109 protein-coding genes and 2 pseudogenes (1 of these 111 cut by a window edge) are annotated in these 113,310 nt (G+C 58.4%); 70 read left to right on the top strand and 41 right to left on the bottom strand.

The features are described 5' to 3' along the window. Window positions 1–391 precede the first annotated feature (391 nt). Window positions 392–2,038 (top strand): malate dehydrogenase (quinone), encoded by a 1,647-nt coding sequence (mqo, locus tag CWC48_RS02355; RefSeq protein WP_078047465.1) that lies wholly within the window; start codon window positions 392–394, stop codon window positions 2,036–2,038. Window positions 2,039–2,109: 71 nt separating this feature from the next. Here mqo and CWC48_RS02350 read toward each other — a convergent pair whose 3' ends face one another. After that, a complete protein-coding gene (locus CWC48_RS02350; protein ID WP_100491268.1) occupies window positions 2,110–2,946 on the bottom strand; it encodes a LysR family transcriptional regulator in 837 nt (278 codons plus the stop codon). Window positions 2,947–3,045: 99 nt separating this feature from the next. On the opposite strand from CWC48_RS02350, the gene CWC48_RS02345 reads away from it, so the two are divergent. Beyond that, entirely contained in the window at window positions 3,046–3,945 is a 900-nt protein-coding gene (locus CWC48_RS02345; protein WP_100491267.1) for a DMT family transporter, read from the top strand. A gap of 130 nt (window positions 3,946–4,075) precedes the next feature. Further along, window positions 4,076–4,405, top strand: a complete 330-nt coding sequence (locus tag CWC48_RS02340; protein WP_043274284.1) for a YXWGXW repeat-containing protein — start codon at window positions 4,076–4,078, stop codon at window positions 4,403–4,405. A gap of 7 nt (window positions 4,406–4,412) precedes the next feature. Here the strand turns inward: CWC48_RS02340 and CWC48_RS02335 are convergent, their stop codons facing one another. From CWC48_RS02335 to CWC48_RS02325, 3 genes and pseudogenes are all read right to left on the bottom strand, one after another. Beyond that, on the bottom strand, window positions 4,413–4,757 hold the full coding sequence (locus CWC48_RS02335; RefSeq protein ID WP_100491266.1) for a hypothetical protein: 345 nt from the start codon (window positions 4,755–4,757) through the stop codon (window positions 4,413–4,415). 100 nt (window positions 4,758–4,857) lie between these two features. Then, window positions 4,858–5,085 (bottom strand): annotated as a pseudogene (locus CWC48_RS02330) (VapC toxin family PIN domain ribonuclease); the annotation flags it as partial. Further along, window positions 5,081–5,245 (bottom strand): annotated as a pseudogene (locus tag CWC48_RS02325) (AbrB/MazE/SpoVT family DNA-binding domain-containing protein); the annotation flags it as partial. The pseudogenes CWC48_RS02330 and CWC48_RS02325, both read right to left, overlap by 5 nt. A gap of 88 nt (window positions 5,246–5,333) precedes the next feature. Here CWC48_RS02325 and CWC48_RS02320 point away from each other — a divergent pair. After that, complete coding sequence (locus CWC48_RS02320; RefSeq protein ID WP_100491265.1) at window positions 5,334–5,726, top strand: RidA family protein; 393 nt, start codon at window positions 5,334–5,336, stop codon at window positions 5,724–5,726. Window position 5,727: 1 nt separating this feature from the next. Here CWC48_RS02320 and ppnN read toward each other — a convergent pair whose 3' ends face one another. Together ppnN and CWC48_RS02310 are read right to left on the bottom strand one after the other, a co-directional pair. Next, window positions 5,728–7,101 (bottom strand): nucleotide 5'-monophosphate nucleosidase PpnN, encoded by a 1,374-nt coding sequence (gene ppnN, locus CWC48_RS02315; RefSeq protein WP_078047470.1) that lies wholly within the window; start codon window positions 7,099–7,101, stop codon window positions 5,728–5,730. Between the two features lie 150 nt (window positions 7,102–7,251). Next, complete coding sequence (locus CWC48_RS02310; RefSeq protein WP_100491264.1) at window positions 7,252–8,076, bottom strand: aspartyl/asparaginyl beta-hydroxylase domain-containing protein; 825 nt, start codon at window positions 8,074–8,076, stop codon at window positions 7,252–7,254. Window positions 8,077–8,386: 310 nt separating this feature from the next. Between CWC48_RS02310 and fabV the strand changes: the two genes are divergently transcribed. Then, entirely contained in the window at window positions 8,387–9,580 is a 1,194-nt protein-coding gene (gene fabV / locus CWC48_RS02305; protein WP_100491263.1) for an enoyl-ACP reductase FabV, read from the top strand. Between the two features lie 241 nt (window positions 9,581–9,821). After that, window positions 9,822–10,445, top strand: coding sequence for an HAD family phosphatase (locus CWC48_RS02300; RefSeq protein WP_100491262.1), 624 nt, complete (start codon window positions 9,822–9,824; stop codon window positions 10,443–10,445). Here the strand turns inward: CWC48_RS02300 and CWC48_RS02295 are convergent. Further along, entirely contained in the window at window positions 10,442–11,347 is a 906-nt protein-coding gene (locus tag CWC48_RS02295) for a LysR family transcriptional regulator (protein WP_078047474.1), read from the bottom strand. The genes CWC48_RS02300 and CWC48_RS02295 overlap by 4 nt on opposite strands. 102 nt (window positions 11,348–11,449) lie before the next feature. Between CWC48_RS02295 and CWC48_RS02290 the strand changes: the two genes are divergently transcribed. Beyond that, window positions 11,450–12,619 carry an aspartate aminotransferase family protein gene (locus CWC48_RS02290; RefSeq protein WP_100491261.1) on the top strand — a complete coding sequence of 390 codons (1,170 nt, stop codon included), beginning with the start codon at window positions 11,450–11,452 and terminating at the stop codon, window positions 12,617–12,619. Window positions 12,620–12,740: 121 nt separating this feature from the next. Here CWC48_RS02290 and punR read toward each other — a convergent pair whose 3' ends face one another. Continuing rightward, window positions 12,741–13,655 (bottom strand): DNA-binding transcriptional activator PunR, encoded by a 915-nt coding sequence (punR, locus tag CWC48_RS02285; protein WP_078047476.1) that lies wholly within the window; start codon window positions 13,653–13,655, stop codon window positions 12,741–12,743. A 122-nt stretch (window positions 13,656–13,777) separates the two neighbouring features. On the opposite strand from punR, the gene punC reads away from it, so the two are divergent. After that, the gene (gene punC, locus CWC48_RS02280; protein WP_099494461.1) at window positions 13,778–14,962 is read left to right on the top strand and encodes a purine nucleoside transporter PunC; all 1,185 of its coding nucleotides are present in this window, start codon (window positions 13,778–13,780) and stop codon (window positions 14,960–14,962) included. A gap of 127 nt (window positions 14,963–15,089) precedes the next feature. Here punC and CWC48_RS02275 read toward each other — a convergent pair whose 3' ends face one another. Further along, complete coding sequence (locus tag CWC48_RS02275) at window positions 15,090–15,923, bottom strand: nucleoside-binding protein (RefSeq protein ID WP_100491260.1); 834 nt, start codon at window positions 15,921–15,923, stop codon at window positions 15,090–15,092. A 158-nt stretch (window positions 15,924–16,081) separates the two neighbouring features. Between CWC48_RS02275 and CWC48_RS02270 the strand changes: the two genes are divergently transcribed. Continuing rightward, entirely contained in the window at window positions 16,082–17,584 is a 1,503-nt protein-coding gene (locus CWC48_RS02270) for a nucleobase:cation symporter-2 family protein (RefSeq protein WP_078050883.1), read from the top strand. Window positions 17,585–17,628: 44 nt separating this feature from the next. Here CWC48_RS02270 and CWC48_RS02265 read toward each other — a convergent pair whose 3' ends face one another. Together CWC48_RS02265 and CWC48_RS02260 are read right to left on the bottom strand one after the other, a co-directional pair. Further along, window positions 17,629–18,561: a proline iminopeptidase-family hydrolase gene (locus CWC48_RS02265; RefSeq protein ID WP_078047479.1), complete on the bottom strand. Its 933-nt coding sequence runs from the start codon at window positions 18,559–18,561 to the stop codon at window positions 17,629–17,631. A 92-nt stretch (window positions 18,562–18,653) separates the two neighbouring features. Beyond that, window positions 18,654–19,418 carry a LuxR family transcriptional regulator gene (locus CWC48_RS02260; protein WP_100491259.1) on the bottom strand — a complete coding sequence of 255 codons (765 nt, stop codon included), beginning with the start codon at window positions 19,416–19,418 and terminating at the stop codon, window positions 18,654–18,656. A 183-nt stretch (window positions 19,419–19,601) separates the two neighbouring features. Here CWC48_RS02260 and CWC48_RS02255 point away from each other — a divergent pair, with 183 nt between their 5' ends. Genes CWC48_RS02255 through CWC48_RS02230 form a run of 6 tightly spaced genes read left to right on the top strand, consistent with a single transcriptional unit; the run spans window position 19,602 to window position 25,762 of the window. Then, entirely contained in the window at window positions 19,602–20,489 is an 888-nt protein-coding gene (locus tag CWC48_RS02255) for a proline iminopeptidase-family hydrolase (protein WP_099494464.1), read from the top strand. A 3-nt stretch (window positions 20,490–20,492) separates the two neighbouring features. Beyond that, window positions 20,493–21,440: an ABC transporter permease gene (locus CWC48_RS02250; RefSeq protein WP_012722919.1), complete on the top strand. Its 948-nt coding sequence runs from the start codon at window positions 20,493–20,495 to the stop codon at window positions 21,438–21,440. Next, window positions 21,437–22,294: an ABC transporter permease gene (locus CWC48_RS02245; RefSeq protein WP_078047482.1), complete on the top strand. Its 858-nt coding sequence runs from the start codon at window positions 21,437–21,439 to the stop codon at window positions 22,292–22,294. Before CWC48_RS02250 ends, CWC48_RS02245 begins: the two co-directional genes overlap by 4 nt. After that, entirely contained in the window at window positions 22,291–23,247 is a 957-nt protein-coding gene (locus CWC48_RS02240) for an ABC transporter ATP-binding protein (RefSeq protein WP_099494467.1), read from the top strand. The genes CWC48_RS02245 and CWC48_RS02240 overlap by 4 nt, the downstream gene beginning before the upstream one ends. Then, window positions 23,244–24,215 carry an ABC transporter ATP-binding protein gene (locus CWC48_RS02235; protein WP_100491258.1) on the top strand — a complete coding sequence of 324 codons (972 nt, stop codon included), beginning with the start codon at window positions 23,244–23,246 and terminating at the stop codon, window positions 24,213–24,215. Before CWC48_RS02240 ends, CWC48_RS02235 begins: the two co-directional genes overlap by 4 nt. A 32-nt stretch (window positions 24,216–24,247) precedes the next feature. Next, window positions 24,248–25,762: an ABC transporter substrate-binding protein gene (locus CWC48_RS02230; RefSeq protein WP_099494469.1), complete on the top strand. Its 1,515-nt coding sequence runs from the start codon at window positions 24,248–24,250 to the stop codon at window positions 25,760–25,762. 128 nt (window positions 25,763–25,890) lie between these two features. On the opposite strand, the gene CWC48_RS02225 is transcribed toward CWC48_RS02230, so the two are convergent. From CWC48_RS02225 to CWC48_RS02210, 4 genes are all read right to left on the bottom strand, one after another. Continuing rightward, a complete protein-coding gene (locus tag CWC48_RS02225; RefSeq protein WP_034102626.1) occupies window positions 25,891–26,631 on the bottom strand; it encodes a YciK family oxidoreductase in 741 nt (246 codons plus the stop codon). Between the two features lie 187 nt (window positions 26,632–26,818). After that, complete coding sequence (gene mupP, locus CWC48_RS02220) at window positions 26,819–27,490, bottom strand: N-acetylmuramic acid 6-phosphate phosphatase MupP (RefSeq protein WP_100491257.1); 672 nt, start codon at window positions 27,488–27,490, stop codon at window positions 26,819–26,821. A 4-nt stretch (window positions 27,491–27,494) separates the two neighbouring features. Next, window positions 27,495–28,193: a bifunctional 2-polyprenyl-6-hydroxyphenol methylase/3-demethylubiquinol 3-O-methyltransferase UbiG gene (gene ubiG / locus CWC48_RS02215; protein ID WP_003189760.1), complete on the bottom strand. Its 699-nt coding sequence runs from the start codon at window positions 28,191–28,193 to the stop codon at window positions 27,495–27,497. A gap of 64 nt (window positions 28,194–28,257) precedes the next feature. Further along, complete coding sequence (locus CWC48_RS02210) at window positions 28,258–29,589, bottom strand: TRZ/ATZ family hydrolase (protein ID WP_100491256.1); 1,332 nt, start codon at window positions 29,587–29,589, stop codon at window positions 28,258–28,260. 108 nt (window positions 29,590–29,697) lie between these two features. Between CWC48_RS02210 and mtnA the strand changes: the two genes are divergently transcribed. The 25 genes from mtnA to CWC48_RS02085 all read left to right on the top strand — a co-directional run bounded on the left by mtnA (window position 29,698) and on the right by CWC48_RS02085 (window position 58,577). After that, a complete protein-coding gene (gene mtnA, locus CWC48_RS02205; protein ID WP_100491255.1) occupies window positions 29,698–30,768 on the top strand; it encodes an S-methyl-5-thioribose-1-phosphate isomerase in 1,071 nt (356 codons plus the stop codon). Window positions 30,769–31,192: 424 nt separating this feature from the next. Next, on the top strand, window positions 31,193–33,847 hold the full coding sequence (gene gyrA / locus CWC48_RS02200) for a DNA gyrase subunit A (RefSeq protein ID WP_028619469.1): 2,655 nt from the start codon (window positions 31,193–31,195) through the stop codon (window positions 33,845–33,847). Between the two features lie 243 nt (window positions 33,848–34,090). Beyond that, on the top strand, window positions 34,091–35,176 hold the full coding sequence (serC, locus tag CWC48_RS02195; protein ID WP_078047491.1) for a 3-phosphoserine/phosphohydroxythreonine transaminase: 1,086 nt from the start codon (window positions 34,091–34,093) through the stop codon (window positions 35,174–35,176). Continuing rightward, a complete protein-coding gene (pheA, locus tag CWC48_RS02190; RefSeq protein WP_003172650.1) occupies window positions 35,176–36,270 on the top strand; it encodes a prephenate dehydratase in 1,095 nt (364 codons plus the stop codon). The genes serC and pheA overlap by 1 nt, the downstream gene beginning before the upstream one ends. A 9-nt stretch (window positions 36,271–36,279) precedes the next feature. Beyond that, entirely contained in the window at window positions 36,280–37,392 is a 1,113-nt protein-coding gene (gene hisC, locus CWC48_RS02185) for a histidinol-phosphate transaminase (RefSeq protein WP_100491254.1), read from the top strand. Between the two features lie 28 nt (window positions 37,393–37,420). After that, entirely contained in the window at window positions 37,421–39,631 is a 2,211-nt protein-coding gene (locus CWC48_RS02180) for a bifunctional prephenate dehydrogenase/3-phosphoshikimate 1-carboxyvinyltransferase (RefSeq protein WP_256581774.1), read from the top strand. Further along, a complete protein-coding gene (cmk, locus tag CWC48_RS02175; RefSeq protein WP_003172653.1) occupies window positions 39,628–40,317 on the top strand; it encodes a (d)CMP kinase in 690 nt (229 codons plus the stop codon). The genes CWC48_RS02180 and cmk overlap by 4 nt, the downstream gene beginning before the upstream one ends. 119 nt (window positions 40,318–40,436) lie before the next feature. After that, entirely contained in the window at window positions 40,437–42,128 is a 1,692-nt protein-coding gene (rpsA, locus tag CWC48_RS02170; protein WP_025856938.1) for a 30S ribosomal protein S1, read from the top strand. A gap of 162 nt (window positions 42,129–42,290) precedes the next feature. Next, complete coding sequence (locus CWC48_RS02165; RefSeq protein ID WP_100491252.1) at window positions 42,291–42,575, top strand: hypothetical protein; 285 nt, start codon at window positions 42,291–42,293, stop codon at window positions 42,573–42,575. Between the two features lie 132 nt (window positions 42,576–42,707). Continuing rightward, window positions 42,708–43,004, top strand: a complete 297-nt coding sequence (gene ihfB, locus CWC48_RS02160) for an integration host factor subunit beta (protein WP_003189779.1) — start codon at window positions 42,708–42,710, stop codon at window positions 43,002–43,004. A 24-nt stretch (window positions 43,005–43,028) separates the two neighbouring features. Continuing rightward, window positions 43,029–43,271 carry a lipopolysaccharide assembly protein LapA domain-containing protein gene (locus tag CWC48_RS02155; protein ID WP_100492492.1) on the top strand — a complete coding sequence of 81 codons (243 nt, stop codon included), beginning with the start codon at window positions 43,029–43,031 and terminating at the stop codon, window positions 43,269–43,271. Between the two features lie 430 nt (window positions 43,272–43,701). Further along, the gene (locus CWC48_RS02150) at window positions 43,702–45,048 is read left to right on the top strand and encodes a GNVR domain-containing protein (protein WP_100491251.1); all 1,347 of its coding nucleotides are present in this window, start codon (window positions 43,702–43,704) and stop codon (window positions 45,046–45,048) included. 743 nt (window positions 45,049–45,791) lie between these two features. Further along, window positions 45,792–46,196: an FdtA/QdtA family cupin domain-containing protein gene (locus CWC48_RS02145; RefSeq protein WP_100491250.1), complete on the top strand. Its 405-nt coding sequence runs from the start codon at window positions 45,792–45,794 to the stop codon at window positions 46,194–46,196. Further along, a complete protein-coding gene (locus CWC48_RS02140; RefSeq protein WP_100491249.1) occupies window positions 46,189–46,653 on the top strand; it encodes an acyltransferase in 465 nt (154 codons plus the stop codon). Before CWC48_RS02145 ends, CWC48_RS02140 begins: the two co-directional genes overlap by 8 nt. Continuing rightward, window positions 46,650–47,774: a DegT/DnrJ/EryC1/StrS aminotransferase family protein gene (locus CWC48_RS02135; RefSeq protein WP_100491248.1), complete on the top strand. Its 1,125-nt coding sequence runs from the start codon at window positions 46,650–46,652 to the stop codon at window positions 47,772–47,774. Before CWC48_RS02140 ends, CWC48_RS02135 begins: the two co-directional genes overlap by 4 nt. A 6-nt stretch (window positions 47,775–47,780) precedes the next feature. Then, window positions 47,781–49,028 carry an O-antigen translocase gene (locus tag CWC48_RS02130; protein ID WP_100491247.1) on the top strand — a complete coding sequence of 416 codons (1,248 nt, stop codon included), beginning with the start codon at window positions 47,781–47,783 and terminating at the stop codon, window positions 49,026–49,028. Then, window positions 49,025–49,642, top strand: a complete 618-nt coding sequence (locus CWC48_RS02125) for an acyltransferase (RefSeq protein ID WP_256581592.1) — start codon at window positions 49,025–49,027, stop codon at window positions 49,640–49,642. The genes CWC48_RS02130 and CWC48_RS02125 overlap by 4 nt, the downstream gene beginning before the upstream one ends. Before the next feature lie 16 nt (window positions 49,643–49,658). Then, window positions 49,659–50,552 (top strand): glycosyltransferase, encoded by an 894-nt coding sequence (locus tag CWC48_RS02120; protein WP_157806795.1) that lies wholly within the window; start codon window positions 49,659–49,661, stop codon window positions 50,550–50,552. A gap of 176 nt (window positions 50,553–50,728) precedes the next feature. Next, window positions 50,729–51,862 (top strand): hypothetical protein, encoded by a 1,134-nt coding sequence (locus CWC48_RS02115; RefSeq protein WP_157806794.1) that lies wholly within the window; start codon window positions 50,729–50,731, stop codon window positions 51,860–51,862. Beyond that, window positions 51,859–52,800 carry an NAD(P)-dependent oxidoreductase gene (locus tag CWC48_RS02110; RefSeq protein WP_100491244.1) on the top strand — a complete coding sequence of 314 codons (942 nt, stop codon included), beginning with the start codon at window positions 51,859–51,861 and terminating at the stop codon, window positions 52,798–52,800. Before CWC48_RS02115 ends, CWC48_RS02110 begins: the two co-directional genes overlap by 4 nt. A gap of 142 nt (window positions 52,801–52,942) precedes the next feature. Then, window positions 52,943–54,058, top strand: coding sequence for a glycosyltransferase family 4 protein (locus tag CWC48_RS02105; RefSeq protein WP_256581591.1), 1,116 nt, complete (start codon window positions 52,943–52,945; stop codon window positions 54,056–54,058). Next, the gene (locus CWC48_RS02100) at window positions 54,048–55,037 is read left to right on the top strand and encodes an SDR family oxidoreductase (RefSeq protein ID WP_100491242.1); all 990 of its coding nucleotides are present in this window, start codon (window positions 54,048–54,050) and stop codon (window positions 55,035–55,037) included. The genes CWC48_RS02105 and CWC48_RS02100 overlap by 11 nt, the downstream gene beginning before the upstream one ends. Continuing rightward, window positions 55,034–56,050, top strand: a complete 1,017-nt coding sequence (locus CWC48_RS02095) for a glycosyltransferase family 4 protein (RefSeq protein WP_100491241.1) — start codon at window positions 55,034–55,036, stop codon at window positions 56,048–56,050. Before CWC48_RS02100 ends, CWC48_RS02095 begins: the two co-directional genes overlap by 4 nt. Before the next feature lie 88 nt (window positions 56,051–56,138). Continuing rightward, window positions 56,139–58,133 carry a nucleoside-diphosphate sugar epimerase/dehydratase gene (locus CWC48_RS02090; RefSeq protein WP_100491240.1) on the top strand — a complete coding sequence of 665 codons (1,995 nt, stop codon included), beginning with the start codon at window positions 56,139–56,141 and terminating at the stop codon, window positions 58,131–58,133. A gap of 111 nt (window positions 58,134–58,244) precedes the next feature. Beyond that, window positions 58,245–58,577, top strand: coding sequence for a ComEA family DNA-binding protein (locus CWC48_RS02085; protein WP_100491239.1), 333 nt, complete (start codon window positions 58,245–58,247; stop codon window positions 58,575–58,577). Between the two features lie 19 nt (window positions 58,578–58,596). On the opposite strand, the gene CWC48_RS02080 is transcribed toward CWC48_RS02085, so the two are convergent. After that, complete coding sequence (locus CWC48_RS02080; RefSeq protein ID WP_100491238.1) at window positions 58,597–59,175, bottom strand: TetR/AcrR family transcriptional regulator; 579 nt, start codon at window positions 59,173–59,175, stop codon at window positions 58,597–58,599. Window positions 59,176–59,307: 132 nt separating this feature from the next. Between CWC48_RS02080 and CWC48_RS02075 the strand changes: the two genes are divergently transcribed. Beyond that, window positions 59,308–59,952 (top strand): GntR family transcriptional regulator, encoded by a 645-nt coding sequence (locus CWC48_RS02075; RefSeq protein ID WP_100491237.1) that lies wholly within the window; start codon window positions 59,308–59,310, stop codon window positions 59,950–59,952. Window positions 59,953–59,967: 15 nt separating this feature from the next. Continuing rightward, window positions 59,968–60,816, top strand: coding sequence for a DUF1989 domain-containing protein (locus tag CWC48_RS02070; protein ID WP_100491236.1), 849 nt, complete (start codon window positions 59,968–59,970; stop codon window positions 60,814–60,816). 8 nt (window positions 60,817–60,824) lie between these two features. Here the strand turns inward: CWC48_RS02070 and CWC48_RS02065 are convergent, their stop codons facing one another. Both CWC48_RS02065 and eat read right to left on the bottom strand, forming a co-directional pair. Further along, window positions 60,825–60,992, bottom strand: coding sequence for a DUF2897 family protein (locus tag CWC48_RS02065; protein ID WP_012722955.1), 168 nt, complete (start codon window positions 60,990–60,992; stop codon window positions 60,825–60,827). Between the two features lie 112 nt (window positions 60,993–61,104). Then, on the bottom strand, window positions 61,105–62,469 hold the full coding sequence (gene eat / locus CWC48_RS02060) for an ethanolamine permease (protein ID WP_100491235.1): 1,365 nt from the start codon (window positions 62,467–62,469) through the stop codon (window positions 61,105–61,107). A 412-nt stretch (window positions 62,470–62,881) separates the two neighbouring features. On the opposite strand from eat, the gene kdpF reads away from it, so the two are divergent. The 6 genes from kdpF (at window position 62,882) to CWC48_RS02030 (ending at window position 70,861) form a co-directional block, all read left to right on the top strand. Beyond that, entirely contained in the window at window positions 62,882–62,971 is a 90-nt protein-coding gene (kdpF, locus tag CWC48_RS02055) for a K(+)-transporting ATPase subunit F (protein WP_003218754.1), read from the top strand. Between the two features lie 9 nt (window positions 62,972–62,980). Beyond that, complete coding sequence (kdpA, locus tag CWC48_RS02050) at window positions 62,981–64,675, top strand: potassium-transporting ATPase subunit KdpA (protein ID WP_100491234.1); 1,695 nt, start codon at window positions 62,981–62,983, stop codon at window positions 64,673–64,675. 15 nt (window positions 64,676–64,690) lie between these two features. Further along, window positions 64,691–66,748, top strand: a complete 2,058-nt coding sequence (gene kdpB / locus CWC48_RS02045; protein WP_177409466.1) for a potassium-transporting ATPase subunit KdpB — start codon at window positions 64,691–64,693, stop codon at window positions 66,746–66,748. Between the two features lie 64 nt (window positions 66,749–66,812). Then, window positions 66,813–67,358: a potassium-transporting ATPase subunit KdpC gene (gene kdpC / locus CWC48_RS02040; RefSeq protein ID WP_078047528.1), complete on the top strand. Its 546-nt coding sequence runs from the start codon at window positions 66,813–66,815 to the stop codon at window positions 67,356–67,358. Between the two features lie 124 nt (window positions 67,359–67,482). Then, complete coding sequence (locus CWC48_RS02035) at window positions 67,483–70,134, top strand: sensor histidine kinase KdpD (protein WP_100491232.1); 2,652 nt, start codon at window positions 67,483–67,485, stop codon at window positions 70,132–70,134. A gap of 37 nt (window positions 70,135–70,171) precedes the next feature. Beyond that, on the top strand, window positions 70,172–70,861 hold the full coding sequence (locus CWC48_RS02030; protein ID WP_078047530.1) for a response regulator: 690 nt from the start codon (window positions 70,172–70,174) through the stop codon (window positions 70,859–70,861). 114 nt (window positions 70,862–70,975) lie between these two features. Here CWC48_RS02030 and CWC48_RS02025 read toward each other — a convergent pair whose 3' ends face one another. Then, window positions 70,976–72,013, bottom strand: a complete 1,038-nt coding sequence (locus CWC48_RS02025) for a patatin-like phospholipase family protein (protein ID WP_069022479.1) — start codon at window positions 72,011–72,013, stop codon at window positions 70,976–70,978. Window positions 72,014–72,230: 217 nt separating this feature from the next. Here CWC48_RS02025 and CWC48_RS02020 point away from each other — a divergent pair, with 217 nt between their 5' ends. The 3 genes from CWC48_RS02020 (at window position 72,231) to CWC48_RS02010 (ending at window position 74,216) form a co-directional block, all read left to right on the top strand. Then, complete coding sequence (locus tag CWC48_RS02020; RefSeq protein ID WP_024074187.1) at window positions 72,231–72,509, top strand: hypothetical protein; 279 nt, start codon at window positions 72,231–72,233, stop codon at window positions 72,507–72,509. A 57-nt stretch (window positions 72,510–72,566) separates the two neighbouring features. Further along, on the top strand, window positions 72,567–73,328 hold the full coding sequence (locus CWC48_RS02015) for a CHAD domain-containing protein (RefSeq protein ID WP_100491231.1): 762 nt from the start codon (window positions 72,567–72,569) through the stop codon (window positions 73,326–73,328). A gap of 90 nt (window positions 73,329–73,418) precedes the next feature. Further along, complete coding sequence (locus CWC48_RS02010; RefSeq protein WP_100491230.1) at window positions 73,419–74,216, top strand: acyl-CoA thioesterase II; 798 nt, start codon at window positions 73,419–73,421, stop codon at window positions 74,214–74,216. A gap of 2 nt (window positions 74,217–74,218) precedes the next feature. On the opposite strand, the gene CWC48_RS02005 is transcribed toward CWC48_RS02010, so the two are convergent. The 7 genes from CWC48_RS02005 to CWC48_RS01975 form a co-directional block, all read right to left on the bottom strand. Further along, window positions 74,219–74,581 (bottom strand): Mpo1-like protein, encoded by a 363-nt coding sequence (locus tag CWC48_RS02005; RefSeq protein ID WP_078047533.1) that lies wholly within the window; start codon window positions 74,579–74,581, stop codon window positions 74,219–74,221. Window positions 74,582–74,757: 176 nt separating this feature from the next. After that, entirely contained in the window at window positions 74,758–75,192 is a 435-nt protein-coding gene (locus tag CWC48_RS02000) for an Imm50 family immunity protein (RefSeq protein ID WP_100491229.1), read from the bottom strand. A gap of 52 nt (window positions 75,193–75,244) precedes the next feature. Continuing rightward, window positions 75,245–75,637 (bottom strand): Imm50 family immunity protein, encoded by a 393-nt coding sequence (locus CWC48_RS01995; protein WP_100491228.1) that lies wholly within the window; start codon window positions 75,635–75,637, stop codon window positions 75,245–75,247. Between the two features lie 689 nt (window positions 75,638–76,326). After that, on the bottom strand, window positions 76,327–76,959 hold the full coding sequence (locus tag CWC48_RS30095; protein ID WP_157806793.1) for a hypothetical protein: 633 nt from the start codon (window positions 76,957–76,959) through the stop codon (window positions 76,327–76,329). A gap of 2 nt (window positions 76,960–76,961) precedes the next feature. After that, window positions 76,962–81,638 (bottom strand): RHS repeat-associated core domain-containing protein, encoded by a 4,677-nt coding sequence (locus tag CWC48_RS01985; protein ID WP_100491226.1) that lies wholly within the window; start codon window positions 81,636–81,638, stop codon window positions 76,962–76,964. A 198-nt stretch (window positions 81,639–81,836) separates the two neighbouring features. Further along, window positions 81,837–83,318, bottom strand: a complete 1,482-nt coding sequence (locus tag CWC48_RS01980) for a methyl-accepting chemotaxis protein (protein WP_100491225.1) — start codon at window positions 83,316–83,318, stop codon at window positions 81,837–81,839. Between the two features lie 96 nt (window positions 83,319–83,414). Beyond that, a complete protein-coding gene (locus tag CWC48_RS01975) occupies window positions 83,415–84,221 on the bottom strand; it encodes a TatD family hydrolase (RefSeq protein WP_100491224.1) in 807 nt (268 codons plus the stop codon). Window positions 84,222–84,458: 237 nt separating this feature from the next. On the opposite strand from CWC48_RS01975, the gene CWC48_RS01970 reads away from it, so the two are divergent. The 3 genes from CWC48_RS01970 to CWC48_RS01960 all read left to right on the top strand — a co-directional run bounded on the left by CWC48_RS01970 (window position 84,459) and on the right by CWC48_RS01960 (window position 86,977). Continuing rightward, complete coding sequence (locus tag CWC48_RS01970; protein WP_100491223.1) at window positions 84,459–85,880, top strand: transglycosylase SLT domain-containing protein; 1,422 nt, start codon at window positions 84,459–84,461, stop codon at window positions 85,878–85,880. 103 nt (window positions 85,881–85,983) lie between these two features. Continuing rightward, on the top strand, window positions 85,984–86,418 hold the full coding sequence (locus tag CWC48_RS01965; RefSeq protein ID WP_078047539.1) for a DoxX family protein: 435 nt from the start codon (window positions 85,984–85,986) through the stop codon (window positions 86,416–86,418). A 250-nt stretch (window positions 86,419–86,668) separates the two neighbouring features. After that, window positions 86,669–86,977, top strand: a complete 309-nt coding sequence (locus CWC48_RS01960) for a hypothetical protein (RefSeq protein WP_025859183.1) — start codon at window positions 86,669–86,671, stop codon at window positions 86,975–86,977. A gap of 4 nt (window positions 86,978–86,981) precedes the next feature. Here the strand turns inward: CWC48_RS01960 and CWC48_RS01955 are convergent, their stop codons facing one another. From CWC48_RS01955 to CWC48_RS01945, 3 genes are read right to left on the bottom strand one after another with little or no spacing between them, the layout of a single operon-like run. After that, the gene (locus CWC48_RS01955; RefSeq protein ID WP_100491222.1) at window positions 86,982–88,712 is read right to left on the bottom strand and encodes a Gldg family protein; all 1,731 of its coding nucleotides are present in this window, start codon (window positions 88,710–88,712) and stop codon (window positions 86,982–86,984) included. 14 nt (window positions 88,713–88,726) lie between these two features. Beyond that, window positions 88,727–89,452, bottom strand: a complete 726-nt coding sequence (locus CWC48_RS01950) for an ABC transporter permease (protein ID WP_100491221.1) — start codon at window positions 89,450–89,452, stop codon at window positions 88,727–88,729. Beyond that, window positions 89,449–90,375, bottom strand: a complete 927-nt coding sequence (locus tag CWC48_RS01945) for an ABC transporter ATP-binding protein (RefSeq protein WP_100491220.1) — start codon at window positions 90,373–90,375, stop codon at window positions 89,449–89,451. Before CWC48_RS01945 ends, CWC48_RS01950 begins: the two co-directional genes overlap by 4 nt. A gap of 220 nt (window positions 90,376–90,595) precedes the next feature. Between CWC48_RS01945 and CWC48_RS01940 the strand changes: the two genes are divergently transcribed. Further along, window positions 90,596–91,582: a hypothetical protein gene (locus CWC48_RS01940; RefSeq protein WP_100491219.1), complete on the top strand. Its 987-nt coding sequence runs from the start codon at window positions 90,596–90,598 to the stop codon at window positions 91,580–91,582. A 113-nt stretch (window positions 91,583–91,695) separates the two neighbouring features. After that, window positions 91,696–92,169 carry a transcription elongation factor GreB gene (gene greB, locus CWC48_RS01935; RefSeq protein WP_078047544.1) on the top strand — a complete coding sequence of 158 codons (474 nt, stop codon included), beginning with the start codon at window positions 91,696–91,698 and terminating at the stop codon, window positions 92,167–92,169. 45 nt (window positions 92,170–92,214) lie between these two features. Here greB and CWC48_RS01930 read toward each other — a convergent pair whose 3' ends face one another. Beyond that, on the bottom strand, window positions 92,215–94,725 hold the full coding sequence (locus CWC48_RS01930; protein WP_099492391.1) for an ABC transporter permease: 2,511 nt from the start codon (window positions 94,723–94,725) through the stop codon (window positions 92,215–92,217). Then, a complete protein-coding gene (locus tag CWC48_RS01925; protein WP_005786391.1) occupies window positions 94,725–95,408 on the bottom strand; it encodes an ABC transporter ATP-binding protein in 684 nt (227 codons plus the stop codon). Before CWC48_RS01925 ends, CWC48_RS01930 begins: the two co-directional genes overlap by 1 nt. Before the next feature lie 10 nt (window positions 95,409–95,418). Between CWC48_RS01925 and CWC48_RS01920 the strand changes: the two genes are divergently transcribed. The 3 genes from CWC48_RS01920 to CWC48_RS01910 all read left to right on the top strand — a co-directional run bounded on the left by CWC48_RS01920 (window position 95,419) and on the right by CWC48_RS01910 (window position 97,418). Next, a complete protein-coding gene (locus CWC48_RS01920) occupies window positions 95,419–96,024 on the top strand; it encodes an arylesterase (protein ID WP_016975368.1) in 606 nt (201 codons plus the stop codon). Between the two features lie 58 nt (window positions 96,025–96,082). Continuing rightward, a complete protein-coding gene (locus CWC48_RS01915; protein ID WP_010211879.1) occupies window positions 96,083–96,376 on the top strand; it encodes a hypothetical protein in 294 nt (97 codons plus the stop codon). Window positions 96,377–96,449: 73 nt separating this feature from the next. Next, window positions 96,450–97,418, top strand: coding sequence for a L,D-transpeptidase family protein (locus tag CWC48_RS01910; protein ID WP_078047546.1), 969 nt, complete (start codon window positions 96,450–96,452; stop codon window positions 97,416–97,418). A gap of 122 nt (window positions 97,419–97,540) precedes the next feature. Here the strand turns inward: CWC48_RS01910 and oprI are convergent, their stop codons facing one another. Beyond that, window positions 97,541–97,792 (bottom strand): outer membrane lipoprotei OprI, encoded by a 252-nt coding sequence (gene oprI, locus CWC48_RS01905; RefSeq protein ID WP_003172710.1) that lies wholly within the window; start codon window positions 97,790–97,792, stop codon window positions 97,541–97,543. A 613-nt stretch (window positions 97,793–98,405) separates the two neighbouring features. On the opposite strand from oprI, the gene CWC48_RS01900 reads away from it, so the two are divergent. Continuing rightward, window positions 98,406–98,687: a GNAT family N-acetyltransferase gene (locus tag CWC48_RS01900; protein ID WP_003189869.1), complete on the top strand. Its 282-nt coding sequence runs from the start codon at window positions 98,406–98,408 to the stop codon at window positions 98,685–98,687. Window positions 98,688–98,751: 64 nt separating this feature from the next. Here the strand turns inward: CWC48_RS01900 and CWC48_RS01895 are convergent, their stop codons facing one another. Both CWC48_RS01895 and CWC48_RS01890 read right to left on the bottom strand, forming a co-directional pair. After that, window positions 98,752–99,828, bottom strand: coding sequence for a 3-deoxy-7-phosphoheptulonate synthase (locus CWC48_RS01895; protein WP_016975370.1), 1,077 nt, complete (start codon window positions 99,826–99,828; stop codon window positions 98,752–98,754). 131 nt (window positions 99,829–99,959) lie between these two features. Continuing rightward, window positions 99,960–100,394, bottom strand: coding sequence for a PilZ domain-containing protein (locus tag CWC48_RS01890; protein WP_078047547.1), 435 nt, complete (start codon window positions 100,392–100,394; stop codon window positions 99,960–99,962). Here CWC48_RS01890 and CWC48_RS01885 point away from each other — a divergent pair. The 5 genes from CWC48_RS01885 (at window position 100,393) to cysB (ending at window position 104,307) form a co-directional block, all read left to right on the top strand. Beyond that, a complete protein-coding gene (locus CWC48_RS01885; protein WP_100491218.1) occupies window positions 100,393–100,779 on the top strand; it encodes a thioredoxin in 387 nt (128 codons plus the stop codon). The two genes, CWC48_RS01890 and CWC48_RS01885, sit on opposite strands and share 2 nt — an antisense overlap. Beyond that, complete coding sequence (locus tag CWC48_RS01880) at window positions 100,776–101,738, top strand: putative 2-dehydropantoate 2-reductase (RefSeq protein WP_100491217.1); 963 nt, start codon at window positions 100,776–100,778, stop codon at window positions 101,736–101,738. The genes CWC48_RS01885 and CWC48_RS01880 overlap by 4 nt, the downstream gene beginning before the upstream one ends. 14 nt (window positions 101,739–101,752) lie before the next feature. Then, window positions 101,753–102,658 carry a 5'-nucleotidase gene (locus tag CWC48_RS01875; RefSeq protein WP_099492394.1) on the top strand — a complete coding sequence of 302 codons (906 nt, stop codon included), beginning with the start codon at window positions 101,753–101,755 and terminating at the stop codon, window positions 102,656–102,658. 70 nt (window positions 102,659–102,728) lie between these two features. Then, window positions 102,729–103,229, top strand: coding sequence for a universal stress protein (locus tag CWC48_RS01870; protein ID WP_078047551.1), 501 nt, complete (start codon window positions 102,729–102,731; stop codon window positions 103,227–103,229). Window positions 103,230–103,332: 103 nt separating this feature from the next. After that, window positions 103,333–104,307: an HTH-type transcriptional regulator CysB gene (gene cysB / locus CWC48_RS01865; RefSeq protein ID WP_012722988.1), complete on the top strand. Its 975-nt coding sequence runs from the start codon at window positions 103,333–103,335 to the stop codon at window positions 104,305–104,307. 121 nt (window positions 104,308–104,428) lie between these two features. Here cysB and CWC48_RS01855 read toward each other — a convergent pair whose 3' ends face one another. Together CWC48_RS01855 and CWC48_RS01850 are read right to left on the bottom strand one after the other, a co-directional pair. Beyond that, window positions 104,429–104,911 (bottom strand): GreA/GreB family elongation factor, encoded by a 483-nt coding sequence (locus tag CWC48_RS01855; protein ID WP_078047552.1) that lies wholly within the window; start codon window positions 104,909–104,911, stop codon window positions 104,429–104,431. Between the two features lie 6 nt (window positions 104,912–104,917). Beyond that, window positions 104,918–105,286 (bottom strand): hypothetical protein, encoded by a 369-nt coding sequence (locus CWC48_RS01850; protein WP_100491215.1) that lies wholly within the window; start codon window positions 105,284–105,286, stop codon window positions 104,918–104,920. Window positions 105,287–105,418: 132 nt separating this feature from the next. Between CWC48_RS01850 and earP the strand changes: the two genes are divergently transcribed. Next, entirely contained in the window at window positions 105,419–106,552 is a 1,134-nt protein-coding gene (gene earP, locus CWC48_RS01845; protein WP_100491214.1) for an elongation factor P maturation arginine rhamnosyltransferase EarP, read from the top strand. A 49-nt stretch (window positions 106,553–106,601) separates the two neighbouring features. Continuing rightward, window positions 106,602–107,174 (top strand): elongation factor P, encoded by a 573-nt coding sequence (locus tag CWC48_RS01840; protein ID WP_003172723.1) that lies wholly within the window; start codon window positions 106,602–106,604, stop codon window positions 107,172–107,174. A 65-nt stretch (window positions 107,175–107,239) separates the two neighbouring features. Here CWC48_RS01840 and CWC48_RS01835 read toward each other — a convergent pair whose 3' ends face one another. From CWC48_RS01835 to CWC48_RS01820, 4 genes are all read right to left on the bottom strand, one after another. Continuing rightward, a complete protein-coding gene (locus CWC48_RS01835) occupies window positions 107,240–108,256 on the bottom strand; it encodes an alpha/beta hydrolase (RefSeq protein ID WP_078047555.1) in 1,017 nt (338 codons plus the stop codon). A gap of 28 nt (window positions 108,257–108,284) precedes the next feature. Next, on the bottom strand, window positions 108,285–108,704 hold the full coding sequence (locus CWC48_RS01830; RefSeq protein WP_010176159.1) for an organic hydroperoxide resistance protein: 420 nt from the start codon (window positions 108,702–108,704) through the stop codon (window positions 108,285–108,287). A gap of 264 nt (window positions 108,705–108,968) precedes the next feature. After that, window positions 108,969–109,421 carry a MarR family winged helix-turn-helix transcriptional regulator gene (locus tag CWC48_RS01825; protein WP_078047556.1) on the bottom strand — a complete coding sequence of 151 codons (453 nt, stop codon included), beginning with the start codon at window positions 109,419–109,421 and terminating at the stop codon, window positions 108,969–108,971. Window positions 109,422–109,501: 80 nt separating this feature from the next. Next, complete coding sequence (locus CWC48_RS01820; protein WP_078050885.1) at window positions 109,502–110,452, bottom strand: LysR family transcriptional regulator; 951 nt, start codon at window positions 110,450–110,452, stop codon at window positions 109,502–109,504. Window positions 110,453–110,560: 108 nt separating this feature from the next. On the opposite strand from CWC48_RS01820, the gene CWC48_RS01815 reads away from it, so the two are divergent. Beyond that, entirely contained in the window at window positions 110,561–111,310 is a 750-nt protein-coding gene (locus tag CWC48_RS01815; RefSeq protein WP_078047557.1) for a sulfite exporter TauE/SafE family protein, read from the top strand. On the opposite strand, the gene CWC48_RS01810 is transcribed toward CWC48_RS01815, so the two are convergent. After that, a complete protein-coding gene (locus CWC48_RS01810) occupies window positions 111,300–112,181 on the bottom strand; it encodes a LysR family transcriptional regulator (protein WP_078047558.1) in 882 nt (293 codons plus the stop codon). The genes CWC48_RS01815 and CWC48_RS01810 overlap by 11 nt on opposite strands. Window positions 112,182–112,251: 70 nt before the next feature. On the opposite strand from CWC48_RS01810, the gene CWC48_RS01805 reads away from it, so the two are divergent. Together CWC48_RS01805 and CWC48_RS01800 are read left to right on the top strand one after the other, a co-directional pair. Beyond that, window positions 112,252–112,458 carry a DUF1127 domain-containing protein gene (locus tag CWC48_RS01805; RefSeq protein ID WP_177409465.1) on the top strand — a complete coding sequence of 69 codons (207 nt, stop codon included), beginning with the start codon at window positions 112,252–112,254 and terminating at the stop codon, window positions 112,456–112,458. A 45-nt stretch (window positions 112,459–112,503) separates the two neighbouring features. Further along, window positions 112,504–113,310: the 5' portion of a winged helix-turn-helix domain-containing protein gene (locus CWC48_RS01800; RefSeq protein ID WP_100491212.1), read on the top strand. Its footprint extends 423 nt past the window's final position; only the first 807 of its 1,230 coding nucleotides appear in the window; its start codon is at window positions 112,504–112,506; its stop codon lies off the right edge, out of view.

Here is a 113,310-nt window from a genome sequence, read left to right as displayed (position 1 = left end):
GGTGAGCCAATCCATAGTGCAATGCTGCGATTTATAGGCCCATGAGACAGATCTTAAAAACTGGCGAACTGATGGCCTTGCGACTGGCGAGTCCATATCCGACGCCGGGCGTGATATTCTGCGCGCCATCTTGGTCTAGTCTCTCTCTGGTACGTACATCCGTATACGTCCCGGCAGTTGGCTGTCGCCCAGGTAGCTGAAGCCAATAATGATAAGAAGTCAGCGCAGAAGGGACATAAAAGTGAGGTCGATACGTCGGCCTTGTGTGCCCACCCTGCGGTCCTTGAGTGAATGTGCGAACCCCGCGGTGCGTTGCCTGGCGCAGCGTGAATGAGGGTTGCCCATGATCAGGGGCGGTAGGGCGGATGGCGTTTTATCATAGGTGCTACTGATGTTTAAAAAAGTAAACACTGCCCTGCTGGGGCTGGCTTTGTCGCTGGGGATCACGTCCGTTCAAGCGGAAGAGGCAAAGAAAGTCGATGTGCTGCTGATCGGCGGCGGCATCATGAGTGCGACCCTGGGTGTATGGCTCAATGAGCTGGAGCCGGGCTGGTCGATGGAAATGGTCGAGCGCCTCGATGGCGTGGCCGAAGAAAGCTCCAACGGCTGGAACAACGCCGGTACCGGTCACTCGGCCCTGGCTGAGCTGAACTACACCCCGGAAGACAAGAACGGCAACGTTGAGATCCCGAAAGCGGTCGAGATCAACGAAGCGTTCCAGATCTCCCGTCAGTTCTGGTCCTGGCAGGTCCAGCAGGGCGTGCTGAAGAACCCGCGTTCGTTCATCAACTCCACGCCGCACATGAGCTTCGTGTGGGGCGATGACAACATCAAGTTCCTGAAAAAACGCTACGAAGCGCTGCAAGCGAGCCCGCTGTTCGCCGGCATGCAGTACTCCGAAGACCCGGCGCAGATCGCCAAGTGGGTTCCGCTGATGATGGAAGGGCGTGACCCGAACCAGAAAATCGCGGCCACCTGGACCCCGATCGGCACCGACGTGAACTTCGGCGAGATCACCCGCCAGTTCGTCGCTCACCTGCAAACCACGCCTAAGTTCGACCTGAAACTGTCGAGCGAAGTGCAGGACATCACCAAGAACGCCGACGGTTCGTGGCGCGTGAGCTACAAAAACCTGAAAGACGGCACCAAGACTGAAACCGACGCCAAGTTCGTGTTCATCGGCGCCGGCGGCGGTGCACTGCACCTGCTGCAAAAGTCGGGCATTCCTGAAGCCAAGGAATACGCTGGCTTCCCGGTTGGCGGCTCGTTCCTGGTGACCGATAACCCAACCATCGCCGAGCAGCACTTGGCCAAGGCCTACGGTAAAGCTTCGGTTGGCGCGCCACCGATGTCGGTTCCGCACCTGGACACCCGTGTGCTGGATGGCAAGCGCGTAATCCTGTTTGGCCCATTCGCCACCTTCTCGACCAAGTTCCTGAAAGAAGGCTCGTACCTGGACCTGCTGACCAGCACCACCACCCACAACATCTGGCCAATGACCAAAGTCGGTATTCGTGAATACCCACTGGTCGAGTACCTCGCCGGCCAACTGATGCTGTCGGATGACGACCGCTTCAAGGCGCTGCAAGAGTACTTCCCGAACGCCAAGCAATCCGACTGGCGCCTGTGGCAAGCCGGTCAGCGCGTGCAGATCATCAAGCGTGACGAAGAGCAGGGCGGCGTCCTGAAACTCGGTACCGAAGTGGTCAGCTCCGCCGACAACACCATTGCAGGCCTGTTGGGTGCATCGCCAGGCGCGTCCACTGCGGCTCCGATCATGCTGACCGTGCTGCAGAAAGTGTTCAAGGACAAGGTGGCGACCCCTGAGTGGCAGTCCAAGCTGCACCAGATCGTACCGAGCTATGGCACCAAGCTGAACGACAGCCCTGAAGCTGTTGCCAAGGAATGGGCCTACACCGCCGGTATCCTGCAACTGACGCCACCACCTGCGATCCCGCAAGTGACAGCGCCAAAGGCTACCGAGGCGGCCAAGCCTGCGGCTGAGCCGAGCAAGCCGGCCTCTGACCTGGCGCTGTAAGCTAAGTACCCAGCCGATGTGAAAAGCCCGCTGAACCGGTGACGGTCAGCGGGCTTTTTTGTGGCTGGTGTTCAAACCCTGAAGTGCCTGATTTGCTCATTCAGGTGCAAGGCTAGCGCGTTGCCGGAATCGCACAACAAGTACAGGTGTTGTGCAGGCAGCGGTGGCAGTTCTGTCATGTGCACAAGCCCTTCGCCCATGCGGCTCTCTTCCATCAGGCCCACCGCAACGCCACTGCGAACACAGGCTTCAACCGCGGATGAGTTGGGGCTTTCCAGCAGCAAGCGGTGGTAAAGCCCGTAATCCTGTAATGCTCGCAACGCGGCTGCGCGATACGGGCAACCCGCGATAGGTACGGTGATGGGCAGCGGTGCATGGGTTGGGCAATTGAAGCGCTCGCTCGCGACCCACAGCGGCTGCACGGGCCCCAAGCGTTCGCCCTGTGCCAGCGGCTGGGCGCTGACGGTGATCGTCAGGTCCAGTTGGTCGGCCATGAACAGGTTCAGCAATTCGCCACTGGTGCGCGCTTCGATTTCCAATTCCAGCAGCGGATTGTCAGCGATCAGTCGAGGCAGAAACTCCTGTATGAACGCCGGCGCATAGGTGTCCGGAACGCCCAGGCGGATCTTGCCCTCCATACGCTGTGGCATCAGCGAGATCAGCAGGCGGTCATGGCTCTTGAGAAACTCGGTGGTTTCACCCAGCAGTTTCTTGCCGTAAAGCGTCAACTCCACGCCTTGGTTGCTGCGGCTGAACAGGCGCTGGCCAACCTGATCTTCCAGCTTCTGTATCTGTGTCGTCACGGTGGAGGCGCTGCGATGCACATGCTCGGCCGCTTCGTTGAAGCGCCCGAAACGCGCCACCGCGTGGAAGGTGCGCAACAGGTCGATATTCAGTTGTTTGGCCATGATTCCACTATTTCGAATTGATGGTGCGGCTTATTCAAATATACAGAAGCATGCGCGGCCCTTAGCCTTTCAGTCAACGTGAACTGACGGGCAGGCCTCATGACGCGATCAACCTTAAAGCGGCTGCTGTTGCAGGTGGCATTTGTACTCTCATGGAGCTCTGGCTACATCGGCGCCAAACTGGGTACGCAAGGCGGCGGCGCCTTCAATCTGCTGTTCTGGCGCTTCCTGCTGGTCTCGGTGTGCCTGGGGCTGTTCCTGAATGTCAGGTTGCTGAAGGTTACTTGGGCGCAGGTTCGCCATTACGCCGTCATCGGATTTCTCTCGCAGTTCCTGTACCTGAGCTGCCTCTATGTGGCGATCCAGAATGGTTTGTCTCCCGGCATAGCTGCGATCATCGCGGCGCTGCAACCCTTGATGACGGCGGCGCTATCGACCGGCAGCGCGACTGAACGCAGTGGTGGCTGGCAGTGGACCGGGCTGATGATCAGCTTCATGGGTGTTTCCATCGTGATCGCCGGGCAGTATGGCAGTGGCGGGAAGGGTGTCGGCCTGGTCATGTACCCGTTGCCACTGGCCGCAGCGCTGGGGCTGACGCTGGCGACCCTCTATGAGCGCCGCACTAAGCAGCGCCAGGACGCAGGCTTGGTGCTGCCATTGTTCATCCAATCGCTGCTGACCTTGATCGGCTTTACCGGCGCGGTGCTCTACACCGACACGCTGAGTATTCCCCACGATCCTGACGTATTGATCTCAATTGTCTGGCTCACCTTGTTCTCGACCTTCGTCGCCTATTTGAGCCTGTGGATGTTGCTGCGCGTGATGACCGCGACCCAGGTGGCGGCGCTGGTCTACCTCGAACCACCGGTCACCCTGGTATGGGCGGCGTTGATGTTTGGCGATGTGATCCAGGCCTCGACCTACGCCGGCATCGCCGTGGTCGTCGGCGGGCTGCTGTTGATACGCCTGAAGCGACCGACCGTCGCGTGCGCCTCTTGAGGGCTTTGGGTTCAGCAAGCCGACAGACATCACCTGTTAAAAATACCCAAGGCCAAGCAGGAGCGAGGCTGTAACAAGGGGGCATTTTTTAGCCGTGCAGGTTGTGGGCGTCAGCGCCCGAGGGTTTTTTATGTTGCTACGTTATGCGGCATTGGCGGCCATGGTGGTCGCGGCATCCGGGTGTGTGCAAGAACGCGTTGTGCATGAGCGCAGGCCGGTGCAACGTGAGTATGTCGAAGTCGTCGCCCCGCAGCCGCCGCCGGTGCAGGTGATCGAAGTCGAGCCGCCGGTGCGCTATGGCTATATTTGGTCACGCGGTTACTGGCGTTGGGAAGGTGGACGCTATGTCGCGGTGCACGGCCACTGGGAGCCGGTGCGGGAGGGGTACCGCTACGTGCATCCGCATTGGGTGCAGCGTAATGATGGGTACCACTGGCAGGGTGGTGGCTGGGTTCGCTGAGCCCCGGCTAAATCGGCTTCTGGGTGCCCAGGAGCCGAACTTCCCGCAGCAGCGCGGCACCGAGTTGATCGGAGCCCAGCTCCCTGTAACCCACCGCCTTGACCTCGCCGTTCTCCTCCGCCTGGATGAGGATCACCGGGGTTTCCTTGCCGGTGGCTTCGTCGATGTGCATGGCGTACTGGGGAATATCCAGCTTGATCGGCGTACCCGCCGCCTGGCCTTTCACATTGATCAGGAAGGCGGCGCAACCGCTCTCAAGATCCGCACTGGTGGCGGAACGGCCGCTGACGAAGCAGGTTTTTGGCAGGTCGGGCCAGGTGATGGCGTCAGCCAGTGCGGTGGTGGAGGCCATGGCAAGGGCTGCGAGTAGAAACGTGCGCACGTCAGTCTTTCTCTCGATCAAGGTAAAAGCGGTTTGTACCAAAGCCCGCCCGCAGTCGCAACGCTGCGGTTCAGGCCAGGCGCTTCATGCCCGTTGTCTTGATCGCGTTGAGGTCGAAGGTGGCTGTGTACGTGCAACCGGCGGCATGGGCGCAGCGTTCGACCAGGCAGTCTGCAAAGTCGGCCTTGTTCGCCATAAACTTGCGCAGTGCCTGCCAGATGATCTCACCATGCTCCACGGTCAATTCGCGGGTCCGTAACAGGGTTTCCAGCACCGTCACCACATCGGTCTTACTCGACCCGGTCGCCTGTTTCCAGGCCAAGGGCGGTCCTGACTTGGACAGGAATGGTGATTTGACCTTTCGAGGTCAGTGTGGCGGTCGCCATAGTGAAGATCTGCATCGTTATATTCCTTACCCTGGGGTAAGGAGTGACCGAGGACAATATCCGTTGGTCCATAGGTCGCTCATCTGGCGTGGGTCAGGCGGAACAGGTAAAACACTAGCCCGAACTGTCCCCGCCCACAGGGTTTAAAGAGATACGAACCATGACCGACCGCCACCTCATCATTCCCCCTTCCATGCACCCCATCGTCGAGCGCGCCGGCTACGTGCCCGGGGTAAAGGTCGGCAAGACGTTGTACTGCGCAGGCCAGGTCGGGCGGACGGCTGCATTGGCGGTGATCGAGGACCCCGAGGCGCAATTCGTCGCGGCCTGGGAAAATCTGCGGGAGGTTCTGGAGGAGGGCGACTGCACCTTCGACGACGTGGTGGACATGACCACCTATCACGTCGACATGAGCCAGCACATGGCGGTATTTCGCGAGGTGAAAAACCGCTTGTTCCCACGCGGGCATTGCGCCTGGACCACGATCGGGGTGTCCGAACTGGCGCACCCCGGTCTACTGGTGGAAATCAAATGCGTGGCGGTACAGCGCTAAGTCATTGCACCACGCGGTAGCACGGCACATACGCCGCGCCGCCTGGCAATTTCATGCGGTGCTGGGCGACGAAGGCCTGTAGCAGTTCGTCCAGCGGTTTCATGATGGCCGGGTCGCCGTGGATTTCATACGGGCCGTTCTGCTCGATCAGGCGGATGCCTTTGTCCTTGACGTTACCCGCCACGATCCCCGAGAACGCACGGCGCAGGTTGGCCGCGAGTTCGTGAGGCGCCAGCGCGTGGTTCAACTGCAGGCTGGCCATGTTCTCGTGGGTCGGGTCGAACGGGCGCTGGAAGCCCTCGTCGATCTTCAACAGCCAGTTGAAGTGGAACGCGTCGTTGCGTTCGCGGCGGAACTGCTTCACCGCCTTGAGGCCAGCAGTCATCTGGCGGGCTACTTCGGCCGGGTCATCAATGATGATCTGGTAGTGCGCCTGGGCCGCTTCGCCCAATGTGGCGCCGACGAAGGCGTGCAGTTGTTGCAGGTACGGCGCGGCATGTTTCGGCCCGGTGAGAATGACCGGGAACGGCAAGTCGCGGTTGTCCGGGTGCATCAAGATACCCAGCAGGTACAGGAACTCCTCTGCCGTACCGGCACCGCCTGGGAAGATGATGATGCCATGGCCGACGCGGACGAAGGCTTCCAGGCGTTTTTCGATGTCCGGCAAGATCACCAGCTCGTTGACGATCGGGTTCGGCGCTTCGGCCGCAATGATGCCCGGCTCGGTCAGGCCCAGGTAACGCCCGCCGGTGATCCGTTGTTTGGCGTGGGAAATGGTCGCGCCTTTCATCGGACCTTTCATCACGCCAGGGCCGCAACCGGTGCATACGTCGAGGCTGCGCAGGCCCAGTTCATGGCCGACTTTCTTGGTGTATTTGTATTCTTCGGTGTTGATCGAGTGGCCGCCCCAGCACACCACGATCTTCGGCTCGACACCGGGGCGCAGCGTACGGGCGTTGCGCAGCAGGTGGAACACGTAGTCGGTGATGCCCTGGGAATTGCTCAGGTCGATGCGCTGGCTGTCCAACTCGTTTTCGGTGTAGACGATGTCACGCAAGGCGCTGAACAGCATTTCGCGGGTGCTGGCGATCATTTCGCCATCGACGAAGGCATCGGCGGGGGCGTTCAGCAATTCCAGGCGCACACCGCGGTCCTGCTGGTGGATGCGCACTTCAAAGTCTTTGTAGGCGTCGAGGATGGTCTTGGCGTTGTCGATGTGCGCGCCGGTGTTGAGGATCGCCAGGGCGCATTGGCGGAACAGGGTGTAGATGCTGCCGGAACCGGCTTCGCTCAGTTGCTGGACTTCACGTTGTGACAGGGTTTCGAGGCTGCCCTTGGGGCTGACGGAGGCATTGATGACTTGACGTTGGGGCATTCTGATTCCTTGAAAGCGCAGCCACCGCACCCGTAAGGGGCCGCGATGGCTTGAGAATGATGGGCGCCGATTTCGGTCGCACGAGACAGTTATTTACCTCAGGCGCAAGGCCGAGCGCAAACACCGTCCAGTACCATCATGCCGCAGAACTTACTGAATCAGCTTCCAGTTTTTGTAGAAAACCCGACGCAGGGTAAACGCCATGCCGGCAAACCCAGCGATCACGGCGTTGAGAACCAGGGGCACCGGGGTCGGCCGCACGATATCGATGAACAGGCAGTAACGCTTGGCATCGTTTTTGTTGAAAGACGCATGCATCAAGGTGTCATCGAAAATAAACAACGGGTCGTCGTGCCAGTAATGCTTGTGCTTGCCCACCTGGATGTAGACGCCCTCGTGATGGGGCGCCGGAGCCATGTTGTAGAGCACGCGGAACATCATGCGCAGCGGGCCGAAGTGGAAGGACGTCGAGCGGTTTTCATTGAACACCGACACGCCAATGGTCTTCACGAACGGCAGTTTTTCGCGCAGTTGCGGAATATCCAGGGTGGTTTCGATGGCTTGGCCGTACCACTGGAAAAACAGCATGCCGCGCTTCTTCTCGGCCATGCGTTCGTCCAGGTACCCGATGATTTCGTCCTTGTGGGCCATGGCGTTATCGATCACCTGTTGCAGGTCCTCGCGCCAGGCCGGTGGCAGGTCGGCCATCGTGTAGACGTGACGGTTACGCGAGCTCAACAGGTCGAACAGGGTGTTGAACGGCGCCAGCAGCCAGGTGTTGCGACCGCTGCCGATGAAGTATTTCTTGAGGGTGGGCGCGTCATACAGGCCATTACGCAGGAAGTCGTAGACGCCGCACACTACGACTAGGCCGAGAAACACCAGCGTGGTTTCGGGGAACACATCAATGATCAGCAGCACGCCGAGTACCCAGGCGATCGATACCGCTTTTTTACGCAAAGCAGGCTTATTCATGTAACTCAGCTCCAGCAGGACGCCATTCGACAAGTCCTGATCCCTGGCTGCGAGTGGTGGGGTTTTTGAAACATATTGAAACAACTGCGTCATGATAAGGCGTTCGAGGCTGGATAGGCGTTTTAAATATTGCGAAATTGTGAAGGCTTTACACAGTTTTTAACCCTTGTAGCACTGAGTGGATTGGATTTTGTAAACGGAAGATTTGCGACTATCGTGACGCTTCGGTTTTTTGGACGTCATAGAACGGTACGATTGAAGTTGAATGGCCACCACTGGCCTTCGGCACCTTGGAAGAGGCAGAAATTTTATGATCATCAAACCGCGGGTTCGTGGCTTCATCTGTGTGACCGCTCACCCTGTTGGCTGTGAAGCGAACGTCAAAGAGCAGATCGACTACGTCACTCAGCACGGCGTCATCGAAGGCGGCCCGAAAAAGGTCCTGGTCCTCGGTGCATCCACCGGTTACGGCCTGGCCGCGCGCATCAGTGCTGCCTTTGGCTGCGGCGCCGACACCCTGGGCGTGTTTTTTGAGAAAGAAGGCGAAGAAGGCAAGCTGAGCTCCGCCGGCTGGTACAACAGCGCCGCGTTCGAGAAGTTTGCCGTCGAGAAAGGCCTGTACGCCAAGAGCATCAACGGCGACGCGTTCTCCGACGAGATCAAGCGCCTGACCATCGAAACCATCAAGAAAGACCTGGGCAAGATCGACCTGGTTGTCTACAGCCTGGCCGCGCCTCGCCGTACCGACCCGCAAGGCGTGGTGCACAACTCCACCCTCAAGCCGATCGGCAAGGCCGTGACCCTGCGCGGCATCAACACCGACAAAGGCGTTGTGGTCGACACCACCCTTGAGCCCGCTACCCAGGAAGAAATCGACGGCACCGTGAAAGTCATGGGCGGCGAAGACTGGCAGCTGTGGATCGATGCCCTGCGTGACGCCGACGTCCTGGCCGAAGGCGCCAAGACCACCGCGTTCACCTACCTCGGTGAAAAGCTGACCCAGGACATCTACTGGAACGGCTCCATCGGCGAAGCCAAGAAAGACCTCGACAAGAAAGTCCTGACCCTGCGCGACAACCTCGCGGCACTCAAGGGCGACGCCCGTGTGTCGGTACTCAAGGCCGTGGTCACCCAGGCCAGCTCCGCGATCCCGATCATGCCGCTGTACCTGTCGCTGCTGTTCAAGGTGATGAAAGAGCAGGGCACCCACGAAGGTTGCATCGAGCAAGTCTACGGCCTGTTCAAGGACAGCCTGTACGGCAAAGAGCCTAAGCTCGACGCCGACGGCCGCCTGCGTGCCGACCTGGCCGAGCTGGAACCCAAAGTCCAGGACGCCGTGGCAGCACTGTGGAACCAGGTCACCGACGACAACGTCAACGAGATCAGCGATTTTGCCGGCTACAAGGCGGAGTTCCTGCGTTTGTTCGGCTTTGAAGTCGCTGGCGTCGATTACGAAGCGGATGTAAACCCGACCGTCAAGATCAATGGCCTGATCCAGGCCTGAACACGGCCGAACCTGTAGCAACTGGCTTGCTGCGAGAGCCGGGCTTGCCCGCGATGCAGGCACCGAGGTGTAGCTGATACACCTCGGTGATGTCATCGCAGGCAAGCCAGCTCCCACACCCACCCTTTCCGCCAGTTGATCTGTTTGTTATTCAGAGCCCTCCTACGCGTCAACGCGTGACCCCTGCCGACCAGAATCTGCCAGACTTCATCCGCTATCACTCACGCTAACGGAGGATCTGATGACGATTCGTGCAGTAGTTTTTGATTTCGGCGGTGTCCTGTTCGATTGGAACCCGCATCACCTGTATCGCAAGCTGATTGCCGACGACCGTGAGCGGCAATGGTTTCTCGACAACATCTGCACCCAGGCCTGGAACACCGAGCAGGACGCTGGCCGCACCCTGGCAGACGGCACCCGCAGCCTGATCGAGCAACATCCCCATCATGAGCGCCTGATCCAGGCCTATTACGACCGTTGGCACGAAATGCTGCGTGGCCCGTTGCCAGACGGCGTGGCGATCCTCAACGCGTTGCACCAGGCCGACATGCCGCTGTTCGGGCTTACCAACTGGTCTGCCGAGACGTTCCCCTATGCGCGGGCCAATTACCCGTTCCTGCAGTACTTTCGCGACATCCTGGTGTCCGGCGAGCTGAAGCTGATCAAGCCGGATGCGGCGATCTATCACGCCAGCCTCAGCCAGGTACGCGCCCACTTGCCGGATATCCAGCCGGCTGAAGTGGTGTTTATCGACGATGTTGCCGGCAATATCGAAGCGGCGGTTGCCTTGGGTTGGCAGGGGATTCACCACGTATCGGCCGAGCGTACGGCGGCGCGCCTGCACGAATTAGGCGTGGACTACTAGCGCGCCCACTTCTCCATGGCGAAATCCACAAAGGCGCGCAGCTTGGGCAGGCGATAACGGTCCTGGCCGTAGAGCAGGTGCATCGGGCGGCTGGGCAGTCGATAGGTGGTCAGCAAGGCCACCAGCTTGCCGCTGTCCAGGTCCGGCTGCACCAGGGCATCGGCCAGCATGATGATGCCCATGCCGTTTACAGCCGCCTGGCGCAGACCTTGCGAGCTGTTGATGGTCAATGAGCCAGACACCGGAATTTGCACCTCGCCGGCATCGTCGGTCATGCGCCAGAGCTTTTCGGAGTCGCGCCAGTTGTCACTTGCCGGGTAGGCGAACGCCAGGCAGTTGTGCTGCTGCAGGTCATCGGGGGTTTGCGGTGTGCCGTGTCGCGCCAGGTAGGCCGGTGACGCGCAGAGGGTGAGGGTGTAGTCCTGCAATGGCCTGGCGATCAGGCTGGAGGTTTCCAATTCGCCAAGACGGATCGCCACGTCGAAGCCGCTGTCGACCAAATCCATGCGCTCATTGCTCAGGACCACGTAAAGGTTGATCTGCGGGTAGCGCCGGGAAAACTCGCTCAAGGCCGGTGTCAGGCGTTCGGTGCCGAACACGGGGGGCGCGGTGATACGCAGCGTGCCTTTGGGAATGTCGCTGTGGGCCTGCTCGGCCAGCTGCTCGGAGTCGGCCACCAAGCCCAGTACTTCCAGGCAACGCTGGTAATACTGCCCACCAAATTCCGTAAGGCTTTGTTTGCGCGTGGTGCGCTTGAGTAGGCTGACCCCCAGTCGCTGCTCCAGGGCGCGCAAATGGTTGCCGACCATGGTGGTGGACATCCCACAGGCCTGGGCCGCCGCCGTCATGCTGCCGGTCTCGACCACTTTCACGTACACCGACATTGCCTGGAACAGGTCCATTATCAAGTCCTGGTTTAAAGTCATTGCAGAGATGTGCAGTTTATCCAGCTCAGGTGGCTAACGATACTGCAGTCATCCCTACGATGCACCGGAGCCCGCACCATGACCGCCGCCTGCCTGATGACCACTTACCAACCCCTGGCCCTGAGCTTCACCCGCGGCCTCGGCACGCGCCTGTGGGACCAGCAGGGGCGCGAATACCTGGACGCCGTGGCCGGTGTGGCGGTGACCAATGTCGGCCACTCGCACCCCAGGCTGGTGGCGGCGATCAGCGAGCAGGCTGGCTTGCTGTTGCATACCTCCAACCTCTACAGCATCGACTGGCAGCAACGGCTGGCCCAGCGTCTCACTCAACTGTCTGGCCTGGACCGCGCCTTTTTCAACAACTCCGGTGCCGAAGCCAACGAAACCGCGCTGAAACTTGCGCGCCTGCATGGCTGGAAAAAAGGCATCGAGGAACCCTTGGTGGTGGTGATGGAAAACGCCTTTCATGGCCGCACGCTCGGCACGATGGCGGCCAGCGATGGGCCGTCGGTGCGCTTGGGCTTCCAGCGCTTGCCGGGGGATTTTCTCAAGGTGGCCTTTGGTGATATCGCTGCGATAGAAGCCATCACACACGCATTCGGCGCGCGCATCGCAGCGGTCCTGCTGGAGCCTATCCAGGGTGAAAGCGGTGTGCTGCCGGCCCCGCCGGGCTACCTGCTGGCCCTGCGTGACCACTGCACGCGCCACGGCTGGCTGCTGATGCTGGATGAAATCCAGACCGGCATCGGCCGCACCGGCGCCTGGTTCGCCTTCCAGCATGAAGGCATTGTCCCGGACGTGATGACCCTGGCCAAAGGCCTCGGCAACGGCGTGCCGATCGGTGCCTGCCTGGCCCGGTCCGCCGTGGCCCAATTGTTCACACCGGGCAGCCACGGCAGCACCTTCGGCGGCAATCCCTTGGCGTGTCGGGTGGGGTGCACCGTACTGGACATCATTGAAGAACAAGGCTTGCTGCAGAACGCCGCGCAGCAGGGGGAGCGCTTGCTGGCGCGGTTGCAGGTAGAACTGAGCGAGCACCCGCATGTACTGGCGATTCGCGGGCGGGGGTTGATGATAGGTATTGAGCTGACCCACCCTTACCGGGACCTGGCCCAGCGTGCCGCTCAGGAGCATGGGTTGTTGATCAATGTGACGCGCGGCAAGGTCATACGCCTGCTGCCGCCACTGACCCTGGATGCCAAGGAAGTCGAGATGATCGTGCGAGCCATTACCCGTCTATTGGATTGAAATGACATTCACCCTGTGGGAGCGGGCTTGCCCGCGATAGCGGTGTATCAGTCGAAATATTGGCAAACTGACACGCCGCCATCGCGGGCGAGCCCGCTCCCACAGGGGATCTCCATGGTTGTCAGGGATCGTTTCCGTTCAGCCACTCCTGGTTCATCGTCTCGGTATCCCCCAAATACTCCAACAACCACGCCATGGCCGGTGAAAGCTTGCTCTGCGCCCAGGCCACGCACGACGGGCTGGCCGGAAACGGTCGGCTCAGTCGCAACGCCACCAGCTCACCGCGTTCGATCCACGGCAGCACCTGGTGCGCCGGCGCCATGCCGACGCACAGGCCATCGCGCAGGCAATCGATTGCCGAGGACCAATTCGGCACAACCAACCGGCGCTGGTTATCCAGGGTCCAGGTGTCGCGCTTGGGCAGGTTGCGCGAAGTGTCGGTCATGCACAGCGAAGCAAAGGGGCGCAGCTGATCGTCGCTCAGCAACCCGTCGACGCTCGCCAGCGGATGCCGCGCGCTGACCACGCAGAGCCAGTTCAACAAGCCCATGTCGCGAAAGGTAAAGTGACTGGCCACCGGCACCGCGCTGGTGGCGCCGATCACAATGTCAGTGCGCTCATCCGCCAACGCATCCCACACGCCGTTGTACACCTCGTACTCCAGCAACAGCTCGACCTCGGGAAACTGCCGGTAGAAATCCACCACCAACTGCCGGCAGCGCTGGGGTTTGACGATGGAGTCCACCGCCACCTTCAACTGGCCACTCCAGCCATTGGCGACCTGCTGGCACAAGCGCCGTGTGCCGAGCATTTTTTTCATCACGCCACGGGCTTCGTCGATAAACAAGCGGCCCGCAGGTGTCAGCTCGACGTCGCGGTGGCGCCGCACGAACAGCGGCACCGCCAACCATTCTTCAAGCTGGCGCACCGTATAGCTGATGGCCGACGGCACCCGGTGCAGTTCCTGGGCGGCCGCGCTGAAACTGCCATGCCGCGCCACTGCATCGACCACATCCAGAGAATATTCGGACCACATGGCGGTTGCCTTCAAAAATATTGATAAGAGTGTCCAATTATTATCGCTTCACACATCAACTGCCAGCTTCATAATGGGCGCCAGTCAGCAAATAGTTTGATGGCAGGATTAGCAAGGCTTCGATGAAAAATTCTTTTGGTTTCACTGGGTATTTGGCGGGGCTGAGCATGCTCGGTTACCTCGCCATGGACATGTACTTGCCGGCGTTCGGCGCCATGGGCGAGCAGTTACAGATCGGTGCGGGCGCGGTAGGCGCCAGCTTGAGTATTTTCCTCGCCGGCTTTGCGGTGGGGCAGTTGTTATGGGGGCCGTTGTCCGATCGCCTGGGTCGCAAGCCGATCCTGCTCGCTGGCCTGAGCCTGTTTGTACTGGGCTGTGCGGGGATGTTCTGGGTCGAGACCGCGCCACAATTGCTGGCGCTGCGCTTCATCCAGGCGATCGGCGTGTGTTCCGCCGCCGTCAGTTGGCAGGCGCTGGTGATCGATCGCTACCCGGCAGATAAGGCTCATCGTGTGTTCGCCAGCATCATGCCGCTGATGTCGTTGTCGCCTGCGTTGGCGCCGCTGTTGGGCGCTATGGTGCTGAATCACTTTGGTTGGCAGGCGATCTTCGGTGTATTGCTGGGGGTGTCGGTGCTGCTGTTGCTGCCGACATTGTTCCTGCGCACGGTGGCGAAGCGTCCGACGGAGGAACGCAAACCCATGCGCCTCGGTTACGGGCAGTTGCTTACTTCCCGCGTGTTTACCGGAAATGTGCTGATCTTCGCCGCCTGTTCGGCGAGTTTTTTTGCTTGGCTGACCGCGTCACCGTTCATCTTGGGTGGCATGGGCTACAGCCCGAATGACATCGGCCTGAGCTACGTGCTGCCGACGCTGGCATTTCTGGTGGGCGGTTACAGCTGCCGCAGTGCCTTGCAGCACTTACCGGGCAAGACGTTGCTGCCCTGGTTGCTGCTGGCGTATTGCATCAGCATGGTGGCGTTGTACCTGGTTGCTACCTTGACCGTGCCAACCCTCACGACCCTGTTGATTCCGTTCTGCCTGATGGCGCTGTGCAACGGTGCCAGTTACCCCATCGTCGTGGCGAATGCGCTGATGCCGTTTGCGGAAAATTCCGGCAAGGCGGCGGCATTGCAAAACACCCTGCAACTGGGTCTGTGTTTCCTCAGCAGCCTGCTGGTGTCGTCGATGATCGAGCAACCGCTGCTGATTACCGTAATCGTGATGCTGGCGACCGCGCCACTGGCGGTGTTGGGTTACTGGCTGGCGAGGCCGAAAACCGATAGCTCCGAACTGGCTCGAATCTGAAGTGACAACGCGGTCAAAACTGTGGGAGCTGGCTTGCCTGCGATAGCATCGGCTCGGTGTACCTGATGCACCGAGTCGCTCGCATCGCAGGCAAGCCAGCTCCCACAGGTTGATTGGGTTTCTTCAGTCAGAAGGTGATTTCCATATTCACCGTCGGCGTCGATGTGCGGCTACCCCGGCCGCCATCTACGCCGAACTTGTTATGCCAATACTCGTAACCCACCCCAAGGTACAGGTTTGGCTTGACGCTTTTGCCCGGTCGCACCGCCACCATCAGCGCGGTGCGCATCAGGGCCTCCGGCGCGGTGTCGCGGCCGTGGTAGTCCTCGCCTTTTTCCCCGACGTAATTGATAAAACCCTGGAATTTCGCCGCATGGTTGGCGATCTCGAACGGGCGCATCCACGTCAGGTTGAGCATGTAGGTGTCGTCGAAGGTGTGGTTCGACTCCTGCGCGCCGGGGATGCCAGTGTGGTTCCTTTCCTTGTAGTACATCAGGCTCAGGTCCAGCACGCCGACGGTGTTGAACTTCAAGGTCGGGCCGACCACCAGGGCGCGCTTCTTGGCTGAGGCGAAGTTGTTGTTGCGGTTGGCATCGAAGCCCAGGGTCAGCGCGTAATCCTTGATCAACCCGGTGCCCAGCGGCACGTCGAACACCCGCGATGCGTACAACTGGTGGCGGTACACCGCGTACACCTCGCTCCCGCCATGATCGGTGCCCTTGCGTGGGTCACGGCTGTCGGACAGGAACACATCAAGGTTGAGAAAATTGCTGCCGTACCGGTAGCCACTGGTGTGGGTGAAGCTGTAAATGCGCTTGCTGAACTCGTCGGGGTTGTTCGGGTTGGTGAATTGCTGGCCGTAGCGAAATCCTACGCTGTTGTTCATCCATTCCACCGCAACGGCCTCCCCACCGCCGAGGAGGGTGAGTGCAACGGTCGCTCCCTGTAATGCCTTTTTCATTGTTCTGGGTCCTTTGGCGTTCTGGCTCATCACGGCCGGATTGTTTTTGTAACGCCGATGGAGGGTATCTTGTTCGATCGATTGTATACAACTCTATGGACATGCAGTCCAAACATTGCATACAGTGGCCGCACAACAAAAACAGAGAACCCCTCACCATGACTATCCCGAAGGCGTCACCGCAGCGGCCCGAAGATGAGAATCTCGGCGTCGCGGCCAACATGGCTTACGGCCTGCAACATGTGCTCACCATGTACGGCGGTATTGTCGCGGTACCGTTGATCGTCGGCCAGGCGGCCGGTTTGTCACCGGCGGATATCGGCCTGTTGATCGCCGCGTCGCTGTTTGCCGGTGGCTTGGCCACGCTGCTGCAGACCCTGGGCCTGCCGTTTTTTGGCTGTCAGTTGCCGCTGGTGCAGGGCGTATCGTTTGCCGGGGTGGCAACCATGGTGGCGATTGTCGGCAGTGATGGCGCCGGTGGTGTGCCAGCGATTCTCGGGGCGGTGATGGCCGCGTCGTTTATCGGGCTGCTGATCACTCCGGTGTTTTCGCGGATCACCAAGTTTTTCCCGCCGCTGGTGACGGGTATTGTGATCACCACCATCGGCCTGACCCTGATGCCCGTTGCGGCGCGCTGGGCCATGGGCGGCAACAGCCGCGCCGCGGATTTCGGCAGCATGTCCAACATCGGCCTGGCGGCGTTGACCCTGGTGCTGGTGTTGCTGCTGAGCAAGATCGGCAGCGCGACGATTTCGCGCCTGTCGATCCTGCTGGCGATGGTGATCGGCACCGTGATTGCGGTGTTCCTTGGCATGGCCGACTTCTCCGGCGTGGCCCAGGGCCCGATGTTCGGTTTCCCCACACCCTTCCATTTCGGCATGCCGACCTTCCATGTCGCGGCGATCATTTCCATGTGCATCGTGGTGATGGTGACCCTGGTCGAGACCTCGGCGGACATTCTGGCCGTGGGTGAAATCATCGACACCAAGGTCGACTCCAAGCGCCTGGGCAACGGCCTGCGCGCCGACATGTTGTCGAGTATGTTTGCGCCGATCTTCGGTTCGTTCACCCAAAGCGCGTTCGCCCAGAACGTCGGCCTGGTGGCGGTCACCGGGGTCAAGAGCCGCTTTGTAGTAGCCACGGGCGGTTTGTTCCTGGTGATTCTCGGGCTGTTGCCGTTCATGGGGCGCGTGATCGCGGCGGTGCCCACCTCAGTGCTGGGCGGTGCCGGGATTGTGCTGTTCGGCACCGTGGCGGCCAGTGGTATTCGCACCTTGTCCAAGGTCGATTACCGCAACAACATGAACCTGATCATCGTTGCCACTTCCATCGGTTTTGGCATGATCCCGATTGCCGCGCCAAGCTTCTACGATCACTTCCCGAGCTGGTTTGCGACCATCTTCCACTCGGGGATCAGTTCGTCGGCGATCATGGCGATCCTGCTGAACCTGGCGTTCAACCATTTCACCGCCGGCAATTCGGACCAGCAATCGGTGTTTGTGGCGGGGACCGAGCGCAGCCTGTGCTTCCGTGATGTGTCGGAGCTGCGTGATGGGGATTACTTCAAGGGCGGCAAGTTGTTTGATGCCGAAGGGAGGGAGATCCCGCTGGTGGCGGATGTCCCGAGGAAAACAACCAAGCCTGAGACGTCTGAAGTCTAACGCCACCCCTGTAGGAGCCGGCAAGCCGGCTCCTACATTGGGGGTCAGTTGGCCTTGCGTTCCTTGTAATGCACGGAACACACCTCATCCAGAAACTTCACCACGGTGCCCATGCACGCCTGGCGTTCTTCCACGTGGGGCATGTGGCTGGAGTCTTCAAACAGCGCCCAGCGCACATCCGCGATTTCATCCAGGAACGGCTTGACCACCAAGGGCGTGGCCTCGTCGTGCCGGCCGGAGATCACCAGCGTCGGTACATTGATCGCCGACAGGCGCCCGGTGGATTTCCAGTCCTTCAAGCTGCCAATCACATGGAACTCAGTCGGGCCGCTCATGGCGTGGTACACGGTTGGGTCTGAATCGACCTGGGCGAAGGTGCGCGCCACTTCTTCCGGCCACGGGATGACCCGGCACACGTGATGGTCATAGAACACCCGCGACGCGGCGAGGTATTCCGGGTCCTGATAGTTGCCGACGGCTTCGTGCTTGAGCAGGGTTTCATGCACGCCTTCGGGCAACAACTTGCGTAGGCGGTTGGCTTCGCTGACCCAGGTGCGCATGCACGTCGGCGAGTTGGCGGGGATAAAGGCACGCAGGCCCTTGGGTTGCAGGATCGCGTGTTCACTGCCGAGCATGCCGCCCCAGGATTGTCCGAGGATCGCGTAGTTATCGCTGATCTCCAGATGGTCCAGCAGGTTGTTGAGTTCTTCGAGGAACAGGCCCACGGTCCAGAAGGACGGGTCTTTGTCGGGCAGGTGGGTGGAGCGGCCGTTGCCCAACTGGTCGTAGTGGATCACGGCATGGCCGCTGGCCGCGACGTCCTTGAACGCGTCGACATAATCATGGGTGCATCCGGGGCCACCGTGGATAACCACCAGGGGTGTGCGGCCGCTGGAGAGGTCACCGGTGACGCGGTACCAGGTTTGGTAGGCGCCAAACGCCGCATACCCTTCGCGGATTTTTTCGATGAATTCCATTTCGTACCCTGCTCTGAAAAAATGATCAGGGACACGATAATGCGTAGGAGAAATTTAAGTAACTAGCAAAACAGCTAGGTTTTGCCCGGCGGTCAGTCGTCGAGCAAGCGGTAATGGGTGGCGCGCACCACCGCCTGGACGCGGTTCTTGGCCCCCAGCTTGTGCATCGCCGAAGCCAGGTGCAGGGTGACCACGGCCAGTGAGCGGCTCAATTGCGTGGCGATTTCGGCGGCGGTCAGGCCGTCGGCGGCCCATTTGAGGCACTCGCGTTCACGTTTGGTCAGGTGAATATGCGGGTAAGTGCGTAGCTCTTTGCTGAACAGCGGGTAGGCCGCTTCCTGCAAGGCGTGGGAAATCAGACTGAAGTCCGACAAGGTCTGCTGCGCATCCTGCAACACACTGCGGGCCTTGCCGGTACGCAGGCCGGTCAGCGAGGCGAAGCCGCCGCGGGGCAGGTGGATCGGCACGCTGACGCCGCAGGTCAACTGCTGGTCGTGCAGGTAGGACGAAACCGGCGCATGGCAGGGATCGATGATCTTTTGCAGAGGGGTATCGGCCTTGATGTCGTAGGACCACACGAACGGCGACACCGTGCTCAGGGCCAGATGTTGCACCGGGTCGATCTGGTAGAACCCTTCGCTGCACCACAAGGTGTGCCAGTCGGGCGGGGTGTTGCGCAGTTCCAGCACCGAAGGAGTGATCAATGCACCATCCTGGTCGATCGGCACCGGGGTGTAGTCATACACCAGTGCATCGAAGCCCAACTGCTGGGCGAGGACAAAGGTGTTGTCCATCTGCTCGTCCAGGCTCCTGCCCGGCATCAGACGGTGATTTAAGGCAGTCAGCTTGGCCAGCATCCGTTCTGCTCCCGAATTCATTTGAATCTCGACTTGCTGCAAGTAGAATGCCACGCCCCGGCGAAGGACTGCCAGGCCAAACCTATAAGAAATGCTAGGTTATGGACGCGCGGCATCCTCGGTAGTGTTGGCCTGATCGCGGCCCGCTACCTGCCAGGCCGACACTACACAAGGAATGTATGCATGTGGCGTGAAATTGCCCCCGACCAGCAGTACAACGTGCAAGTCGACGGCCATAACCTCGTGGTCTACAGCTTCGGCGAAGGCGATGAGGTGCTGCTGTGCCTCAACGGCGGGCCGGGCCTGCCGTGTGACTACTTGCGCGACGCCCATGGCTGGCTCAAGGACCATAACCTGCGAGTGGTTGCATTCGACCAGCTTGGCACGGGTGCATCAGCCAGACCCACCGATATTTCCCTGTGGGAAATCCGCCGTTATGTCGAAGAAGTCGAAACCGTGCGCCAGGCCCTGGGCCTGGGCCGCGTGCACTTGCTTGGGCATTCCTGGGGCGGCTGGCTCGGCATCGAATACGCCATTCATTACCCCGACGCCCTGAAAAGCCTGATCCTCGAAAACACCGTGGGCGACATTCCGCACCTGTCCCAGGAGCTGGAGCGCCTGCGTGGCGCCCTCGGCAGCGAAACCGTGGCCATGATGCAGCGCCACGAGGCCATGGGCACCCTCGACCACCCGCAATACCAAGCCGCGATCACCTTGCTCAACTACCGCCACGTGTGCCGCCTCGACGAATGGCCCGAGCCGGTCAAGCGGTCCCTGGGCGACTGGAACATGGGCCCCTACGAAACCATGCAGGGCCCCAACGAATTCCTCTACATCGGTAACCTCAAGGACTGGAACCGCATCCCCGAGATGGCCGAGTTCAAGATGCCGATCCTGATTACCACCGGCCAGCACGACGAACTCACGCCGGCCTGTGCCCTGCGCATGAAGCTCGCAGCCCGGCACGCCGAACTGCACGTCTTCCCCAACAGCAGCCATATGCCGTTCTATGAAGAACCCCAGGCATATTTCCCGGTGCTGCTGGACTTTCTCGCTCGTCACCGAGGCTGACGGATGAACCTGGCGCGCTACCGTTTTGTGCTGTCCCGGCCGCTGCAATTGCTGCCGGTGCTGTTTGGCATCAGCCTGATCACCTTTGTGCTGGTGCGCTCGATTCCCGGCGACCCGGCGCGCGCGCTGCTGGGCTCGCGCAGCACGCCCGACGCCTTGCTGAAGATCCGCGCCCAGTACGGCCTCGACCAGCCGCTGTGGCTGCAATATTTCTACTTCCTGAAGAACCTGCTCAAGGGCGACCTCGGCCAATCGCTGCTGTACAAGGTCGACGCCCTCAAGTTGATTGTCACCCGCATCGAACCCACGTTGGTCTTGGTGCTGGGCAGCGTGGTGCTGGCGCTGCTGATCGCGGTGCCGCTGGCGACGCTGGCCGCCCGCAACAAGGGCGGCTGGGCGGACAACCTGATCCGCGTGTTTACCACGGTTGGCCTGGGCATGCCGGCGTTCTGGCTGGGCTTGATGCTGATCCTGTTGCTGAGCGTGCAGTGGGGCTTGTTTCCCGTGTCCGGTTACGGCCGCACCTGGCTGGACAAGGCGCATCACATGGTGCTGCCATGCCTGACGATTGCCCTGGCGTTGTCGGCGGTGCTGGTGCGCAACCTGCGGGCGAGCATGTTGATGGAGTTGCAGGCTGACCATGTCACCGCCGCTCGCGCTCGTGGGCTGTCAGAAGCGGCGGTGTTTCGTCGCCATGTGTTGCCCAACTCCCTGGTGCCGGCGGTCAACCTGCTGGCGGTGAATATTGGCTGGCTGATCAGCGGCACCGTGGTGATCGAAAGCCTGTTCGCCATTCCCGGCATCGGCCAGTTGCTGGTGCGCGGCATCTTCACCCGCGACTACATGGTGGTGCAGGGCGTGGCCATGGTGCTGGCGTGCGCGACGGTGGTGGTCAACTTCATCGCCGACGTGGTAACCGTGGCCCTCGACCCACGGGTGAAGATGCAATGAGCAGCCGCCCGTTGATTGCCCCGTGGCGCTTGCGCCTGCGTTTTGGTTTGCGCAATGGCCGGCTGACCGCTGCGTGGGGCCTGTTGATTCTGCTGGTGTGGCTGGCGCTAGCGCTGTTTGCGCCGTGGGTCGCGCCCTATGACCCGATCGCACAGAACACTGATTTCAGTTTGCTCGGCCCCAGCCTTGCACATCCGTTTGGCACGGATAACTACGGCAGGGATATCCTTTCGAGGGTGATTTGGGGCGCGCGCATCGACCTGCAGTTGGCCATCATTGGGGTGATCTTCCCGTTCATGATTGGCACCTTCGTCGGTGCGGTCTCCGGCTACATCGGCGGGCGGTTTGACAGCGTCTGCATGCGCGTGATCGATGTGATCCTGGCCTTCCCGTTCCTGGTGCTGATGCTGGCGATCATGGCCATCCTCGGGCCGGGCCTGAAGAGCTTCTACATCGCCATGGCACTGGTGGGCTGGGTGTCATATGCGCGGCTGATCCGCTCGCAGATCCTGGTGCTCAAGGAAAGCGACTTTGCCCTGGCCGCCAAGAGCCTGGGCTTTGGCCACGGGCGCATTCTGTTCCGGCATCTGCTGCCCAATGCGATGTTTGGTTCGATTGTGTTTTCCATGTCTGACGCCGTGCTGGTCCTGCTCAATGGCGCCGCCGTCAGCTACCTGGGCCTGGGCGTGCAACCGCCAACTGCTGAGTGGGGCACCATGGTCGCCGAGGGGCAAGCCTTTATCACTACGGCCTGGTGGATTTGCACCTTTCCGGGCTTGGCCATCGTGACCCTGGCCATGGGCTTCAGCCTGCTGGCCGATGGTGTGGCACAAGTGCTGGGGGATCGCTCATGAGCCTGTTGCAAGTGCGCGACCTCAGTGTGATCGCCAACAACACCGGGCGCGATGTGACCCTGGTGGACCGCGTGTCCTTCGACTTGGCCGAAGGCGAGATCCTCGGCCTGGTGGGGGAAAGCGGCTCGGGCAAGACCATGGCCTGTCGCGGCTTGATGCGCCTGCTGCCATCGCCCAGCCTGCGCGTGCAAGGCGGTGCGGTGCGGCTGGCCGGCCAGGAGCTGCTGTCATTGGATGACGCCGGCATGCGTGCCGTGCGCGGTGGTCAGTTGGGCATGATCTTCCAGAACCCCAGCAGCCACCTCGACCCGTTGATGCGCATCGGCGAGCAGATTGCCGAGGGCATCCGACTGCATCAAGGTGCGTCGAAAAAAGACGCGCGCCTGCAGGCCATCGAGGTGCTGCGCCAAGTGGGCATCCCCGATCCCCAGGCGCGGGTCGACAACTACCCCCACGAGTTTTCGGGTGGCATGCGCCAGCGCGCGATGATCGCCGTCGCCCTCGGCTGCAACCCCAAAGTGCTGATCGCCGACGAACCGACCACGGCCCTGGATGTGACGGTGCAGGCGCAGATCCTGCGGTTGCTGCTGGACCTGCGTGATCAGCGCGGGCTGTCGATCATCATGATTACCCACGACCTCGGCGTGGTCGCGCAAACCTGCGATTCCATCGCCGTGATGTACGCCGGGCGCCTGTGCGAGCACGGCAGCAAATACGACCTGCTGGCTCGCCCGCAGCACCCGTACACTGCCGGGCTGATTGACTGCCAGCCTGCCCACAGCAGCGGCCACGCCTTGCTGCGCACCATTCCCGGTCAGCCGCCATTGCTGGACGCGTTGCCCACTGGCTGCCGGTTCAACCCGCGCTGCCCGCAGGTCGGCACCTTGTGCACCGAGGTGCTGCCGCAAGGCGCGCGAGTCGCCTGTCATTACCCGTTGGGAGCGCAGCCATGAGCCTGTTGCAGATCAAGGACCTTGAGGTGAAGTTTGCCGCGTCCGGCACCGGCCTGTTCGGCTTGAACAAACAGTGGGTGAGGGCGGTGAACGGCGTATCGCTGAACCTGGCGGCTGGCGAAACCCTTGGACTGGTAGGTGAGTCAGGCAGCGGCAAAAGCACCCTGGGCCGCGCCATTTTGCACCTCAACCCGATCAGTGCCGGGCAGGTGCTGTTCGATGGCGTCGACATGGCCCATGGCAGCGCCATCGACATTGCTCGCCTGCGGCATGAATCCGCAATGATCTTCCAGGACCCGTACGCCGCGCTGAACCCGCGCCACACCATCGGCGAAACCCTCGCCGAAGTGTTGCGGGTGCAGCGCAAGGTTGCGCCCGCGCAGATTCCCGAACGCGTGAATGAACTGCTCGACCTGGTCGGCCTGCGCCCCGAACTGGCCAGCCGCAAACCCGGGTCCCTCAGCGGCGGCCAATGCCAGCGCATCGGCATTGCCCGGGCGCTGGCGGTCGAGCCGCGCCTGATCATCGCCGATGAGTGCGTGGCGGCGCTGGACGTGTCGATCCAGGGCCAGATCATCAACCTGTTGCTGGAACTGCAACAGCGCATGAACCTGGCGATCCTGTTTATTGCCCATGACCTGGCCATCGTGCGCCGCTTGTGCGACCGCGTGGCGGTGATGTACCTGGGCAAAATCGTCGAAGAAGGCCCGGTGGAGGCGGTCTTCACGGCGCCACGCCACCCGTACACGGCGGCGTTGATCCAGGCGATTCCCGAGATCGATCCCCATCGGCCATTGCCTACCGAACCCTTGCCGGGTGAACCACCGAGCCCGCTGAATTTGCCTACAGGCTGTGCCTTTCACCCGCGTTGCAGGCATGCCCGCTCACTGTGTTCCGTGGTATTGCCGCCAACGCATTTCCTGCACGAGCATCGGTACAGTTGCGTGCTTGAAGAACCTTTGCTTTGACCCTCTGCCATTCATTAACAAGGAGTTGTGATATGCAATCGCGCCACTTGAAGTTGCTCGCCGCCGCAACATTGACCGCCTGGTCGCTGACCGCCGGTTTCGCCCAGGCCGCTGGTGTCCTGACCATCGGCTGCCGTGAAGACAGCACCACGTTCGACCCGATCAAAAGCGCGCAAAACCGCGACACCTGGGTTTTCGCCAACGTCTACGACACCCTGGTGCGCGTCGACAACCTGGGCACCAAGATGGAACCGGGCCTGGCCGAAAGCTGGGACATTTCCAAGGACGGCCTGACCTACACCTTCAAGCTGCGTGATGCGAAGTTCTCCGACGGTTCGGCGATCACCGCCGACGATGCAGCGTTCAGCCTGCTGCGCATCCGCGACAACAAGGCTTCGCTGTGGGCTGACCCCTTCAACCTGATCAACACGGCCAAGGCATCGGACCCGAAAACCCTGGTGGTCACCTTGAAGACCCCGGCTGTGGCCTTCCTCTCGCAATTGGCGTCGCCGACGGTGTCGATCCTGTCGGAAAAAGCCATGACCAAGATGGGCGAAGACGCCTACTCGGAAAACCCGGTGACCTCCGGCGCCTTTACCGTGGACGAGTGGCGCAAGGGCGACCGCGTCATCCTGAAGAAAAACCCGAACTTCTGGCAGGCCAAGAACGTGAGCCTGGATGGCGTGGAGTGGGTGTCCGTCACCGACGACAACACGCGCATGCGCATGGTGCAGAACAACGAGCTGGACACGGCGATCTTCGTACCGTTCTCGCGGGTTGAAGAGTTGAAGAAAGACAAGAACGTGGTGATCCACGCCGACCCGTCCACCCGTGAAGATCATTTGCTGATCAACCACGACCACGGGCTGCTGGCCAAGCCGGAAGTGCGTCAGGCGCTGGACATGGCCATCGACAAACAATCGCTGGTGAAGACCGCCACTTACGGCCAAGGCACCGTGGCCTATTCCTACATTCCAAAAGGCTCGCTGTACCACTACGCCAACAACCTGCAACGCCCGTATGACCCGACCGCCGCCAAGAAGCTGCTGGAGCAGGCCGGTGCCAAGGACTTGAAGCTCAACTACGTGGTCAACGCCGGCAACGAGGCCGACGAGCAGATTGCGGTCATCATCAAGGATCAACTGGCCAAGGTCGGCGTAACCGCCAACCTGCAAAAGGTCGACCCGACCCAGAGCTGGCAGATGCTGGTGGACGGTGAGTACGATATTTCGGTGATGTACTGGACCAACGACATCCTCGACCCAGACCAGAAGACCACCTTCGTGCTGGGCCACGACACCAACCAGAACTACATGACCCGTTACAAGAACGACAAGGTCAAGGCATTGGTGGCCGCTGCGCGGATCGAAGCAGACCCGGTCAAGCGTGAGCAGATGTACGTGGAACTGCAGAAGCTGGCGAAACAGGATGTGAACTGGATCGACTTGTACTACAGCCCCTACATCAACATCTCACGTAAGAACGTGAGCAACTTCCTGCAAAACCCGCTGGGCCGTTTCACCCTCGAAGAAGTGGTGAAAAACTAAACCACACTGCTGAAAAATGTGGGAGGGGGCTTGCCCCCGATAGCGGTGGGACAGTCATTGTATCTGTTGACTGATCCACTGCAATCGGGGGCAAGCCCCCTCCCACATTTGGTTTTACAATGTGCCGGTTATTGCGCGTCGAACGCCTGGCCGTTGATGCCGGCACTGTCCGGTCCCATCAGGTACAGGTACACCGGCATGATCTCTTCCGGCGCAGGCCGTTCCATCGGGTTTTCCCCCGGATACGCCTGGGCGCGCATGCTGGTGCGGGTGCCGCCGGGGTTGATGCTGTTCGAGCGAACCGCCGCTACATCTTCGAGCTCGTCCGCCAGGGTTTGCATCAGGCCCTCAGTCGCAAACTTCGACACGCCATAAGCCCCCCAATAGGCCCGACCCTTGCGCCCGACACTGCTGGAGGTGAATACCACCGAGGCATCCTGGGACAATTTGAGCAGCGGCAACAGCGTGCTGGTCAGCATGAACATCGCATTGACGTTAACGTGCATGACCCGCATGAAATTCTCGCCGGACAACTGCTCGAGCGGCGTGCGTGGGCCGATGATCGAGGCGTTGTGCAGCAGGCCGTCGAGGTGGCCGAATTCCTTTTCGATCATCGCGGCCAGCTCATCGTATTGATGGGGCAGGGCGGTCTCCAGGTTGAACGGGATCACCACCGGTTGCGGCTGGCCGGCCGCTTCGATTTCGTCATACACCTGGGCCAGGTTGGCTTCGGTCTTGCCCAGCAACAGCACGGTAGCGCCATGGGCGGCGTAGGTCTTCGCCGCCGCCGCGCCGATCCCGCGACCGGCGCCGGTCACCAGGATGATGCGGCCTTTGAGCAGGTCTGGACGTGCGGAGTAATCAAACATAAATAGCCTCGACAAAATTCAGCAGGTTGCAGACACCAAACTTGAAAGCAACGTTGATCCCCTGTGGGAGCGGGCTTGCTCGCGAATGCGGAGTATCAGGCAGCAAATTTGGTCCTGATAGACCGCCTTCGCGAGCAAGCCCGCTCCCACATTTGGATCTTCATTGGTCAGTAGATTCGGTGAATAATCAGCAACTGCACAGTGCGTTATCCAGCACCTTGCGCAGTTCCAGCGGGTGATCCACCACCACATCGGCGCCCCAGTGGCGCGGGTTGTCGTCCGGGTGGATATAGCCGTAGGTGACCGCTGCGGTGCGGGTGCCGGCGTCGCGGCCGGACTCGATATCGCGCAGGTCATCGCCCACGAACAACACGCTGGCCGGGTCCAGGTCGAGCATCTTGCACGCCAGGATCATCGGCTCCGGGTCCGGCTTGCTGTTTTTTACGTGATCAGGGCAAATCAGCAGCGCCGAGCGCTCGGCCAGGCCCAGTTGCTGCATGATCGGTTCGGCAAAGCGCAGTGGCTTGTTGGTGACCACGCCCCAGATGAGGTTGGCCTTCTCGATGTCTTCCAGCAGCTCGGCCATGCCGTCGAACAGTTTGCTGTGGACCGCGCAGCCCTTGAGGTAACGCTCGAGGAATTCCAGGCGCAGTGCTTCGAAGCCTGGGGATTCCGGGTCCATCGAGAAGGTCACGGCGACCATCGCCCGCGCGCCGCCGGAGATCTCATCGCGGATATGCTCGGGGTTGATCGGCCCCAGGCCGCGCTCGGCCCGCATGGCCTGGCAGATGGCGATAAAGTCCGGCGCGGTGTCCAGCAGGGTACCGTCCATATCGAAGAGAACCGCTCGCAACTTCACAGGCTCACTCCTCGCGCAGGGTTTGGATCATGTAGTTGACGTCAACGTCGTTGGCCAGCTTGTAGTGCTTGGTCAGCGGGTTGTAGGTCAGGCCGATGATGTCCTTGACGGTCAGCCCGGCCTGGCGGCTCCAGGCACCCAGCTCGGACGGGCGGATGAATTTCTTGAAGTCATGTGTGCCGCGCGGCAGCAGCTTCATGATGTATTCGGCACCGATGATCGCGAACAGGTAGGCCTTGGGGTTGCGGTTGATGGTGGAGAAGAACACCTGGCCGCCGGGCTTGACCATGCGGAAGCACGCGCGGATCACCGAGGACGGGTCCGGTACGTGTTCCAGCATCTCAAGGCAGGTGACCACGTCGAACTGCTCGGGCATCTCTTCGGCCAGGGCTTCGGCGGTGATCTGGCGGTATTCCACGCTCACGCCGGATTCCAGTTGATGCAGTTGGGCCACGGCCAAGGGCGCTTCGCCCATGTCGATGCCCATCACGGTCGCGCCGCGCTGGGCCATGGCTTCGCTGAGAATACCGCCACCGCAACCCACGTCCAGCACCTTCTTGCCGGCCAGGTTGACGCGTTCGTCAATCCAGTTGACCCGCAGCGGGTTGATGTCGTGCAGCGGCTTGAATTCGCTCTCGCGGTCCCACCAACGGTGAGCCAGGGCTTCGAATTTGGCGATTTCGGCGTGGTCGACGTTGCTCATGGTGAATCCTCTAAACCTGATAAATCGTTTGGTCAGTTCTGAACCCTGAGGTTCAAAACCTTCGTTATTCGCTGTGCCCGCTGATGCGTTGGCCCCAGGCGATGGCCGTGGCGGTCAACTGTTGTTCATCCATGCGGGTCAATCGCCGGTCGTCGAGCAACTGCTTGCCGGCGACCCAAAGGTGTTTCACGCAATCGCGTCCGGTGGCATATATAAGCTGCGAGACCGGATCGTAGATCGGTTGTTGCGCCAGCCCCGACAGATCGAAGGCGACGATATCTGCCGCCTTGCCAACTTCCAGCGAGCCAATCTCGCTTTCCAGGCCCATGGCCCGCGCGCCGTTGAGCGTCGCCATGCGCAGGGCGCGATGGGCGTCCAGCGCGGTGGCAGAGCCGGCGACCGCCTTGGCGAGCATGGCTGCGGTGCGGGTTTCGCCCAGCAGGTCGAGGTCATTGTTACTGGCGGCGCCGTCGGTGCCGATCGCTACATTCACGCCAGCCTGCCACAGACGCTCCACCGGGCAAAAGCCGCTGGCCAGTTTCAGGTTCGATTCCGGGCAATGGATCACGCTGGTGTTGCTTTCTACCAGCAAAGCCAGGTCGTCCTCGCTGATTTGGGTCATATGAACGGCCTGGAAGCGCGGCCCCAACAGCCCGAGGCGACCCAGGCGCGCCAGTGGGCGCTCACCGGTCTGCTCGACGGCTTGCTGCACTTCGAAGGCGGTTTCGTGCACGTGCATATGGATCGCGGCGTCCAGCTCTTCGGCGATTACGCGGATTTTTTCCAGGTTGTCATCGCACACCGTATAGGGCGCGTGGGGGCCGAAGGTGATCTTGATGCGTGGGTGGTGCTTGAGGTCGCCGAACAACTCGATGCCCTGGCGCAGTGCCTCGTCGGGCGTGCTGGCGCCCGGAATCGGGAAGTCGAGGATCGGGATCGCGATCTGCGCGCGCATGCCGCTGTTGTGCACGCAGTCGCTGGCGACCTTGGGGTAGAAGTACATGTCGGAGAAGCAGGTGATGCCGCCCTTGATTTGCTCGGCGATGGCCAGGTCGGTGCCGTCGCGCACGAAGGCTTCATCGACCCACTTGGCCTCGGCGGGCCAGATGTGCTTTTCCAGCCAGGTCATCAGTGGCAGGTCGTCGGCCAGGCCGCGAAACAGGCTCATTGCCGCGTGGCCGTGGGCGTTGATCAGGCCGGGGCTGAGCAGCATGCCCGGCAGCTCGCGGGTCTCCAGGGCGGGCTGCTTCAAGGCGGCTTCGCGAGGGCCAATAAAGGCAATGCGCCCATCGCGTATGCCCAGGCCATGCTCTTTGAGCACCACGCCAGCGGGTTCGACAGGCACCAGCCATGTAGGCAGCAACAATAAGTCGAGCGGGGCGGCAGTGGCGGTCATCGCAGGCTTCTTCCCAGGCAGCTATAAAAGAAGGGCGAAGTATACCCGAGCGTCCTGGCTGGCGGATCGCTATAATCGGCGGCTTTGTTCATGAGTGCGGAGTAAGGGATGCGCGATCGACTGTTGGCAGCGGAGAAGGTGAAGGCCATCGATTGGCGTGATGGCGCGCTGTACCTGCTCGATCAGCGTGCCTTGCCGTCCCGCGAGAGCTGGGTGGCGTGCGTCACGGTCGAAGACGTCGCGGCGGCCATCCGTTCGATGGTGGTGCGCGGGGCGCCGGCCATTGGTATCAGTGCCGCGTATGGCCTGGTGCTGGCAGCGCGTGAACGGATCGGCGAGGGCGGTGACTGGCAGGCCGCCTGGGAAGAAGACTACGCACTTTTAGCCGATGCCCGACCGACTGCGTCGAACCTGTTCTGGGCGTTGAAGCGCATGCGCGACCGCCTGGACCGCGTCAAAAAGCACGCCGACCCCCTTGCGGTGCTGGAAGCCGAGGCGATTGCGATCCACGAGAGTGATCGCGAAGCCAACCTCACCATGGCCCAACTGGGCGTCGAGCTGATCCGCAAGCAACAGGGCAATGCCCAGGCCATCCTTACCCATGGTAATGCAGGCGCCCTGGCGACCGGCGGCGTGGGCACGGCGCTCGGGGTGATTCGAGCAGCTTACCTGGAGGGCATGGTCGAGCAGGTCTACGCCAATGAAACCCGGCCCTGGCTGCAGGGTTCGCGGCTGACCGCCTGGGAACTGGCGGGCGAGGGCATCCCGGTGACCGTGAATGCCGATTCGGCGGGTGCGCATATCCTCAAGACCAAAGGCGTGACCTGGGTGATCGTCGGCGCCGATTGCATTGCCGCCAATGGCGATGTGATCAGCAAGATCGGCACCTACCAACTGGCGGTGTGTGCGATGCACCACGGTGTGCGCTTCATGGTGGTGGCGCCGAGCTCGACCCTGGACATGATGATGGCCACTGGCGATGACGTGGCCCTGGAAGAGCGCGATGCCGGGGAACTGTTAAACGTGATGGGGCAGCGTCTTGAGGCCGCTGCGTTTAATCCGGTATTCGATGTGACGCCGGCTGACCTGATTGATGTGATCGTGACGGAGAAAGGCGTGGTCGAGCGGCCGGATACGGCCAAATTGGCCAAGTTGATGTGTCGCAAGCGCTTGCATTAAGGGGCCTGGCGCCCGTGAAATGGCAACCGCAGGCAAGCCAGCTCTCACATTGGATAGTGTTCACAGGTCTAAGTGTGGGAGATGGCTTGCCTGCGATTGGCCATTTAAGTCAATAAAATCCTCGGATCCACGCCCGAAAAATAGCACCACCCCACCTCTGAGCCCCTCTCGTCCCCCTCAAGCCTGTCATCCGTCAACTTACTATGCTCCATGCGCATCAGGGGGATAGGTGCGTGGCGGCGATTGTGATAACATCCGGCGGTTTCCAGGGTTGCCCCGAGGGGTGGCCTATAACGTGCAGATCCGTGTCATAACTCGTTGATTTGTCGTAAGTCGTTGTCAGGCACTTTGCCGGCAGCGGCGAGCTTCGTTCGTCCCATATGGATGTGACGAGGTTTCACCCGAAAAAGGAATCAGGCTTCTCATGGGCGAACTGGCCAAAGAAATCCTCCCGGTCAATATCGAAGACGAGCTGAAACAGTCCTACCTCGACTACGCGATGAGCGTAATTGTCGGTCGGGCACTGCCTGATGCGCGCGATGGCTTGAAGCCCGTGCACCGGCGTGTGCTGTTCGCGATGAGCGAGCTGGGTAACGACTGGAACAAGCCGTACAAGAAATCTGCCCGTGTTGTCGGTGACGTGATCGGTAAGTATCACCCTCACGGCGACACTGCGGTGTACGACACCATCGTTCGGATGGCCCAGCCGTTTTCCCTGCGCTACCTGCTGGTAGACGGCCAGGGCAACTTCGGTTCGGTCGACGGCGACAACGCCGCGGCCATGCGATACACCGAAGTGCGCATGACCAAGCTGGCGCACGAGCTGCTGGCCGACCTGCATAAAGAAACCGTGGACTGGGTGCCGAACTACGACGGCACCGAAATGATCCCGGCCGTCATGCCGACCAAGATCCCCAACCTGCTGGTCAATGGTTCCAGCGGTATCGCCGTGGGCATGGCGACCAACATCCCGCCGCACAACCTCGGTGAAGTCATCGACGGTTGCCTGGCGCTCATCGACAACCCCGAGTTGACCGTCGACGAGCTGATGCAATACATCCCGGGTCCGGACTTCCCGACCGCTGCGATCATCAACGGTCGCGCCGGCATCATCGAAGCCTACCGCACCGGTCGTGGCCGCATTTACATGCGCGCCCGCTCGATCATCGAAGACATCGACAAGGTCGGTGGCCGCCAGCAGATCGTCATCACCGAACTCCCGTACCAGTTGAACAAGGCGCGTCTGATCGAGAAGATCGCCGAGCTGGTCAAAGAGAAGAAGCTCGAAGGCATCACCGAGCTGCGCGACGAGTCCGACAAAGACGGTATGCGCGTAGTGATCGAGCTGCGTCGTGGCGAAGTGCCTGAGGTGATCCTCAACAACCTCTACGCCCAGACCCAGCTGCAAAGCGTGTTTGGTATCAACGTGGTTGCACTGATCGACGGCCGCCCGCGCATCCTGAACCTCAAGGATCTGCTGGAAGCCTTCGTGCGTCACCGCCGCGAAGTGGTCACCCGCCGTACCGTGTTCGAACTGCGCAAGGCTCGCGAACGCGGCCACATCCTGGAAGGCCAGGCCGTTGCGCTGTCGAACATCGACCCGGTGATCGCCCTGATCAAAGCCTCGCCAACCCCGTCGGAAGCCAAAGAGGCGCTGATCAGCACCCCTTGGGAATCCAGCGCCGTGGTGGCCATGGTTGAACGTGCCGGCGCCGATTCGTGCCGTCCGGAGACCCTGGACCCGCAATACGGTCTGCGCGAAGGCAAGTACTTCCTGTCGCCGGAACAGGCCCAGGCCATCCTGGAACTGCGCCTGCACCGCCTGACCGGCCTGGAGCACGAGAAGCTGCTGGCCGAGTACCAGGAGATCCTCAACCAGATCGGCGAGTTGATCCGCATCCTCAGCAGCGCCGTGCGCCTGATGGAAGTGATCCGCGAAGAACTGGAAGTGATCCGCGCCGAATACGGCGATGTGCGTCGCACCGAGATTCTCGACGCGCGCCTCGACCTGACCCTGGGTGACATGATCCCGGAAGAAGAGCGTGTGGTGACCATCTCCCACGGTGGCTATGCCAAGACCCAGCCGCTGGCTGCGTACCAGGCCCAGCGTCGTGGTGGTAAAGGTAAATCGGCAACTGGCGTCAAGGATGAGGACTACATCGCTCACCTGCTGGTCGCCAACAGCCACACCACGCTGCTGCTGTTCTCCAGCAAAGGCAAGGTGTACTGGCTCAAGACCTACGAGATCCCGGAAGCCTCCCGTGCCGCCCGTGGTCGTCCGCTGGTCAACCTGCTGCCGCTGGACAGTGATGAATACATCACCACCATGTTGCCGGTCGAGGAATACACCGAAGGTCACTTCATCTTCATGGCCACCGCCAAAGGCACCGTCAAGAAGACCCCGCTGGAATCCTTCAGCCGCCAGCGCAGCGTGGGCCTGATCGCCCTGGAGCTGGACGAAGGCGACGTGTTGATCTCCGCTGCCATCACCGATGGCGAGCGTGAAGTCATGCTGTTCTCCGACGGCGGCAAGGTCACGCGCTTCAAGGAATCCGACGTTCGCGCCATGGGCCGTACCGCCCGCGGTGTGCGCGGCATGCGCCTGCCAGAAGGGCAAAAGCTGATTTCGATGCTGATCCCGGAAGAAGGCAGCCAGATCCTCACCGCTTCCGAGCGTGGTTATGGCAAGCGTACGGCCATCAGCGAGTTCCCGGAGTACAAGCGTGGCGGCCAGGGCGTGATCGCCATGGTCAGCAACGACCGCAACGGCCGTCTGGTCGGCGCGGTCCAGGTGCTCGACGGCGAGGAAATCATGCTGATTTCCGACCAGGGCACCCTGGTGCGTACCCGTGTGGCTGAAGTGTCGAGCCTGGGCCGTAACACCCAGGGCGTGACCCTGATCAAGCTGGCCAAGGACGAAAAACTGGTCGGCCTGGAGCGTGTCCAGGAGCCGTCGGAAGTCGAAGGCGAAGAGCTGGAAGGTGAAGAGTTTGACGGCGAGGTGATCGCAGCCGGCGATGACAACGTCGACGAGCCAACCCTCGATGCTGCCGCAGACGAAGAAGAACCGCAGGAATAAGCGGACACACAGGGGGCGGATGAAGATTCGCCCCCTTGTTGTTTGTCCCTTATGAAATAACACGTCCTTTGGCTGGACGCGGTCAATGTGGGAGCTGGCTTGCCTGCGATGGCAGCGCCGCGGTATCACTGCGCTACCGAGGTGCCCTTATCGCAGGCAAGCCAGCTCCCACAAGGGTTCGCTCCAGAGAAAGGTTGTTACCGAACATGATTGCAGCCCCACCAGATCAGAGTGAGATTGGATGTGAGCAAGAGAGCCTATAACTTCTGTGCCGGTCCCGCGGCGCTTCCTGAAGCAGTCCTGCAGCGTGCGCAGGGTGAACTCCTCGACTGGCATGGAAAAGGCCTCTCCGTGATGGAAATGAGCCATCGCAGCGATGAGTTCGTGTCCATCGCCACCAAGGCCGAGCAGGACCTGCGCGACTTGCTGGACATCCCATCCAACTACAAAGTGCTGTTCCTGCAGGGCGGCGCCAGCCAGCAGTTCGCCCAGATCCCGCTGAACCTGCTGCCGGAAGACGGCACGGCTGACTATATCGACACGGGCATCTGGGGCCAGAAGGCCATTGAAGAGGCTTCCCGTTACGGTCACGTCAATGTGGCGGGCACCGCTAAGCCTTACGACTACTTCGCCATTCCCGGTCAGAACGAGTGGAAGCTGTCGAAGGACGCTGCCTACGTGCACTACGTGGCCAACGAAACCATCGGCGGCCTGGAATTCGACTGGGTGCCGGAAGTGGGCGACGTGCCGCTGGTGTGCGACATGTCCTCGGACATCCTCTCGCGCCCGATCGACGTGTCCAAGTACGGCATGATCTACGCCGGCGCGCAGAAGAACATCGGCCCGAGCGGCATCCTGGTCAACATCATCCGCGAAGACCTGCTGGGGCGTGCCCGTTCGCTGTGCCCGACCATGCTCAACTACAAGGTCGCGGCCGATAACGGCTCGATGTACAACACCCCGCCGGCGTTCGCCTGGTACCTGTCCGGCCTGGTCTTCGAGTGGCTGAAGGAGCAGGGCGGTGTCGCCGCCATGGGCAAGCTGAACGAAGAGAAGAAGCGCACCCTGTACGACTTCATCGACGCCAGCGGCCTTTACAGCAACCCGATCAACCTGACGGACCGTTCGTGGATGAACGTGCCGTTCCGCCTGGCTGACGACCGTCTGGACAAGCCATTCCTGGCCGGTGCCGACGAGCGCGGCCTGCTGAACCTCAAGGGCCACCGTTCGGTCGGTGGCATGCGCGCCTCCATCTACAACGCTGTCGACATCAACGCCATCAAGGCGCTGGTTGCCTACATGGCAGAGTTCGAAAAGGAACACGGCTAATGTCTGAGCAAGAACTCAAGGCCCTGCGCGTACGCATTGACAGCTTGGACGAGAAAGTCCTGGAGCTGATCAGTGAGCGCGCGCGGTGTGCCCAGGAAGTGGCACGGGTGAAGATGGCGTCCCTGGCTGAAGGCGAAGTGCCGGTGTTCTACCGTCCCGAGCGTGAGGCCCAGGTTCTCAAGCGTGTGATGGAGCGCAACAAGGGCCCGCTGGGCAACGAAGAGATGGCGCGGTTGTTCCGTGAAATCATGTCTTCGTGCCTGGCCCTTGAGCAGCCGCTGAAAGTGGCCTACCTCGGCCCGGAAGGCACCTTCACCCAAGCGGCGGCCATGAAGCACTTCGGCCACGCGGTGATCAGCAAGCCGATGGCGGCGATCGACGAAGTGTTCCGTGAAGTGGCAGCCGGTGCGGTGAATTTTGGCGTGGTGCCGGTGGAAAACTCCACCGAAGGCGCGGTCAATCACACGCTGGACAGCTTCCTTGAGCACGACATGGTGATCTGCGGCGAAGTCGAGCTGCGTATCCACCACCACCTGCTGGTGGGCGAGAACACCAAGACTGACAGCATCAGCCGCATCTACTCCCATGCACAGTCCCTCGCCCAGTGCCGCAAGTGGCTGGACGCTCACTACCCGAATGTCGAGCGCGTCGCGGTCTCCAGCAACGCCGAAGCCGCCAAGCGGGTCAAGGGCGAGTGGAATTCGGCGGCCATCGCCGGTGATATGGCGGCGGGCCTGTATGGCCTGACGCGCCTGGCGGAGAAAATCGAGGACCGCCCGGACAACTCCACGCGCTTCTTGATGATCGGCAGCCAGGAAGTGCCACCGACCGGCGACGACAAGACCTCCATCATTGTCTCCATGAGCAACAAGCCCGGCGCGCTGCATGAGCTGCTGGTGCCGTTCCACGACAACGGGATTGACCTGACGCGCATCGAGACTCGTCCTTCGCGCAGCGGTAAATGGACTTACGTGTTCTTTATCGACTTCATCGGCCACCACCGCGACCCACTGGTCAAGGGCGTGCTCGAGAAAATCAGTCAGGAAGCCGTGGCACTCAAGGTGCTGGGCTCTTACCCGAAAGCGGTTTTGTGAGGCTTTAACATGAGTGGCAACTTCCTCGCCCTGGCTCAGCCGGGCGTGCAACAACTGTCGCCTTACGTCCCGGGCAAGCCTGTGGACGAGCTGGCGCGTGAGTTGAACCTGGATCCGTCCAGGATCGTCAAGCTGGCGAGCAACGAGAACCCACTGGGCCCTAGCCCGAAAGTGTTGGCGGCAATCCGTGAAGAATTGGCCGAGCTGACCCGCTACCCCGATGGCAACGGCTTTGCACTCAAGTCCCTGCTGGCGGAGAAGTGCCGGGTCGAGCTGAACCAGGTAACTCTGGGTAACGGTTCCAACGACATTCTTGAGCTGGTCGGCCGTGCCTACCTGGCGCCAGGCTTGAACGCGGTGTTCAGTGAGCACGCGTTTGCGGTCTATCCGATCGTGACCCAGGCGGTCGGTGCCGATGCGCGCGTCATTCCAGCGAAGGATTGGGGCCACGACCTGCCGGCCATGCTGGCGGCCATCGATGCACAAACCCGCGTGGTGTTTATCGCCAACCCGAACAACCCGACCGGCACTTGGTTCGACGCTCAGGCGCTGAACGACTTCCTGCAAGACGTGCCTGAACACGTGCTGGTGGTGCTGGACGAGGCGTACATCGAGTATGCCGAGGGCAGCGACCTGCCAGACGGCCTCGAGTTCTTGGCGGCGTACCCGAACCTGCTGGTCTCGCGTACCTTCTCCAAGGCCTATGGCCTGGCGTCGCTGCGCGTGGGTTACGGCCTGTCCACGGCGGTAGTCGCCGATGTGCTGAACCGCGTGCGCCAGCCATTCAACGTCAATAGCCTCGCCCTGGCGGCGGCTTGTGCGGCGGTGAAGGATGCCGAGTACCTGGAAGAAGGCCGTCGCATCAACGAAACCGGCATGCTGCAGTTGCAGGAAGGTTTCCGTGAGCTAGGCCTGGGCTGGATTCCGTCCAAGGGCAATTTCATTTGTGTCGACCTCGGCCAAGTGGCTGCTCCGGTATTCCAGGGCCTGCTGCGCGAAGGCGTGATCGTGCGGCCGGTGGCCAACTACGGCATGCCGAACCACTTGCGCATCACCATCGGCCTGCCGGCGGAAAACAGCCGCTTCCTCGAGGCGCTGGCCAAGGTTCTGGCTCGTGGTTGATGTCACTGCATTGCAACCTGCTGTGCCTATGATCGGTCGCCTGGTGGTGGTCGGTCTGGGGTTGATCGGCGGCTCCTTCGCCAAAGGCCTGCGTGAAAGCGGCGTGTGTGGCGAAGTGGTGGGTGTCGACCTGGACCCGCAATCGCGCAAGTTGGCGGTCGAGTTGGGGGTGGTGGATCGTTGCGAGGCGGACCTGGCGCTCGCGTGCCAGGGCGCTGACGTGATCCAGCTGGCGGTGCCGATCCTGGCCATGGAGAAATTGCTGGCGGTGTTGGCGGGCATGGACCTGGGCCAGGCGATCCTCACGGATGTGGGCAGTGCCAAAGGCAACGTCGTGCGCGCGGCGCAACGGGCGTTTGGTGGCATGCCGGCGCGCTTCGTGCCGGGCCATCCGATTGCCGGTTCCGAGCAGAGCGGGGTGGAGGCGTCGAATGCGCAGTTGTTCCGTCGGCATAAGGTCATCCTGACACCGCTGGAGCAAACCGATCCGGCTGCGTTGGCGGTGGTTGATCGCCTGTGGCGCGAGCTGGGGGCGGATGTCGAGCATATGCAGGTCGAGCGTCACGACGAAGTGCTGGCCGCGACGAGCCATCTGCCGCATCTGCTGGCATTTGGCCTGGTGGACTCGCTGGCCAAGCGCAATGAGAACCTCGAGATTTTCCGTTACGCCGCCGGCGGCTTCCGTGACTTTACGCGGATTGCCGGCAGCGACCCGGTGATGTGGCACGACATCTTCCTCGCCAATCGCGAGGCAGTGTTGCGCACCCTGGACACCTTCCGCAGCGACCTTGATGCCTTGCGCGACGCGGTGGATGCCGGCGATGGCCATCAATTATTGGGCGTGTTCACCCGTGCGCGGGTGGCGCGTGAGCATTTCAGCAAGATCCTGGCGCGCCGGGCCTACATGGAAACCGCTGTGAACGCCGATGACCTGACCTTCCTCGCCAACCCGGGCGGCCGCTTGAGGGGAAGCATTCGGGTGCCGGGCGACAAGTCGATCTCCCATCGGTCGATCATGCTGGGTTCGTTGGCTGAGGGTGTGACTGAAGTTGAAGGCTTCCTTGAGGGTGAAGACGCCCTGGCGACCTTGCAGGCGTTTCGCGACATGGGTGTGGTGATCGAAGGCCCGCACCATGGGCGCGTCACCATCCATGGCGTGGGCTTGCAGGGTTTGAAGCCAGCGCCGGGGCCGATTTACCTCGGCAACTCGGGCACCTCCATGCGCCTGCTGTCCGGGTTGCTGGCGGCGCAGCGTTTCGACAGCGTGCTGACGGGCGACGCGTCCCTGTCCAAGCGCCCGATGAACCGCGTGGCCAAGCCACTGCGGGACATGGGCGCGGTGATCGAGACGGGCCCGGAAGGGCGTCCGCCGCTGACTATCCGTGGTGGGCAGTCGTTGAAAGGCCTGACCTACGCCATGCCGATGGCCAGCGCGCAGGTCAAATCCTGCTTGCTGCTGGCGGGGTTGTACGCCGAGGGCAAGACCGCGGTCATCGAGCCTGCACCGACCCGTGACCATACCGAGCGCATGTTGCGCGGCTTTGGTTACCCGGTGGCGGTGGAGGGCGCGACGGCTTCGCTGGAATCGGGCCAGGCGTTGACGGCTACCCATATAGAAGTGCCGGGGGATATTTCTTCTTCGGCGTTTTTCCTGGTAGCGGCTTCGATCGCCGAAGGTTCCGAGCTGTTGCTGGAGCATGTGGGGGTCAATCCGACGCGTACTGGCGTGATCGACATCCTGCGGCTGATGGGCGCGGATATCACCCTGGAAAATCAGCGCGAAGTCGGCGGCGAGCCGGTTGCCGACCTGCGCGTGCGCGCGGCGACGCTAACAGGTATCGAGATTCCCGAGGCCCTGGTGCCGCTGGCAATCGATGAGTTCCCGGTGCTGTTCGTCGCGGCGGCCTGTGCCGAAGGGCGGACCGTGTTGCGTGGGGCTCAGGAGTTGCGTGTGAAGGAGTCCGACCGCATCCAGGTCATGGCCGACGGTCTGCTGGCACTGGGGGTGAAGTGTGAACCGACCCCCGATGGGATTATCATTGACGGTGGCCTGATGGGCGGTGGTGAAGTCCATGCCCATGGCGATCATCGGATTGCCATGGCGTTCAGCGTAGCTTCCCTACGGGCGGCGGCGCCGATTCGTATCCATGACTGCGCCAATGTTGCTACGTCTTTTCCGAATTTTCTTACACTGTGTGCCCAAGTCGGCATCCGTGTTGCCCAAGAGGCTCAATTGTGAATATCAAAGCACCGGTGATTACCATCGACGGGCCAAGCGGCTCGGGCAAAGGCACGATCGCCGGCATCCTGGCCAAGCGCCTGGGCTGGTGCCTGCTGGATTCCGGCGCGCTGTACCGCTTGCTGGCATTCGCCGCACGCAACCATGGCGTCGACCTGACCAATGAAGAATCCCTCAAGCTGCTGGCGGCGCACCTTGATGTGCAGTTCGTCGGCGCGACAGAAGGTCATCCCCAGCGCATCATCCTCGAAGGGGACGATGTGACGGACGACCTGCGCAATGAACAAGTCGGCTCCTGGGCTTCCCAGGTTGCCGCGCTGCCGGCCGTGCGTGATGCGCTGCTGCAGCGCCAGCGGGCTTTCCAGGAGCCGCCGGGCCTGGTGGCCGATGGCCGTGACATGGGAACCGTGGTGTTTCCCGAGGCACCCTTGAAGATTTTTCTGACCGCCAGCGCCGAGGAGCGGGCTCGCCGCCGCTACTTGCAGTTGAAGGGCAAAGTCGATGGTGTTAGTCTGTCGAGTCTGCTAGATGAGATCCGTGCACGCGATGAGCGTGATACCCAGCGCGCAGTAGCCCCGCTCAAGCCGGCGGCTGATGCCATACAGCTGGATTCCACGGAGTTGTCCATCGAGCAGGTGCTGGAACGCATCTTGAGCGAGATCGCCATTCGCGATATCGCCGGGTGACCAAGAAGGCCGCAGGGGACCAGTCATAGTCCTGTGGTGCTTCTTTTAATTGAAACTGACCCACACCGTCTGGGGTGTGGAGATGGGCGTATTCTTCGCCCTTATCAACAGGAATTAAAATGAGCGAAAGCTTTGCGGAACTCTTTGAAGAAAGCCTAAAAACCCTGAACCTTCAGGCAGGCTCCATCATCACCGGTGTTATCGTTGATATCGATTACCAAGCTCGCTGGGTAACCGTTCACGCTGGTCTGAAGTCTGAAGCTCTGATCCCGCTGGAACAGTTCTACAACGATGCTGGTGATCTGACAATCAATGTCGGTGACGAAGTTCACGTTGCTCTGGACTCGGTTGAAGACGGTTTCGGTGAAACCAAGCTGTCCCGTGAGAAAGCCAAGCGCGCTGAATGCTGGATTGTTCTCGAAGCAGCCTTCGCAGCTGAAGAAGTGGTCAAGGGCGTTATCAACGGTAAGGTTAAAGGCGGCTTCACTGTCGACGTTAACGGCATCCGTGCGTTCCTGCCAGGTTCTTTGGTCGACGTTCGTCCTGTGCGCGACACCACGCACCTGGAAGGCAAAGAACTCGAATTCAAGGTCATCAAGCTCGACCAGAAGCGCAACAACGTTGTCGTTTCCCGTCGCAGCGTCCTGGAAGCAGAGAACTCCGCCGAGCGTGAAGCTCTGCTGGAATCCCTGCAGGAAGGCCAACAAGTCAAAGGTATCGTCAAAAACCTCACCGACTACGGCGCATTCGTCGACCTGGGTGGCGTGGATGGCCTGCTGCACATTACCGACATGGCTTGGAAGCGTATCAAGCATCCTTCCGAAATCGTCAACGTTGGCGACGAGATCGATGTCAAGGTTCTGAAATACGATCGCGAGCGCAACCGTGTTTCCCTGGGCCTGAAGCAACTGGGTGAAGATCCATGGGTTGCTATCAAAGCCCGTTACCCAGAAAGCACTCGCGTTACCGCGCGTGTTACCAACCTGACCGACTACGGCTGCTTCGCTGAGCTGGAAGAAGGCGTGGAAGGCCTGGTACACGTTTCCGAAATGGACTGGACCAACAAAAACATCCACCCTTCGAAAGTCGTACAAGTCGGCGACGAAGTGGAAGTTATGGTTCTGGACATCGACGAAGAGCGTCGTCGTATCTCCCTGGGCATCAAGCAGTGCAAATCTAACCCATGGGAAGATTTCTCTGGCCAGTTCAACAAGGGCGATAAAATCTCCGGCACCATCAAGTCGATCACCGATTTCGGTATCTTCATTGGTCTGGACGGCGGCATCGACGGCCTGGTTCACCTGTCCGACATCTCCTGGAACGAAGTGGGCGAAGAAGCTGTTCGTCGTTTCAAGAAGGGCGACGAGCTGGACACCGTTATCCTGTCGGTTGACCCAGAGCGCGAGCGTATCTCCCTGGGTATCAAGCAACTGGAAAGCGACCCGTTCTCTGAATACGTTCAGGACAACGACAAAGGCGCAATCGTTAAGGGCACTGTGAAAGAAGTTGACGCTAAAGGCGCCATCATCACTCTGGCCGACGATATCGAAGCGACTCTGAAAGCCTCCGAAATCAGCCGTGACCGCGTTGAAGACGCGCGTAACGTTCTGAAAGAAGGCCAGGAAGTTGAAGCCAAGATCATCAGCGTTGACCGCAAGAGCCGTGTAATCCAGCTCTCCATCAAGTCGAAAGACGATGCTGAAGAGAAAGAAGCCATCCAAAGCTTGAAAGACAAGCCTTCGGATAGCATCGCTGCTGGTCCTACCACTCTGGGCGACCTGTTGCGTGCACAAATGGAAAAACAGAACTAAGTTCTGTCAGACCATAGAAAAAGGGCGACTTCGGTCGCCCTTTTTTGTGCCTGAAATTCGTTGAATCAACAACTTGGAGCTCTTGGACGCAGGTCGGTGTCAGAACTGATTATAGTGTGCCAGTAGGTGATCCATGTTTTTGTTGGCTCAATAAGGATTTGAATGAACAGGCTTATTTTAGTATTTGCAGTGGTAATGCTCGTGGGCTGTGCCGCCACCAGTGCCAAGACGTACGTCAAGCGGGGTATCAGCGGCGTCGAGATCGATTGCTCGGGGCTCGGCTCCAATTGGGAAAAGTGCGAGAAACGCGCGGCCAAGGAGTGCGGGATGCAGGGTTACAAAGTCATCACCAGGTCCAGTGATGCTAGGGATGAAGAGGGTGACTACCTGTTTGGTTGGAATCCGGCAGGCGCTGTAACTCGCACCATGCTAGTGATCTGTAATTGAGGGTGGAATGTGCTTACGAAGCGTCGTCTTCCATCCTGCATATTAGTTGCCGGGTGGGCTGTTCAAATTCATCAAGTCATGCTAAAACCTTCGAAGCGCTTTTCCTAGCTGCTTGAAAAAGAAGGGAAAAATATGACGAAGTCGGAGTTGATCGAACGAATTGTCACCCATCAAGGGCTGCTCTCATCCAAGGATGTAGAGCTGGCCATCAAGACCATGCTCGAGCAAATGTCCCAGTGCCTGGCGACCGGAGATCGGATTGAGATCCGTGGGTTTGGCAGCTTTTCTTTGCACTATCGTGCACCACGCGTGGGTCGCAACCCCAAGACAGGCCAGTCCGTCAGCCTTGACGGCAAGTTCGTTCCTCACTTCAAGCCGGGTAAAGAATTGCGTGACCGGGTGAACGAAGAAGAGGAAGAAGGCGTCTGAGTGTTTTTGGGGGAGGGGAAAGTTATGCGTGGGGTTAAGCGCGTTTTGGCGGTGCTGGCGGTGCTGGTTTTTGCGTTGATCGTTTTAGCGTTTGTATTGGAGAACCAGCAGGGTGCCTCTTTGTCTTTCTTTGGCTTTACTACTGGTCAGATACCAGTGTCGGTGTTTATGGTTCTGGCTTTGATTGTTGGAATGCTAATAGGGCCGCTGATGAGCGTACTGGTTCGTAAGCGACTTCGCACGCTCGCTCCTACGGCACGCGTCTAGAGCTTGCTGCAGCATGATTTACCAAGATAGTAGATAAGAAATACAGATGCCGTCTGTCAGATAATTCCTTCGGTATTCCTTTTGCTCGGCGCGCTGTGTCGTTATGCGCCGGCTCGGGAAATCCAGTGATCCAGTCAGAATCATTGGGTGTTCTCTGGCTTCTGTGAAAATTCCTTTCTATTTTTATCCCGCTCGGACGAGAATTAGAGGGCTTGCTTTGGCCGTTTCGGATTTTTCCTACGGCCTTGTCAAGACTTGTAATATGCCAGAGAGATGGCAAAATGAAACCTGTCCTCGATAACGGTCATTTTGTGCACTAAAAATTCGGCAGAGACGCTGGGTTTTAGCGGTCACCCAATTAGAATAAAAAAACACACAATTTGATCTGCATAACGAGCCCGCAGTTTCTCTTTGAAGGCAGGTTTTTGTTGTGAGTAGTAGCTTTCGCTCTCCCGCCGTACATTCAATCGGCGAAATTGACTTTTTTGTACTGTTTCAAGCCATTTGGCGACAGAAAAAGCTAGTTCTGCTTGCCGCTTTCGGCGCAGGCGTGATTGCTTCTACCTATGCCTTTATGGCAACTCCTGAGTACGTGGCAAGGAGTGTGCTGAGGCCTGCTGCTATTAATGAGTTAGATGCCCTGAATCGAACTCAGATCTATCAGTTACCGCCAAGTGAAGCGCTAATCAAAGTCGGTGCGTCTTTAGAGTCCTACGATACACGACTGGGGTTCTTCCGCGCCAATCCAAATATATTCAAGAATTTCGAGCGGCCAGGACGTTCATTGGAGCAGAATTTTGAAGAGTTTAATAAGAAGTCTTTGACTCTGGTTCTTCCTGATTCTAAAAAAGCTAACTCGCTTAGTGCTTATATTGAGATAGAGTTAAAATACCCTAAGCCTATTAATGGGGTCGCCATCTTAAATGGCCTAGTTGCTTATGCGATTGATAAGGAAAGACAGCATGTCGCCGCTGATCTGGAAGTCATTGTAAAAAATAGGTTGGCTGAGCTTGATGGGAAATACCAGGCAGCCAAGGCTAGTTATGAAGTAGAGAAAGAGGCAAAAATTGCAAGTTTTAAAGAGGCTGACGACTTACGTCGAGCACAGCTTCAGGATGAACTCAAAGCACTTGATTCCCAGCTTAAGACATTACGCAGCGACCGGATTACGCAGCTCACGGAAGCTATTACTATCGCTCAGTCGTTGGGCATCAGGAAGCCAACCACTCCCTCATCCCTGGGTGAAGTTGGAAGTATCAGTGGCAATAGTGTCATGCGTACGGAAATCAACAACCAGCAAATTCCTCTCTATTTTATGGGCGTAGAAGCGCTGGAGGCAGAGCGTAAGGTGCTGCGCTTGCGTCGTTCAGATCGTTTTACAGATGGCCGTATCGCTCAAATTGCGAAAGAACTTCAGCTTCTGGAGCGCAACCGCGAAATTCAGGTTTTGAATGATCGCAAGAATGACGACCTCTTTTATACCGGCGTTCAGCCCCTGCGTGCTGAAATCGTGCGTCTGCGTAGCTTGAATTTAGATTTGAGCAGATTAAAAATGGTCAATCTGGATCAGTATGCATTGGAACCACTTGCTCCAGTTTCGCCTAAGAAAACACTCATCATCGTATCCGGGGTTTTGCTCGGGCTGATATTTGGGGTTTTTTTCGTGCTTCTGAAGTATCTCATGTCAAATCGCCCGCCACACAGTTCCAGCTTGACTCGTGTTTCTGTTGATGCCGCATTAGTCGGGCACACGGTTAAAAGCGATCGCGAAAGATAACGTATAGGGCCAGTTGCCCTTCAGGGTTAGCTCTACAACCAGTTACCCTTTGTGTATTGTTTTTTCTTATAGCGTGTCAATGGAAGGAGTTAGAGAAAACTGTATGGCTAGCTTCCATGGGACTCGGAAATTTCAACAGCCTTCTGCTATTACCTTCTGTCAGATTTTTCGACAGTTGTGCCGTTTACTAAGGTGTGCTGAACCGCAAGCTCAATGAAGGGGGCGCGTATTTCTTCTTTTACGAAGCGCTATATCCCTTGTTTTTCAACGGTTCAATGGACGATCTATCTGGGCGAACGAGTAATTGCAGTGCCAGCGGGGCGTTGATCTGATATTTTCGTACATTAGTTTAGATGGCGGGCGGGCGGGCATCCAAAAGCCCTCGTAAGACATCTGCCCAAACGCCGTGAGCAGCGTGCATTACCTGGGAAATCGACGAAAAATGAAAGGCCCTATCCTTGCTACCGTAGGCCGCGGATGACTTTATGCTACTCACTGTTTGCTGCAGCGCTTACTGGGTGCTTCCGGTGCGTCAGACTTTGGCAACGGACCTCACCTTCAGCGTTTATCGCGCTGAGCGGGACGTATGCGTCAGTGAGCGAGCACGACCATGACCCAGGGCTTCTTGAAGGCAACAGGGTTGCTTTGTGGGCACGCTACACTAGGAAGTCGCTCTCCCAGCTAATCGTTGAATCAAAAATAAATTCGGCCACCACGCCAGTGTTGGCTGAGGAGAATTCTGAATGAGCCTGATTAACCTAATTGAATTTGATGTCTTGGGAGACGAGCGAGGTCAGCTTGTTGTGCTTGAGGCAATGAAAAATGTCCCTTTCGACATCAAGCGCGTTTACTACTTGACGGGTACCAAGCCTGACGTACCGCGTGGGTTTCATGCACATAAAGAATTGGAGCAGGTGGCAGTCTGCGTGTCCGGGAAATGCTTGATGATCATGGACGACGGGGTAAGGAAGGAAGAGGTTTGGTTGGACTCTCCTAGCAAAGCTATTTTTATAGACAAGATGGTTTGGCACGAAATGCATCGCTTCAGCCCAGGTTGCGTTTTGCTAGTAATCGCAAGCGATCTGTACGATGAAAATGATTATATTCGCTCGTATTCGGATTTTGTGGGGATGGTAAATAATGACTAACATTCATCCTCTCGCGGACGTTCAAAGTGAGCATATTGGGCCCAGTACTCGGGTGTGGCAATTTTGTGTTGTATTGAAGGGCGCCTTGATTGGAGAGGGCTGCAACCTCTGCGCGCACACATTAATTGAAGGTGACGTTGTTGTTGGGAATAACGTGACGGTTAAGTCGGGCGTCTTCTTATGGGCCGGAACGCGAATTGAGGATGAAGTTTTTATCGGCCCGAACGCAACATTCACCAATGATATATCGCCACGCTCCAAACAATATCCAGAACGTTTTGAAGGTATTACGGTCAGGCAGGGGGCGAGCATAGGCGCCAACGCAACTATCTTGCCGGGTGTCGTCATCGGGCGTTATGCAATGGTCGGCGCCGGGGCGGTTGTGACCAAAGATGTCCCTGAATATGCTGTAGTGGTAGGCAACCCAGCAAAAGTCATTAGGTATATGGAAAAATGATTAACTTTCTAGATTTGAAGTCCGTGAACGCGGTGTTTCACGATGAATTGACTGAGGCTTGCAGCCGAGTTATCCAATCGGGCTGGTACATCGGCGGCCGTGAGCTCGCAACCTTCGAGACTGAGTTTGCTGGGTATTGTGGTTCTAAACATTGTATCGGTGTAGCCAATGGACTCGATGCTTTGGTCTTGACGCTGCGCGCCTGGATGGCTTTGGGCTACCTCAAGGAGGGCGATGAAGTTATCGTACCTGCCAATACCTATATCGCAAGTATTTTAGCGATTTCGGAAAATCGTCTAACGCCCGTACTCGTTGAGCCTGACGTGAAAACCTTCAATCTTTGCCCTGTGAATGTCAGGAAAGCGATAACGTCCAAGACGCGAGCGATACTACCCGTCCATTTATACGGTCAGCTGGCCGATATGCCGAAAATACTCGCGATCGCGGCAGAGCACAAACTTCTCGTGCTGGAAGATTCTGCGCAGTCGCACGGTGCAAGTCTCGATGGTAAAAAAGCCGGCAGTTGGGGGCACGCTTCCGGATTCAGCTTTTATCCCGGTAAGAACCTCGGTGCTTTGGGGGACGCTGGCGCAATAACTACTGACGATCCGGAACTTGCTGATACGCTCCGAGCGCTGCGTAATTACGGCTCTCACGAAAAATACAAAAATTTATATCGCGGGGTTAACAGCCGGCTTGATGAAATTCAAGCGGCGATGTTGAGCGTTAAATTAAAGTACCTGGATGAGCAAACACAGCATCGGCGAGAGATTGCTAGCCTGTATTTGGACGGGATCGATAATCCTGCTATTCAGCTGCCTTCGACAGCAGGTCGTTTGCCTATTGAATTTGAAAGTCATGTTTGGCATCTTTTTGTCATCCGGAGCGCGCAGCGTGACGCACTAAAACAACATTTGGTAGCGAAGGGTGTAGAGACGCTCATCCATTACCCGATACCCCCGCACCAGCAACGTGCTTACTCTGAATGGAGCGACCACTCTTACCCAATTTCCGAAAAAATCCATAATCAGGTACTGAGTCTTCCAATGGGTCCATCGTTGAGCTGGGACGATGCGAGGTTGGTAGTTGATGCGTGCAATAGCTTCTCGGGAAATGGCTGATCGGGAATGACTTTAATCCGAACAAGCCTGCTGAATGCAATTGCCGTATTCATGAAAATGTTGACCTTGTTGGGCATCAATAAAGTCTTGGCGATCTACGTCGGTCCGAGTGGGTATGCCGCACTTGGACAATTTCAGAATGCGGTACAGATGATCACTACCTTTGCCAGTGGTGCCGTTAATACAGGGGTTACTAAATACACGGCTGAGTTTAAAGATGATGTAGCTGCGCAACACCGAGTTTGGCGAACAGCGGGAACAATTGCGTTGTCAGGCTCGCTGTTTTTTTCGCTTTTAATCATTATTTTCAACGAGACCTTGGCAATCTGGTTCCTAAAAGACGCCAGTTTTGGTGGTGTTTTTGTTTGGTTTGGTGCAACTCTGGTACTGTTTACGTTCAATACGCTGATGTTAGCAATATTGAACGGAAAAAAAGAGATTGGTAGGTACGTCGTAGCGAACGTTGCAGGCAGCTTGTTCTCATTGCTTGTTACGGCATTGATGTCGATGTCATATGGCCTTTATGGCGCACTGGTTGCGTTGGCTGTATACCAATCTCTTAGCTGTTTCATTACGTTCTTTTTATGTTTTAAGTCACCATGGTTCAAGTTGTCTTATATGATTGGCGGGCTAGATAAAAAGACCGCGATCAACCTGTCAAAATTTACGGTAATGGCACTTTCATCAGCCTTGTGCGTGCCAATCAGTCATATATTGGTCCGAAACCATCTCGGCGAAACGATTAGCTGGCAGTCCGCAGGTTATTGGGAGGCAATGTGGAGGCTCAGCTCGGCCTATCTGATGCTGGTCACGACGACACTGAGTGTTTACTACTTGCCAAAACTATCAGAGTTGAAAGAGGCCAAGGACATAAAGAATGAGATTCTGCATGGTTATAAAATAATTTTTCCGGTAGCTGTTATATGCGGTCTGATTATGTATTTTTTGCGTGACTTTATAATTTCTGTGCTGTTCACGCCTGACTTTTTACCGATGCGCGATTTGTTCGGTTGGCAGATGGTAGGTGACGTGCTGAAAATCGCCAGTTGGATCTTGGGTTATGTGCTGGCCGCGCGGGCGTACTGGAAGATTTTTGTATTTTCAGAAGTGTTCTTCGCTTTGCTATTCTATGCGTTAGTAATAATGCTTTCTGGTTTTAAATTGGAAAGTGCAGTTATAGCACATGCTATCACCTATGCTTTGCACTTGTGTTTCATGTTTCTGGTTATGAAAAAGAAAGGGGTATTTGCTTGAGCGGCCTATTCAATAAAATCAGAATCTATGGAGTTGGAAGGCTTCCAGTCTATGTGATCATCAAAGTTATCCAGTTTTTTCGTGTAAAGATTTATCGTCATCTCTTTTCCGACAATCGAGTGCAATCTAAGGGAGTAAAGTTCAATCAGCCGGCGCAGTTTGTCGGGCGAGGATCCATTGTATTTGAAACTCAGATAACGGTGGGCGTATGGCCTTCACCCTATTTGATCAGTGGGTACACTTATTTCGAAGCACGAACCGATGCCGCGGAAATAATTGTGGGTGAGGGAACTTGCTTTAATAATTCAGCGGTGGTTATAGCTGATCGTGGCAAAGTTTCGATTGGTCGCCGCTGCATGATAGGCAATAATTTCTTTGTGGCTGATTCTGATTTTCATGGACTGGAAGTTGAAAATAGAACAAATGGTCAATACCAATGTGCAGATGTCTTTATTGGTGATGATGTCTTTTTTGGAAATGATGTCAAGGTGCTAAAGGGGGTGACCATCCATAATGGGTCTGTCATTGGCAGTGGATCCATTGTTACATGCGATGTGCCCGCTGGATGTATATACGCTGGCGTCCCCGCGAAACTAATTAGACACATTTCCTGAAGTGGAGGAAGCGTAATTGAAGAGTAGTGATTATGTATCTAGCCCATTGGTGACCATGTGTGTGCCTGTCTATAATCATGAACATTTCGTGGTGGACAGCGTCAGAAGTATCATTGAGCAAACTTATCAAAATATTGAATTGATCATTATTGATGACGGCTCTACAGACCGCTCGGCAGAAAAAGTTGCAAGTCTGATAGAAGAGTGTGAGGCACGATTTACTCGATTTAAGTTCATCTCACGCCCTAATAAGGGGTTGTCTGGAACGTTGAATGATGCTTTGCAATGGGCGTCGGGCACTTATTTCTCTGCACTTGCCTCTGATGACATTCTGTATCCGACCAAAACCGCAGTATTGATTAAGCACATGCTTGATAATCCTGGATGTGTTGCTTCATTTGGCTCCGTGTCGCTGATCGACGATCAAGGTGTTGAGAGAGGTTTCAGAAAGAGCGCAGGAAAGCACAAGTTTGATGAGATTTTCTTGCTGAAGACTGAGTTGCCGGCGCCCGCCAGTATGGTGGTCTTGCAGGCAATCATCGAAGCGGGCAGCTATAATCCAGAGGTTAAGATAGAAGACTGGGATATGTGGATGCGACTGACGAAAGGGAATGACAAGTTTGTAGAGGTTCTTCCCGATGTCCTTGCGAAATACCGCATGCACCCTGCAAATACTATGAAGCAACATGATCTTGTGCATAAGGGACTGCTATTGATTGTCAGTCAACATCAGGATCACCCTCTTTATAATCGCGTGTTATGCATTTTAAATTGTGTTCGATTCAGGAATTTGGCAGCAGGTCGAAAAAAAGAAGCGTTAGGTTTACTTGTCGAGCTTCTAGCTAATCCTTACAGCTACCGTGAGCCTCGGATGTATCAGGGTGTTCTGCATCTATTGCTTAAATGGTGAGGTGATTGAATAGTCTCTGTTTTTTGTTGTGCGTGAAATGTGCTAGGTGACTAAGAGTGATAATTGTGGAAAATGTTCAGGTTAGGCCCGTCAATAGACGTATGTCGATGTTCGGCGCGTTCTTGGTATTGGTTTTGGTGCTAGGGTTTCCGCGAATTTACGGTACGGAGATACCCATGGCTCTGGTTCTTATGCCATTTTATCTTTCGGGCTTCTGTCGTTTTTTTCTCGCTCGTGGCTGGTTTGCTGCTATCTTTTGTGTTTTATTCTCAATATGGATGATCGGTGGTTTTCTTGCTTATTTGAATGGAGAAGGCGAGAGTCGTGATCTTTTTTTTCATATTGTTGTTTCTGTCAAAGTGCTACTGAACTTCTTTTTTGGCTATGTCATTTGTCGTGTCATTCTTGCCAGGCCTTCGGCACTTAGCGCTTGGCTGCTATTCCAGGCCGTCGTCATCGTGCTTACGATGTTAAGTAATGATTTTTATTCATTCATGCTTGGTTTTATTTCGCCACGTTCAGCAGACGTATTTCAGCATATCTATGGCCTCAGGGCTTTGGGTTTTGGGCTGTTCCATGTTGACGGCGCGTTGACGATCGTACTGGCGTTGTTTTTCAGTATCCTGATATCTGAATCAAAATTTATGAATGGTCTATTGCTGATCCTCTTGCTACCCCTGTCGATGGCGGTAGCGAGAAGCGCAGTTGTGGCGTATGCGATTATGAGCGTCTTCAGAAAAGGCATTTTGTTTAAGGTGTTTTTGGCTTTGGCACTGCTTGTGATGATCGTGCTGAGTTTTTATGTGGAAAGTGGGCCGCTATTTGAAGCGACTGAAATTTTTCGGAACTTGTTCCAGCGTGGTGAGCTAAAAAGCCAGAGCGTCAACGTGTTATCAGAGATGTACACTCTTCCGGACACAATGACTGAGTGGTTATTTGGCGGGGGGCAGTACTTCTCTGGGAGTGAAGATACCTTGGAATTCTATAAGGGTACCGATGTCGGATACCTCAGAATTCTTTATTTTTCAGGTGTGGGCTCAGTGTTTGCCTATATTTTGCTGAATTCCTATTTTTTGCTTGGATTGATTTTTACCCCTGGTGGCGCGGAATTCTTGAAAGTTCGGCATTTTGCCTTTGCTTTGACCATTATCTTTCTGATCATCAATTTCAAGGGGTTGCAGGGAATGCCGATTTTCGCTGTTGCTCTCTATGTATATGCTGTGGAATTCCGTAGAAAGCAAGGTGCTCCCCTTATCGTAAGGCCTGACGTACCTTTAAATGAGTGTTCAGGCGAGAAGGAGCTGAGATGAAAGCGTTGGTATTGGGTGCAAATGGCTTCATTGGTTCAAGTCTTATTCAGTACTTGATTGAGCAAGGTATGCAGGTGCGGGTTTTGACGCGTAAGGGGCTCACACATGCTCATCCATCGGTCGAAACCGTCATTGGCGATTTGGTTGGGAATAATATCAACTATCCCGAGTTACTCGCGGGTTGCGATGTGATATTCAACTGTGCAGGCGAGATCCATAATGAGCAGTTGATGCATCCGCTCCATGTGGACGCTACGGCTAAGTTGCTGGACGCGGTGGCGGTGGCTACAGCTCAAGGTCAAACGATGCGGTGGGTTCAGCTGAGCAGTGTCGGGGCCTATGGCCCTTCTCGATCGAAGAGTCGTGTAGTGACTGAAGACACGCCTACGAACCCTATCGGGACTTATGAAATTACCAAGACGCTAGCGGATTCCTTGATCCTCATGCGTCAGATGCCAGAGTTTTTTTCATTTGCCATACTGCGTCCTTCCAATGTGTTTGGACCGACAATGTCCAACAATTCGTTGAGACAGCTTGGTCAGATGGTGAAGAGAGGACGGTTTTTTTTCATCGGCTTTTCGCCTGCGACGGCCACCTACATTCATGTTGATGATGTGGTTTCGGCGCTCTATAAATGTGCTACTAACCCGCGAGCGAAAGGGCAGGTATTCAACCTTTCAAATGATTGTATGATGCCAGAACTCATCGCCGGCATGGCACGTGCGCAGGGCGTATCAACGCCTGGTTTGGTAGTGCCAGAGTTCATGGTACGTCTGGCGGTAGCGATAATTTCGCCACTGACCCGCGGTCGGATCACCCAGAAACGCGTTGATGCTCTGGTGAGTCACACGTCCTATCCCGCTCAGAAAGCCATGGATCTATTGGAGTTTGCGCCCGGCAAGCCTGTTCCAGATAGTATAGGTGAGCTTTTTGGTTAATCATTTACCCATTAGCGACTCATTAATGGGCTCCAGAGTAATTAGTGTATGGCAAAATATGACGTTTTCAACGCAGGCTGTGAGGTGAGATTTGGCTGACAGGAAATTGCGAGTAGCGCGTGTCTCGACAGTACCTTTTTTCGTGCTTACTCAGTTGAGCTCTCAAATTCAAACGCTTCAGGCGCTGGGAACGGAAATTACGGTAATAGCCAGTGATGACGAGTTCGCAGATAAAATGGCTATCCTCGCTGATGTGGCCTTTATGCCCATCAACATTTCAAGAAATATCAGCCCGCTAAACGATCTGGTCAGTTTGATGAAGTTGTTTCGCGTATTTAAGTCGAGTCAGTTCGATATCGTCCATTCGACCACGCCCAAAGCAGGTTTGCTGTGCGCAATAGCTGCATTCGTTGCACGTACCCCAGTTCGAATTCATACGTTCACTGGACAGCCTTGGGTGACAATGTCTGGCATCAAGCGCCTTGTTCTGAAGTGTTGTGACAGATTAATAGGTGTTTTGAACACGCACTGTTATACAGACAGTAAAAGTCAGCGTCAGTTTCTTGTGGATAACAATATTGTCGGTGCCGCGAACATCAGTGTTCTTGGCAGTGGGTCATTGGCGGGTGTCGATCTAAAACGGTTTAGCCGAGCTAAGTATACCGAAGACGAAATGCTTTCCTTGAAAGAACAACTTAGTATTCCGGCTGAAAGCAAGGTCATACTTTTTGTCGGCAGAATCACTCAAGATAAAGGCATTCAGGAACTGGTCGACGCCTTTCAATGCATTGCTTCACAGAACGTGTCACTTCACTTGCTATTGGTGGGGCCTTTCGAGGACAACGGCCAGGCTATTGTGGACTCTGTCAGTGGCAGTGATGTCGCAACGCGCATACACAGTGTTGGTTTTTCGGACGAGCCCGAAAAATATATGGCAATTGCAGACTTGCTTTGCTTGCCCAGTTATCGTGAAGGCTTCGGTACAGTTGTTATCGAGGCTGGCGCTATGGAACTGCCGACCGTAGGAACCGATATCTATGGTCTCTCCGACGCTGTTGTAGATGGCGTCACAGGTGTCCTGGTCCCGCCGAGGGATACGCGGTCTCTTGGCAATGCACTAGCACGCTTATTGGTTGAGGAAGATACTCGGCTGAGCATGGGGGCACACGCCAGTGCAAGGGCTCACTCCGAATTCAGTTCGGTCAAATGCGCAACGTTATTGTTAGACGATTATAAGAGGCTTTTGAATGAGCGCTGATGAATTGGAGAGGGCTTCTCGTGTAGCGGTGACGGGCGCAAGCGGCTTTGTAGGCGGTGCTTTGGTCAAGCTACTCTCGGCGCACGACAACTTTGAGCCGGTAGCCATTTACAGAGCTTCGCCGGAACGACTTCCTTTGGGGTGCGAAACGTTTGTGTGTGGTGACTTGACGCCATACACGGATTTTACCGCCGCATTGAAAGGAGTTGATAGCGTTGTTCATTGCGCCGCCCGTGTGCACGTCATGGACGAGCGTGCTGCCGATCCGATGGCTGAATTCAGGCTGGCGAATGTGGCGGCAACTCACAACCTCGCCAAGCAGGCAGCACAGTGCGGTGTAACGCGTTTTGTCTTCATTAGTTCTATCAAAGTTAATGGTGAGTCGACTGAGCCGGGTCACGCATATCGAGCAGATGATGTTCCCATGCCCAGTGACATCTATGGGGTCTCCAAAATGGAGGCAGAGGAAGGGCTGAGAAGTATTGCCGCTGAAACAGGTATGGATGTCGTCATCATTCGCCCAGTGCTTGTATATGGGCCCGGCGTGAAAGCTAACTTCTTCAATATGATGAGATGGTTGAGTAAGGGTATCATACTGCCGTTCGGTGCAATCAATAACAGACGTAGCCTTGTATCTCTTTATAATCTGGTGGACTTGATAAGCGTTTGCCTTGAGCACCCCGCCGCTGCAAATCAGACGTTTCTGGTGAGTGATGGGGAGGACGTGTCGACCACGCAGTTGCTTAAAAGGATGTCGAATGCGCTCCATTGCCGTGCCCGATTGCTACCTGTGCCCAGCAGTTTGCTCGTCGCTGCCGCTAGGATCCTGAACAAAAAGCCGTTGTCTCAACGCCTATGCGGAAACTTGCAGGTTGATATTGAAAAGAACCGCTTATTGTTGGGGTGGACACCTCCGATGTCCGTTGAACAAGGTTTTGCATTGACCGCGGAGAGCTTTCAGGGGAGAACGGATAAATGATTTGGGCTATAGGTTTAGTGCTATCCACGTCATTTCTACTGACTGCGATGTTACGTCAGTACGCTTTATCGCGCAGAATGATAGATGTTCCAAATGCACGCAGCTCTCATTCTATTCCGACGCCCCGTGGCGGTGGTTTGGCGATCGTTATCACCGTGATGCTTTCACTCGTCGGTCTGTACTTTACGGGCATTATTAACTTTTCGGTGTTTGGTTCCTTATTTCTGGCAGGTGGCTTGGTTGCTGTAATTGGCTTCATGGATGACCATGGGCATATCGCAGCGCGTTGGCGCCTATTGGGGCATTTTTCTGCGGCCGCAATTGTGCTTTTCTGGTCTGGCGGCTTGCCGATCATTGATTTCTTCGGGTTGCCTTTGGACTTGCATCATGTGGGTTACGTCTTCGGTGCGTTGTATCTAGTGTGGATGCTCAATCTATATAATTTCATGGATGGAATTGATGGACTGGCGAGTATCGAAGCTATTTGTGTATGTTTGGGTATGTGTGTTGTTTACCTGATCTCCGGGCAAACCAGCCTGATTCCGGTGAATTTGCTGTTTGCATTTTCCGTGGCAGGTTTTTTGTACTGGAACTTTCCCTCAGCAAAAATTTTCATGGGCGATGCGGGCAGTGGCTTTATAGGCATAGTGCTCGCGGGGCTTTCTATTCAGGCGGCTTGGTTGTCTGCTGATCTACTATGGTGCTGGCTCATCCTTCTGGGCGTGTTCGTTGTCGATGCGACGGTTACCTTGTTACGTCGACTGCTACGTGGTGCGCGTGTCTACGAAGCTCATCGCAGTCATGCCTATCAATACGCATCACGCCAAGTGGGCCGCCACGCTCCAGTGACCTTGACCGTATGTCTAATCAACGTGTTTTGGCTACTACCACTGGCAGTTTGTGTCGCATACTCGCTGCTGAGCGGCGCAATGGCGTTGGTTGTAGCTTATATTCCCTTGGTTGTTTTGGCCGTTCGTTTCCGTGCGGGCGAGTTAGAAGGGGCGCGCACCTAAAGGACCACGTGTAGGCTTTTTAGTGCACCGCTTCGATTAGCGATGTTCCATCGTAATGTTGTACAAATTTAGGTTGTTTGAGGGAGCTATGGATAAGTTCAGGGTGTTTTTACAAGGTCTTCCGCGCAGGCAAAAAAGGCTTATTCAGATAGCCGTCGATGTTGTTCTTATTTGGTGTGCCTTGTGGCTGGCTTTTGTTGTACGTTTGGGGATTGATGAAATGCCCAATCCGTTGGTACAACACCTTTGGTTGTTTGTAAGCGCAACGTTTGTCGCCATTCCTCTTTTTGCGAGATTCGGACTTTATCGTGCGGTAATGAGGTATTTCGGCAATGATGCGCTTATTGCAATTATTAAAGCAGTCAGTTTGTCTTCTTTGATCCTTGGGGTTATTGTTTACTGGTATAGCAACCACCAAAACGTTGTTCCACGCTCTATTATTTTCAATTATTGGTGGCTCAGCGTAATTATGGTCGGTGGGTTGCGTTTAGCGATGCGCCAGTTTTTCCTTGGTGACTGGTTCTCAGCTGCTCAACATGTACCCTTTACTAGCCGAGACGATGGGCTGCCCCGAGTTGCAATTTATGGTGCCGGTGCGGCGGGCAATCAGTTGGTTGCGGCATTGAGAATTGGCAGGGTCATGCGTCCGGTTGCCTTCATCGACGATGATCAAAGTATTTCCAACAGGGTAATTTCCGGACTCCAAGTTTACAAGCCTACACACATTCAGAAGATGATAGATGCAACTGGGGCTCAGGAAATCTTGCTTGCGGTGCCTTCCTCCCCACGTGCACGACGCAGAGAGATTCTTGGCTTTCTTGAAGGCTATCCTCTTCATATCCGCAGCGTGCCTGGGTTTATGGATTTAGCCAGTGGTCGTGTTAAGGTTGATGATATTCAGGAAGTGGATATTGCGGACCTGCTTGGCCGTGACGCGGTACCTGCCCAAGCAGAACTCTTGGAACACTGCATTACGGGTAAGGCCGTGCTCGTAACCGGTGCGGGCGGGTCTATCGGGTCTGAACTCTGCCGGCAAATCCTTGAATTACGCCCCACCTGTCTCGTATTGTTCGAGCACAGTGAGTTTAATCTTTATAGCATCCTCTCTGAGCTTGAACAGCGTGTTATGAGAGAAGCTTTGTCCGTGCGATTGTTGCCAATTCTTGGCTCTGTTCGTAATCAAGAAAAAATATTTGATGTATTGAAAACCTGGCGCATTGAGACTGTTTATCATGCTGCGGCCTACAAGCATGTGCCCATGGTTGAGCATAATATTGCCGAAGGCGTTCTCAATAATGTAATTGGCACCCTGAATACTGCTCAGGCTGCCGTGCAAGCAGGTGTGGCTAACTTTGTTCTGATTTCAACAGATAAGGCCGTGCGCCCGACGAATGTGATGGGCAGTACGAAACGTCTCGCTGAAATGACACTTCAAGCGTTGAGTCGTGAACTGGCACCTGTTTTTTTCGGTGATAACTCCAATATTTCCAGAGTTAATAAAACTCGCTTCACCATGGTGCGTTTTGGTAATGTGCTCGGTTCATCAGGTTCTGTGATCCCGCTTTTCCATAAGCAAATCAAGTCCGGCGGGCCACTGACAGTTACGCATCCGAAAATCACTCGCTACTTCATGACTATTCCCGAGGCGGCGCAGTTGGTTGTTCAAGCGGGCTCTATGGGGCGTGGGGGAGATGTTTTTGTTCTTGATATGGGGGAGCCGGTTAAAATCGCAGAGCTTGCTGAAAAAATGATTCATCTGTCAGGGCTCAGTGTCCGCTCAGAGAAAAACTTCCACGGCGATATTGCGATTGAATTTACCGGTTTACGCCCTGGCGAAAAGTTGTATGAAGAGCTGCTCATCGGCGATAACGTTGTCGCGACTCAGCACCCGATGATCATGAGTGCCAACGAAGATTACTTACCGTGGGACGTTTTGAAGGTCAAGCTGACTGAGTTGCTAGCAGCCGTAGAGCTGGACGATTACGCCCGCGTCCGCCAACTCCTGCGCGACACCGTCAGCGGCTATTCCCCCGACGGCGAAATCGTCGACTGGATCTACCAACAGCGCCGCCTTGAGCCGTGATTTAACACTCTGTTACTCAAGCATTTTTGACGAATCCCCACCATCGCCTAAGTTAGAAAAGCAGCTTCGGAAAAGCTGCTTTTCTCTTACCAATGTCATGGAGCGTCACCAATGCAAAACACCTACCTCACCTCCCTAATCTTCGCCTTCCTCACCACCCTCTCAGTCACCGCCACCGCAGCCCCTTCCATCAAGCCCGAAGCCCCAGCCCCTATCACCGCCCAACTGTCGAAGGCCGAGCAATCCGCCAAGGTCAACCTGAACGCCGCCGACGCCGAAACCTTGCGCCGCGACCTGTTCGGCATCGGTGCTGCCAAAGCCAAGGCGATCGTTGCCTACCGCGAAAGCAATGGTCCGTTCACGGCGGTGGATGAGTTGTTGGAGGTGAAGGGGATCGGTAAGGCGTTGCTGGAGAAGAACCGCGATCGGCTTGTAATCAACTAAGCCAACCAGGGGAGGCCGGTCACTGACCGGCTTTTTCATCTTCTGAAACCTGGGTTTTCAAGCTGTCTCGCACCACCTCCATGATTCGCATGGCGAGTGCCTTGTCCTCGACACTTCGGGCGAGTACCAAGGCCCCTACCAGGGTCGACATCATCACCAAGCCCTGTGCGTCACCCCGGCCATCTGCCAAAGCCGTTTCAATCTGTTGGACACGAGCGTTGAGTACCGCATCCGTCGTCTTGCTGTGCTGGCCTCTGAGCCCGAGTTCGGAGGACATGGTCGGCAATGGGCAGCCTTCACCCGGCGAGTTCAGGTGCCATTCCGACAGGTAACTATCAATGAATGCTTCCAGCGGCCGTTCCTGGCTGAACAGCATTTTGCAATGTGCATCCAGCTCGGTGGCTGCGGTCTGCAGGGATTTTTCGACCAGTTCATCTTTGGATTTGAAATGCGCGTAGAAGCCGCCGTGCGTCAGGTTCAGTGCTTTCATCAAAGGCTGCAAGCCGGTGGCGCCGATGCCGTCGCGGCGAAAGCGTATGGAGGCTTCCTTGATGATGCGTTGGTGGGTCTGGGCTTTGTGGTCGGATGAGTAACGCATAGGTCGGCCTCGGTGACAGGCTGGCATTTTAACCAACTTGAATAGTTTTACACGCGTGGTCTAAGCGCTGACGTTTGGCATGAAAAGTGATTACCTCTACGTATAGGATTGTTCAACAATCGTGAGGTAGCCATGACACTCAGTTTGTCTTTAGCCGACCAGATTGCCCTGGAGCTTCGCACTGACATCATCGGCGGGCGGCTGTTGCCAGGAATGCCGTTGGTCGAAGTGGAGTTGGTGAAAGCCTATAACGCCTCGCGCAATACGATTCGCGAGGCGTTGCATCGGCTGGGCCAGGAAGGGTTGACCCGTTACGTACGTAACAAAGGGGTGATGGTCCGGCGGTTGGCGCGGGACGAAGTGCGTGATTTGTTTGTCGTCCGTCGCACGCTGGAGTTGCAGGCCATCGCCCAGAGTGGCGCTCTGACGGAGGAGCAATCCGAGCGCATGCAGAACGCCATCGACGCCACCACCCTGGCCCGTGAGCGCGAAGACTGGCGTGCGGTCGCCACTCACAGCCTGGTGTTTCACCAACACATCGTCAGCTTGATGCGCAGTCCCTTGTTCGATGAGTTTTTTGCCCAGGTGATCGCCCAGCTACGCCTGGTGTTTTGCGCCGCGCCCGATGAGCAACGCTTCCAGTCGCCTTGGTTGGAGCGTGATCGCGAGATTTATAGGTTACTGGTCCAGCAGGATAGACCGGCGGCAGGGGAGGCGATGAGCCTGTACCTGGATGATTCGGAACACCTGTCGTTGGCCTTGTTCAATCACCCCTGATCGAGGATTCGCATCATGTACAAAGACTATCCGGCCGCTTATCAGGTCAGTAAAGGTTCGGCGTTGCAGGTCGACACGGCGTTTTACGAGCGTGTGCGTGATCGAAAACAGCAACGCACACTGATTGAGCAGTTTGAAGTGCCGATTCGCACGGGCAGGGCGTGGAAGGTACCGGCCGGGCATGTGTTCCGTGTGACTACGCCGGTCGGTCCGCAGGTGGGTGACTTCAACGTGTGGAACGCCAACGACCCACGCGAGCGTTTATGGGCGGCGCGTACGCGTCAGCTGCAAGGTGCCCATGTCAGCACCCATGACCGCTTGTGGTCGAACCTGCCATTCCTGCGGCCTTTGGTGACGATCACCGATGACAGCCTGGCCAGTTACGGCATCGATGAGCACGGCGGGCGTCTGCATGATTTGCTGGGTACGCGCTGTGATCCGTATGTGAACCGCATGCTCACTGGCGAGGACTTCCACCACCATTGTCACTCGAACCTGACCCGCGCGGTTTTACCCCACGGTCTGACGGAATTCGACGTGCATGACGTGCTGAATATTTTCCAGTGCACGGGCCTGAATCATGACGACATGTATTTCATGAAAGCCTGCCCGGCGCAGAAGGGCGATTACCTGGAATTTTTTGCCGAGATTGATTTGCTGTGCGCGTTGTCGACGTGTCCCGGTGGGGATTTGTCGCTGCCGATGTGGGGGCCTGAGGCGCAGGATCCGCTGACGGTGTGCCGCCCGCTTGGGGTTGAGATCTATAAGCTGGAGGATGAGTTGCTGAACGGCTGGAGCCAGCCGGAACGTGCTGCCTACAAGGGGCAGCACGGTTTGCATATTGCCAAGGCGGCTTGGGAGTAAAACAAGGTTCAGCGATCCTGCGCGTCCTTGGCATCCGCCTGGGCGTTGCGCTCGGCCACCCGCTTGCGTTGTTCGTCGGTGAGTTCCACTTTGTTGGCGCTGTCACGCAGCATCATCAGTCCACCGACGATCGACCCGATGGCGACCACTAAAATCAACCATGCATACCACGGCATAAGGCTCTCCTTGAGGCAGATTGCCGTGGGAGAGTTTTCCCACGGTAATAACTGCTTTGAGTGACGGGCTTTCTTACTAGTTCAGTGTAGGCCCGTTCTGCCCCGTAGTAGATCAGAGCCCGGTCAACATCGCATCCGCCGGTGCATCGGCACGGTCTTGCGCAGTCATCTGGAAGTAGGCGAACCCCACCACCATAAAGCCCAGGAAGATCAGCCCGATCAGCGCGTTGAACCAGGCCATGGCCACCAGGCACACCACCGCCAGCACCAGCGCAATGCCCGGCACGATGGGGTAACCCGGTGCGCGGAAGGTGCGTTCCAGCAGGGGTTCGGTCTTACGCAGTTTGAACAGGCTGAGCATGCTCATGATGTACATCACGATGGCGCCGAATACCGCCATGGTGATCATCGCCGCGGTGAGGGTCATGCCGCCCAGGTTGATCAGGCCGTCGCTGTAGATCGCTGCGATACCGACCACGCCGCCGGCAATGATTGCTCGGTGGGGAGTCTGAAAGCGCGACAATTTGGCGAGGAAAGATGGCAGGTAGCCGGCGCGGGCCAGGGCGAAGAATTGGCGCGAGTAGCCGAGGATGATGCCGTGGAAGCTTGCCACCAGGCCAAACAGGCCGATCCATACCAGCATGTGCAGCCAGCCGGAGTTATCGCCGACCACCGTTTTCATGGCTTGTGGCAACGGGTCGTTGATGTTCGACAGGGTGCGCCAGTCACCCACGCCGCCGGCAAAGAACATCACACCCATGGCCAGGATCACCAGGGTCAGGATGCCGCTGATGTAGGCCTTTGGAATGGTGCGCTTCGGATCTTTGGCTTCTTCGGCGGCCATGGCGGCGCCTTCGATGGCAAGGAAGAACCAGATGGCGAAGGGAATTGCGGCAAACATGCCGGCAATCGCCGGTGCGCCGAACGTGTCGGAACCGGCCCAGCCATTCAGGGCAAAGTTACTGAAGCTGAAGGCGGGCGCCACTACGCCCATGAACACCAGCAACTCAGCGACGGCGAGCACGCACACCACCAGTTCGAAGGTGGCGGCGAGCTTGACGCCGAGGATGTTCAGGCCCATGAACACGATGTAGGCACCGACAGCAGCGTGTTTGGGGTCCAGCGCCGGGAACTGCACATTCAGGTAGGCGCCGATGGCCAAGGCGATGGCGGGCGGTGCGAAAACGAATTCGATCAAGGTCGCGAGCCCCGCGATCAAGCCGCCTTTCTCACCAAAGGCGCGACGGCTGTAGGCAAACGGACCACCCGCATGGGGAATCGCGGTGGTCAGTTCGGTGAAGCTGAAAATGAAACAGGTGTACATCGCGGCGACCATCAATGAGGTCACCAGGAAGCCCAGGGTCCCGGCGACGCCCCAGCCATAGCTCCAGCCGAAGTATTCACCGGAAATGACCAGGCCGACGGCGATACCCCATAAGTGCAGGGTGCCCAAGGTGGGTTTGAGTTGAGTGTTCATTGTGTTGCTCCCTGAACGGTTTGGAATGATTCAAGGTGTTGCAGCGTGCATGCCAGGCTGAGAATCATTGTCGTAAAGCGGTGCAAGTGTCGCCACGGGAACGGTTTGGCGTTTGAATTTCCCCTGTGTTGCACCAGATAAGTGCTGTGTTGACTCAGCCGGCGCCTTCGCGGGCAAGCCCGCTCCCACATTGGAGCGTGTATTTCCTGCTGAAACGCGGGCGAGTGTGGGAGCTGGGCTTGCCCGCGATGGGGCCCTTGAAGACCCCCACACCTACCCCTGTAAACCCCGCATAAATCCACTCTTTACGCCGTCTTTACGCCCTGCCTACCCCCTCGCTCTCGTTCCTTTACGCCACTCCTGCCGACAATTGCCCCACACGCGGCACTCGCCGCTAAACGGAGAGACTTCCATGAGCGTTCTGGACGGGGTGTCACTGCTATTGGCCGTGGCGCTGTTCATTTATCTGCTGGTTGCGCTGTTACGCGCGGATCGGAACTAGGAGCGGGCTATGCACAGTTATGACTATTGGCTGATCATCGCCTTCTTCGCCGTGGTACTGGTGCCGGCACCGTTCCTGGGGCGGTTCTATTACAAGGTGATGGAGGGGCAGCGCACCTGGCTCACGCCGGTATTGGGCCCGGTGGAACGTACCTGTTATCGCCTGTCGGGCGTGGATGAGCAGCAGGAACAGAGCTGGCAGAAGTACATGCTGGCCTTGCTCGCGTTCAACCTCGCGGGCTTTTTGATGTTGTTCGCGATCCTGCTGTTCCAGGACTACCTCCCACTGAACCCGCAGAAATTGCCGGGGCAGGAGTGGACCCTGGCCTTCAACACCGCGGTCAGTTTCATGACCAACACCAACTGGCAGTCCTACAGCGGTGAGGCATCCTTGAGTTACCTCAGCCAGATGGCCGGCCTGACGGTGCAGAACTTCGTCAGCGCGGCGACCGGTCTGGCGGTCTTGGTCGCGCTTTGCCGTGGGATCGGTCGCAAATCCACCAAGACGCTGGGCAACTTCTGGGTCGATATGACCCGCGCCACGCTCTACGGCCTGCTGCCGTTGTGCCTGGTGCTGGCGTTGTTCCTAGTGTGGCAGGGCGTGCCGCAGACCTTCGCTCACTACGTTGACGCCGTGACAATGCAAGGCGTGGATCAAGTGATTCCCCTGGGCCCGGCGGCGAGCCAGATTGCGATCAAGCAATTGGGCACCAACGGCGGCGGCTTCTTCGGTGTCAACTCGGCACACCCGTTTGAAGACCCGACCGCATGGGCCAACCTGTTTGAGTTGGCGGCCATCATCCTGATCCCGGTGGCGCTGGTGTTCACCTTCGGCCACTACGTCAAAGACCTGCGTCAGAGCCGCGCGATCCTCGGCTGCATGCTGGCGCTGTTCCTGATCGGCGGCGCGACCTCGTTGTGGGCCGAATACCAGCCCAATCCTACCCTGAATAATCCGGCCGTGGAGCAAACCGCGCCGCTGGAAGGCAAGGAAGCCCGCTTCGGCACCACCGGTACGGTGCTGTGGTCGGTGACGACGACGGCGGCGTCCAACGGTTCGGTCAACGGCATGCAGGACAGCCTCAACCCCCTCAGCGGCATGGTTGCACTGGTCAACATGATGGTCGGCGAAGTGATCTTCGGCGGCGTCGGCGCCGGCATGTACGGCATGTTGCTCAACGTGTTGATTGCGGTGTTCCTCGCCGGCCTGATGATCGGCCGCACCCCGGAATACCTGGGCAAAAAGCTACAGGCCAAGGAAGTGCAATTGCTGGTCGTGACCCTCTTGGTGATGCCGGTTGGCGTGCTGGTGCTCGGCGCCATTGCCGCGAGCCTGCCCGGCCCGGCCGGTGCCATCAGTAACCCTGGCCCCCACGGTTTCAGCCAGTTGCTCTACGCCTACACCTCAGCCAGTGCCAACAACGGCTCGGCATTCGGCGGTTTCAGCGCCAACACCCCGTTCCACAACCTGATGCTGGGCCTGGGCATGTTGATCGGTCGCTTCGGCTACATCCTTCCGGTGCTGGCACTGGCCGGCAGCCTGGCGATGAAGAAGACCGCACCGATCGGCCAGAACAGCTTCCCGACCCATGGCCCGCTGTTCGTGACCCTGTTGACCGTGACCATTTTGCTGGTGGGCGGCCTGACTTTCCTGCCAACGCTGGCGTTAGGCCCCATCGCTGAACACTTGAGCATGGGCTTCTAGTAAAGGGATATGAAAATGAATATGCCTGCAAAAAACGCGGCCCCGGTCAAAACTCAGGAGCCCGCCAAAACCGCCATCTCAGCCCTGTGGCGCCCGGCGCTGGTCCAGGCGTTCGTCAAGCTGGACCCGCGTCAACTGCAACGCTCGCCGGTGATGCTGGTGGTCGAGCTGACCGCCATCCTCACCACCGTGTTGTGCTTCGTGCCCGACACCAGCGTGCCGACCTATGTCGCCGTGCAAATCGCCGTCTGGCTGTGGTTCACCGTCCTGTTCGCCAACTTCGCCGAAGCCTTGGCCGAAGGGCGTGGCAAGGCGCGTGCCGACAGCCTCAAGGCTGGCAGCGAAGGCCTGAGCGCACGTCGCAAGGAGGCGGATGGCAGCTTCAAGGTCGTGCCGGCCACCAGTCTGCGCAAAGGTGATGTGGTGCGCGTTGCCGCCGGGGAAATGATCCCCGGTGACGGCGAAGTCATCGAAGGTATCGCGGCGGTCAACGAAGCCGCGATCACCGGTGAGTCCGCCCCCGTCATCCGTGAATCCGGCGGCGACCGTTCGGCCGTCACCGGCAACACCCGACTGGTATCGGACTGGCTGCTGATCCGCATCACCGCGAACCCGGGCGAGTCGACACTCGACCGCATGATCGCCCTGGTGGAAGGTGCCAAACGCCAGAAAACCCCCAACGAAGTCGCGCTGGATATCCTGCTGATCGGCCTGACCCTGATCTTCCTGTTGGTGGTGGTGACCCTGCAGCCGTTCGCCCACTTCGCCAGTGGCAGCTTGCCCCTGGTGTTCCTGGTCGCACTGCTGGTGACGCTGATTCCTACCACCATTGGCGGTTTGCTCTCGGCCATCGGTATCGCTGGCATGGACCGCCTGGTGCGTCTCAACGTGATCGCCAAGTCCGGCCGTGCCGTGGAAGCGGCGGGGGACGTGCATGTGTTGCTGCTGGACAAGACCGGCACCATCACCTTTGGTAACCGTCGGTGTGCGGCGGTTGTCGCGGCGCCTGGCGTCAGCGGCAGGGAAGTCGCCGAAGGGGCGTTGTTTGCCTCGCTGGCGGATGACACGGCGGAAGGTAAATCCATCGTCGAATACCTGCGCGCCTTGCACCCTCAGGCCGAGCCGACTGCGGACGAGCTGACGGCCGTGCCGTTCAGTGCCGAAACCCGGCTGTCCGGCGTTGATCATCAGGGCCGCGTATTCCGTAAAGGCGCGGTGGATTCGCTGTTGGCGTTCATCGGTCTACAACGTCGCGACCTGCAGCCCGCGCTGTCGCGGGAAATCGACAAGATCGCCCAAAGCGGCGGCACCCCGTTGCTGGTGTGTGCCGATGGCAAGTTGCTCGGCGCGATCCACCTGAAGGACGTGGTCAAGCCCGGCATCCGCGAGCGTTTCGCCGAACTGCGCAAACTGGGCATCCGTACCGTGATGGTCACCGGCGACAACCCACTGACCGCCGCCGCGATTGCTGCCGAAGCGGGCGTGGACGACGTGCTGGCTGAAGCCACGCCAGAGAAAAAACTCGCCCGCATTCGTCATGAGCAGAACGACGGTCGCCTGGTGGCGATGTGCGGCGACGGCGCCAACGACGCCCCGGCGCTGGCCCAGGCTGACGTCGGCATGGCGATGAACGATGGCACCCAGGCTGCTCGCGAAGCCGCCAACATGGTTGACCTCGACAGCGACCCGACCAAGCTGCTGGACGTGGTGCAGATCGGCAAGGAATTGCTGGTGACGCGCGGCGCGCTGACCACCTTTTCCATTGCCAACGACGTGGCCAAGTACTTCGCGATCCTGCCGGCGCTGTTTGCCTCGATCTACCCGCAACTCGGCGTGCTCAACGTGATGCACCTGCAGAGCCCGCAGAGCGCGATCCTCTCGGCCATCGTGTTCAACGCGCTGATCATCGTGGTGCTGATTCCCCTGGCGCTGCGCGGTGTGCGTGTGCAGGCGGCGAGTGCGGCGGCGTTGCTGCGGCGCAACCTGTTGATCTACGGGTTGGGCGGGATCCTGGTGCCGTTCGTGGGCATCAAGGCGATCGACATGCTGTTGACTGCGCTGCACCTGGTTTGACCCTATTCCTGTGGGCGCCCGGTGGGTGCCCACAGGTTGCAATGACCGAATTGAGGAATCCGATATGTCCAACATAATCCGCCCGGCCCTGAGCCTGCTGGTGCTCATGACCCTGATCACCGGCGTCGCTTACCCGTTGGTAGTCACCGGCGTCGCCCAAGTGGCGTTCCCGAACCAGGCCAATGGCAGCCTGGTGCGCGACGACAGCGGAAAAGTGCGCGGCTCCCGCCTGATCGCCCAGGATTTTACCGGTGACAGCTGGTTCCATCCGCGCCCTTCGGCCGGCGCGTTTGCCACGGTTTCCAGCAGCGCCAGTAACCTGGGCCCAAGCAACCCGGCGCTGGCCACGCGCGTCTTCGAGGATGCGAACAAACAGTGGGTGCCCAGCCAGGGGCCTGTGCCTTTGGCGTCGCTGACTACCTCTGGCAGCGGTCTTGATCCACACTTGCCACCACCGGCAATTGCCTATCAACTGGCGCGAGTGGCGGCGGCGCGGAATGTGCCGGTGTCGACCTTGCAGCGGTTGCTGGATGAGCACATCGAAAGCCCGCTGGTGGGCCCGCCGGTGGTGAATGTGCTGGCGCTGAATATGGCCTTGGAAAAATTGTAAGCAGTGAAACCGCTTCGCGGGAAAGCCCGCTCCCACAGGGGGATGCATTCCAAATGTGGGAGCGGGCTTGCCCACGAAGGCGGCCTTAAGCGCAACCAATAAACCCCTGAAGGAACCCCCGAGCATGAGCGACTCCGGCCGCGCCGACGCCCTCTTAGCCGATCTGCCCCGGGACGGCCGTGGCCGGCTCAAAGTTTTTCTCGGCGCCGCGCCAGGGGTGGGCAAGACCTACGCCATGCTCCAGGCCGCTCACACGCAGTTGCGCCAAGGCGTGCGCCTGATTGCCGGCGTAGTCGAGACCCACGGCCGCGCCGAGACCGAAGCCTTGCTCAGCGGCCTGCCGCAACAGCCTCTGCTGCGCAGCGAATACCGCGGCGTGATGCTCGAAGAAATGGACCTCGACGGCCTGCTCGCCGGCAAGCCCAAGCTGGTGCTAGTGGACGAACTGGCCCACAGCAACGCTCCCGGCAGCCGCCACGAAAAGCGCTGGCAAGACATTCAGGAACTGCTCGCCGCGGGCATCAACGTGTTTACCACGGTCAACGTCCAGCACCTGGAAAGCCTCAACGACCAGGTGCGCGGCATCACCGGTGTGCAAGTGCGTGAAACCCTGCCGGACTGGGTGCTGCAGGAGGCTGACGAACTGCTATTGATCGACCTGCCCTCCCGCGAGCTGTTGGAGCGCCTGCGCGACGGCAAGGTCTATGTGCCGGAACAGGCCCGCGCAGCCATCGATGCGTTTTTCACCCAGACCAACCTCATGGCCCTGCGTGAGTTGGCGATGCAAACCGCCGCCGCCCACGTCGATGATGATTTGGCCCAAGGCTATCGCCAACTCGGCCAGGCTGCGCCAGCGGTGCGCGGTCGCTTGTTGGTGGGTGTGGATGGCGACGCGCAAGCCGAGCGCCTGGTGCGTCATGCCAGTCGCGTTGCCCAGCGCCGGCATCTGCCGTGGAGCCTGGTGCATATCGATAACGGTCGGGCGCGGGATGAGCAGTCGCGGCTACGCCTGCAGAATGCCCAGCAACTGGCCGAGCGCCTGGGCGGTGAGGTGGTGCTGTTGCGAGCGGGGGAGGTGGCGAAGACGCTGATCCAGCACGCCGCCGAACGCCGTGCCAGCCTGCTGCTGGTGGGGCAGTCACGGATGCGTTGGCGGCGTCGCTTGTTCGGCGGTGGCCTGGCCGCGCGTTTGCTGCGCAATGCACGCGGTCTGGAAATCAACGTGCTCGACAGCGATGACATCCCCGCACCGCCACGCTTGCCGGATGTGCGCGGGCTGGTGTGGTTCGACTACGCACTGGCGGTCGTGGCGACGGTGGTGGCGGCGGCAGTGGCCTGGGCGGTGTCCAGCGTCTTGCCGCTGCCGAACATATCGCTGGTGTTCCTGGCCGCCGTGTTGCTGGTGGCGGTGCGCAGCAGCCTGGGGCCGTCGCTGGTGTGTGCAGCCTTGTCGTTCATGACCTACGACTTCCTGTTTATCCCGCCGAATTTTTCCTTTGCCATCCAGCGCGAGGAAGACGTGCTGACCCTGTTGTTCTTCCTGTTGATGGCAGCGCTGACCGGCAACCTGGCCGCACGTCAGCGCCGGCAGTTGCAGGCATTGCGCGACACGCAGGAGGAAACCAGCGAGCTGCTTGACCTGTCACGCAAACTCACCGCCGCTACTGATCGCCAGGCCGTGATCAGTGCCGCAGCGCATCATTTGCAAGGCTGGAGCGACCTCGATCTGTGCCTGGTCAATCGCGATGGCCAGGGCGGTTGGACAATCGAGACCGGTGGCCCGCTGACCCTCACCGAAGCCGAGCGCGCCGCTGCTGACTGGGCCTGGCAGCATGATCAGCCAGCGGGCATGGGCACCGGCACCTTGCCGTTCGGGCGTTGGTGGTGGTGGCCGTTGTCGGGCGAAGAAGGCCCCTTGGGTTTGCTGGGTGTCAGCCCCAAACCCGGCCTGGAATTGAGCGGCCAACGCCGGCGCTTGCTCACTGCCTTGAGCCAACCACTGGCCCAGGCGCTGGCGCGGGCGCAATTGGCCCAGGAACTGGAGTCCGCGCGGCTGCACGGCGAAACCGAGCAACTGCGCAGCGCCTTGCTGGCTTCGGTGTCCCACGATTTGCGCACACCGCTGACCTCCATGCGCGGCAGCATCGACAGCCTGCTGGCACTCGGTGAGGCCATCCCCCTGGAGGATCGTCGCGAGCTGCTGGAAGGCACCCGGGATGAGGCCGAGCGCCTCGACCGCTATATCCAGAACTTGCTGGACATGACGCGTCTCGGCCACGGCGCGTTGAAACTGGCGCGGGATTGGGTGTCGCCAGGCGACATCGTCGGCAGCGCCCTCGGCCGTCTGCGTGCGGTGCTGGCACCGTTGCAGGTGAGTACCGATGTGCCGCCCGAGTTGCCCTTGTTGTATGTGCATGCCGCGTTGATCGAGCAGGCACTGGTCAATGTGCTGGAGAACGCTGCACGATTCTCGCCGGCTCAAGGTCGCTTGCAACTGAGCGCCGGCGTGTCGGACAACCAGCTGTTTTTTGCCGTGGCCGATGAAGGGCCGGGAATTCCCGAGGACGAGCGCGCGAAAATTTTCGACATGTTCTACACCGCTGCACGCGGTGACCGAGGCGGGCAGGGCACGGGCCTGGGCCTGGCGATCTGCCAGGGCATGGTCGGAGCCCACGGTGGGCATATCAGCGTGGCCGACGGTATTGAAGGGCGTGGCACCTGTATCACCTTGTTCCTGCCCTTGCCGACACAGCCTGGCCTGGAGCGCGAGGCATGAGCTACCCTGTTTTCTTCACGGATTTTGATTGGACACCATGAGCCAGACCTCGACGATTTTGGTCATTGACGACGAACCCCAGATCCGCAAATTCCTGCGCATCAGCCTGGCTTCCCAAGGTTACAAAGTAATTGAGGCCGGCACCGGCAACGAAGGCCTGGCCCAGGCCGCCCTGAGCAAGCCGGATTTGCTGGTGCTCGACCTTGGCTTGCCGGACATGGACGGCCAGCAAGTACTGCGTGAGTTCCGCGAATGGTCGACGGTGCCGGTGCTGGTGCTGTCGGTACGGGCCAGCGAAGTGCAGAAAGTTGAAGCCCTTGATGGCGGCGCCAATGACTATGTGACCAAACCCTTCGGCATCCAGGAGTTTCTTGCCCGGGTACGCGCGTTGTTGCGCCAGGCGCCGGCGGGCGAAGCCCAGGAAGCCGCCCTGCGGTTTGGTCCGCTGACGGTGGACCTGGCCTATCGCCGGGTGCTGCTCGACGGTGCTGAAGTGGCGCTGACCCGAAAGGAGTACGCTGTGCTGGCGCAACTGGCACGGCATCCGGGGCGGGTGATTACCCAGCAGCAACTGCTCAAGGACATCTGGGGCCCGACCCATACCGAAGACAGCCACTACCTGCGCATCGTGGTGGGGCACCTGCGCCAGAAACTGGCGGATGACCCGACCCAGCCGCGGTTTATCGTGACCGAGGCGGGGGTGGGGTATCGGTTGTTGGGCGGATAGATTTTCGGCGCTTGCTCTGGCGTCATCGCAGGCAAGCCAGCTCCCACATCCAGAATGCATTCCCCTGTGGGAGCTGGCTTGCCTGCGATGGCGCCATCAGCGACACCACGCATTTCAGCGCTGCTCACTCTCATACCGATCCAACGTATCACTGGCAATCTCCCGCCCCAGGGCGATCAATTCCGGCGCTTTGTAGAATTCGAAAAAACGGCACACCCGCTTCGGCACGTTGATCAGCACATCCGGCGGATACCCGGCAATCTTGTACTGCGCCAGCGACGTCTGCATCACCTCGAAGCTCTGGTTGATCAGGTCCAGCAGCGACGCCGGGCCGACGTTATCGATGATGAACGACCCGGTCGCCGACTTCGGTGCTCCGGGCTTTTCCGGTGCGGCGGCAGGTTGTTGGGATTCCGGCTCGGCGGACTCCAGCCACGGGTTGATCTCAGCGGCCTGCGCCTCCAAAGCCTCCTGCTCCAGCTTCATCAACTGTTCGGCCTGCTTACGGCGAAATGGCAGGTGCGAACCGAGTGATTTCGCCAGGTTGTTGAAGCGACTCTTGAAGGCGGGCGGGCGTTGGATCACGGGCAACTGGTAGTGCTTCTGGTTGGTGGCGTTGAGGTTGACCGCGATGATCAGGTCGCAATGGCTCGACACCACCGGCACGATGGGCAGCGGGTTGAGCAGGCCGCCGTCCACCAGCATGCGATTGCCTTGCATCACCGGGGTGAAGAGGCTGGGAATCGCCGCCGAGGCGCGCATGGCCTGGTGCAGGCAGCCTTCCTGGAACCAGATTTCCTGCTGGTTAGTGAGGTCGGTGGCGACGGCGGTGTAGGGAATGCGCAGTTCTTCGATATTGATCTCGCCGACGATCTTGCGGATCTGGCCGAAGACCTTCTCACCGCGAATCGCACCCAGGCGAAAACTGACGTCGACCAGGCGCAGCACGTCGAGGTAGTCGAGGCTCTCAATCCAGTTCCGGTATTCATCCAGCTTGCCGGCGGCGTAGATCCCACCGACCACGGCGCCCATGGAACAACCCGCGATACAGGCGATGTCGTAGCCACGCCGTTCGATTTCCTCAATCACCCCGATATGGGCGTAGCCCCGGGCCCCGCCGGAGCCCAGCACCAAGGCAACACGTTTTTTCATGGACCATGTCCTCCCCAAGGCAGGTGCCCACAATGCACCCATGAGGGGCCGGCTTCAATCTTCGTGGCGGCCTGCAATATTTTTCCTGGGTAGCGGTGCTGCTCGGGTATGCTCTGGTCTCTAGGTACTACCGATTTCAGGCTAAGGACAGGCACTTTTCCATGTAGGCAACGTCTACAGCGTACGACTGTTTTTTCTTTATTTTGAGGTGTCATCGATGAAAGCCTGGATGTGTGTGCCTGTGATCATGTTGGCCCTGGCCGGTTGTGCCGGGAAAACCGCATACCGCGACAGCTGCGGCACCCAATTGGACGCGGCCTGGAAAGAACTGGACCTGGCCAAGGCTGAAGGGTTTGCTGGCACCGTGAGCTATTCCAAGGCCTTGTCGCTGTTGACGGGCGCCAAAACCCAGCAACAATTTGAAGCGTTTGAAGGCTGTTCCAATAAGGCCGAGAAGGCGCGGTTCTATATTCGTGAGTCGCGTGCCGGGCGTTGACCTGTAGGGGCGACCTGGAGTCGCGAGTAGAAATTTTCATCAGACAGTGAGGGCAGGATGTCAGCTTTGGTCGATCAGTTAGTCGCTCAGGTCATTGGCCTGGAAGTAGGGTTACTGAGCTGCCAGGCTCGCCTCGCCGCCGTCACCGACGATGAAGCCCTGCATGACCTGCGCACCACTGTGCGCCGCTTGCGCAGCCTGTTGCGCGCTTTGCGCGGGCTGCCTGGGGTTGAACAGCTTGAGTTGGCTGCCAGCACCATCGGCCAACTGACGACGCCGCTACGCGACCGCGAGGTGCTGGCGGCGTATTTGCACCAGCATGGCCATCACGAAGCCGCCGACCGGCGCCTGCGCCTGCAACCCAATGCCTATCGCCACGTGGCGCAAAGCCCGGAACTCGCGCATCTGCTGTTAATCCTCGATGCCTTTCCGCGTTTCATCCGCGCTTCCGAACACCAGAAACTGCTCAAAGGCCTGCGCCCACGCATTGAAAAACGCCTGGCCAAACAGTGGCAGAAACTCGATGAGGCCCTGAAGGATCCGGACCACGATCGCCATCGCCTGCGGTTGCTGATCAAGCGCGTACGCTACGCCGCCGAGGCCTACCCCGAATTGGACAAGTTGCCCACCAACGCCATGTCGCGCCTGAAAAAGGCCCAGGGCGCCCTGGGGGATTGGCACGACTGCTGGCAGTGGCTGATCCAGGCTGAGCACCAGCCGGATTTGCAACCGTGTGTCGCGACCTGGCATCGAACCATGGCCAAGGCTGAAGGCCAGGCGGATCGGGTGCTGGACAAACTCAGCGCCGATTGTTTCTAAGCCGGTCCGGCATTTGGCCGGAATAGGCGCTGTACCTGTCGGGCGCGATGGTTAAGATCCTTCATCTGTTCCTTTTGACGTGAGACCGCCATGCGCTTTAGTGATTTGCTCGACGCCGCCCGCAGCAACCCGCTGGATGTCACCATCCCTGCCGAATGGGCCCAGGGTCGCGCGACCTTTGGTGGTCTGGTGGCTGCTTTGCAATACGAAGCCCTGCGCGCCCAGGTGCCAGCCGATCGTCCGCTACGGTCGCTGGCCATCACCTTCGTCGGCCCTGTAGCGCCAGACGTTTCTGCCAGTTATCAAGTCGAAGTGTTGCGCGAAGGCAAAGCCGTCAGCCAACTGCTTGGCCGCGTGATACAGAACGGTGAAGTGGCGACACTGGTGCAGGCCAGTTTCGGCGCGTCCCGTGCGTCAGAGATCGCTGTCGAGAGCGAAGCGCCCCCGGTGTTCAAACATTGGGATGAGTGCCAGGAACTGCCCTATATCAAGGGCGTTACCCCCGAGTTCATGCGTCATTTGGCAATGCGCTGGAGTGTCGGTGGCTTACCCTTTACTGGCAATAAATCCCGGGACATGGGCGGTTGGGTTCGTTTACGCGGCGATGTCAAAGAAGAACCCCTGACTGAGGCGCATATTCTCGCCCTGGTTGACGCCTGGCCCCCAGCCTTGCTGCCGCACCTGAAAAAGCCGGCTCCCGGCAGTACCCTGACCTGGACCATTGAATTCATCCAGCCCTTGCAGGATCTGACGACCCTCGACTGGTGTCAGTATTACGTCAACATCGAACACGCCCGCGATGGCTACGGCCATGCCGCTGCCGCCCTCTGGAGCCCGACCGGCGAGTTGATCGCCATCAGCCGCCAGACCGTAGTGGTGTTCGCCTGACCTCAATGTCGGTGGCGCTGCCGCCAGGCGCGCCACCAACCGCCGCTTAGTACAAAGCGCGGAAAAGTCACGAACTGCTCGACCACCAGACGCTGCACCGCATCTTTACGGTCACTGAACGGCTCACTGGCCTCGGCTTCCAGGCTATGGCCATGACGCTGCAACGCCAGGCCAGCCAATATACCGACCACCCCCACGGCAAAACTGGCCAGGTTCAGGCTGAACACCCCGGACACGATCAACAGAAACCCGATGATGAATAACGGCACGGCAATCAGGTGCAACGCCAGGTTGGTCGGGTGCTGATGGTTCTGCGGGTAGTTACGCCATTGCCAGGCGGGGAGATTTGGATGACGTTTGCCCATGATGGTGAATCCTCTGTCCGTTGAAATAGCATGGAGAGAGTTTAGGTGGGGTTGGGGGGAGGGGCGAATTGGGGCTGGCTATGGGGGTCATAGAGCACATTTTTGTACCAAGCCTCGTTTGCGCCCCAATTATGCATTTTATAGTAGATCGGTCACCAAAATAATTGCCGATTTTATTAGTTTTCGTGAGTTGTAATTATAGTTGTTTTGAAGTGGTGGTTGCTTGCGGCGTTCATGTAAACATTCGGTCCACTGAGCTTGATAAACTTTGCGTTGAATTTTATAGAGGCGTTTTCACTGATTGCTTCAAATGTGTGGTAGTTGTCGTCTACATTGATTTTTACAATAAGCTCTTCATGCTTGGGAATGTTTAATATCTTCAGGTGTTCAATGTTGTTGCAACTTATCCCGACTCTACACATATTGTAACCTTGGTTTTTCCATTTTTCTGGCAGATTATCTGGGAACTCGGATATGTCAAAATTCAAGTTGATACAAGATTGATCGTTTTCTATCCTTAAAGAAAAAAGAGATATCTTTCCAATTTCAACGGGGTAGGTGAAGATTTTACTGAAAAATGTGCTGTTATCTAGCTCGTTCCAGTTTTTCATTTTAGAATTCCGTATAAAAAGGTTTTCTTATTGAGGTGGTTTTTTAAAATTCTTATTTTTTGTCTTTTGTATAGACGTTTGGACTACAAAGGAATATGGTTTTTGCATTGAGTTCAAGTAAGGAGTTTTTGTTCATGGCTTGGAGTCGAAAGTGATCGCCTTCTTTTTTTATTTTTAGAGAAAAGTCACCTCGATTAGGTATGTTTAGTATTTTTAGATTGCTAATACCATAGCAGTCAATGCCAAGCCTGCAAACGTTGTAACCTTTATTTTTCCATTTTTCCGGTAGCGTATCTGGAAACTCGGGTATATCGAAGCCGATTCCCAGAGCCGGGCGATCATTGTCTATTTGTAGAGAAATTTGAGCGATATTACTTATCTCAATAGGGTTGCTAAAGATTTTTTCAAAAAATATATTTTTATCTACTTCATTCCAAAATTTCATTTTTTCTCCTGAAAAAAGTGTGCTTCAGTGCGAATAGCTTTGCCGTTCGGGGTCGTTTAGAAGGCCGTAAAATTGAGGGTCTCCAATGCCATCCGCTCTGCTGTGTTTTGTGCCAAGTAGAGTTTCTTGTGGTTTTAATTACTAAATTTGAAAGGTAAGTATCACTCTCAAAAGACATGCCGGCTATCCAAATTGGATTTTTTTTGGGTTATATAGGTATGCTGCGGTATTGTGGGAAGAATCCGTAGAGCTTGAGGGGTATCGTTAATGTTGATTAAGTTTGCGCTGTCGATGGAGGTGCCTAAAAAATCAAAACACTTTTAGTGAGTGGTTTGATTGTATTTGAAAGTAATTTCATTGATTGTTTCGATATCAGGATAGCTCGTTTTTACGAACCTTTCAGTTGGCTGGAACACGGTTTTTTCGTGCCTTTAAATATATAGTGTGTTCCGTTTTTTTTTCTATGAGTCCATGCATCGATATGTGCACTTTTTTGTGTCGTGCTCAATGCCATCGCTTCAAGGTAATTTTTTTAAATTTTTTAAAGCCGTGTTTAGGTCTATTTATTTGATTTGGCAGCCTTATGCCACCGAGCTGTTCGGGCACGAACCTGTGCGGCCTAACTTTCTGCTTTTCTGAGAGAGCGTACAGGTGAAGTGAACAACGTGAGTGTCACGCTTTTGAATCCATTACCTGTGGATATATTCGTAGACACCTTCCTGCTGAATTTCTTCCAAATTCATTTCTTTGATTATTTTTTCCAAAAATGCTAAGTGTTCTGCGTGGCAAATTAGCTGGGCAACACCATGTGTTTCTGCATCATAGAATCGGAAAGAAAAAGAGCTCTCATCTGATAGAATCAGTTTGAAGTCGTCAGTTTTTGAAATGTTCGTGAGTGTGCTCAGGTTGTGCCATAGGTGTTCAAGGCTACTGTTAGTATTTAGCATAAGTGTTACAGATGTGCGGTAGCCTGCCATGCTATCAGGATCTATTCGAAATGGATCGCGACCTAAATTAGTTATTCGTGAGTAGATGTTTGTATGGGCGTTTTTTCGTAAGATGTCTCCTGGATTTGATTTTTTAGTAAATGTTTTTTGTAAAATGTATTCTTCGCTCTTACTGTAGCAAGGTGATAGATGGGTATGCCACCGTACAATTTTTGGCCATCTTTTTGTAATCGAAGAGCTGAACTCACACCAGGTTTTCCATACCCCCGCATAATCTTGATGTAGCAGCGTTATCGTTATATAGGTCTCATCGTTGCTAGGATTAATTTGATCCCAGGGATGGATTCCTATTTGTCTGATGAATACTGTTTTCATTTTTATTTCTTAAAGTATGAGTGATTATCTACGTCGTTTTTTAACGGTATTGATTGTTCGTCAATTCTAATCTCGGTGTTGAAGTGCGGACCAAGGTTACCTTTTTCATGACCCAATGAGTGTTCCCTAATTTCTATTTGGCGTTTTTTTAATTCGAATGTATACACTCTCCCCTCCATGTACCGCTCCTGATCAGTAATCTTAACTCTGCTTACTAGCTTTGGATGTTGGGTCTTTGGAATTTCGGCTATTGCTTTTGCTCTCTTGAACGCGCCATTTCTAGATAGTTTGGTATCAAAGCCTCTGGGGAGCTCAACGTCACCCTCCCTGACTTTGACGTTTTCCGCCGGATTTTCTGGGCGATTTGTGGGTTTACATCCATCCTCCCCCGGACACCTGCTCAGCCCTAGCGGATCCACCCAACCCGTAGGGTTGGGCACGTACTGATACGCGTTGATCCCACCCGCTAATTTCACCGGGTCTGGCGTGAGGTAGCGACCAACATCCGGATTGTAGTAGCGATGGCGGTTGTAATGCAGTCCGCTTTCTTGATCGAAATACTGTCCCTGGAAGCGCAGCGGGTTGTCGACTTTTCCTATGTCGAGACGGGTGATTTCGCCGTAGGCGCGGTAGTGCGCGGACCAGACGATTTCGCCATCCGGGGCGGTGAGTTCCTGTGGGGTGCCCAGGTGGTCAAGTTGGTAGTGGTAGGGCTTGGTTTCCTTTGGGCCGAAGCCTTCCAATAAGGCCAGCGGGCGGAAGCTGTCCGGTTCGTAGAGGTAGCTGCGGTGGCGGTTCGCGTGGTGCTCGGCGATGAGTTTGTCGCCCTGCCAGAAGAACTCGGTCGTTATGTCATCAACGGTTTTGCTGATGCGGCGGCCAAATGGGTCGTAGCGATAGCTAGCGGTCTGGCCATTGGGCGTCTTAACGCCGATCAGCCGATGCTGGCAGTCGTAACGGTATTCGGTGACGAGTTGATGGCCTTTGCCGCGTCGTTCGCGGATCAGGTTGCCGAAGGCGTCGTAGTCGTAGTGGTGGTCGCCCTGGATCATCAGGCGGTTGCCGGCGACGATGTCGGGGCCGGGGCGGTTTTGCATGAGCAGGTTGCCAGCGGGGTCGTGGCCGAAGCGTTCTTGCTCGTCTTGGGTGTGGTCGGCGCGGGTGAGGCGGCTTAGTGGGTCGTAGTGGTAGCGGTGATCGCCTTTGCGGGTGTCGAGCAGGCGAGTGAGGTTGCCGGATTTGTCGTAGTCGTAGTGGCGGCGGTATAGCGGGCCTTCGGCGTCGTTGATGCTCTGGTTGAACAGGCGTCCCTGGTGGTCGTGTTGGTAGTGGCTGAGCAGTTGGCCTTGTTGGCGTTGCTGTTCCTGGCCAGCTTTGTAGAGATGAGATGTAAGGATTTCACCGTTCAGTTCGACGGTGGCGAGGTGACCGCCTTTGTCGTGATTGAACGTGAGGCGGTTGTTGTCCGGCAGGCGTAGGTTTCGAAGGTTGCCGCAGGCGTCGTAGCCGTAGCGCAGGGTGCCCCAGCCTTGGTGTTCGGCGGTGAGGCGGTTTTGAGCGTCGTATTCGTAGGCCTGGGTCCAATGGCCATCTTCGACGCTTAGGAGGTTGCCCTGGCGGTCGTAGGCGTAATCAACCTTGTTGCCATCAGGTAGGGTTTTTCTTACGAGTCGACCGGCATGGTCGCGCTCGTAGCGGGTAACCAGCTGACTGCCGTCATCGCCGTGTTCGGTCTTTTCTTGCAGGCTGCCCTTGAAGTCGTAAACGTAAGTGGTGCGCTGACCATCAAACCCGATTTCCTGCTGGATCAGGCCGTTGCTGTGGTACTGGAGTCGGTAGGTTTCGCCCACCTCATTTTCGATCTCGGTCAGCAATAACCGCACATTGTCGTAACGGTATTTGACCTGGCTGCCATCAGCATTGATACGTCGGCTGATCAGGTGCAGGCCGTCCGCATATTCGTAACGAGTAACGTGCCCCAGTTCATCGCGCTCGGAGGTGATTTTTCCGTACGCGTTGTAGGTATATTTACGCGTATCACCGCTCGGCAAGACGATTTGGACTAATCGCCCAACGTCGTTCCACTCAAATTGTGTGAGCGCCCCGTGCTCATCTTCTTGGGAGATTTTTCGCCCAAGATCGTCATAGCGATAACGCTTGATCCCACCATCCGGCAACTGCTCCTCAAGCAACTGCCCACGCTCATTCCACACCAGCCGCTGACAGCTATGATCCGGGTACCAAACCCCAACCAGCTGCCCGTATTTGTTGTAGCTGTAGTCAGTCACATGACCGTCAGGATCGACCTTGCGAATGACATCGCCCTGGTCATTGCGCTCATACTTCCAAACCGCCTGACCCCGCCTTACAACCCGTACGAACCCGTTGTCATGTTCGTAGGTCGTCGGCTCGTCATCCCCCGGAAACAACGCCACCAAGCGCCCAGCTTCGTCGTACTGATACGCCGTGATCGCGCCCAGCGGATCCTGCTCAACCGTCAGCCGCCCGTTGGCATCGTAGGACTTGAAGTGCTCGGCCCCGTCCGGATCCACCCGCTGCACCAGCCGTGCGCGCTGGTCATGCACGTAGACTTCCTGGCTGCCATCGGCGTTAAACACCGTGACCTGCCCGTTGTCGTCCCAGGCATACCGCGTGTCCATCTGCGAGAAACTCGCCCAGTGCCGGACACACCGCGCCGCCTTGCCAGCCCGTTCCCACTCCCAGTAGAAACTCGCCCCACCGGCCAAGCCGCGTTCAAGAATGACGTGCTGATCGTCGTACCGATAAACCTCGCTTTCACCGACAGCGTTAGTCGCTGAAATCAGTCGGCCAAGGTCGTCATAGGCGTAGGAAACAACCGTCTGTTCCGTCACCCAAACATACGGACCCTCGTCCACGATGCGTTGAATTTGGTAGTCCACCGCCACAATCCGGCCCGATGCGTAGCGCAACAACAGCGAGCGCCCCACGCCGTTATCCAGCCGTTCAATGCGCCCCAGAAAATCCCGGGCAATACGCAGCCGGTTGTCATACGCGTCGCTGATCGCCGTCAGCACACCGTCGCGAAAGTGGTAGAAACGTGACGCCTGAGCCAGCACCAGTTCATCGGGCAACGACCCGAGATAGATCGCCGCTTCAGCCAGGCTATTGGTGATTGCGGGGCGGGAAACCGTGGGCAAGGGCAGGGTGGTCGAGCGATTTTCATGATCGGTCCACACCACCGAATCACCGGAACCACTCAGCCGATGGGCCAGCGAGTGACTCCAGCCAAACCCCAACCCGCAATCCATTTCCACCGCACTGGTGCGGTACAACCGGGTCCACTCAAACGGCAAAATCCCGTCCAGTGCACCGTCGGTGAGGGTCAGCAGTTCTTCGCCCGTGACCATCGACACCGGGCAGCCGTTAGTGGCGGTCTTATCAGAAGAGGCGGCCGCATCCCCAGCCGGGTTCTTCGCAACAGCGGGCACGTCATCCACAGACTCTTGCCGCACTAACACCGTCCGTTGCGTGGCCTTGTCCCGAACCATCGGCACCGGGTTGGAAACCAACTGATCCCCAGCCTTCAACGGCGCATCCGGAATCACCTTGATCGGTGTCCCCGCGCTCCCCAGCAACAACGGTTTGGCCGCTTCGACATGCGCTTCCAACCGAGGTCCGACCAGGTGATCGGCCAGCCTCTCCAGCCATTTGCGTGCCTGGCCAGACTTGATGGTCCCCAACACCTGCATACCCAGGCGAACCTGAACCCCCATGCCCCGCGTCGCCCAGACTAGGAATAGGTTGATCAGCACCTCGCCGGTAAGCTCGCCCAGCAATTCATACATCTGCGGCGGCGGCAGCATGCGTATCCAGGCGACCATGGCCGACAGATAGATAAACAGCAGCGGCTCATCGCTGAGCACAAGCAGACCCTGGGCGATGGTGTCTTTGCCCAGTTTCAGCAGTTCGTTGAGCTCGGCCTGCGAGAGGTAATGCAACAACTTCTGGCTATTAGCGTTGATATCCGCCAACAGCTCGTACAGTTGGGTGAAGTTGTCCCAAAGGTTGTAGAGCGCCTTGGCAATCCCGTTTGAAAGCGCCAGGCCTTGCATCGCGCTGCGCTCGAACGGCGTAGCGTTGGCGAAGTCGCTCCATTGCGGCTTGAAAGTCTTCTTCCACTCATCACGTAGGCCGACTTCCAGCCCCACGATGACCGACTGATAAGACGCATATAGCGCCTTGACATGATCCTTGGAGACATTGGGGTAGAAGGTGATCTGATAACGTTGATCGCGGGGGCAGTCTTTGATTTCAAGAATGCCGCTGGGGCCAATCGTTCGATGGATGGGCGGGCCCATGTGGCTGCCGTCCACAGCAATGGCCTGCAGCATCACCGGTGTATTGCCAATGGGCACAAACCGCGTGCTCTCGAACATGTGCACCAGGGTTAACGAGCCCTGAGCCTTGCAGGTGACAACCGCGCGACTGGGTTTTTTGGACGATGCGGCAGCGACGAGGGAAACCTCTTCCCCGACCTTGAACACCTGCTCCACTTCCAGTGCCGAACCACTCCAGAAGTGCTCGGCCCACTCGTCAAAAGTATTCAGGCAATGTCGGAAGTCGTGAAACACGCTGTCGACGTCCGGCTTGTTGCCATTCATGGGCGACAGGACGAACTTGGCGATAGCCGGCATCATGAGGCGGGCCCCTTGAGTGGGGCACTGAGTGAGAGGTGCATCGGCGGTCCCTCGCGCTGATTGATCAGGCGAGAGACTTTGGAGAGGTTGGTAGGGGAAAGAAGTCGGCTTTATTCGTTGGGATGGGTAGGAAGCTTCGCCAAAACCTCGGGTTTACCGAGGCTTTGTTGTAGGAGGTGGATTACAGGTTGAACAGTCCTACAGCTTCAACTGCCCAATCGCCTTGCTCAGTTCCCCGGCCAGCGTTGCCAGTTCATTGCTGGTCGTCGCGGAGTCCACGGTCTGTTGCACGGTGTTCTCGGTGACATCGCGAATGCTCACGACCGCGCGGTTCATTTCTTCGGCGACGTGGCTTTGCTGTTCGGCGGCGACGGCGATCTGGGTGTTACTCTCGCGCATCTGCGCCACGGCGCCAGTGATTTCGGCAAGTGCGGCGCCGGCTTCCTGGGCTTGCTGCACGCAGTCGTCAGCCTTGAATGAGCTTTCCTGCATGAAGTCCACCGCGTCGCGGGTACCGGCTTGCAGCGCCGAGACCATGCGGGTGATTTCGTCAGTGGAGCTTTGCACGCGCTTGGCCAGGTTGCGCACTTCGTCGGCGACGACGGCGAACCCCCGGCCCATTTCCCCGGCGCGGGCGGCTTCGATGGCGGCGTTGAGGGCAAGCAGGTTGGTCTGCTCGGCGATGCTGTGGATCACGCTGACCACGCCGTTGATTTTCTGGCTGTCCTCGGCGAGTTTCTGGATCATCTCGGCCGTTTGTTGCACACCGGTGGACAGGCCGGCAATGGAGCGCTGGACGCGGCTGACCACTTCCCGACCGCTGCCGGCGAGGGTGTCGGCGGTCTGGGACAGATCCCGAGTGGCGCCGGCGTGTTGGGCGATGTGGTAGACGGTGGCGGTCATCTCGTTGATGGCGGTGGCCGCCTGGTCGGTTTCGCTCTGCTGGCCGAGCATGCCGTGCTGCACTTCGTTCATGCTGCTGGCCAGCCGCGCCGCGCCTTCATCGAGCTGCCTGGCGGTGCGTGCCACGGTGTTGACCACGCGCTGGTAGCCCGCTTGCATCGCGTTGAAGGCGCTGGCCATCTGGCCGACTTCATCCTTGCACGCCAAGGGGACGCGGGCTGACAGGTCGCCGGTTTTTTCCACGTGCAGCATCACGTCCTTGAGGGTATTGAGTTGGCTGAGCAGGAAGCGGATCAGCAATTGCGAGGCGCCGAGCATCGCCAGCATCAGGATCAATACCGCCACCGCGTAGTTGGCGAAGCGCTCGCCGAATACCTGGGTCAGGCTGGGCGCATAGGCGAGCACGGCGACATATTGGCCGTCTGGACGCGCGTTGACTTCGGCCCCCATCAACGGGTTCTCGCCGAACAATGGCATGTGATTGATGTCGACCCAGCCGAGTGTGCTGCCCAGGGCTGACAGATCCTGACCCGCCAGTTGTGGGACTTGCCCGCGCTTGAATGTCAGCCAGTGTTCGCCCTTGGGCAGTGCTTCGCCGGCTGGCCAGGCGCCGAGCAGGTGCGCCTGGGCCTGCGCCGAGGCCCGGGAGGCATCGCTGCGGGCCTGTTGTTCGAGCTGCACGGCGTAGAGCACCAGCAGCAGGGTGGTAATGAAGGCGACCGCGTTGACGGCCCAGAATTTGTACTTCAGCGAGATATTGCTAAGCCAGGCACCCATGGAAGGTTTTCTCTGATAGCGGAAACAGCATTGGCAAGGTGCCATTATTGTGCCGCTATCCCGGAAAACGGTTTTGACATGGGTCAATGCACCGCATTACTCCACGTCGGGCAAGCCAAAAAAGCGCCGAGCGCAGGCGGTGCTGTGATGGGCCAGGTCTTCCAAGCTCTCGTTGCGATGCAGGGCGACTTCGCGCAGCACTTCCGGCAGATACGCAGGCTCGTTGCGGCCATTTTTTGGCTTGGGACGCAGGGTCCGCGGCAGCAGGTAGGGCGCATCGCTTTCCAACATCAGGCGACCACGGGGAATTTCCCTGACGAGCGGATGTAGGTGAGTCCCACGGCGTTCGTCGCAGATCCAGCCGGTAATGCCGATGTGCAAGTCGAGGTCGAGGTAGCTGAACAGCGCCGCTTGTTCGCCGGTGAAGCAATGCACCACAGCGGCCGTGAGGTGGTCGCGGTAGTCCTTGAGGATGTCCAGCAGGCGCTGGTTGGCGTCGCGTTCGTGGAGAAACACCGGCAATTTCAGCTCGACGGCCAGGGCCAGGTGCTGTTCCAGGACTTTTTCCTGCTGTGGGCGCGGTGAAAAGTCCCGGTTGAAATCCAGCCCGCATTCACCCACTGCGCGTACACGGGTTTCATTGAATAAAGCGCGCAAACGCTGGGTGCTGTCGCTATTCCAGTCGCTGGCGGAATGGGGGTGGATGCCGGCGGTGCTGAACAGGCGCTGGCCGCTTTCATCCAGTTTTGCGCACAACTCCAGGGCCTGTTCGCTGCCCTCGACACTGGTGCCGGTGAGCACCAATTGCTGCACGCCGGCGGCGTAGGCGCGCTCGAGTACGGCCTGGTGCTTCTCGTCGAAACTGGGGTTGGTCAGGTTGACGCCGATATCAATGAGTTGCATGGTGCTATCTCCGCCTGCGGCCGGAAAGCATATCAGAGCTGTAGATTTATAAGAAAAACTAAGAACTACAACGAGTTATAGCTGTCTTTGAACGTCGCAAGTGACATTGTGGTCGGCCAGACGCCCTCCACCCTGCCACCGTTGCGCGCCTTGCCAGCGCATAAAGCGCTCTGTTTCTGACACCCACCGCCTCGTTTTTCGCGAGCGCGTTGGACAGTATTCTTTTCCGGAGAGCGGATGATCCGACCCTCGGCGTTGCTTATGTTGTGCCTGACGTTGCTGCTGCCCATGGCGGCGGTTGCGCGTCTGGACGGGCCGCTGGAAGTGACCAAGCCTGGCAAGGTCCGCGATCTGGCAGAAATTCGCTCCAGCCGTACCCTGCGCGTACTGGTCAACCAGAGCCGTAACAGCTCCGGTGAGGTGCAAGGCCAGGCCATCGGTGTCGAATACCATCGCCTGCGCGCCTTCGAGCAGTACCTTAATGGTCATGCCCGTGATGGCCAGGAAATCAACCTCAAGATCATTCCCAAAGCCAAGGACCAGTTGCTCGGCGCTTTGGCCCGTGGCGAAGGCGACCTGGTGGCGCCGGGTGAACTGCTCGATGTGAAGGCCGTGCACAAGATCAGCACCAGCGACCCGATTGCCAGCGATGTACCGTTGTGGTTGGTGGGGGTGAAGGGCGAACGACGTTTTACCAAGTTGGAGCAGCTGTCGGGCCGTACCCTGGCGCTGACCACCGGCAGTGCGGCGGCGGATGCCATCAGCCAGGTCAACCAGAAGCTGGCCCTGCACAAACAGCCCCCCATCAAAGTGGAGTGGGTGGACCCGACCCTGGCCGTGGAAGACGTGCTGGAGATGGTCCAGGCGGGCATTTTCCACCTGACTATTGTCGAGAAACCGATTGCCGAACGCTGGTCGAAAATCCTGCCCAAGTTGCGCTTCGACAAGCAAGTGGCGATTAGCGAACCGGGCGACGAGTACTGGTTTGTGCGCCAGGACGCGTCGATGCTGCGGGCGAGCATTGACCGATTCCTCAAGACCTATCGAACGCCTTCCGACCAGGATGTGGCGTTCCAGCGCATCTACCGTCGCCTCTATCAAGTGCGCAATCCACTGGCCCGCGTCGACCGCCAGCGCCTGGAGAAACTGCGTCCGGTCTTGCAAAAGCATGCCCGCGAACAGGGCATGGATTGGCTCAACCTGGCCGCCCTGGCCTTCAAGGAATCGGCGCTGGACCCCGGCGCACGCAACAGCGGTGGGCCGACCGGCCTGATGCAGATCACGCCCTCGGCGGCGCAGCGAGTAGGGGTCAACAATATCGAGAATCTCGACAGTAATGTGCAGGCCGGTGCGCGTTACCTGGCGATGATCCGCCGCAAGTTTTTCGCCAGCCCCAAGCTTAACGAACGCGAGCGCATGGCCTTTGTGCTGGCGGCTTACAACATGGGACCGGAACGGGTGCAGGGGATGCGTACCGAAGCCAAGCGCCGGGGGCTCAACCCCAATCAGTGGTTCTTCCAGGTTGAACGCATTGCCATGGAGCAAGTAGGGATGGGCGGCGTCAGCTATGTTAATAGCGTCAATAAGTACTACTTGGCGTTCGACCGGGAACGGGAGTCCCTGGAGCCGCCAGCGCCGAAAGTCGCCTCACGGAAGTAATCGATTATATCGATATTAATCAGGCATTTTTTCGGCTTTTATCATTGCTTAAACTGATTAATATAGCGGCCAACCAACCCCTACTTTGAAAAGGATTATCACCATGAGCCCACTGATCAAAAGCATCCTGTCTACCCGCGCCGGCTACGGCCTGACCATTCTGCGCATCGTAGTCGGCATCATCTTTGCCGCCCACGGTTCGCAAAAGCTGTTCGGCTGGTTTGGCGGCTACGGCTTGGCGGGTACTGCCCAGTGGATGGAAAGCATCGGCCTGGCGCCGGGTACCCTGATGGCGCTGCTGTCGGGCGGTACCGAGTTCTTCGCCGGCCTGGCGCTGATCATTGGCTTGCTGGCTCGCCCTGCGGCATTGGGCCTGACCATTCTGTCGCTGGTGGCGATATTCTCGGTGCACATCCATAACGGTTTGTTCATGGCCAACAACGGTTATGAGTTCGCCCTGGCCTTGCTCGGCGGCTCCCTCGCGGTATTGTTCGAAGGTGCTGGCAAACTCTCCGCTGACCGCGCCATCGCCCACTGATCCTTCAGCAACACCCTGAACAGGCCCGCCATGCGCGGGCCTTTTCGTTGCTCGGGATTCTTGACACCGCCCCACCGGCTTCTCTAGGATGCCGCTCATGCGCCGATTTAAACAGCTAATTGCGGGGCGCCATGGGTGATCGTTATCGGTCCCGACAGAAGCATGCTCCATGCTTCGAAATTCCGCTAAAGCGCTGGTTCGGTGTTGCCTCTCACCTGCCCGCAGACTTTTGAGGCAGAGACACGACACGATGAATGCACTACGCCCCCTGATACGCCTGGCCCCGATCACCGCGGACCTCACGCAACGCAATCCGAAAATCCTTCTTGGCGGCAAGCACCAGCCGACGCTGTTGCGTTACCTGGATGGCTGGCCGCGTCGTACGGGCCGACCCTCGGCATTCCTGATCCAATTTGTGGAAGATGGCGATTCCCTCGCGCGGTTTGCCAGCAACAGTTTTGATCTCGCGGTGATCCAGGCCCCCAGCGCCAGCGATGCGGATGAGGTCATCCGCCATCTGACCCGCATTGCCCGCCAAGGGCTCATCGCCCGTCGTTGAGCAGTCAGTGAGCTGCGCTGGCCGCGCGCAGCTGACGTCGACGATGGCCCAGAAAGACCATCAAGGCGATCAGGCATAACGTCAGCGGTATCGCAAAGATCATGGTCAGCTTGATGGCCCATTCCAGGCTTCGCACTTGGCCATAAGCTTCGCGCTGCAAAGCATGCAGCTCCATGGGCAGGCGCAGGCGTTCCTTGTTGAGTGCCTGTAGTTGCGTGGTGGTGTCCACGGACTGGGTGCCGAGGGTTGTTTCCCATGGACTCAACCGTAGCCATTCCTGCTCCGTCCGATGCAGGCGTCGCTCCAGTTCGCTGGCGTTCAGGCGATAGGCCTTTTTCGCGGCTTCGCGCATACCCTCCAGAAGTGTCGGAGACTTTTGCGGGGGGACGCGAGGGCGAACAGCGGCGAGTGTGTCTGGCGCGGAGAGGTTGTCCAATGTGTTCAGGACGAACAGCGCGTTGCCGTCAGGCGCCGAGGTACTGATCTTGTCCGTGAGCATGTCCGTGTCTGCAACGACCACCACGTGAATGTGCGCTGCGTCCTGCAAACCGGGCGGCTGTCCCTTGATGCCGTCGGGAAACACCGAATGGCTCGGTCCTTCGATGCGCGCGGCGATGACATGACGGTGCTCCTGTTTCGAAGCTGCATCTATCAAGGTGTCCAGCGTGGTGGTGGGTGGCAGGTGGTTGGCATCCAGCAGCAAGGATTGCTCAGAACTTTGCAGCAAAGGGGTGAAGGCTGTGCGACTTTTATTAAGCTGCAGGAGGGCACCACTGCTCGATACCGTCACCGTGTTGAGGTTCCAGGTGCTGATGTCGTTCGTGGTCATCGCCTGTCGGGGCAGGTTCAACCTGGCTCGATTGGGGGCGCTCGCTGTATCCCAAGGCGTGTAGAGGTAATCGACCAGCAGCTTGTCCGCCGGCATCTGAATACCCCAGGCTGCCAGCAACTCGTCCAGTCGCGTATTGGCAGGGGGGGCGTTTGCGCGTTGCTCGCTCAAGGGATCGAGAAACATCATCAACTTACCCCCCTTCAGTACAAATTGTTCAATCCCATACAGCGTTCGTTCCGATAACAGGCGTGGGTGCACAACCATCAACGCTTTTACGTGTTCGGGGACCTGCGTGGCAGTCGATTCGAGAGTGACCAGTTCGAACTCTCGCTGCAGTTCCTGCATCAGTCGCCCCGCGGATTCGTTTATCGCCAACCCTGACAGCAGCGCGACAGTCGGCTTCGCTGGGGACTGCAATTTATGGAGCAGATGGCCGATTTCGTACTCGAGCAGGGGCGCTTGTTCGAGCCTGAAGGACCCGATACGGCGTACCCCGTGACCAGCACGAGTGCCGATGAGCCCGATGAACCCTGTGCTGTCATCTAGGCCCGATAGCTTGGCTTTGTACGCGTCTTCCGAGAAAGGGGTTGGCTCGATAAGGTGCAGGTTGATCATGCCTGCGGCCGCGTCTTCGCACTCTCTGAGCAGGTCCTCGATGCGTTTGCCATAGCGCTTTTCGGCATAGCTTCTTTTCGGGTGGTTATTTGAATTGAAGTAGTACAAGTCCACCGGGCTTTCCAGGGATGAGAGCAGTTTTTGAGCGGCTGGCGATAAAGTATGAATTTTTTGCTCGGAAACATCCCACCGTACATTAGGAAGTTTAGCGGTCCACACCAAATTGAAAGCCAGGAACGTCAACAGTATTACGATGAGTGTCATGCCGGTGCGCAGAGTGGGCCGCATTAAGAACTCCCTTCTCAGCTGTGTTTGTAGTTGAGCGTGACTGTCGTCGCAGAGAGAAAGGCGAAGATCATGCTAATAAAGTAAAGCGTGTCGCGAAGGGTGAGCTTTCCATCGTCGATACTGTTGAATCGCAACGCAGGACTAAGTGAGGCTAGCGTGTCTAGCAGCCCTATAGGGGCTTGGTGTTCAAGGGCATCCAATAAAGAAGAAAGTCCACTGGCAATCAGCAATAACCCCAGCGTCAGTAGGAAAATGACGGTGCGTTGATGAGCGATTACGCAAATAAAGCAGCCGACCGACAAGTAACTGCCCGCCAACAACCAGCTCGCTAGAAATTGCGAGGCGATGACAGTGTTGTCTGCTTCACCCAGATAGTTCGCAATGACCACGAGCGGCAATGTCATCAGCAAGGCAGTGCTTGCAACGAACCAGGCAGCGAGGAATTTTCCGACAACCCAATCAAATGCTGTAACGGGCAGGGTTTTCATCAGACCCAGAAACCCTTTATTGGCTTCATCGGACCATAATTGCGTCGCCAGGGCGGGGATCAGTAGCAAGTATAGCCAGGGGTGGAACTGGAAAAATACGTGCAGGTCACTGTTGTTTTTTTCCAGCCAGGGGCTTGTGTACAGCCCCAAGGCCACTGACAGCATCAAGAAAATTGCAATGTTTAAGTAGGTACTGGGTGTGCGGGCGTAACTGGCGAGCTGGCGTATCAGAACGATCGGCAACAGTTTCAAGCGGACGCCTCCTGGCTAAGATGGTGGACCACATCATTCAGGCGACCCGGTTCCAGGTTCAGGGAGTTGATTTTCCAGCGGCGACTGGCAATCAGCGTGTTGATATGGGGATAAATGGTGTGCCCGGGCATGGCGAGGACAGTCACCGTACCGGGCGCATGCCGATGCTCTTCAATGCCTGCCACTCCTGGCAGCACGGCCAGAGCCAGCAAATCCAGCGGGCTCTCTGCGGTGAGGGTGACTGCCTGGAAGTGTCGTGAGTCGCGCTGCAGGTCGGGCAGGGCGGTATCGGCCACCAGCCGACCGCCTGCAATGACCAGTGCACGCGTGCACAAATCGGATAACTCATCGCAATGACGAGAGGCGACGATTACCGTCATTTCCTGCGTCAATGCTTGGATAAGTGCCTTGAACGCAGGTTTTTGCTCAGGCGAGAGTCCGTCCGTGGGTTCATCCAGCAGTAATAGTGCGGGCCCATGCAGAATGGCCTGGGCAATTGCGACTTTACGTTTCCAGTCGATGGAGAGGGTGTCGAGGGGGGCATCGAGCACCGCAAACAACTCCAGTCGTGCTACAGCATGCTCCAACCGCGTGCGTTTATCGGCGCCGTGGAAGCCGCGTAGGGCGGCGATGAACCCGAGGAATGTCTTGACGGACATAGTTGGGTGACCGGGATCGTTGGCAAGTTGATAGCCGATAAGTTGCTTTGCTTTCAATGGGTGGGTTTGCATGTTGAAACCCTGGATGCTTATTACGCCGCTGGAGGGCGGTGTCGAACCCGCTATGACATCGAGTAGTGTTGTTTTGACAGTAGCGTCTTGCCCAAACAGTCCCAGGCATTCTTGTTGGTTGGCGCTGAAAGAAAAGTCGCTGAGGATGACCGAGTTGCCCGCGTGTTTTGTCAGATTGCTTATTTCGATCATTTTTTTACCGAATAAGTTTGGCATGACGTAAGGGAATTTAAAAAAGGGTACGGGTAATGGTCGTTTTTGGGAACGTCGATCAACATTTATAAGAGAAGTCCTACGTGTGCGGCACGTGGGTCACTGAAACAATGTGTTGTGTTTTTGAATGTCAAATTCCTGAATATTTATTGGGCTGTTTATATAAACTTTCTGTCCTGCACGATGAGGCCTGATTGCCATGATGTTGCTACGTACTCTTGTTCTTGAACGCGACGGTCAGGATGCTCCGGTTAACGGCGCATTGCTCTGTGGTTTTGCTGTAGGTCAGGCTGCCTCAAACTTTCTTGTCTACAGCCTGGATGAAGAAGTAGAGCCGGGAAGTTCCAGGGTCTATATCGCTGCCCTGCGTAAGAAAGCCGACCGCTACTTTCTTGGAGGGGTTGAGTCCAGGGACGATCTGCAGACGGCCTTACATGTTTTCAAACAAATACTGACAGTGGCTGCTTCGGGCGTTAAAGCGGGAGGCGTTACCGAAACCCAAGTGGCCTATCATTTTATCGATTTAAAGGGCTGCAAGTTGCCGCCTGCGCGGCCTGAGGAACATCATTCGGTAATTATCAAGAAAGCGCTGGTCATGAAAGTGATCACGCTGGGCATGTCCGCGCCGACGCTGCCGGCGATCGAAAGCGCCTCAGTGATCGTGCCGTCCATTCGTTTTTCGTCGCAAATGGTCGCCCCACCGAAAGAGCCAGGCCCAGCCGAGCTGCCTCGGTTGCCTGTACAGGAAGATCCCGTTGAAGAGCCCCGACAGGAACCCTTCGCACCGCCGGTCATCGCGGTTCAGGCCATGCCCACTGTCTCGACTGAGCCGAGTACGCCGGCGCAGTTGAACCCCCCGGCATCTACTGACCACAGTACATTGTTCGAAGTCGACAGCACGTTGACCAACCTTGCCCGCGTCGCACAGGAGCTGACCCAGCAGAAACTCGCTGCAACCGAGCGGGAGACAGCGCTTGAGCAGTGGCAGGCGCGACTGCAACAGGAACAAAGCCAACTGGATGAAAAAGCTCGAGCGCTGGAGCAACGCACCGCTCAATTGCATGATCAGTCGCTTGCGGTCAGCCAGAGAAGCGAAGCCCTCAAGGCGATGATGTCGAAGATGTCGGGCTTGCGGCAGAACCTGCGAGGCATGCTGATTGAGTTGGATCAATCACTGGACAGCTAGACTGGTCTGGCTACTTTCACGGGTTCATTTATGATCAACGCCAGCCAGTCGAGGCTCGGGTGTTAAACCCGGGCGTATCGGCAATTATGGATATTGCCTGGGGATGCGAGCGTTTGAGTACCAAGCTGATTACCAAAGAAGGCCATGAAGCGCTAAAGAAGGAGCTGGATTACCTGTGGCGTGAAAAGCGCCCGGACACCACGCGCAAAGTGACCTGGGCTGCCTCGCTGGGGGATCGCAGCGAAAACGCCGATTACCAGTACAACAAGAAACTGCTGCGTGAGATCGACCGTCGCGTGCGTTACCTGCGCAAGCGCCTGGAGGATATGCGTGTGGTGGAGTACATGCCCGAGCAGGAGGGCAAGGTGTTTTTCGGCGCCTGGGTGGATATCGAGAACGAGCAGGGCGAAACCAAGCGTTTTCGTATTGTCGGTTATGACGAGATTTATGACCGGATGGACTACATCTCCATCGATTCCCCCATGGCCCGTGCATTGTTGCGCAAGGAAGTGGACGACGAAGCCATGGTGCAGACCCCGAGTGGTGAAGTGTGCTGGTGGATCACCGGGATCGAATATGTGAAGTGAGCAAAATGGGCCCGCATTCTGTGAGGAATGCGGGCCCATCGCGTTTTACCCTTCGCGCAATACCGTCAGGGGGCTGGCATTCAGTGCGCGGCGGGTGCCGAACACACCGGCACCGCCGATCAGCACGGCGCCGATCACCGGCAGCAGCAACAGCCATGGGTGAGGGTGCCAGGCCAGGTCGAACGCGTAACGGTACAGCACGAAGGTCACAAGCTCCGTGCCCAACGCCGCGAGCAGGCCACTGACCGCACCCAGCAAGCCGAACTCGATACGCCTGGCCTTGACCAGCAACTTGCGTTCGGCGCCCAGTGCACGCAGCAGTGCCCCTTGGCGAATGCGTTCATCCAGGGTGGCTTGCAGGCCGGAGAACAGCACCGCCATCCCTGCCGCCAGCACAAACAGCAGCACATATTCCACCGCCAGGGTCACCTGGGCGAGGATGCTGCGCAACTGCTCCAACAGCGCCTCGACCTGCAGGATGGTCACCGCCGGGAACGCCCGGGACAGGTCGACGATCTGCTGGTCATGCCCAGGTGCCAGGTAGAAGCTGGTCAGGTAGGTGGCCGGCAGGTCCTTCAAGGTGCCCGGCTGGAAAATCATGAAGAAGTTGGGCTGGAAGTTATCCCAGTTGATGGTCCGCAGGCTGGTCACCCGCGCTTCACGGTTTTCACCGCCCACCGTGAACACCAGGTGGTCGTTGAGCTTGAGCTTGAGGCTTTGCGCCACCTTGGCTTCGACAGAGACGCCAGGGATTTCATCGGTGGGTTGTTGTGACCACCACGAGCCCGCGGTCAGGGCGTTGCCCGGCGGCAGATCGGCGGCCCAGGTCAGGCTCAGGTCGCGTTGCACCGCACGATCACCGCTGGAATCCTTGCTGACAATTTCCTGTACGGGTTCACCGTTGATACTGATCAAACGCCCCGGCACTACCGGATACAGCGGTGCGGATTGCGCTTGCAGTTCCAGCAGGCGGGCGCCAAAGGCATCCTTGTCGGCAGGCAGGATATTCAAGGCGAAATAGTTGGGCGCATCCTTGGGCAACTGGTTTTGCCAAGTGTCGAGCAACTCACCCCGCAGCAGGGCGATCAAGCCCATGGACAGCAGGATCAAGCCAAATGCCAGGGATTGGCCGGCCGCTGCCAGCGGGTGACGCAACAGTTGGCCCAGGCCCAGACGCCAGGGCAGGGACGCGCGAGCCAGCAGGCGACGCAGGCTTTGCAACAACAGCAGGAGCAAGCCGCCGAGTACCAGCGCGGCGACCACGCCGCCGCCGAGCAGGGCGAAGGTCAGCACCAGGTCGAGGCTCAGGCGCCACATGATCAGGCCCAGTGCGAACAATGCTGCGCCATAGACCATCCAGGTGCTGGAAGGGATCGGCAGCAGGTCGCGGCGCAGCACCCGCAGCGGTGGCACGCGCCCCAGTGCCGCCAGCGGCGGCAGGGCGAAACCGGCGAGGGCGACCAGCCCGGTGCCGATCCCGGCAATTGCCGGTAGCAGCCCGCCGGGAGGAACATCCGCCGGCAGCAGGTCGTGGAGGAAATAGAACAGGCCAAACTGCGCCAGCCAGCCAAGCACGGCGCCGGTCAGGCTCGCCAGCAGCCCCAGGACGCTCAGTTGCAGGCTGAACAACAACATGGCTTCACGCCGTGACAAGCCCAGGCAACGCAGCAATGCGCTGGCATCGAAACGTCGGGTGGCGAAGCGGTTGGCCGACAGCGCCACGGCCACACCGGCCAGCAGTACCGCGACTAGGCTGGCCATGTTCAGGTAACGCTCGGCCTTACCCAGGGCGCCGCCGATCTGCTGGTTGCCGTCCCGTGAATCCTGCAACCGCTGGTTGGCGGCGAGCCCCGGTTTGACCAGGTCGCGATAGGTCTGCAACACGGTGCTGCCCTGCGGCCCGCGCCACAACTCGCGGTAACTGACGCGGCTGCCGGGCTGCACCACACCGGTGGCGTCCAGGTCTGCCAGGTTGATCATCACCCTGGGCGTGAGGCTGTAGAAATTACCCGCGCGATCCGGCTCGTAGGTCAGCACGCGGGCCAGGCGCAGCGTCTTCATGCCTACGTCGATGCTGTCGCCGACTTTCAGGTCCAGCGCGGTCAGCAGTCGGGCTTCCACCCAGGCTTCACCGGGTTTCGGGCCGCCACCGGCGGTTTCATCGCCAAAAGGCGCGGCAGCGCTTTTCAGTTCACCGCGCAGAGGGTACTGCTCGTTGACGGCCTTGATGCTGGACAGCTGGATGCCGTTATCGGTGGCAATGACGCTGGAAAATTCCACCACCCGGGCGTGATCCAGGCCCAGCTCGGTGCCCGACTGGATTTGTTCGGGGCGAGCGGGCGAGCTGCCCTCGAGTACCAGGTCGGCGCCGAGGAACTCGGTCGCGCGCAACAGCATCGCGCCGTTGAGGCGCGCACCGAAGTAGCCGATGGCAGTACTGGCGGCCACAGCCACCAACAGGGCAAAGAACAGTACGCGCAATTCGCCGGCGCGGGCATCGCGCAGCAATTGGCGCATGGCAAGACTGAACAGGCGCAACAGCGGCAAACGTGCCATCAAGGCTCCAGGGGCGCGACCATCAGGCCGGCTTCAAGGCGGATCAGGCGTCGGCAACGGTGGGCCAGGCGCTCGTCGTGGGTGACCAGCACCAGGGTCGTGCCGCTTTCTTTGTTGAGTTCGAACAGCAGGTCGCTGATGCGCTCGCCGGTGTGGCTGTCGAGGTTGCCGGTGGGTTCATCGGCAAACAGCACGTCCGGTTCTGCGGCAAAGGCGCGGGCAATCGCCACCCGTTGCTGCTCGCCACCAGAGAGTTGGCGTGGCGAGTGGGTGAGGCGTTGGCCCAGGCCTACGCGTTCCAGCAGGTGCCGGGCGCGCTCACGGGCGTCTTTGCGGCCGTCCAGTTCCAGCGGCAGCATGACGTTTTCCAGCGCGTTGAGGCTGTCGAGCAGTTGGAACGACTGGAACACGAAGCCCACATGCTCGGCACGAATGCGCGCGCGCTGGTCTTCGTCAAGGGTGCTGAGGGCTTGCCCGGCGAGGGTGACTTCGCCGCTGCTGGGCAGGTCGAGGCCGGCCAGCAGGCCCAGGAGGGTGGATTTGCCGGAACCGGAGCTGCCGACGATAGCCAGGCTATCGCCCTTGTTCAGTTCCAGGCTCAGTTCGTGCAGGATAGTCAGTTCACCTTCCGCGCTGGGAACCACTTTGCTAAGGTTCCGCGCGGTGAGAATGCTTGCGCCCATGGAGAATCCGATGCGAATGTGGTTTTTGAGTGCTGGCCTGGCCTTGATGTGCATGGCCCAGAACGCAGCGGCGGGTACAGTCCTGATCGTTGGCGATAGTATCAGTGCCGGTTTCGGCCTGGATACCAGCAAAGGGTGGGTTGCCCTGCTGCAGCAACGGCTCAAGCAGGAAGGTTTCGACGATAAAGTGGTCAATGCCTCCATCAGTGGCGACACCAGTGCCGGAGGCTTGGCGCGGCTGCCGGCGGCGCTTGCAGAGCATAAGCCGGACGTGGTGGTGATCGAGCTGGGCGGTAACGATGGCCTGCGCGGGCAGCCGCCTGCGCAATTGCAACAAAATCTTGCGTCGATGATTGACCAGTCCAAGGCCGGCGGGGCCAAGGTGTTGTTGTTGGGGATGCAGTTGCCACCCAATTATGGCCCGCGATACACCACTGCATTTGCCGAAGTCTATGGTGTGCTGGCCAAGGAAAAAAACGTCCCGCTGGTGCCGTTTTTTCTCGATGGCGTGGGTGGCCATCCGGAGCTGATGCAGGCCGATCAACTTCACCCGGCGGTCGGCGCCCAGGGCAAGTTGCTGGAAAATGTCTGGCCGACGCTAAAACCGCTGCTATGACGCTTTTCTACCGGCAGGCTTTCGGCTAAGGTGGCGCCCCCCCGATTTGGAGCCCCTGATGTCGCGTCCTGCCTGGTCCCTGTTTAACTACCAACTGATCGAGCCGGACGAGCAGCTGGATCTGTTCGCCTGCCAGGAAGTGCGGGTGCATCTGGTGGCGCGTCAACTGGAACTGGGCGGCTCCATCGATCGCACGTTGTGCGGCACCCTATTGCCGGCGCAACCGCGTTGGTCGCGGGTTGATCGTTCGATCTTCCAGGACCAGCGCCTGTGCCCGCTGTGCCGGGCCATCCTGGAGTCGCAGAAACGTGGCACGCCGCCGATCTGGCCGGAGCTGCGTTTCGAGCTGTAGGGGGCAGCTAGAAGCGCGCTTCACGTATACAATCGTCTTTTACCTACCCGTCGTTCTGCGAAGGATTTTCCGGATGTTGTCGCGCCTTTCCGTCGTCACCTGCTGCCTGTCCCTTGCTGCACTCTGTGCGGCCGGTTCTGCGTCAGCCCTGCAGTTGCCCTTGCCACCACCGGGTGAAGACATCGTCGGTCAGGTCCAGGTGATCAAGGCCAAGTACGAAGACACCTTCGCCGACCTGGGCACCACCTATGACCTGGGGTACTCGGAGATGGTCGCGGCCAACCCCGGCGTGGATGCCTGGTTGCCGGGCGCGGGTACTGAGATCGTGTTGCCGACGCGTTTCATCCTGCCACCCGGTCCTCGGGAAGGCATTGTGATCAACCTGGCGGAATACCGGCTCTATTACTTCCCCAAGGGCCAGAACGTGGTCTACACCTTCCCGCTGGGGATCGGTCGTGAGGGCTGGGGGTCGCCCATCGCCCACACCAGCATCATTGCCAAGACGCCCAACCCGACCTGGACACCGCCAGCCTCGATCAAGGCCGAGCACGCCGCCAATGGTGACCCACTGCCCAACGTGGTGCCAGCCGGCCCGGACAACCCATTGGGCCCGTTCAAGTTCACCCTGGGCACGCCGGGTTACCTGATCCACGGTTCGAACATGAAATTTGGTATCGGCACGCGTACAAGCCACGGCTGTTTCCGCATGTTCAACAACAACGTGCTGGAGATGGCCGGCATGGTGCCGGTGGGCACGTCGGTGCGCATCATCAACGATGCCTACAAGTTCGGTCGCAGTGGCGGCAAGGTCTACCTTGAAGCGCATACGCCGTTGAATGATGACGGGACCCCGTCGGTGGTCGACAAACACACCGCCGTCATCAACGCTTTGCTCAAGCGTGAAGACTTGGCCAACCAATTGCGCGTGAACTGGGACCAGGTGCGTGACGTGGTTGCGGCGGAAGACGGCTTGCCGACGGAAATCGGCGTGCCTGGCGCAGCCTCGGTGGCCGCCAGTGCGCCGATCGATCTGCAGCAGTAACGCTGTTTGATCAACAGCCCGCTACGGCGGGCTTTTTATTGCCCGCGATTCGGACACAAACCCCAGGCAATAAAAAAGCCGACCCATAAATGGATCGGCTTGATAACAACCCCGAAGGATTATTACTTGCGGCTAGCTTTTTCAAGCATACGCAGAGCGCGCTCGTTAGCTTCGTCAGCAGTCTGTTGTGCTTTTTGAGCAGCAGCCAGAGCTTCATCAGCTTTACGGTAGGCTTCGTCTGCACGAGCCTGGGAGCGAGCTGCTGCGTCTTCAGTTGCAGTCAGACGTGCTTCGGTTTCTTTGGAGACGCTGCTGCAACCGGTAGCCAGAACTGCGGCCAGAGCCAGTGCAGAGAATTTCAGAACGTTGTTCATCGTGTTCCCCTTCAAGGACTTTCTATTAGATGGCTAGTTCGCCCAGAGTGAGCCAATAGCCGGCGTACATACTACCCATTACTTGTAGTAAGTAAACTGACGTAGCGCAAGAAGCAAAAAAAATTCTCGCGTCGAATCTATTTTGGCTAATCTTTTGGAGGTTTGTATAAAAACCGTCCAATTTTTTTCATACAGGCGAAAATTGGATCCAGGCTGAAAGGGCCGGCCCGCATGTGTTAAGCCCTGTAAACAGATGAAAATTTATATATCCATGCTGACACTTACGTTCAGCATGGCTTTGCGTTGTCCTGCATCTTTTACGCATGTAGAGGTGACTTTAAGAGCGCCTGTTCGTCTTAAGGTTCAACTGCCGGCAATGTTCAGGCTTTCGATCATCGGTTGATCGGAGCCCTTTCTATATCCACCAGCGGCAGGGGATGACGAGTGCGCCTTGAGCAATTGCAGGATTGGTGCCTACTATTCCCTACGTGCTGGTTGTGAGCGCTCAGGGTTTTCTCGTTGTCGAAACCGGCACGGGGTGGCGTAGATGTTCCTTCGCCGGAAAAACATCGGTAAGGTAGGGGTCAGAAACCAAGACCCGCGAGGAGTAGTGATGAGCGAGGCGTTGTCCATCCACCATGACCAGGCTGGTCATCAGTTCGAGACCAATGTGGACGGTCATCGTGCCTATCTGACCTATATGGACCTCGGCAAACAGACCCTGGATATCTATCGGACCTTCGTGCCCAACGCACTGCGGGGCCGGGGGATTGCGGCGGCACTGACCGAGGAAGCCTTGAAGTTCGCCGAAGAGGCAGGCTACACGGTGATCCCGTCCTGCTCCTACGTCGAACGCTACATGGAGCGCCACCAGCGCCATGCCGCGAAGCTGTAAACCGTAAACAACAGCATGAAAAACGCCGGGCTTAGCCCGGCGTTTTTGTGTGCGCAGTTTAAAGTCAGGTGCGTTTGCGTTTAGGCAGAACGTCCTTGAGCTTGGCATGCATGCTGCGCAGGGTGTTTTCGGTGGCGGCCCAGTCGATGCAGGCATCGGTGATCGATACGCCGTACTGCAAGTCGGCCAGGTCTTTTGGAATCGCCTGGCAACCCCAATTCAGGTGGCTCTCGACCATCAGGCCGATGATCGACTGGTTGCCTTCCAGGATCTGGTTGGCCACGTTTTCCATCACCAGCGGCTGCAGGGCCGGGTCCTTGTTGGAGTTGGCGTGGCTGCAGTCGACCATGATGTTCGGCTTGATCTTGGCCTTGTTCAGCGCCTGTTCGCACAGGGCAACGCTGACCGAATCATAGTTGGGCTTGCCATTGCCGCCGCGCAACACCACGTGACCGTAGGCGTTGCCCTTGGTGGTGACGATGGACACGCCACCTTCTTGGTTGATACCCAGGAAACGGTGCGGGCTGGACACCGACTGCAGCGCGTTGATCGCCACGGTCAGGCCGCCATCGGTGCCGTTCTTGAAGCCCACGGCCGAAGACAGGCCGGACGCCATTTCGCGGTGGGTCTGGGATTCGGTGGTGCGTGCGCCGATGGCCGACCAGCTGATCAGGTCCTGCAGGTACTGCGGGGAGATCGGGTCCAGGGCTTCGGTGGCGGTGGGCAGGCCCATCTCCGCCAGGTCCAGCAACAACTGACGACCAATGTGCAAGCCGTCCTGGATCTTGAACGAGTCGTCCAGGTACGGGTCGTTGATCAAGCCTTTCCAGCCGACGGTGGTGCGCGGTTTTTCGAAATAGACGCGCATCACCAGATAGAGGGTGTCGGACACTTCCGCCGCCAGCACTTTCAGGCGCTCCGCGTACTCGTGGGCAGCCTTGAGGTCGTGGATCGAGCAAGGCCCGATGACGACGAACAGGCGGTGGTCGGTGCCGTCGAGAATGTCACGGATGACTTCGCGGCCCTTGGTGACGGTCTGCAGGGCAGCGTCGCTCAGAGGGATTTCGCGCTTGAGCTGATCGGGCGTGATCAGGGTCTCGTTGGATTCGACGTTTAGGTCATTGATCGGTAAATCAGCCATCGTGTTACTCGTCAGGGTCACGGGTGCCGGCCGCCAGCCATCCCCGTGCGGCGGAGCACAGCATGATTTGAATGCAGGGGGGAGGAACCTTAGCGCGTAACACGGGCCCGCGACAATGGGCAAAGCCCGCTTTAATCCAGCGCTGGCGCCACAAAGGCCTCATGGGAGAACTCGCTGGCATGGCGCGATACCCACTCGCGGGCCAGGGCTTCGAGTTGCTGGGGTGTCGGTTCGGCATCTTCGTGCTGGCGGCAGTAGCGCTCTATCCGGCATGCTTGCTCACCCATGCGTGCACCGAACAAGGCATGTTCGTCGGTAAACGAGATACCGACGCGGTAGCCGGTTTCCACCTTGCGGCACCACGCCACGTAGCCAGGATAACGCGCGCTGGCACCCAGGGAAGGAATGTGCAGATCAACCGCAGTGCCTTCGCGCCAGGCACGTGGCCAATGGCAGGCGATGCCGCCCAGGCCGCTGATGTGCAGGCGTTGGCGGGGGATAGCAGGAGAGGGGCGTTGGATTAACTCGACAGCGACATCATCAGGGTGAGGTAAAAAACGACCCATGTACACGGACTCCGAGCACCGTCCAATTGACGGCGGTGGCAGCAGTATAGTGAAGGAACTGGAATTGACCGACCTGGATATTGACCAGCAATTGCTGGGATTGCCAGGTATTTCGCTCGTTGTGTTTACGAGCCATGGGTGTTCCAGTTGCCGGTGGGCGCGCCAGCAGTTGCCGGGTTGGCCGTTGCCAGTGGACCGGGTGTGTTGGGTGGACGCCGGGCATAACGGTGGGGCGGTCGAACGCTACCAGATCTTTCATTTGCCGGCGCTGTTCGTGGTGTGCGAGGGTCAATTCCTTGGGCAAATACAGACACGTCTTACGCGTGACGACATTTCTGATGCAGTAAAACAGGCACTCACCCGTCCACCTGAGGATTTGCCATGACAGCAGTTACACCCCAGTCGCCACGGATCGGCATTATCGGCACCGGTGCCATCGGTGGTTTCTACGGCTTGATGCTGGCACGCGCCGGTTTCGATGTGCACTTCCTGTTGCGCAGTGAATACGCGGCCGTCAGTGAGCACGGCCTGCACTTGAACAGCACGGTGCATGGCCCGTTGCACCTGCACCCGGTGCAGGCTTACGCCCGTGCTGCCGATATGCCGCCGTGCGACTGGCTGCTGGTGGGCACCAAGTCGACCGGCAACGTCGAACTGGCCCCGACCCTCGCCCAGGTGGCGGCGCCAGGTGCCAAGGTGGTGTTGCTGCAAAATGGCCTCGATGTCGAAGACAGCCTGCGTGAACACCTGCCAGCGTCGCTGCACCTGCTCGGTGGACTGTGCTACATCGGCGTGCACCGTTCGGCCCCCGGCGTTATCGAGCATCAGGCGTTGGGCCGGGTCAACCTGGGTTACCACAGTGGCACGGCGGCCAATGACGAAGCCCTTCAAAAGGCCATTGTCGAAGCCGGTGCCGCGCTGTTTCACCAGGCCGGCATCGAGTCCCAGGCCATGGCCAACGTGCATCAGGCCCGTTGGCACAAACTGGTGTGGAACGTGCCCTACAATGGCCTCTCGGTATTATTGGGCACCGGCACCACGGCCATGATGGCGGACGAGTCCAGCCGCGGACTGATCCAGGCGCTGATGGCCGAAGTGGTGCAGGGCGCGCACGCTTGTGGTCATGACATCCCCCAAAGCTACGCCGAGCAGATGTTTACCATGACCGAAACCATGGACGACTACCTGCCGAGCATGTACCACGACCATGTGCACAAACGCCCGCTGGAACTGGCGGCGATCTATGCCCGGCCACTGGCAGCTGCCAAGGCTGCCGGTTGCGAACTGCCGCGAATGCAGGCGCTGTACCAGGCCTTGAGTTTTATTGATCGGCGTAACCGCTGAGTAGGGGAGGCACCATGGCAAAAGGCTTGGGCGACAAACTGGTGCTGGCGATCTCGTCGCGGGCACTCTTCGACTTGAGTGAAAGCCATAAGGTCTACCTGGCCGAAGGGGTCGAGACCTACCGCCAGTACCAGATCGAACACGAGGAGGAAATCCTCGAGCCCGGTGACGCCTTCCCGCTGGTCAAGAAGCTGCTCAGCCTCAATGCCAGCCTCGGCCGCGCCCGGGTCGAAGTGGTGCTGGTGTCGCGCAACAGTGCCGACACCGGCCTGCGCGTGTTCAATTCAATCCAGCATTACGGCCTGGATATTTCCCGCGCCGCTTTCGTAGGCGGGCGTAGTCCTTATCCTTATTTGGCGGCCTTTGGCTGCCATCTGTTTCTGTCGACCCACGCCGAGGATGTGCGCAGTGCCCTCGATGCAGGGTTTGCGGCGGCGACGATTCTGTCGGGCGGCCCGAACCGCGCCTCCAGTGAAGAACTGCGCATTGCCTTCGACGGCGACGCGGTGTTGTTTTCCGATGAGTCGGAGCGTGTGTACCAGGCCGGTGGCCTGGCAGCGTTCCAGGCCAATGAGCGGGAGGCGGCGCGCCAGCCGTTGCACGGAGGTCCTTTCAAGGGGTTTCTAGCGGCACTCAACTTGTTGCAGCGCGAGTTTCCCGATGAGGCCTGCCCGATCCGCACCGCCTTGGTCACTGCCCGTTCGGCGCCGTCACACGAGCGGGTAATTCGCACGTTGCGTGAATGGGATATCCGCCTGGACGAGTCGTTGTTCCTGGGCGGCCTGGAGAAATCCGCGTTCCTGGAGGCGTTTGCCGCCGATGTGTTTTTCGATGACCAGGCCGGGCATTGCGAGAAAGCCATGGAGTTTGTCGCCACCGGGCACGTGCCCCATGGCATCAGTAACGAGGTGAAGATCTAAGTCAATCCAAGACGCCTGGGCGCTGCTAAGCTGATTTCATCTCCGCCATCCTGGCCGTCCAGGAGGTCTTATGATTCGTTCGATGCTGTACGCCACGGACCTCGGTCTGTATGCGCCTTATGTGATGCAGCATGCGCTGGCGCTGGCGCGGACGTTCAAGGCGGACCTGTATGTGATTCACGTGGTCGAGCCCATCGGGCTGTTCGCCGAATCGGTGTTACAGAGCTACCTTGATGAGAAGGCCCTGAGTGAATGGCAAAGCCAGGGGGTAACCACGGTAATGGCGACGATCGAACAGCGGGTGCTGGACAGTTTTCGCGAGGAGTTGGGGGACGGGGAGCAAGACCTGAAGTTGATTCGCTCGGTACGGGTGATCCAGGGGGACCCGTGTGAGGTGATACTCGACCAACTGCGCAAACTTTCCGTCGACCTGTTGATCGTAGGAAGTCATAGCCATGCAACTGCGGCGGCCACCCCGTTGGGGCGCACGGCTGCACGGGTGCTGCAGTTGTCTACGGTGCCGGTTTACCTGGTGCCTTCGTTGCAACGTCGACGCAGTGATGACGTGTGATGGGTAAAAACGATAAAAAGTTCTAGATTTATCCATCGAACCTTTAATATAGTTATATACCGTCGCTGATACCCGTGGCGTCTATCTGCTTTGAGGGACACATATGAAGCTTCAACAACTGCGCTACATCTGGGAAGTGGCGCACCACGACCTCAACGTTTCCGCTACCGCTCAAAGCCTCTACACCTCGCAACCCGGTATCAGCAAGCAGATCCGCCTGCTCGAAGACGAGCTGGGCGTAGAAGTGTTCGCGCGCAGTGGCAAGCACCTCACCCGCGTCACTCCGGCCGGTGAGCGCATCATCACCACCGCTGGCGAGATCCTGCGCAAAGTCGAAAGCATCAAGCAGATCGCCCAGGAATTCTCCAACGAGAAGAAGGGCACCCTGTCCATCGCTACCACCCACACCCAGGCGCGTTATGCGTTGCCGCCGGTGATCCGCGACTTCATCAAGCAATACCCCGACGTTGCCCTTCACATGCACCAGGGTTCGCCGATGCAGATCGCCGAGATGGCCGCTGACGGCACCGTCGATTTCGCCATCGCCACCGAGGCCCTGGAGCTGTTCGGTGACCTGGTCATGATGCCGTGCTACCGCTGGAACCGTTGCGTGGTTGTGCCGCAAGGTCACCCATTGGCCAAGCTGCCGAAGCTGACCCTGGAAGCCCTGGCTGAATACCCGATCGTGACTTACGTGTTCGGTTTCACCGGCCGTTCCAAACTTGACGAAGCCTTCAGCCATCGCGGCCTGACGCCAAAAGTGGTGTTCACCGCTGCCGATGCCGACGTGATCAAGACTTACGTGCGCCTGGGCCTGGGCGTGGGTATCGTCGCCAAGATGGCGGTCGACACTGCCCTCGACAAAGACTTGGTGGTGCTCGATGCCAGCGAACTCTTCGAGTCCAGCGTGACCAAGATCGGTTTCCGTCGTGGCACGTTCCTGCGTGGCTTTATGTGCGATTTCATCGAGAAGTTTGCGCCGCACCTGACCCGCGAAGTCATGGCCAAAGCGATCCAGTGCCACAACAAGCAGGAACTGGAAGAGTTGTTTGATGGCGTTGAGCTGCCCGTCCATTAAGTGAATGAAGGCGATCCACTGTAGGAGCGCGCTTGCTCGCGAAAATCGTCAACGATAACGCAGGGGGCCAGGATTCACCCGGCGTGCTTGCGTTCTTCGCCAGCAAGCTCGCTCCTACAGGTTATTTGGCGTCGGTAACCGTGAAGTGTTGCCGGGCGCCTGCCACCAGAATCTCCACCTCATCGCCTTCGAACTTGCCCAGCAGGCTCTTGCCCAGCGGCGAGCGCGGGGTGATGACGGTCACCGGTTGCCCGACCACGTCCACTTTCAAGCCCGCCGCATCCGGCGCCAGGAACAGCCATTGCTGGCGACCGTTCTCATCCTCCAGGCCCAGTAGCGCGCCGATCTCTATGCCCCGCTGATCGTCGTAGGGCCGCAGTGTCAGGTTCTGGCACAGCGCGAGCGACTGCTTGATCTCCTCGACACGCTTGGCTTGCCCGGCCGCCAGGTAGGACGCTTCCAGCCCTAGGGTGTCGTACTTGTTCTCGGCGATGTTTTCTTCGTGGGTCGCGGTTTCGTAGGCGGTCTGCGCGGCACGTTGGGCGATGTCGAGATCGACGCTGAGCTTTTCCAGGATCAACAGGTGGACGGCGTGTTTATTCATTGGTCATCAATCGCAGAATTGCAGGACATTGGCCCGGGTCTTTTCGTTGGGGGCGTTCTGGTCCTGTTGCAGCCAGAACTGGCATTTGGGGTTGGACAGGTTGCGCGCATTGTTGCGAGCCTGGTCCAGGCTTTGTTGCTGCTCCTGCTTTTGCAGGTTCTGCTGGTATTGCTCGAACAGGCGATTAGGCGGTTCAGGCGCCACAACCTCAGGCTTGCCCAATTGCTGCACCGCCTGGGCCACCGGCGCCAGGCTCTGCGGGAACAGATAGCGCGACGCCAGCCAGGTGGTCAGCACAATAGCGATAAACCCCAGCCACACGCCAAACGCGATAGCGGCACTGAGCTTAAACAGCGACAACGGACGATCAGACATGATGGCCTCCTGGCAGGCATTGACGGCGTGGCGGCGATTGTCGCACAGCCGCTGCGCAGAATAATCGCGATCAAGCCTTCTGCATCCGTGCATTTATGCGGACAATCGAGCCTTTGAGCGTTGGAGCCCGGAATGAAAGCCCGCTGGGATATTTTTTGCAGCGTCGTCGACAACTACGGCGACATCGGCGTGACCTGGCGCCTGGCCCGGCAATTGGTGGCGGAGCATGCCTGTGATGTGCGCTTGTGGGTCGACGACCTGCGCGCCTTCGAACGCATGTGCCCGGACATTGATGTGCAGCAAGACCTGCAATGGCAGGAAGGCGTCGAAGTGCGGCATTGGCCGTCAGAGTGGGTACAGGCGTCTGCGGCGGATGTGGTGATTGCCGCGTTCGCCTGCCAGTTGCCGCCGGACTACATGGAAGCCATGGCTGCACGTGAACGCACGCCATTGTGGATGAACCTGGATTACCTCAGTGCCGAAGAGTGGGTGGTGGGTTGTCACAGGTTGCCGTCGGTGAAGTTCAAGGGCGTGCAGAAGTACTTCTTCTTTCCAGGGTTCCGAGCCGGCACCGGTGGCCTGCTGCGCGAAGCGGGGTTGCTGGAGCAGCGTCGGGCGTTTCAGCAGGATGCCAGTGCGCAGCAAAGCTTCCTGCATGCCTTGGGCGTGTCTCCTACAATGGGTGCGCGGCTGATCTCACTGTTTGCCTATGAAAATGCCGGGCTGGCCAGTTGGCTCGAGGTGTTATCGACGGACGGACGTGCCACTCATCTGCTGGTGCCCGAGGGGCGCATCCTTGGCGATGTGCAGCGCTGGCTCGGCGTGGATCGGTTGGCGGCGGGGGATATCCACGAGCGCGGATCGCTGACCGTGCAGGTCATCGCATTCGTGCGCCAAGAGCAATATGACCGCCTGTTGTGGTGCTGCGACTTCAATGCCGTGCGCGGCGAAGACTCCTTCGTGCGCGCCCAGTGGGCCGGCCGGCCGCTGCTGTGGCACATCTATCGGCAGGACGAAGACATCCATCTCGACAAGCTTGATGCCTTCCTTGAGCTGTACACCGTCGACTTGTCGCCGGCGGCCAGGGCGGCCTTGATCGGGCTCTGGCAAGCGTGGAACACCGAGGCCGATATGGCTCAAGCGTGGAAAATGCTGCTGGAGCACTGGCCAGAGGTGAGCCAGCGCGCCGAAACATGGTGTCTGGAACAGGGCTTGCAGGCCGATCTTGCGACGGCGCTGGTGAAGTTTTATGAAAGTTGGATATGATACGCCACCTTGAATTTTGTAAATCCCATCCAAATTTCGGATATATGCAATGAAAACTGGTAAAGAACTGAAACCCGGTACAGTGATCCGTCTCGAAAACGACCCTTGGCTGGTTCAGAAAGCTGAGTTCACCAAGTCTGGTCGTAACAGCGCAATCATGAAGACCAAGCTGAAGAACCTGCTGACCGGTTACAAGACCGAGATCGTCTACAGCGCCGATGACAAACTGGACGACGTGATCCTCGACCGCAAAGAAGCGACCCTGTCCTTCATCAGCGGCGACACCTACACGTTCATGGACACCACCGACTACACCATGTACGAGCTGAACGCTGAAGATATCGAAGCCGTTCTGCCGTTCATCGAAGAAGGCATGGAAGACGTCTGCGAAGCTATTTTCTTCGAAGAGCGCCTGGTTTCCGTAGAGCTGCCGACCACCATCGTGCGTAAAGTGGCCTACACCGAAGGTTCCGCTCGTGGCGACACGTCGGGCAAGGTGATGAAGCCTGCCAAGCTGAGCAACGGTACCGAACTGCAAGTGGCCGATTTCATCGAAATCGACGACCTGATCGAGATCGATACCCGCGAAGGTGGTTCGTACAAAGGTCGCGCCAAGAAGTAATTCTGGCCCTGCCGATACGAAAAAAAGCCCGACCTTGAGTCGGGCTTTTTTGTGGGCGTTACGTTTTACTTCAGGTGTTGCTTCAGCTCATCCGAGGCCTGGAGCAAGGCTGAGCGCACGGCTGGCACCTGGCTGATCACGTTGAGCAAACCGTAGTCGTGGATCATGCCGTTGTAGCGCACGGCGGTCACCGGCACACCGGCAGCATCCAGCTGGCGGGCATAGGCCTCGCCTTCATCACGCAGCACGTCGGCACCAGCAGTCTGGATCAGCGCGGGCGGCAAGCCCTTGAGCTGGTCCGTCGTTGCCCGCAGCGGCGAGGCGTAGATCTCGGCGCGCTGGTTGGCGTCGGTGGTGTAGTTGTCCCAGAACCACTTCATCATGTTCTTGGTGAGGAAGTGCCCTTCGGCGTACTGGTTGTAGGACCCGGTGTCGAAGTTGGCATCGGTCACCGGCCACAACAGCAGCTGGAACTTGATCGCCGGCGTGCCCTTGTCCTTGGCCATCAGGCTGACCACCGCCGCCATGTTGCCGCCGACACTGTTGCCGGCTACCGCCAGGCGCTTGCCATCGACGTTGATCTCTTTACCGTGCTCGGCCACCCATTTGGTTGCGCCGTAGGCCTGGTTGATGGCCACCGGGTAGTGCGCTTCCGGCGAAGGTGTGTAGTTGACGAACACCGCCACCGCCCCCGAACCCACGACCAGATCCCGCACCAGGCGTTCATGGGTCGGGTAGTCCCCGAGCACCCAGCCGCCGCCGTGGAAGAACATGAACACAGGCAAGGTGCCCTTGACTCCGGCCGGACGCACGATGGTCAGGTCGAGCGGCTTGCCATCGACCTGGATGGTCTTCTGGCTCACGTCCGCCTTGGGCAGCGTCAGCTTCACACCGGCCTGGGCGCCGGTCAGTACGGCACGGGCATCCTTGGGCGTCAGCTGTTCCATCGGTTTGCCGGTGCCTGCGTTCAACACATCCAGGAACGCCTGGGTGTTGTGCTCGACTTCACCGGTCGCCGCGAAGGCGTTGCTGATGGACAGGGCGAGCAGGGTGCCGGTGAGCGCTTTACCAATTGTGTTCATTTCGTTCTCCAGGGGCGGCCAAGGTCATTTAGACGGTCACGTGCAGGCGTACATCGACGTTGCCACGGGTGGCGTTGGAGTACGGGCAGACTTGGTGAGCGGCGTCGACCAGGCTTTGCGCGTCGTCCTGGGCCAGGCCCGGCAGGCTGATGTGCAGGTCGATATCCAGGCCGAAACCACCGGGGATCTGGCCGATGCCGACGTGGGCAGTGATCGAGGCGTCATCCGGGATTTTGCGTTTGGTCTGGCTGGCGACGAATTTCAGGGCGCCGATAAAGCAGGCCGAGTAGCCGGCAGCGAACAGTTGTTCAGGGTTGGTGGCCTGGCCTCCGGCACCGCCCAATTCTTTAGGGGTGGACAGTTTGACGTCGAGGATGTTGTCGCTGGAAACAGCACGACCATCACGGCCGCCGGTGGCGGTAGCTACTGCGGTATAGAGCGTTTGCATGGTGTTTTCCTCTTGGGTTTTTAGCGCTAAATATTTGCGCGCTAAGTAGTTGGTGAGATGAATGTATAGCGCTAATTTTTAGCGCGCAAGATAAATTTTAAAATTTTTATGAAGAAAATGAATTCCGAAAACACCGCGTAACGAAAGTGGGAGCTGGCTTGCCTGCGATTGCGGTGTATCAATCAGCGCATGGATGACTGATCTATCGCGATCGCAGGCATGCCAGCTCCCACAGTTTAGATAGGCGGTGTCTGGTTTAACGTGTCAAACGCTGGCTTGCAGGTTGGCGCGCAAGGCAATCAGGTCGCCTTGCAACTTGCGCAATTGCTCCAGCTCCAGGCCGCTGGCGCCGAGGATGCACTGCGGGATACCCATGGCCTTGTCTTGCAGGGCACGGCCGGCGGCCGTCAATTCAACGACCACCACCCGTTCATCCTCGCGGCTACGGGTACGGCTGAGCAGGCCTTCGGCTTCCAGGCGCTTGAGCAGGGGGGTGAGCGAGCCCGGATCGGTCAGCAAGCGGCTGCTGATTTCGCCGACGGTCAAACCATCCTCTTCCCACAGCACCATCATGGCCAGGTACTGCGGATAGGTCAGGCCGAGTGCTTGCAACAGCGGCTTGTAGACCTTGGTCATCAGCAGCGAGGTGGAGTGCAGGGCGAAGCACAGCTGGTTGTCCAGCATCAGCGATTCGCAGGGATCAGGGTTCTTGCTCATGGCGGTACCTCGAAAAAGCGTGTCTGGGCTGGAATCTAGCGGGCAAATCTTTAATGCGCCAGATAATTCTGTCCGAGCGGTCAGGCCAAGCCACTTTGCAGGGCCAGGTCCCACGGCGGCACGGGGCTGAACCGGGTTTTCAGGTATTCCAGCAACAAGCGGCTGCGCGCATTGGGCTGCTGTTCCAGGCGCAGCGCATAGATCCCGGTGGTCTCCGGGCTGGGCAGGCCGTTTTCGCAAAACAGCGGCAGCAGTTCACCGCGCACCAGGTACTCACTGGCAAGCCACGTGGGCAAGTGCGCGATGCCCAACCCCGCCAGGGCACCCGACAGCAAGGCTTCGGCATTGTTGGCGCTCATGCGGATGCGTCGCGGCCGATAGGTAGCACGGCGACCATCCAGCTCGAAGCGCCAGGCGAACATCGGCGCCAGGCCGTCCCAGTCCAGCCCGTCGTGCTCGCTCAGCTCCAGAGGATGGGTGGGCGTGCCTCGGCTTTTCAGATACGCCGGGCTGGCGCAGGCGATGCGCACGATGCTCGCCAAGGGCGTGGCGATCAACCGCGTGTCGACGATATGCCCGGCGCGCAGCACCAGGTCCACCTTGCCCAGGTGCGCGCCCTGCATGTCCACAAAGCTGTCGATCAAATGCAGGTGCACATCCAGGCCGGGGTACACGTTGAGGAAGTCCGCTATCACCGGCGCCAGGTGCCGTCGACCAAAGGCCGCGGGCGCGTCCACCCGAATCAGGCCCTCCGGTGCGTGGCTGAGGGATACCGCCTCGGCCCGCGCCAATTGCAACTCGCTGACAATCCGTCGCGCCCGTTCGGCAAACGCCAAACCTGCCGGGGTCGGCACCACCGCGTGGGTACTGCGCTGGAACAGGCGGCTGCCCACTGAATTTTCCAGGCTGTCGATGCGCCGAGCCACCGCAGAGGGCGTCAGCGGATGGCGGCGGGCGGCGGCAGAAAAGCTGCCGGTTTCCAAGACATCGAGAAACAGGCCCAGTTGATCAGTCAGGGTATTGGGGTTCATCAAACGCTGCTTATGCAAGATTGGCACAGCCATTGTGCGTTGCTGTGCGTTTCCGCGCCAGAGCCGACTGCGTAGCATGCAAGGCCTGGGATTGCGGAGAAACAAGCGGTGTTGGATTTAGCGATGTACCTGGTGTTGGGCGCGGCCCTTGGCACGGTGGGCGGCCTGTTTGGCATTGGCGGCGGGCTGATTGCAATCCCGGTGCTGGGAGTGTTGTTCGGCTTGGACCAGCAACTGGCCCAAGGCACGGCGCTGGTGATGGTGGTGCCGAATGTGATGCTGGCGCTGTGGCGCTATCACCAACGCAACCGCATTGAACTGCGGCATGCGCTGCCGTTGGGCGTCATGGGGTTCACCTTTGCCTGGCTCGGGTCGATCTGGGCGGTGGGCCTGGACGCGGGGGCGATGCGCATCGGCTTTATCGCTTTTTTGCTGACGCTTTCAGCCTACAACCTGCTGCGCATGTTCACCCGCAACGCGCCGCCGACCGCCCAGATGCGTTATTCCTGGCCGTGGCTCGGGGTACTCGGTGCCGCCTCCGGCTCCATGGGGGGGCTGTTTGGCGTCGGCGGCGCGGTGGTCGCAACGCCAGTGCTGACCAGCCTGTTCGGCACCACCCAAGTGGTTGCCCAAGGCTTGTCCCTGGCCTTGGCATTGCCCAGCACGGGCGTGACATTGGTGACCTACGCCTGGCACCAGGAGGTGGACTGGATGATCGGCGTGCCGCTGGCCGTCGGCGGTTTGCTCAGTATCAGCTGGGGCGTGAAGGTCGCCCACGCGCTGCCGGAGCGCGTGCTGCGTGGCCTGTTCTGCGGCTTCCTGGTGGTGTGCGCGGTGATGCTGACCTTTAAAGTCTGAAGCCTTCGAGGATGTATTCTGCCAGGCATTCGGTGATGGGCGAGGTCATCGCCGGGTTGCGCAGCAAGCGCAGATTCATCGACGGCAGCGGGGGGAAGCCTTCTTCGCTGCCGAGGACGCGCAAGTCTTCGGTAACCAGGCTTTCCATGCTGACCATCACCGCCAGGCCGGAACTCACCACGGCCTGGATCGCCGCCACATTGGAGCTGTGGTAAGCCAGCCGGTAGTCGCGCCCGGCAGCGTCCAGGGCTGCGCGGGTCCACTGGGTGCAAAAGCTGTCGACGCCGGAAATCGCCAACGGTAATGCATCGTGCTCGTCCACACAGAAGCACGGCGCCGCCACCCAGACCATGCGCTCGGTGCGCAGCAATTCGCCGATCTCGTTGCCGGGCTCACGGCTGATCACGGTCAGCGCCAGGTCGCGGCGCTGCATCAATACGTTCGACGCCTCGCAGTGCATCTCGATCTGGATCAGCGGATACGCCTTGGAAAACCGTTTGAGAATCCCCGGCAGGAAACGCATCACGTAGTCGTCCGGCGTGCCGATGCGCACCAACCCGACCATGTGCGGTTCACGCAGGGTGTTGAACACTTCGCTGTGCAGTTTCAGGATGCGCCGCGCGTACCCCAGCAGCACCTGGCCTTCGGGCGTCAGCCGTACCTGGCGACCATCACGCTCGAACAGCTTGCGCTGCAACACGTCTTCTTCCAGGCGTTTCATCTGCATGCTCACCGCCGACTGGGTGCGGTTGACCAGCTCGCCAGCTCGGGTGAAACCGCCCTGGTCGGCGATGGCGACGAAGGTGCGCAGCACTTCAGTGTCGATACTCGGGTAGCCGGACAATTGATCAATCTCCGAGATGTATTGCATAAGAAACATTCGTTGGATTGATCTTAAGCCCAGGCACACACTTGCGTCATCCCCACTGGAGGGCGAGAAGATGAAAGGTCAAAGAGGTTTTGTGTTGATGGCGAAACGTCCGTTTGCCGGGCTGTTTCACAAGATTGCCCGTTGGCAGGCGCTGCATGAGGAGCGCCAGATGCTGGCGACCTTGAGTGATGATGCGCTCAAGGACATCGGTCTCAACCGTGGCGATGTGGAGCAGGAGCGCCACCTGCATTTCTGGCAAGACCCGCTGCGAAAATGACCCAGGATGCAGTAGGGTAGTCGGCGAGCATCCACGGAGAACCCCATGCCCGCCGACCTGTCGTTTTCACTCAAACAAGCTCGACGCATGGCACTGGCGGCCCAGGGTTTTTCCGGGCGCCAGGCGCCTGCCCTGATCAAGGCTGCGCACCTTAATCGCATGATCGAACGCCTGGGCGTGTTGCAGATCGATTCGGTCAATGCCGTGGTGCGCTCCCATTACCTGCCGCTGTTTTCCCGCCTGGGCCACTACTCCCCGCTGATACTTGAACAAGCCGCCTGGAGCCAGGGGCGACGGCGTTCGCTGTTCGAATATTGGGGGCATGAGGCGTCGCTGTTGCCAATGGCGCTGTACCCGCTGATGCGCTGGCGCATGGAGCGGGCCAAGCAGGGCCAGGGCATTTATTCGCAGATGGCGCGCTTTGGGCGTGAGCAACAGGCGACGATCCAGCGCGTACTGCAGACGGTTGAGCAACAAGGTGCGCTGGGTGCCGGCAGCTTGTCGACCCGCGAGGAACGCGCCGGCCCGTGGTGGGACTGGAGCGACGAGAAACACGCGCTGGAATGGCTGTTTGCCGCCGGCCTCGTCACGGTTGCGGGGCGGCGTGGGTTTGAGCGGCTCTATGATTTGCCGGAGCGGGTCATTCCCGGCGATATCCTGCATGCCACTGTCACAGAGGCCGAGGCCCAGCGCGGTCTGCTGCTGCACAGCGCGAGGGCCTTAGGCGTGGCGACCGAGAAGGACCTGCGCGACTACTTCCGCCTCGATCCGGCCGACAGCCGCCAGCGCCTGGCCGAACTGGTGGAGGACGGGCAGTTGCAGGTCTGCCAGGTGCAAGGCTGGAAACAACCG

Source organism: Pseudomonas sp. S10E 269, assembly GCF_002798465.1.
Lineage (GTDB): Bacteria > Pseudomonadota > Gammaproteobacteria > Pseudomonadales > Pseudomonadaceae > Aquipseudomonas > Aquipseudomonas pergaminensis.
This window is presented reverse-complemented; position numbering and strand designations above follow the sequence as displayed.

Coding starts and splice junctions, on each gene's coding strand:
- CWC48_RS01980 (WP_100491225.1), bottom strand. CDS start 83,318: ATGGGTGCCTGGCTTAGCAATATCTCGCTGAAGTACAAATTCTGGGCC.
- fabV (WP_100491263.1), top strand. CDS start 8,387: ATGATCATCAAACCGCGGGTTCGTGGCTTCATCTGTGTGACCGCTCAC.
- CWC48_RS02265 (WP_078047479.1), bottom strand. CDS start 18,561: ATGGAATTCATCGAAAAAATCCGCGAAGGGTATGCGGCGTTTGGCGCC.
- CWC48_RS01880 (WP_100491217.1), top strand. CDS start 100,776: ATGACAGCAGTTACACCCCAGTCGCCACGGATCGGCATTATCGGCACC.
- CWC48_RS02235 (WP_100491258.1), top strand. CDS start 23,244: ATGAGCCTGTTGCAGATCAAGGACCTTGAGGTGAAGTTTGCCGCGTCC.
- punR (WP_078047476.1), bottom strand. CDS start 13,655: ATGTGGTCCGAATATTCTCTGGATGTGGTCGATGCAGTGGCGCGGCAT.
- CWC48_RS02245 (WP_078047482.1), top strand. CDS start 21,437: ATGAGCAGCCGCCCGTTGATTGCCCCGTGGCGCTTGCGCCTGCGTTTT.
- CWC48_RS01920 (WP_016975368.1), top strand. CDS start 95,419: ATGCGAATGTGGTTTTTGAGTGCTGGCCTGGCCTTGATGTGCATGGCC.
- CWC48_RS02180 (WP_256581774.1), top strand. CDS start 37,421: ATGATCGGTCGCCTGGTGGTGGTCGGTCTGGGGTTGATCGGCGGCTCC.
- CWC48_RS02255 (WP_099494464.1), top strand. CDS start 19,602: ATGTGGCGTGAAATTGCCCCCGACCAGCAGTACAACGTGCAAGTCGAC.
- CWC48_RS01925 (WP_005786391.1), bottom strand. CDS start 95,408: ATGGGCGCAAGCATTCTCACCGCGCGGAACCTTAGCAAAGTGGTTCCC.
- CWC48_RS01825 (WP_078047556.1), bottom strand. CDS start 109,421: ATGAGCAAGAACCCTGATCCCTGCGAATCGCTGATGCTGGACAACCAG.
- ubiG (WP_003189760.1), bottom strand. CDS start 28,193: ATGAGCAACGTCGACCACGCCGAAATCGCCAAATTCGAAGCCCTGGCT.
- CWC48_RS01975 (WP_100491224.1), bottom strand. CDS start 84,221: ATGCAACTCATTGATATCGGCGTCAACCTGACCAACCCCAGTTTCGAC.
- CWC48_RS01855 (WP_078047552.1), bottom strand. CDS start 104,911: ATGAATAAACACGCCGTCCACCTGTTGATCCTGGAAAAGCTCAGCGTC.
- CWC48_RS02210 (WP_100491256.1), bottom strand. CDS start 29,589: ATGACCGCCACTGCCGCCCCGCTCGACTTATTGTTGCTGCCTACATGG.
- CWC48_RS01805 (WP_177409465.1), top strand. CDS start 112,252: ATGAAAGGTCAAAGAGGTTTTGTGTTGATGGCGAAACGTCCGTTTGCC.
- CWC48_RS30095 (WP_157806793.1), bottom strand. CDS start 76,959: ATGAAAACAGTATTCATCAGACAAATAGGAATCCATCCCTGGGATCAA.
- CWC48_RS02290 (WP_100491261.1), top strand. CDS start 11,450: ATGACCGCCGCCTGCCTGATGACCACTTACCAACCCCTGGCCCTGAGC.
- CWC48_RS02070 (WP_100491236.1), top strand. CDS start 59,968: ATGTACAAAGACTATCCGGCCGCTTATCAGGTCAGTAAAGGTTCGGCG.
- rpsA (WP_025856938.1), top strand. CDS start 40,437: ATGAGCGAAAGCTTTGCGGAACTCTTTGAAGAAAGCCTAAAAACCCTG.
- kdpA (WP_100491234.1), top strand. CDS start 62,981: ATGCACAGTTATGACTATTGGCTGATCATCGCCTTCTTCGCCGTGGTA.
- CWC48_RS01810 (WP_078047558.1), bottom strand. CDS start 112,181: ATGCAATACATCTCGGAGATTGATCAATTGTCCGGCTACCCGAGTATC.
- CWC48_RS02300 (WP_100491262.1), top strand. CDS start 9,822: ATGACGATTCGTGCAGTAGTTTTTGATTTCGGCGGTGTCCTGTTCGAT.
- mqo (WP_078047465.1), top strand. CDS start 392: ATGTTTAAAAAAGTAAACACTGCCCTGCTGGGGCTGGCTTTGTCGCTG.
- CWC48_RS02345 (WP_100491267.1), top strand. CDS start 3,046: ATGACGCGATCAACCTTAAAGCGGCTGCTGTTGCAGGTGGCATTTGTA.
- CWC48_RS02145 (WP_100491250.1), top strand. CDS start 45,792: ATGAGCCTGATTAACCTAATTGAATTTGATGTCTTGGGAGACGAGCGA.
- CWC48_RS02020 (WP_024074187.1), top strand. CDS start 72,231: ATGAAAGCCTGGATGTGTGTGCCTGTGATCATGTTGGCCCTGGCCGGT.
- eat (WP_100491235.1), bottom strand. CDS start 62,469: ATGAACACTCAACTCAAACCCACCTTGGGCACCCTGCACTTATGGGGT.
- CWC48_RS02085 (WP_100491239.1), top strand. CDS start 58,245: ATGCAAAACACCTACCTCACCTCCCTAATCTTCGCCTTCCTCACCACC.
- CWC48_RS01940 (WP_100491219.1), top strand. CDS start 90,596: ATGATGTTGCTACGTACTCTTGTTCTTGAACGCGACGGTCAGGATGCT.
- CWC48_RS02135 (WP_100491248.1), top strand. CDS start 46,650: ATGATTAACTTTCTAGATTTGAAGTCCGTGAACGCGGTGTTTCACGAT.
- CWC48_RS02310 (WP_100491264.1), bottom strand. CDS start 8,076: ATGAATAAGCCTGCTTTGCGTAAAAAAGCGGTATCGATCGCCTGGGTA.
- CWC48_RS02350 (WP_100491268.1), bottom strand. CDS start 2,946: ATGGCCAAACAACTGAATATCGACCTGTTGCGCACCTTCCACGCGGTG.
- ihfB (WP_003189779.1), top strand. CDS start 42,708: ATGACGAAGTCGGAGTTGATCGAACGAATTGTCACCCATCAAGGGCTG.
- CWC48_RS01945 (WP_100491220.1), bottom strand. CDS start 90,375: ATGATCGAAATAAGCAATCTGACAAAACACGCGGGCAACTCGGTCATC.
- CWC48_RS01970 (WP_100491223.1), top strand. CDS start 84,459: ATGATCCGACCCTCGGCGTTGCTTATGTTGTGCCTGACGTTGCTGCTG.
- CWC48_RS02080 (WP_100491238.1), bottom strand. CDS start 59,175: ATGCGTTACTCATCCGACCACAAAGCCCAGACCCACCAACGCATCATC.
- CWC48_RS02320 (WP_100491265.1), top strand. CDS start 5,334: ATGACCGACCGCCACCTCATCATTCCCCCTTCCATGCACCCCATCGTC.
- earP (WP_100491214.1), top strand. CDS start 105,419: ATGAAAGCCCGCTGGGATATTTTTTGCAGCGTCGTCGACAACTACGGC.
- CWC48_RS02015 (WP_100491231.1), top strand. CDS start 72,567: ATGTCAGCTTTGGTCGATCAGTTAGTCGCTCAGGTCATTGGCCTGGAA.
- CWC48_RS01885 (WP_100491218.1), top strand. CDS start 100,393: ATGTACACGGACTCCGAGCACCGTCCAATTGACGGCGGTGGCAGCAGT.
- CWC48_RS02090 (WP_100491240.1), top strand. CDS start 56,139: ATGGATAAGTTCAGGGTGTTTTTACAAGGTCTTCCGCGCAGGCAAAAA.
- CWC48_RS01850 (WP_100491215.1), bottom strand. CDS start 105,286: ATGTCTGATCGTCCGTTGTCGCTGTTTAAGCTCAGTGCCGCTATCGCG.
- hisC (WP_100491254.1), top strand. CDS start 36,280: ATGAGTGGCAACTTCCTCGCCCTGGCTCAGCCGGGCGTGCAACAACTG.
- CWC48_RS01965 (WP_078047539.1), top strand. CDS start 85,984: ATGAGCCCACTGATCAAAAGCATCCTGTCTACCCGCGCCGGCTACGGC.
- CWC48_RS01985 (WP_100491226.1), bottom strand. CDS start 81,638: ATGATGCCGGCTATCGCCAAGTTCGTCCTGTCGCCCATGAATGGCAAC.
- CWC48_RS02025 (WP_069022479.1), bottom strand. CDS start 72,013: ATGAAAAAACGTGTTGCCTTGGTGCTGGGCTCCGGCGGGGCCCGGGGC.
- CWC48_RS02110 (WP_100491244.1), top strand. CDS start 51,859: ATGAAAGCGTTGGTATTGGGTGCAAATGGCTTCATTGGTTCAAGTCTT.
- CWC48_RS02065 (WP_012722955.1), bottom strand. CDS start 60,992: ATGCCGTGGTATGCATGGTTGATTTTAGTGGTCGCCATCGGGTCGATC.
- kdpC (WP_078047528.1), top strand. CDS start 66,813: ATGTCCAACATAATCCGCCCGGCCCTGAGCCTGCTGGTGCTCATGACC.
- ppnN (WP_078047470.1), bottom strand. CDS start 7,101: ATGCCCCAACGTCAAGTCATCAATGCCTCCGTCAGCCCCAAGGGCAGC.
- CWC48_RS01960 (WP_025859183.1), top strand. CDS start 86,669: ATGAATGCACTACGCCCCCTGATACGCCTGGCCCCGATCACCGCGGAC.
- CWC48_RS02100 (WP_100491242.1), top strand. CDS start 54,048: ATGAGCGCTGATGAATTGGAGAGGGCTTCTCGTGTAGCGGTGACGGGC.
- CWC48_RS01890 (WP_078047547.1), bottom strand. CDS start 100,394: ATGGGTCGTTTTTTACCTCACCCTGATGATGTCGCTGTCGAGTTAATC.
- CWC48_RS02130 (WP_100491247.1), top strand. CDS start 47,781: ATGACTTTAATCCGAACAAGCCTGCTGAATGCAATTGCCGTATTCATG.
- CWC48_RS02230 (WP_099494469.1), top strand. CDS start 24,248: ATGCAATCGCGCCACTTGAAGTTGCTCGCCGCCGCAACATTGACCGCC.
- pheA (WP_003172650.1), top strand. CDS start 35,176: ATGTCTGAGCAAGAACTCAAGGCCCTGCGCGTACGCATTGACAGCTTG.
- CWC48_RS02010 (WP_100491230.1), top strand. CDS start 73,419: ATGCGCTTTAGTGATTTGCTCGACGCCGCCCGCAGCAACCCGCTGGAT.
- CWC48_RS02275 (WP_100491260.1), bottom strand. CDS start 15,923: ATGAAAAAGGCATTACAGGGAGCGACCGTTGCACTCACCCTCCTCGGC.
- CWC48_RS01955 (WP_100491222.1), bottom strand. CDS start 88,712: ATGCGGCCCACTCTGCGCACCGGCATGACACTCATCGTAATACTGTTG.
- CWC48_RS02005 (WP_078047533.1), bottom strand. CDS start 74,581: ATGGGCAAACGTCATCCAAATCTCCCCGCCTGGCAATGGCGTAACTAC.
- CWC48_RS01875 (WP_099492394.1), top strand. CDS start 101,753: ATGGCAAAAGGCTTGGGCGACAAACTGGTGCTGGCGATCTCGTCGCGG.
- CWC48_RS01895 (WP_016975370.1), bottom strand. CDS start 99,828: ATGGCTGATTTACCGATCAATGACCTAAACGTCGAATCCAACGAGACC.
- CWC48_RS02340 (WP_043274284.1), top strand. CDS start 4,076: ATGTTGCTACGTTATGCGGCATTGGCGGCCATGGTGGTCGCGGCATCC.
- CWC48_RS02295 (WP_078047474.1), bottom strand. CDS start 11,347: ATGGACCTGTTCCAGGCAATGTCGGTGTACGTGAAAGTGGTCGAGACC.
- CWC48_RS02095 (WP_100491241.1), top strand. CDS start 55,034: ATGATTTGGGCTATAGGTTTAGTGCTATCCACGTCATTTCTACTGACT.
- CWC48_RS02030 (WP_078047530.1), top strand. CDS start 70,172: ATGAGCCAGACCTCGACGATTTTGGTCATTGACGACGAACCCCAGATC.
- mtnA (WP_100491255.1), top strand. CDS start 29,698: ATGCGCGATCGACTGTTGGCAGCGGAGAAGGTGAAGGCCATCGATTGG.
- CWC48_RS02270 (WP_078050883.1), top strand. CDS start 16,082: ATGACTATCCCGAAGGCGTCACCGCAGCGGCCCGAAGATGAGAATCTC.
- CWC48_RS01915 (WP_010211879.1), top strand. CDS start 96,083: ATGTCGCGTCCTGCCTGGTCCCTGTTTAACTACCAACTGATCGAGCCG.
- CWC48_RS02240 (WP_099494467.1), top strand. CDS start 22,291: ATGAGCCTGTTGCAAGTGCGCGACCTCAGTGTGATCGCCAACAACACC.
- CWC48_RS01910 (WP_078047546.1), top strand. CDS start 96,450: ATGTTGTCGCGCCTTTCCGTCGTCACCTGCTGCCTGTCCCTTGCTGCA.
- CWC48_RS01840 (WP_003172723.1), top strand. CDS start 106,602: ATGAAAACTGGTAAAGAACTGAAACCCGGTACAGTGATCCGTCTCGAA.
- CWC48_RS01870 (WP_078047551.1), top strand. CDS start 102,729: ATGATTCGTTCGATGCTGTACGCCACGGACCTCGGTCTGTATGCGCCT.
- CWC48_RS02225 (WP_034102626.1), bottom strand. CDS start 26,631: ATGTTTGATTACTCCGCACGTCCAGACCTGCTCAAAGGCCGCATCATC.
- CWC48_RS01900 (WP_003189869.1), top strand. CDS start 98,406: ATGAGCGAGGCGTTGTCCATCCACCATGACCAGGCTGGTCATCAGTTC.
- CWC48_RS02115 (WP_157806794.1), top strand. CDS start 50,729: ATGGCTCTGGTTCTTATGCCATTTTATCTTTCGGGCTTCTGTCGTTTT.
- CWC48_RS02035 (WP_100491232.1), top strand. CDS start 67,483: ATGAGCGACTCCGGCCGCGCCGACGCCCTCTTAGCCGATCTGCCCCGG.
- CWC48_RS01930 (WP_099492391.1), bottom strand. CDS start 94,725: ATGGCACGTTTGCCGCTGTTGCGCCTGTTCAGTCTTGCCATGCGCCAA.
- gyrA (WP_028619469.1), top strand. CDS start 31,193: ATGGGCGAACTGGCCAAAGAAATCCTCCCGGTCAATATCGAAGACGAG.
- punC (WP_099494461.1), top strand. CDS start 13,778: ATGAAAAATTCTTTTGGTTTCACTGGGTATTTGGCGGGGCTGAGCATG.
- CWC48_RS02250 (WP_012722919.1), top strand. CDS start 20,493: ATGAACCTGGCGCGCTACCGTTTTGTGCTGTCCCGGCCGCTGCAATTG.
- oprI (WP_003172710.1), bottom strand. CDS start 97,792: ATGAACAACGTTCTGAAATTCTCTGCACTGGCTCTGGCCGCAGTTCTG.
- CWC48_RS02000 (WP_100491229.1), bottom strand. CDS start 75,192: ATGAAAAACTGGAACGAGCTAGATAACAGCACATTTTTCAGTAAAATC.
- CWC48_RS02335 (WP_100491266.1), bottom strand. CDS start 4,757: ATGGCCTCCACCACCGCACTGGCTGACGCCATCACCTGGCCCGACCTG.
- CWC48_RS02140 (WP_100491249.1), top strand. CDS start 46,189: ATGACTAACATTCATCCTCTCGCGGACGTTCAAAGTGAGCATATTGGG.
- CWC48_RS02260 (WP_100491259.1), bottom strand. CDS start 19,418: ATGCTGGCCAAGCTGACTGCCTTAAATCACCGTCTGATGCCGGGCAGG.
- kdpB (WP_177409466.1), top strand. CDS start 64,691: ATGAATATGCCTGCAAAAAACGCGGCCCCGGTCAAAACTCAGGAGCCC.
- CWC48_RS01820 (WP_078050885.1), bottom strand. CDS start 110,452: ATGAACCCCAATACCCTGACTGATCAACTGGGCCTGTTTCTCGATGTC.
- CWC48_RS02165 (WP_100491252.1), top strand. CDS start 42,291: ATGAACAGGCTTATTTTAGTATTTGCAGTGGTAATGCTCGTGGGCTGT.
- CWC48_RS01995 (WP_100491228.1), bottom strand. CDS start 75,637: ATGAAATTTTGGAATGAAGTAGATAAAAATATATTTTTTGAAAAAATC.
- CWC48_RS01835 (WP_078047555.1), bottom strand. CDS start 108,256: ATGAACACAATTGGTAAAGCGCTCACCGGCACCCTGCTCGCCCTGTCC.
- cysB (WP_012722988.1), top strand. CDS start 103,333: ATGAAGCTTCAACAACTGCGCTACATCTGGGAAGTGGCGCACCACGAC.
- CWC48_RS02075 (WP_100491237.1), top strand. CDS start 59,308: ATGACACTCAGTTTGTCTTTAGCCGACCAGATTGCCCTGGAGCTTCGC.
- CWC48_RS02155 (WP_100492492.1), top strand. CDS start 43,029: ATGCGTGGGGTTAAGCGCGTTTTGGCGGTGCTGGCGGTGCTGGTTTTT.
- CWC48_RS01830 (WP_010176159.1), bottom strand. CDS start 108,704: ATGCAAACGCTCTATACCGCAGTAGCTACCGCCACCGGCGGCCGTGAT.
- kdpF (WP_003218754.1), top strand. CDS start 62,882: ATGAGCGTTCTGGACGGGGTGTCACTGCTATTGGCCGTGGCGCTGTTC.